Annotated in this window: 122 protein-coding genes and 1 riboswitch (1 of these 123 cut by a window edge); of the genes, 19 read left to right on the forward strand and 103 right to left on the reverse strand. The window is 38.3% G+C overall.

Going from position 1 to position 115,343, the window contains the following annotated elements:
- From FHY47_RS06440 to FHY47_RS06550, 23 genes are all read right to left on the reverse strand, one after another.
- Positions 1 to 120, reverse strand: partial view of a hypothetical protein gene (locus FHY47_RS06440; protein ID WP_258188165.1) — the start only. Its footprint begins 624 nt before the window's first position; the window shows 120 of its 744 coding nt (coding positions 1-120); it begins with the start codon at positions 118 to 120; its stop codon lies off the left edge, out of view.
- The gene (locus tag FHY47_RS06445) at positions 113 to 313 is read right to left on the reverse strand and encodes a DUF2768 domain-containing protein (protein WP_066107485.1); all 201 of its coding nucleotides are present in this window, start codon (positions 311 to 313) and stop codon (positions 113 to 115) included. Before FHY47_RS06445 ends, FHY47_RS06440 begins: the two co-directional genes overlap by 8 nt.
- A 264-nt stretch (positions 314 to 577) precedes the next feature.
- Positions 578 to 1,612, reverse strand: a complete 1,035-nt coding sequence (locus FHY47_RS06450; RefSeq protein ID WP_066107488.1) for an NAD(P)H-dependent glycerol-3-phosphate dehydrogenase — start codon at positions 1,610 to 1,612, stop codon at positions 578 to 580.
- Between the two features lie 21 nt (positions 1,613 to 1,633).
- Complete coding sequence (gene der, locus FHY47_RS06455) at positions 1,634 to 2,944, reverse strand: ribosome biogenesis GTPase Der (RefSeq protein WP_066107491.1); 1,311 nt, start codon at positions 2,942 to 2,944, stop codon at positions 1,634 to 1,636.
- A gap of 285 nt (positions 2,945 to 3,229) precedes the next feature.
- A complete protein-coding gene (locus tag FHY47_RS06460; protein ID WP_066107492.1) occupies positions 3,230 to 3,856 on the reverse strand; it encodes a YphA family membrane protein in 627 nt (208 codons plus the stop codon).
- Between the two features lie 414 nt (positions 3,857 to 4,270).
- A complete protein-coding gene (gene rpsA, locus FHY47_RS06465) occupies positions 4,271 to 5,410 on the reverse strand; it encodes a 30S ribosomal protein S1 (RefSeq protein ID WP_066107495.1) in 1,140 nt (379 codons plus the stop codon).
- 141 nt (positions 5,411 to 5,551) lie between these two features.
- Positions 5,552 to 6,133 (reverse strand): lysophospholipid acyltransferase family protein, encoded by a 582-nt coding sequence (locus FHY47_RS06470; protein ID WP_066107498.1) that lies wholly within the window; start codon positions 6,131 to 6,133, stop codon positions 5,552 to 5,554.
- On the reverse strand, positions 6,130 to 6,810 hold the full coding sequence (gene cmk / locus FHY47_RS06475; protein ID WP_066107501.1) for a (d)CMP kinase: 681 nt from the start codon (positions 6,808 to 6,810) through the stop codon (positions 6,130 to 6,132). The genes FHY47_RS06470 and cmk overlap by 4 nt, the downstream gene beginning before the upstream one ends.
- A gap of 128 nt (positions 6,811 to 6,938) precedes the next feature.
- Positions 6,939 to 7,118 (reverse strand): DUF5359 family protein, encoded by a 180-nt coding sequence (locus FHY47_RS06480; protein ID WP_148629887.1) that lies wholly within the window; start codon positions 7,116 to 7,118, stop codon positions 6,939 to 6,941.
- A gap of 49 nt (positions 7,119 to 7,167) precedes the next feature.
- Positions 7,168 to 7,827 carry a flagellar brake protein gene (locus tag FHY47_RS06485; RefSeq protein WP_140461598.1) on the reverse strand — a complete coding sequence of 220 codons (660 nt, stop codon included), beginning with the start codon at positions 7,825 to 7,827 and terminating at the stop codon, positions 7,168 to 7,170.
- Positions 7,828 to 7,947: 120 nt separating this feature from the next.
- The gene (ypeB, locus tag FHY47_RS06490; RefSeq protein ID WP_066107512.1) at positions 7,948 to 9,309 is read right to left on the reverse strand and encodes a germination protein YpeB; all 1,362 of its coding nucleotides are present in this window, start codon (positions 9,307 to 9,309) and stop codon (positions 7,948 to 7,950) included.
- A 10-nt stretch (positions 9,310 to 9,319) separates the two neighbouring features.
- Positions 9,320 to 10,168, reverse strand: a complete 849-nt coding sequence (gene sleB / locus FHY47_RS06495) for a spore cortex-lytic enzyme (RefSeq protein ID WP_066107513.1) — start codon at positions 10,166 to 10,168, stop codon at positions 9,320 to 9,322.
- A gap of 419 nt (positions 10,169 to 10,587) precedes the next feature.
- A complete protein-coding gene (prsW, locus tag FHY47_RS06500; RefSeq protein WP_066107516.1) occupies positions 10,588 to 11,268 on the reverse strand; it encodes a glutamic-type intramembrane protease PrsW in 681 nt (226 codons plus the stop codon).
- Positions 11,269 to 11,376: 108 nt separating this feature from the next.
- Positions 11,377 to 12,342, reverse strand: a complete 966-nt coding sequence (locus tag FHY47_RS06505; RefSeq protein ID WP_066107519.1) for an asparaginase — start codon at positions 12,340 to 12,342, stop codon at positions 11,377 to 11,379.
- A gap of 37 nt (positions 12,343 to 12,379) precedes the next feature.
- A complete protein-coding gene (locus FHY47_RS06510) occupies positions 12,380 to 13,354 on the reverse strand; it encodes a YpdA family putative bacillithiol disulfide reductase (RefSeq protein WP_066107522.1) in 975 nt (324 codons plus the stop codon).
- A gap of 181 nt (positions 13,355 to 13,535) precedes the next feature.
- Complete coding sequence (locus tag FHY47_RS06515; protein ID WP_066107527.1) at positions 13,536 to 14,801, reverse strand: Glu/Leu/Phe/Val family dehydrogenase; 1,266 nt, start codon at positions 14,799 to 14,801, stop codon at positions 13,536 to 13,538.
- Positions 14,802 to 15,064: 263 nt separating this feature from the next.
- A complete protein-coding gene (locus FHY47_RS06520; protein WP_148629889.1) occupies positions 15,065 to 15,655 on the reverse strand; it encodes an adaptor protein MecA in 591 nt (196 codons plus the stop codon).
- A gap of 74 nt (positions 15,656 to 15,729) precedes the next feature.
- Complete coding sequence (locus FHY47_RS06525; protein ID WP_066107533.1) at positions 15,730 to 16,515, reverse strand: metallophosphoesterase; 786 nt, start codon at positions 16,513 to 16,515, stop codon at positions 15,730 to 15,732.
- Positions 16,516 to 16,598: 83 nt separating this feature from the next.
- A complete protein-coding gene (locus tag FHY47_RS06530; protein WP_148629892.1) occupies positions 16,599 to 17,249 on the reverse strand; it encodes a CBS domain-containing protein in 651 nt (216 codons plus the stop codon).
- A 93-nt stretch (positions 17,250 to 17,342) separates the two neighbouring features.
- Positions 17,343 to 17,801: a YpbF family protein gene (locus tag FHY47_RS06535; protein ID WP_066107539.1), complete on the reverse strand. Its 459-nt coding sequence runs from the start codon at positions 17,799 to 17,801 to the stop codon at positions 17,343 to 17,345.
- Between the two features lie 113 nt (positions 17,802 to 17,914).
- Positions 17,915 to 18,508 carry a CPBP family intramembrane glutamic endopeptidase gene (locus FHY47_RS06540; RefSeq protein ID WP_066107543.1) on the reverse strand — a complete coding sequence of 198 codons (594 nt, stop codon included), beginning with the start codon at positions 18,506 to 18,508 and terminating at the stop codon, positions 17,915 to 17,917.
- Positions 18,509 to 18,512: 4 nt separating this feature from the next.
- Entirely contained in the window at positions 18,513 to 19,988 is a 1,476-nt protein-coding gene (locus FHY47_RS06545; protein WP_148629894.1) for a RecQ family ATP-dependent DNA helicase, read from the reverse strand.
- Positions 19,989 to 19,990: 2 nt separating this feature from the next.
- Entirely contained in the window at positions 19,991 to 21,046 is a 1,056-nt protein-coding gene (locus tag FHY47_RS06550; RefSeq protein ID WP_066107549.1) for a YpbB family protein, read from the reverse strand.
- Positions 21,047 to 21,265: 219 nt separating this feature from the next.
- Between FHY47_RS06550 and FHY47_RS06555 the strand changes: the two genes are divergently transcribed.
- Positions 21,266 to 21,514 (forward strand): ferredoxin, encoded by a 249-nt coding sequence (locus FHY47_RS06555; RefSeq protein WP_066107552.1) that lies wholly within the window; start codon positions 21,266 to 21,268, stop codon positions 21,512 to 21,514.
- Positions 21,515 to 21,569: 55 nt separating this feature from the next.
- On the opposite strand, the gene FHY47_RS06560 is transcribed toward FHY47_RS06555, so the two are convergent.
- The gene (locus FHY47_RS06560; RefSeq protein ID WP_148629896.1) at positions 21,570 to 22,157 is read right to left on the reverse strand and encodes an ECF transporter S component; all 588 of its coding nucleotides are present in this window, start codon (positions 22,155 to 22,157) and stop codon (positions 21,570 to 21,572) included.
- 175 nt (positions 22,158 to 22,332) lie between these two features.
- Positions 22,333 to 22,463, reverse strand: a riboswitch (FMN riboswitch).
- Between the two features lie 383 nt (positions 22,464 to 22,846).
- Here FHY47_RS06560 and serA point away from each other — a divergent pair.
- Positions 22,847 to 24,430 carry a phosphoglycerate dehydrogenase gene (gene serA / locus FHY47_RS06565; RefSeq protein WP_066107558.1) on the forward strand — a complete coding sequence of 528 codons (1,584 nt, stop codon included), beginning with the start codon at positions 22,847 to 22,849 and terminating at the stop codon, positions 24,428 to 24,430.
- Positions 24,431 to 24,517: 87 nt separating this feature from the next.
- Here the strand turns inward: serA and FHY47_RS06570 are convergent, their stop codons facing one another.
- The 20 genes from FHY47_RS06570 to FHY47_RS06665 all read right to left on the reverse strand — a co-directional run bounded on the left by FHY47_RS06570 (position 24,518) and on the right by FHY47_RS06665 (position 46,255).
- On the reverse strand, positions 24,518 to 26,164 hold the full coding sequence (locus FHY47_RS06570) for a mannitol dehydrogenase family protein (RefSeq protein WP_148629899.1): 1,647 nt from the start codon (positions 26,162 to 26,164) through the stop codon (positions 24,518 to 24,520).
- Between the two features lie 22 nt (positions 26,165 to 26,186).
- Positions 26,187 to 27,620 carry a glucuronate isomerase gene (gene uxaC / locus FHY47_RS06575; RefSeq protein WP_148629901.1) on the reverse strand — a complete coding sequence of 478 codons (1,434 nt, stop codon included), beginning with the start codon at positions 27,618 to 27,620 and terminating at the stop codon, positions 26,187 to 26,189.
- An 18-nt stretch (positions 27,621 to 27,638) separates the two neighbouring features.
- Positions 27,639 to 29,174 carry an MFS transporter gene (locus FHY47_RS06580; RefSeq protein ID WP_148629904.1) on the reverse strand — a complete coding sequence of 512 codons (1,536 nt, stop codon included), beginning with the start codon at positions 29,172 to 29,174 and terminating at the stop codon, positions 27,639 to 27,641.
- A gap of 97 nt (positions 29,175 to 29,271) precedes the next feature.
- Positions 29,272 to 30,372, reverse strand: coding sequence for a mannonate dehydratase (gene uxuA, locus FHY47_RS06585; protein ID WP_148629906.1), 1,101 nt, complete (start codon positions 30,370 to 30,372; stop codon positions 29,272 to 29,274).
- Between the two features lie 28 nt (positions 30,373 to 30,400).
- Entirely contained in the window at positions 30,401 to 31,102 is a 702-nt protein-coding gene (locus FHY47_RS06590) for a GntR family transcriptional regulator (RefSeq protein WP_148629908.1), read from the reverse strand.
- Positions 31,103 to 31,490: 388 nt separating this feature from the next.
- Positions 31,491 to 33,263: an ATP-binding protein gene (locus FHY47_RS06595; RefSeq protein ID WP_066107565.1), complete on the reverse strand. Its 1,773-nt coding sequence runs from the start codon at positions 33,261 to 33,263 to the stop codon at positions 31,491 to 31,493.
- Positions 33,263 to 33,982 carry a response regulator transcription factor gene (locus FHY47_RS06600; protein WP_140461604.1) on the reverse strand — a complete coding sequence of 240 codons (720 nt, stop codon included), beginning with the start codon at positions 33,980 to 33,982 and terminating at the stop codon, positions 33,263 to 33,265. Before FHY47_RS06600 ends, FHY47_RS06595 begins: the two co-directional genes overlap by 1 nt.
- 338 nt (positions 33,983 to 34,320) lie before the next feature.
- On the reverse strand, positions 34,321 to 35,499 hold the full coding sequence (ccsB, locus tag FHY47_RS06605) for a c-type cytochrome biogenesis protein CcsB (protein ID WP_066107571.1): 1,179 nt from the start codon (positions 35,497 to 35,499) through the stop codon (positions 34,321 to 34,323).
- Positions 35,480 to 37,138, reverse strand: a complete 1,659-nt coding sequence (resB, locus tag FHY47_RS06610) for a cytochrome c biogenesis protein ResB (RefSeq protein WP_066107574.1) — start codon at positions 37,136 to 37,138, stop codon at positions 35,480 to 35,482. Before resB ends, ccsB begins: the two co-directional genes overlap by 20 nt.
- A 15-nt stretch (positions 37,139 to 37,153) precedes the next feature.
- The gene (resA, locus tag FHY47_RS06615) at positions 37,154 to 37,681 is read right to left on the reverse strand and encodes a thiol-disulfide oxidoreductase ResA (protein ID WP_148629910.1); all 528 of its coding nucleotides are present in this window, start codon (positions 37,679 to 37,681) and stop codon (positions 37,154 to 37,156) included.
- Between the two features lie 86 nt (positions 37,682 to 37,767).
- On the reverse strand, positions 37,768 to 38,496 hold the full coding sequence (gene rluB / locus FHY47_RS06620) for a 23S rRNA pseudouridine(2605) synthase RluB (protein WP_066107581.1): 729 nt from the start codon (positions 38,494 to 38,496) through the stop codon (positions 37,768 to 37,770).
- 225 nt (positions 38,497 to 38,721) lie between these two features.
- Positions 38,722 to 39,252, reverse strand: a complete 531-nt coding sequence (locus FHY47_RS06625; RefSeq protein ID WP_139891721.1) for a spore maturation protein — start codon at positions 39,250 to 39,252, stop codon at positions 38,722 to 38,724.
- Positions 39,252 to 39,845, reverse strand: a complete 594-nt coding sequence (locus FHY47_RS06630) for a nucleoside recognition domain-containing protein (protein WP_066107588.1) — start codon at positions 39,843 to 39,845, stop codon at positions 39,252 to 39,254. The genes FHY47_RS06625 and FHY47_RS06630 overlap by 1 nt, the downstream gene beginning before the upstream one ends.
- On the reverse strand, positions 39,838 to 40,965 hold the full coding sequence (locus FHY47_RS06635) for a D-alanyl-D-alanine carboxypeptidase family protein (RefSeq protein WP_148630287.1): 1,128 nt from the start codon (positions 40,963 to 40,965) through the stop codon (positions 39,838 to 39,840). Before FHY47_RS06635 ends, FHY47_RS06630 begins: the two co-directional genes overlap by 8 nt.
- Before the next feature lie 322 nt (positions 40,966 to 41,287).
- Positions 41,288 to 41,944 (reverse strand): molybdate ABC transporter permease subunit, encoded by a 657-nt coding sequence (gene modB / locus FHY47_RS06640; RefSeq protein WP_066107591.1) that lies wholly within the window; start codon positions 41,942 to 41,944, stop codon positions 41,288 to 41,290.
- Between the two features lie 9 nt (positions 41,945 to 41,953).
- Positions 41,954 to 42,736, reverse strand: a complete 783-nt coding sequence (modA, locus tag FHY47_RS06645) for a molybdate ABC transporter substrate-binding protein (RefSeq protein WP_139891720.1) — start codon at positions 42,734 to 42,736, stop codon at positions 41,954 to 41,956.
- Between the two features lie 255 nt (positions 42,737 to 42,991).
- On the reverse strand, positions 42,992 to 44,008 hold the full coding sequence (gene moaA / locus FHY47_RS06650) for a GTP 3',8-cyclase MoaA (protein ID WP_219847589.1): 1,017 nt from the start codon (positions 44,006 to 44,008) through the stop codon (positions 42,992 to 42,994).
- A gap of 132 nt (positions 44,009 to 44,140) precedes the next feature.
- Positions 44,141 to 44,374, reverse strand: coding sequence for a molybdopterin converting factor subunit 1 (gene moaD / locus FHY47_RS06655; RefSeq protein ID WP_066107599.1), 234 nt, complete (start codon positions 44,372 to 44,374; stop codon positions 44,141 to 44,143).
- Positions 44,371 to 44,817, reverse strand: coding sequence for a molybdenum cofactor biosynthesis protein MoaE (locus FHY47_RS06660; RefSeq protein ID WP_066107853.1), 447 nt, complete (start codon positions 44,815 to 44,817; stop codon positions 44,371 to 44,373). The genes moaD and FHY47_RS06660 overlap by 4 nt, the downstream gene beginning before the upstream one ends.
- Before the next feature lie 181 nt (positions 44,818 to 44,998).
- Complete coding sequence (locus tag FHY47_RS06665; protein ID WP_066107602.1) at positions 44,999 to 46,255, reverse strand: molybdopterin molybdotransferase MoeA; 1,257 nt, start codon at positions 46,253 to 46,255, stop codon at positions 44,999 to 45,001.
- A gap of 65 nt (positions 46,256 to 46,320) precedes the next feature.
- On the opposite strand from FHY47_RS06665, the gene moaC reads away from it, so the two are divergent.
- Positions 46,321 to 46,809 (forward strand): cyclic pyranopterin monophosphate synthase MoaC, encoded by a 489-nt coding sequence (gene moaC, locus FHY47_RS06670; protein ID WP_066107605.1) that lies wholly within the window; start codon positions 46,321 to 46,323, stop codon positions 46,807 to 46,809.
- Positions 46,810 to 46,949: 140 nt separating this feature from the next.
- Here moaC and FHY47_RS06675 read toward each other — a convergent pair whose 3' ends face one another.
- From FHY47_RS06675 to FHY47_RS06705, 7 genes are all read right to left on the reverse strand, one after another.
- Positions 46,950 to 47,969: a ThiF family adenylyltransferase gene (locus FHY47_RS06675; RefSeq protein ID WP_140461608.1), complete on the reverse strand. Its 1,020-nt coding sequence runs from the start codon at positions 47,967 to 47,969 to the stop codon at positions 46,950 to 46,952.
- Positions 47,970 to 48,170: 201 nt separating this feature from the next.
- Positions 48,171 to 48,683, reverse strand: a complete 513-nt coding sequence (locus tag FHY47_RS06680) for a MogA/MoaB family molybdenum cofactor biosynthesis protein (RefSeq protein WP_148629912.1) — start codon at positions 48,681 to 48,683, stop codon at positions 48,171 to 48,173.
- Positions 48,684 to 48,838: 155 nt separating this feature from the next.
- Positions 48,839 to 49,708: a superoxide dismutase gene (locus tag FHY47_RS06685; RefSeq protein WP_139891715.1), complete on the reverse strand. Its 870-nt coding sequence runs from the start codon at positions 49,706 to 49,708 to the stop codon at positions 48,839 to 48,841.
- A 148-nt stretch (positions 49,709 to 49,856) separates the two neighbouring features.
- Positions 49,857 to 50,345, reverse strand: a complete 489-nt coding sequence (locus FHY47_RS06690) for a DUF3907 family protein (protein ID WP_139891712.1) — start codon at positions 50,343 to 50,345, stop codon at positions 49,857 to 49,859.
- A gap of 222 nt (positions 50,346 to 50,567) precedes the next feature.
- A complete protein-coding gene (locus FHY47_RS06695) occupies positions 50,568 to 50,945 on the reverse strand; it encodes a hypothetical protein (protein WP_139891710.1) in 378 nt (125 codons plus the stop codon).
- A 12-nt stretch (positions 50,946 to 50,957) separates the two neighbouring features.
- The gene (gene scpB, locus FHY47_RS06700) at positions 50,958 to 51,536 is read right to left on the reverse strand and encodes an SMC-Scp complex subunit ScpB (RefSeq protein WP_066107622.1); all 579 of its coding nucleotides are present in this window, start codon (positions 51,534 to 51,536) and stop codon (positions 50,958 to 50,960) included.
- Positions 51,523 to 52,290 carry a segregation/condensation protein A gene (locus FHY47_RS06705; protein WP_066107623.1) on the reverse strand — a complete coding sequence of 256 codons (768 nt, stop codon included), beginning with the start codon at positions 52,288 to 52,290 and terminating at the stop codon, positions 51,523 to 51,525. Before FHY47_RS06705 ends, scpB begins: the two co-directional genes overlap by 14 nt.
- A gap of 175 nt (positions 52,291 to 52,465) precedes the next feature.
- Here FHY47_RS06705 and FHY47_RS06710 point away from each other — a divergent pair, with 175 nt between their 5' ends.
- Together FHY47_RS06710 and FHY47_RS06715 are read left to right on the forward strand one after the other, a co-directional pair.
- Positions 52,466 to 52,561: a YjcZ family sporulation protein gene (locus FHY47_RS06710; RefSeq protein ID WP_066107625.1), complete on the forward strand. Its 96-nt coding sequence runs from the start codon at positions 52,466 to 52,468 to the stop codon at positions 52,559 to 52,561.
- Between the two features lie 176 nt (positions 52,562 to 52,737).
- Positions 52,738 to 53,262, forward strand: coding sequence for a DUF309 domain-containing protein (locus FHY47_RS06715; protein WP_148629915.1), 525 nt, complete (start codon positions 52,738 to 52,740; stop codon positions 53,260 to 53,262).
- A 32-nt stretch (positions 53,263 to 53,294) separates the two neighbouring features.
- Here the strand turns inward: FHY47_RS06715 and FHY47_RS06720 are convergent, their stop codons facing one another.
- Positions 53,295 to 53,660, reverse strand: coding sequence for a GNAT family N-acetyltransferase (locus tag FHY47_RS06720; protein WP_066107629.1), 366 nt, complete (start codon positions 53,658 to 53,660; stop codon positions 53,295 to 53,297).
- 373 nt (positions 53,661 to 54,033) lie between these two features.
- Between FHY47_RS06720 and FHY47_RS06725 the strand changes: the two genes are divergently transcribed.
- Positions 54,034 to 54,906: a DUF1002 domain-containing protein gene (locus FHY47_RS06725; protein WP_066107633.1), complete on the forward strand. Its 873-nt coding sequence runs from the start codon at positions 54,034 to 54,036 to the stop codon at positions 54,904 to 54,906.
- Between the two features lie 39 nt (positions 54,907 to 54,945).
- Here FHY47_RS06725 and lysA read toward each other — a convergent pair whose 3' ends face one another.
- From lysA to spoIIM, 15 genes are all read right to left on the reverse strand, one after another.
- On the reverse strand, positions 54,946 to 56,253 hold the full coding sequence (lysA, locus tag FHY47_RS06730; RefSeq protein WP_148629917.1) for a diaminopimelate decarboxylase: 1,308 nt from the start codon (positions 56,251 to 56,253) through the stop codon (positions 54,946 to 54,948).
- A 106-nt stretch (positions 56,254 to 56,359) separates the two neighbouring features.
- Complete coding sequence (locus FHY47_RS06735; RefSeq protein ID WP_148629919.1) at positions 56,360 to 57,832, reverse strand: spore germination protein; 1,473 nt, start codon at positions 57,830 to 57,832, stop codon at positions 56,360 to 56,362.
- Positions 57,792 to 58,394 carry a stage V sporulation protein SpoVABEA gene (gene spoVAEA / locus FHY47_RS06740; protein WP_066107642.1) on the reverse strand — a complete coding sequence of 201 codons (603 nt, stop codon included), beginning with the start codon at positions 58,392 to 58,394 and terminating at the stop codon, positions 57,792 to 57,794. The genes FHY47_RS06735 and spoVAEA overlap by 41 nt, the downstream gene beginning before the upstream one ends.
- 22 nt (positions 58,395 to 58,416) lie before the next feature.
- Positions 58,417 to 58,830 carry a stage V sporulation protein AB gene (locus FHY47_RS06745; RefSeq protein ID WP_140461617.1) on the reverse strand — a complete coding sequence of 138 codons (414 nt, stop codon included), beginning with the start codon at positions 58,828 to 58,830 and terminating at the stop codon, positions 58,417 to 58,419.
- Positions 58,823 to 59,440, reverse strand: a complete 618-nt coding sequence (locus FHY47_RS06750) for a stage V sporulation protein AA (protein WP_066107645.1) — start codon at positions 59,438 to 59,440, stop codon at positions 58,823 to 58,825. Before FHY47_RS06750 ends, FHY47_RS06745 begins: the two co-directional genes overlap by 8 nt.
- Before the next feature lie 138 nt (positions 59,441 to 59,578).
- Entirely contained in the window at positions 59,579 to 60,334 is a 756-nt protein-coding gene (gene sigF / locus FHY47_RS06755; protein ID WP_066107647.1) for an RNA polymerase sporulation sigma factor SigF, read from the reverse strand.
- Positions 60,335 to 60,347: 13 nt separating this feature from the next.
- On the reverse strand, positions 60,348 to 60,794 hold the full coding sequence (spoIIAB, locus tag FHY47_RS06760; protein WP_066107650.1) for an anti-sigma F factor: 447 nt from the start codon (positions 60,792 to 60,794) through the stop codon (positions 60,348 to 60,350).
- Positions 60,795 to 61,145, reverse strand: coding sequence for an anti-sigma F factor antagonist (gene spoIIAA, locus FHY47_RS06765; protein ID WP_066107855.1), 351 nt, complete (start codon positions 61,143 to 61,145; stop codon positions 60,795 to 60,797).
- A gap of 123 nt (positions 61,146 to 61,268) precedes the next feature.
- Positions 61,269 to 62,447, reverse strand: a complete 1,179-nt coding sequence (locus tag FHY47_RS06770) for a D-alanyl-D-alanine carboxypeptidase family protein (RefSeq protein ID WP_148629921.1) — start codon at positions 62,445 to 62,447, stop codon at positions 61,269 to 61,271.
- Positions 62,448 to 63,212: 765 nt separating this feature from the next.
- Complete coding sequence (locus tag FHY47_RS06775; RefSeq protein ID WP_139891702.1) at positions 63,213 to 64,037, reverse strand: purine-nucleoside phosphorylase; 825 nt, start codon at positions 64,035 to 64,037, stop codon at positions 63,213 to 63,215.
- A 14-nt stretch (positions 64,038 to 64,051) separates the two neighbouring features.
- Positions 64,052 to 65,227 (reverse strand): phosphopentomutase, encoded by a 1,176-nt coding sequence (gene deoB / locus FHY47_RS06780; RefSeq protein ID WP_066107658.1) that lies wholly within the window; start codon positions 65,225 to 65,227, stop codon positions 64,052 to 64,054.
- Between the two features lie 311 nt (positions 65,228 to 65,538).
- Positions 65,539 to 66,429, reverse strand: coding sequence for a site-specific tyrosine recombinase XerD (xerD, locus tag FHY47_RS06785; RefSeq protein ID WP_066107858.1), 891 nt, complete (start codon positions 66,427 to 66,429; stop codon positions 65,539 to 65,541).
- 6 nt (positions 66,430 to 66,435) lie between these two features.
- Positions 66,436 to 66,666, reverse strand: a complete 231-nt coding sequence (locus FHY47_RS06790) for a YqzK family protein (protein ID WP_066107661.1) — start codon at positions 66,664 to 66,666, stop codon at positions 66,436 to 66,438.
- A gap of 112 nt (positions 66,667 to 66,778) precedes the next feature.
- A complete protein-coding gene (gene fur / locus FHY47_RS06795; protein ID WP_066107665.1) occupies positions 66,779 to 67,264 on the reverse strand; it encodes a ferric iron uptake transcriptional regulator in 486 nt (161 codons plus the stop codon).
- Positions 67,265 to 67,443: 179 nt separating this feature from the next.
- A complete protein-coding gene (gene spoIIM, locus FHY47_RS06800) occupies positions 67,444 to 68,085 on the reverse strand; it encodes a stage II sporulation protein M (RefSeq protein WP_066107668.1) in 642 nt (213 codons plus the stop codon).
- Positions 68,086 to 68,222: 137 nt separating this feature from the next.
- Here spoIIM and FHY47_RS06805 point away from each other — a divergent pair, with 137 nt between their 5' ends.
- A complete protein-coding gene (locus FHY47_RS06805; protein WP_066107671.1) occupies positions 68,223 to 68,792 on the forward strand; it encodes a GNAT family N-acetyltransferase in 570 nt (189 codons plus the stop codon).
- Between the two features lie 46 nt (positions 68,793 to 68,838).
- On the opposite strand, the gene FHY47_RS06810 is transcribed toward FHY47_RS06805, so the two are convergent.
- Both FHY47_RS06810 and FHY47_RS06815 read right to left on the reverse strand, forming a co-directional pair.
- The gene (locus FHY47_RS06810) at positions 68,839 to 70,014 is read right to left on the reverse strand and encodes an endonuclease Q family protein (RefSeq protein ID WP_148629924.1); all 1,176 of its coding nucleotides are present in this window, start codon (positions 70,012 to 70,014) and stop codon (positions 68,839 to 68,841) included.
- Positions 70,014 to 70,565, reverse strand: a complete 552-nt coding sequence (locus FHY47_RS06815) for an NUDIX domain-containing protein (protein WP_139891700.1) — start codon at positions 70,563 to 70,565, stop codon at positions 70,014 to 70,016. The genes FHY47_RS06810 and FHY47_RS06815 overlap by 1 nt, the downstream gene beginning before the upstream one ends.
- A gap of 80 nt (positions 70,566 to 70,645) precedes the next feature.
- Between FHY47_RS06815 and mciZ the strand changes: the two genes are divergently transcribed.
- Together mciZ and FHY47_RS06825 are read left to right on the forward strand one after the other, a co-directional pair.
- Complete coding sequence (gene mciZ, locus FHY47_RS06820; RefSeq protein ID WP_077248152.1) at positions 70,646 to 70,780, forward strand: Z-ring formation inhibitor MciZ; 135 nt, start codon at positions 70,646 to 70,648, stop codon at positions 70,778 to 70,780.
- A gap of 64 nt (positions 70,781 to 70,844) precedes the next feature.
- The gene (locus tag FHY47_RS06825; protein WP_148629927.1) at positions 70,845 to 71,765 is read left to right on the forward strand and encodes an aldo/keto reductase; all 921 of its coding nucleotides are present in this window, start codon (positions 70,845 to 70,847) and stop codon (positions 71,763 to 71,765) included.
- Between the two features lie 54 nt (positions 71,766 to 71,819).
- On the opposite strand, the gene FHY47_RS06830 is transcribed toward FHY47_RS06825, so the two are convergent.
- The 3 genes from FHY47_RS06830 to FHY47_RS06840 form a co-directional block, all read right to left on the reverse strand.
- On the reverse strand, positions 71,820 to 73,319 hold the full coding sequence (locus tag FHY47_RS06830; protein ID WP_140461619.1) for an aminotransferase class V-fold PLP-dependent enzyme: 1,500 nt from the start codon (positions 73,317 to 73,319) through the stop codon (positions 71,820 to 71,822).
- A 130-nt stretch (positions 73,320 to 73,449) separates the two neighbouring features.
- Positions 73,450 to 75,147 (reverse strand): methyl-accepting chemotaxis protein, encoded by a 1,698-nt coding sequence (locus FHY47_RS18880; protein ID WP_066107687.1) that lies wholly within the window; start codon positions 75,145 to 75,147, stop codon positions 73,450 to 73,452.
- A gap of 237 nt (positions 75,148 to 75,384) precedes the next feature.
- A complete protein-coding gene (locus FHY47_RS06840) occupies positions 75,385 to 75,627 on the reverse strand; it encodes a YqkE family protein (protein ID WP_306821548.1) in 243 nt (80 codons plus the stop codon).
- Between the two features lie 181 nt (positions 75,628 to 75,808).
- Between FHY47_RS06840 and FHY47_RS06845 the strand changes: the two genes are divergently transcribed.
- Positions 75,809 to 76,444, forward strand: coding sequence for a class I SAM-dependent DNA methyltransferase (locus FHY47_RS06845; protein WP_066107690.1), 636 nt, complete (start codon positions 75,809 to 75,811; stop codon positions 76,442 to 76,444).
- Between the two features lie 132 nt (positions 76,445 to 76,576).
- Positions 76,577 to 77,500, forward strand: coding sequence for an alpha/beta hydrolase (locus FHY47_RS06850; protein WP_316245991.1), 924 nt, complete (start codon positions 76,577 to 76,579; stop codon positions 77,498 to 77,500).
- 105 nt (positions 77,501 to 77,605) lie between these two features.
- Here the strand turns inward: FHY47_RS06850 and FHY47_RS06855 are convergent, their stop codons facing one another.
- The gene (locus FHY47_RS06855; RefSeq protein ID WP_066107697.1) at positions 77,606 to 77,884 is read right to left on the reverse strand and encodes a DUF3784 domain-containing protein; all 279 of its coding nucleotides are present in this window, start codon (positions 77,882 to 77,884) and stop codon (positions 77,606 to 77,608) included.
- A 223-nt stretch (positions 77,885 to 78,107) separates the two neighbouring features.
- On the opposite strand from FHY47_RS06855, the gene FHY47_RS06860 reads away from it, so the two are divergent.
- Positions 78,108 to 78,437 carry a hypothetical protein gene (locus tag FHY47_RS06860; protein WP_148629929.1) on the forward strand — a complete coding sequence of 110 codons (330 nt, stop codon included), beginning with the start codon at positions 78,108 to 78,110 and terminating at the stop codon, positions 78,435 to 78,437.
- Between the two features lie 148 nt (positions 78,438 to 78,585).
- On the opposite strand, the gene FHY47_RS06865 is transcribed toward FHY47_RS06860, so the two are convergent.
- Entirely contained in the window at positions 78,586 to 79,389 is an 804-nt protein-coding gene (locus FHY47_RS06865; RefSeq protein ID WP_148629931.1) for a hypothetical protein, read from the reverse strand.
- Between the two features lie 621 nt (positions 79,390 to 80,010).
- On the opposite strand from FHY47_RS06865, the gene FHY47_RS06870 reads away from it, so the two are divergent.
- Entirely contained in the window at positions 80,011 to 81,660 is a 1,650-nt protein-coding gene (locus FHY47_RS06870) for a DUF2339 domain-containing protein (RefSeq protein WP_139891687.1), read from the forward strand.
- A gap of 83 nt (positions 81,661 to 81,743) precedes the next feature.
- Here FHY47_RS06870 and FHY47_RS06875 read toward each other — a convergent pair whose 3' ends face one another.
- The 4 genes from FHY47_RS06875 to FHY47_RS06890 form a co-directional block, all read right to left on the reverse strand.
- Positions 81,744 to 82,064: an iron-sulfur cluster biosynthesis family protein gene (locus FHY47_RS06875; RefSeq protein ID WP_066107713.1), complete on the reverse strand. Its 321-nt coding sequence runs from the start codon at positions 82,062 to 82,064 to the stop codon at positions 81,744 to 81,746.
- 143 nt (positions 82,065 to 82,207) lie between these two features.
- On the reverse strand, positions 82,208 to 82,420 hold the full coding sequence (locus tag FHY47_RS06880) for a hypothetical protein (RefSeq protein WP_066107718.1): 213 nt from the start codon (positions 82,418 to 82,420) through the stop codon (positions 82,208 to 82,210).
- Between the two features lie 241 nt (positions 82,421 to 82,661).
- Entirely contained in the window at positions 82,662 to 83,048 is a 387-nt protein-coding gene (locus tag FHY47_RS06885; protein ID WP_316245992.1) for a YolD-like family protein, read from the reverse strand.
- Complete coding sequence (locus tag FHY47_RS06890) at positions 83,029 to 84,288, reverse strand: Y-family DNA polymerase (RefSeq protein WP_140461625.1); 1,260 nt, start codon at positions 84,286 to 84,288, stop codon at positions 83,029 to 83,031. The genes FHY47_RS06885 and FHY47_RS06890 overlap by 20 nt, the downstream gene beginning before the upstream one ends.
- A gap of 724 nt (positions 84,289 to 85,012) precedes the next feature.
- Between FHY47_RS06890 and FHY47_RS06895 the strand changes: the two genes are divergently transcribed.
- Positions 85,013 to 85,351, forward strand: coding sequence for a heme oxygenase (locus tag FHY47_RS06895; protein ID WP_148629933.1), 339 nt, complete (start codon positions 85,013 to 85,015; stop codon positions 85,349 to 85,351).
- Positions 85,352 to 85,430: 79 nt separating this feature from the next.
- On the opposite strand, the gene FHY47_RS06900 is transcribed toward FHY47_RS06895, so the two are convergent.
- From FHY47_RS06900 to FHY47_RS06995, 20 genes are all read right to left on the reverse strand, one after another.
- A complete protein-coding gene (locus FHY47_RS06900) occupies positions 85,431 to 86,276 on the reverse strand; it encodes an aspartate/glutamate racemase family protein (protein WP_148629935.1) in 846 nt (281 codons plus the stop codon).
- Positions 86,273 to 87,649 (reverse strand): FAD-dependent oxidoreductase, encoded by a 1,377-nt coding sequence (locus tag FHY47_RS06905; RefSeq protein ID WP_139891679.1) that lies wholly within the window; start codon positions 87,647 to 87,649, stop codon positions 86,273 to 86,275. The genes FHY47_RS06900 and FHY47_RS06905 overlap by 4 nt, the downstream gene beginning before the upstream one ends.
- A 4-nt stretch (positions 87,650 to 87,653) precedes the next feature.
- Positions 87,654 to 88,097, reverse strand: a complete 444-nt coding sequence (locus FHY47_RS06910) for a GlcG/HbpS family heme-binding protein (protein WP_139891677.1) — start codon at positions 88,095 to 88,097, stop codon at positions 87,654 to 87,656.
- A 20-nt stretch (positions 88,098 to 88,117) separates the two neighbouring features.
- The gene (locus FHY47_RS06915; protein ID WP_139891675.1) at positions 88,118 to 88,852 is read right to left on the reverse strand and encodes an SDR family NAD(P)-dependent oxidoreductase; all 735 of its coding nucleotides are present in this window, start codon (positions 88,850 to 88,852) and stop codon (positions 88,118 to 88,120) included.
- A gap of 15 nt (positions 88,853 to 88,867) precedes the next feature.
- A complete protein-coding gene (locus tag FHY47_RS06920) occupies positions 88,868 to 90,283 on the reverse strand; it encodes an FAD-binding protein (RefSeq protein ID WP_148629937.1) in 1,416 nt (471 codons plus the stop codon).
- A complete protein-coding gene (locus FHY47_RS06925; protein ID WP_225983586.1) occupies positions 90,280 to 91,173 on the reverse strand; it encodes an isocitrate lyase/PEP mutase family protein in 894 nt (297 codons plus the stop codon). The genes FHY47_RS06920 and FHY47_RS06925 overlap by 4 nt, the downstream gene beginning before the upstream one ends.
- 14 nt (positions 91,174 to 91,187) lie before the next feature.
- Positions 91,188 to 91,973 (reverse strand): FAD synthetase family protein, encoded by a 786-nt coding sequence (locus FHY47_RS06930; protein WP_139891671.1) that lies wholly within the window; start codon positions 91,971 to 91,973, stop codon positions 91,188 to 91,190.
- 24 nt (positions 91,974 to 91,997) lie between these two features.
- Positions 91,998 to 92,948: a VOC family protein gene (locus tag FHY47_RS06935; protein WP_148630291.1), complete on the reverse strand. Its 951-nt coding sequence runs from the start codon at positions 92,946 to 92,948 to the stop codon at positions 91,998 to 92,000.
- A 141-nt stretch (positions 92,949 to 93,089) separates the two neighbouring features.
- A complete protein-coding gene (locus tag FHY47_RS06940) occupies positions 93,090 to 94,043 on the reverse strand; it encodes an SMP-30/gluconolactonase/LRE family protein (protein ID WP_139891667.1) in 954 nt (317 codons plus the stop codon).
- Between the two features lie 316 nt (positions 94,044 to 94,359).
- A complete protein-coding gene (gene dmpG / locus FHY47_RS06945) occupies positions 94,360 to 95,361 on the reverse strand; it encodes a 4-hydroxy-2-oxovalerate aldolase (protein WP_139891665.1) in 1,002 nt (333 codons plus the stop codon).
- A complete protein-coding gene (locus tag FHY47_RS06950; RefSeq protein ID WP_140461632.1) occupies positions 95,358 to 96,245 on the reverse strand; it encodes an acetaldehyde dehydrogenase (acetylating) in 888 nt (295 codons plus the stop codon). Before FHY47_RS06950 ends, dmpG begins: the two co-directional genes overlap by 4 nt.
- A gap of 9 nt (positions 96,246 to 96,254) precedes the next feature.
- Complete coding sequence (locus FHY47_RS06955; protein ID WP_140461633.1) at positions 96,255 to 97,025, reverse strand: 2-keto-4-pentenoate hydratase; 771 nt, start codon at positions 97,023 to 97,025, stop codon at positions 96,255 to 96,257.
- A gap of 14 nt (positions 97,026 to 97,039) precedes the next feature.
- Positions 97,040 to 97,510 carry a flavin reductase family protein gene (locus FHY47_RS06960; RefSeq protein ID WP_139891659.1) on the reverse strand — a complete coding sequence of 157 codons (471 nt, stop codon included), beginning with the start codon at positions 97,508 to 97,510 and terminating at the stop codon, positions 97,040 to 97,042.
- Between the two features lie 16 nt (positions 97,511 to 97,526).
- Positions 97,527 to 98,480, reverse strand: a complete 954-nt coding sequence (locus tag FHY47_RS06965) for a VOC family protein (protein WP_139891657.1) — start codon at positions 98,478 to 98,480, stop codon at positions 97,527 to 97,529.
- 23 nt (positions 98,481 to 98,503) lie between these two features.
- On the reverse strand, positions 98,504 to 99,712 hold the full coding sequence (locus FHY47_RS06970; RefSeq protein WP_140461635.1) for an acyl-CoA dehydrogenase family protein: 1,209 nt from the start codon (positions 99,710 to 99,712) through the stop codon (positions 98,504 to 98,506).
- A gap of 27 nt (positions 99,713 to 99,739) precedes the next feature.
- Complete coding sequence (locus FHY47_RS06975) at positions 99,740 to 100,597, reverse strand: alpha/beta fold hydrolase (RefSeq protein ID WP_140461636.1); 858 nt, start codon at positions 100,595 to 100,597, stop codon at positions 99,740 to 99,742.
- 22 nt (positions 100,598 to 100,619) lie between these two features.
- Positions 100,620 to 102,122 (reverse strand): FAD-dependent tricarballylate dehydrogenase TcuA, encoded by a 1,503-nt coding sequence (gene tcuA / locus FHY47_RS06980; protein WP_140461637.1) that lies wholly within the window; start codon positions 102,120 to 102,122, stop codon positions 100,620 to 100,622.
- Positions 102,123 to 102,164: 42 nt separating this feature from the next.
- Positions 102,165 to 103,019: an alpha/beta fold hydrolase gene (locus FHY47_RS06985; protein ID WP_140461638.1), complete on the reverse strand. Its 855-nt coding sequence runs from the start codon at positions 103,017 to 103,019 to the stop codon at positions 102,165 to 102,167.
- 14 nt (positions 103,020 to 103,033) lie between these two features.
- Complete coding sequence (locus tag FHY47_RS06990; protein ID WP_148629939.1) at positions 103,034 to 103,984, reverse strand: VOC family protein; 951 nt, start codon at positions 103,982 to 103,984, stop codon at positions 103,034 to 103,036.
- Between the two features lie 98 nt (positions 103,985 to 104,082).
- Positions 104,083 to 105,282 carry an acyl-CoA dehydrogenase family protein gene (locus FHY47_RS06995; protein ID WP_148629941.1) on the reverse strand — a complete coding sequence of 400 codons (1,200 nt, stop codon included), beginning with the start codon at positions 105,280 to 105,282 and terminating at the stop codon, positions 104,083 to 104,085.
- Between the two features lie 365 nt (positions 105,283 to 105,647).
- On the opposite strand from FHY47_RS06995, the gene FHY47_RS07000 reads away from it, so the two are divergent.
- The 4 genes from FHY47_RS07000 to FHY47_RS07015 all read left to right on the forward strand — a co-directional run bounded on the left by FHY47_RS07000 (position 105,648) and on the right by FHY47_RS07015 (position 111,244).
- Positions 105,648 to 107,480: a XylR N-terminal domain-containing protein gene (locus FHY47_RS07000; RefSeq protein ID WP_140461641.1), complete on the forward strand. Its 1,833-nt coding sequence runs from the start codon at positions 105,648 to 105,650 to the stop codon at positions 107,478 to 107,480.
- A 327-nt stretch (positions 107,481 to 107,807) separates the two neighbouring features.
- Entirely contained in the window at positions 107,808 to 109,022 is a 1,215-nt protein-coding gene (locus tag FHY47_RS07005; RefSeq protein WP_139891640.1) for an MFS transporter, read from the forward strand.
- A 326-nt stretch (positions 109,023 to 109,348) separates the two neighbouring features.
- Positions 109,349 to 110,311, forward strand: a complete 963-nt coding sequence (locus tag FHY47_RS07010; protein ID WP_139891638.1) for a fumarylacetoacetate hydrolase family protein — start codon at positions 109,349 to 109,351, stop codon at positions 110,309 to 110,311.
- Positions 110,312 to 110,323: 12 nt separating this feature from the next.
- On the forward strand, positions 110,324 to 111,244 hold the full coding sequence (locus FHY47_RS07015; protein ID WP_148629944.1) for a VOC family protein: 921 nt from the start codon (positions 110,324 to 110,326) through the stop codon (positions 111,242 to 111,244).
- A gap of 181 nt (positions 111,245 to 111,425) precedes the next feature.
- On the opposite strand, the gene FHY47_RS07020 is transcribed toward FHY47_RS07015, so the two are convergent.
- From FHY47_RS07020 to FHY47_RS07040, 5 genes are all read right to left on the reverse strand, one after another.
- Positions 111,426 to 111,629: a transcription initiation factor TFIIIB gene (locus FHY47_RS07020; RefSeq protein WP_148629946.1), complete on the reverse strand. Its 204-nt coding sequence runs from the start codon at positions 111,627 to 111,629 to the stop codon at positions 111,426 to 111,428.
- 97 nt (positions 111,630 to 111,726) lie between these two features.
- Positions 111,727 to 113,529: a S9 family peptidase gene (locus FHY47_RS07025; RefSeq protein WP_148629948.1), complete on the reverse strand. Its 1,803-nt coding sequence runs from the start codon at positions 113,527 to 113,529 to the stop codon at positions 111,727 to 111,729.
- An 81-nt stretch (positions 113,530 to 113,610) separates the two neighbouring features.
- Positions 113,611 to 114,024, reverse strand: a complete 414-nt coding sequence (locus FHY47_RS07030; RefSeq protein WP_140461644.1) for a VOC family protein — start codon at positions 114,022 to 114,024, stop codon at positions 113,611 to 113,613.
- A gap of 25 nt (positions 114,025 to 114,049) precedes the next feature.
- Positions 114,050 to 114,526 carry a GNAT family N-acetyltransferase gene (locus FHY47_RS07035; protein ID WP_148629950.1) on the reverse strand — a complete coding sequence of 159 codons (477 nt, stop codon included), beginning with the start codon at positions 114,524 to 114,526 and terminating at the stop codon, positions 114,050 to 114,052.
- Positions 114,527 to 114,559: 33 nt separating this feature from the next.
- Entirely contained in the window at positions 114,560 to 114,916 is a 357-nt protein-coding gene (locus FHY47_RS07040) for a VOC family protein (protein ID WP_148629952.1), read from the reverse strand.
- A gap of 179 nt (positions 114,917 to 115,095) precedes the next feature.
- Here FHY47_RS07040 and FHY47_RS18885 point away from each other — a divergent pair, with 179 nt between their 5' ends.
- The gene (locus tag FHY47_RS18885) at positions 115,096 to 115,263 is read left to right on the forward strand and encodes a hypothetical protein (RefSeq protein WP_187393466.1); all 168 of its coding nucleotides are present in this window, start codon (positions 115,096 to 115,098) and stop codon (positions 115,261 to 115,263) included.
- Positions 115,264 to 115,343 lie beyond the last annotated feature (80 nt).

A 115,343-nucleotide genomic window follows, 5' to 3' on the forward strand; every position in this document is an offset into this window, starting at 1 on the left:
TACCTGGTTTTGCTGTAAATTCTCCTGCGGATACATACACCCGGATAGAAAAAGAATAGTACACAGCAAGAATGTCATTCCAGATATTTTATGTGGTATCTTATTCAACACTTTATCCATTTGTAGGACCACTCACAATAATAATGACCATAATAATGGCTGCTATAAACATAGATACATAGGCTATCGTGGCTAAAAGATATTTTAATATACCCTTTAATTTATATCTGCTTAGATATATAGCCAGCACTGCGATTGCCATTAAGCCCATCCCAGCAATCGAAATCCACATTTTTTGCATTGCTATGCTCAATATTCGGCACCCCTTTTTCATCAATTCTTTTTACCATATTTTTAAAAAGAATAATATTTTTTCAACCTTTGCTATTATAACCCAAAATATACCTAAAAGAAAACAAAAACGGAAGCTCGGGTTTTATATACCCAAACTTCCGTCCTGGACTAAATATATAGACTTAGACTAAGTTTATGCTGGCTCAGTCTTTTATAAAGTATACTATGTTTAAATGACCATCTTAGCAAGTAACAAATGCCTATTTTTTGACAAAATCATTGATTAATGATTATTAATCATGCTATCCATCAAATCTTCCATTTCATGCTTCTTGCTTCTAGTCATAAGATCATCTACTTCTGTCTTAATATCCTTGTCATTAAACAGGACATCGTACAAGGCAGTCGTAATTGGCATCTTCACTTGGTATTTCTCCGACAACTGATAAGCTGCCTTCGTTGTTCTCACGCCTTCAACAACCATTCCCATGCTTTCAAGAACCTCTTCAAGATTCTTTCCTTTTCCAAGCATATTACCGGCACGCCAGTTTCTTGAATGGACGCTTGTACATGTTACAATAAGGTCACCGATACCTGTTAATCCAAGGAATGTTAACGGGTTTGCTCCCATCTTCACACCCAGACGAGTGATTTCTGCAAGACCGCGAGTCATCAAAGCGGCTTTGGCATTATCTCCGTATCCAAGTCCATCCGTAATCCCAGCTGCTAAGGCAATAATGTTTTTCAAGGCACCCCCAATTTCCACACCAACTAAGTCTTGGTTCGTATACACGCGGAAATTTTGGTTCATAAATAAATCCTGAATACGCACTGCTGCTTCCATATTTTTAGAAGCAACCGTAACGGTTGTAGGAATCCTTCTGCTTACCTCTTCAGCATGGCTTGGGCCGGAGAGAACAATGATATCTTTTGCTATATCCAAAATTTCTTCTTCTATCATTTCAGATATACGCAGCAAGCTATCTGGCTCGATCCCTTTGCTTACATGGACGATTGTCACTTTATCCTGGACAATCGCTTTAACCTTGCGGGCCACTTCACGAATTGCTTTAGTCGGTACAGCAAAAACAATAACCTCTGAGCCAGACAATGCCTCTTCCAAATCATAGTATGCCTTAATAGCGGAAGGGAGCTTGACATCAGGTAAATAACGAATATTTGCCTGTTCACGATTTATCTCATTGACATGTTCTAACTCATGCCCCCAGATTTTTACCGCATGTCCGTTATCTGCAAGGACAATTCCAAGTGCAGTTCCCCACGAACCTGCTCCCAAAATGGTGACTGATTGTTGCATAGACTCCACTCCTCAAAAAAATTATTTACGTAGTCGAGAAAATATTTTTATAGGCGTTCCTTCAAATCCAAATGCATCTCTAATTTTATTCTCCAGGAAGCGTTCATAGGAGAAGTGCATTAATTCTGGATCATTTACAAAGACAACAAAGGATGGCGGCTTAACGGCCACTTGTGTAGCATAATATATTTTCAACCTTTTGCCGTGATGGGTTGGCGTTGGATTCATTGCTACTGCATCCATTATAACATCATTCAGGACATTCGTTTGGATACGCTGTGCATGGTTTTCACTTGCCAAATTAATCATTGGAAGCAAAGTATGGATACGTGCTTTCGTTTTAGCAGACAAGAACACAATTGGAGCATAGTCAAGGAACTGGAATTCAGCTCTAATTTTCTCTTCAAACTTCTTCATCGTTTTATCATCTTTTTCAACTGCGTCCCATTTGTTCACTACAATAACGATAGCTCGTCCTGCCTGATGGGCATACCCAGCAATCTTTTTATCCTGTTCAATAATGCCTTCTTCCCCGTCGAGGACCACTAGGACAACATCTGAACGTTCAATAGCTCGTAATGCACGTAAAACACTGTACTTTTCAGTACTTTCGTATACCTTACCTTTTTTCCTCATTCCAGCGGTATCAATGATGACATAATCATCGCCATTATATTTATATGGAGAATCGACCGCATCTCTTGTTGTTCCTGCGATATTACTTACAATAACGCGCTCTTCACCCAAAATCGCATTAACTAATGAGGATTTTCCAACATTCGGTCTACCGATCAAGCTGAACTTAATCACATCTTCGTCATAGTCAGGTGCTTGGTGATCAGGGAAGCTTTGTACAACAGCATCTAGCAAATCCCCAATTCCAATTCCGTGAGAGCCAGAGATTCCTATTGGTTCACCAAAGCCCAATGCATAGAAATCATAGATCTGATCGCGCATCTCAAAGTTATCCACTTTATTTACAGCAACGACTACTGGTTTCTTTGAACGATAAAGAATTTTTGCCACTTCTTCATCAGCAGAAGTCAATCCCTCTCTGCCACTCGTCATAAAAATAATAACATCCGCTTCATCAATAGCAATCTCTGCCTGTTGACGAATCTGTTCTAAAAACGGTTCATCCCCTATATCAATACCGCCTGTATCAATAATATTGAATTCATGGTTTAACCATTCTCCAGAACTATAAATCCTGTCTCTGGTTACTCCGGCTACGTCTTCTACAATTGATATTCTTTCTCCTACAATCCGATTGAATATTGTAGATTTCCCTACATTCGGCCTGCCTACTATGGCTACAACTGGTTTTGGCATGGTCGTTCATCCTTTCAACTATCCTAGCTAAATTCCTGTTTATTTTCACTGAATTGTTAGCATGTTTAATGTATTTATATTTTATGAAAAAAGAACCCTTCTTAATCATAAAGAAGGGTCTAACTATATTATGATAGCAAACGTTTCGCAAAGTAACAACTCTTCTGCTATATTTCCTTACTATTTTTGACGTGAAATTTAAACTCCCTTGGAGTTTTCCTTTCAATATTCTCGGTAAAAAGTAAACTAAATTACTTTTCTTAATGGAATTTATCCAACAGGTTTTTATCTAACGCCCTTACCTTTTAACCCTACATGCTGCTGATGATAAATCCTTCGCCTCGGTATTCTTTTTGTCCATAGATTATTGGTTTTATTTAAAAGGATAGTAATGGTTATCGCCAGTAACAAAAGGTCCAATGATTCAAATGTACCTATCGCTTTAACTGGAAACCCGTAAACATATAAAATCCCTGAATAAACTGCTTCACCAAGTATAATGGCAACACTAAGTATACTGACCCTTTTAGTTGATTCTAAAAAGATTATACTCAGTACAACCAGCATACCGGCCGCAATATAAATCCAGTTTACAATAAACCATACTGGATATAGAACTGAATAAATTCTAATACATATAAAGGCAATAGTAATAAAAAAAATAGCGACTGTCATTCTAATTAATTCTTTATTCGTCCAATGTCTCCATTGATAAAAAGACCAAAGCAGGGCCGCAATAAAAAACAGATTTAAATGTATACTGAATATATGGATGGACAGACCGGCAAAGCAAATCCCTGCCAATAGTCTGATCATTCCTCTCCGTCTTATCTTAACCGATTCATCTGATATAAAAATAAAATACCAACACCCAAGCCACATTAAACTGAAAAATAAATAACCTTCATGCATAAAAACCTCCCTTAGCAGTATGCCAACTTTCAATTTTTTTAAACATTTCAAATGTAATAGGAAATTGATTTATTTAACACATCTTCGGTAAGCAGGGCATTCGATTCTTTTCTATAAATTCAGTAGATACCCAAAGACACCCTCACTTTCATAAACAGATATTCTACATAACAGATTTTTTCAGCCACGCTAATTCTGGCCCTTTAATCGCAATCACGACCAAGTTACACTCTAATCCTCGGGTCATTTCACAAAACTAAATAATACAGAGTGAAGCATAACGCTGATTGGTAACTTTATTCGATTTTTTGTTTATACATAGAAACAGCCCTTCTCTATACCTGAGAAGGGCTGATTTTTACTTAATATTAAACCTAAAGCATGCAAGCCTGTAAGGGCATCTAACACATTACTTTATTTTTTTAAATTCTTTAACTGCTCTCCAATCATTTCACCTAATTGGAAGCCTCTTGTTTCTTCAGGGAGTTCATAGTTATCCATTTCAGCAGCTGGATTTTCTTGCAATTCTTTAATACTTAGAGATAATCTGTGCTCATCCTCATTCACGTCAAGCACTTTAACTTTAATAACATCTCCCTCAGACATAACCTCATGAGGAGTGCCGATATGTTTATGTGAAATTTGAGAAATATGCACCAAACCTTCTACACCAGGGAATACTTCCACAAAAGCACCATAGGATACAAGACGTTTAACCGTCCCTTCCAAAACACTGCCTTTTTTTGCTTTATCAGTAATATCTGACCAAGGTCCAGGCAGGGTCTCTTTTATGGATAATGAAACTCTTTCAGTATCACGGTCAATAGATAAAATCTTGACTCGGACGTTGTCTCCCTCTGAGACAACATCTGAAGGTCTGTCCACATGTTCATGAGAAAGCTGAGATACATGAACTAAACCATCAATACCTCCAATATCAACAAATGCGCCGAAATCAGTTATTCGCTGAACCGTTCCTTCAAGGACTTGGCCAGCCTGTAAAGATTCCAGAACGCCAATTTTTTTCTTTTCTTTCTCTTCACGCACAACATCTCTGTGTGAAAGGATTAAGCGGTTTTTTTCTTGGTCCAGCTCTACAATCTTAAACGCTAGCTCTTTCCCTTTGTAGTCAGAGAAATCTTCAACGAAATAATCTTCGACAAGCGAGGCAGGTACAAATCCACGTACTCCCAAGTCAACAACTAGACCGCCTTTTACAACGTCTTTAACCTCAGTTTCAATTATTTCACCATTTTCAAATGAAACAACCAGGTCTCCCCACGCTTTTTCTGCATCTACTTTTCTTTTCGATAGAATCAGAGCTTCATCTTCGACTTTGATAATCTCAAACTCAAGCTCGTCCCCTTCCTTCACCACATCTGAAGCTTTTTCAACGTGCAGACTGGAGAGCTCACTGATAGGGACAATGCCATCATGCTTACTATTTTCAACTTCAATTACGACTTGTTTTTCTTCAACTTTAGTTACAGTCCCACGCACTCTTTGGCCTACATTAAACTCGGTTACATTAATATTGTTCATATCCTCTGTCATATGTACTCCTCCTAACGATCACGGGTTCAATTACCTTTCAATTTATATTTAATACCACTAATCCGCCAGTATTAAACAATATTCTAAATAATCTCTTTTTTCTAACTTCTTATAATTTGTACTATTTGTCAAGCAGGATGTTTAGCGGTTTTGATCAATCAATTGCTTTATATGAGCCATTATGACTTTCGTCACTTCCTCAGGGGAGGCTTTTTGACTACGGTATTCTTCCATGTCAATTGGAGGACCGTATATAACTTTTGTTTTAGAAAATGGTTTATAGGAACCAATCACGGCACAGGGAATAACTTTAGCGTCCGTTCTCAACGCAAAGAAGCCTGCACCCGCAAGACCCTCTCCCAATTCGCCTGTCTTACTGCGAGTTCCTTCAGGAAACAGACCTAAGACATGTCCATCTTTTAAAGCACCCAATCCCTTTCGCAAGGCATTCCGGTCACTCATACCTCTTTTAATAGGAATGGCATGAACACGCGGTAAAATAGTTTTAAGAACAGGTACATTAAACAGTTCTTCTTTAGCGATAAAATGAACATCCCGCGGGCACGTCATCCCTACAACTGGCGGGTCTAATTCACTGATATGATTGGAGCATAATAAAACACCGCCTGTCTCAGGAAAATGTTCTCTTCCTGAAACTGAGACACGGTATAAGGGAGTTAGAGCTATCTTTACTACGCCCCTGGCAAATCTATAAAAGCTCATCCATATACTCCTTTCTCATTCGCTATCTTCATAATAGCATCCACCACTTCATCAATTGAAAGACTTGTTGTATCAAGTTCAATTGCATCTGCTGCTTTTTTCAAAGGAGATACTTCTCTTTCTGAATCAAATTTATCACGGGCCGCAATATCTTGTTTTAATTGTTCAATATCCGAGTCAAACCCTTTTAAGATATTTTCTTCATGTCTTCTTTTGGCACGCTCATCTACACTTGCAAGCATAAAGATTTTGACTTCAGCATTTGGCATAACTTGAGTACCTATATCTCTGCCATCCATTACAACGCCGCCTTGTTCAGACAGGAGCTGTTGTCGTCGAACCATTTCTTCACGGACCAGTTTATGCTGAGAGACAGCGGAAACATTTTTAGTTACATTCGGCGTTCTTATCTCTTCAGATACAATAACTCCATCAACCAGTACATCTTGTCCTTGTTCACTATTCTGCAATTTTATATCCGTAGACATTAATAGATCATAAAGAGCTGCTTCGTTATTCGGATCTATTCCATTATTTAATGCCTTATAAGTTAAAGCCCTGTACATTGCACCTGTATCAATATATATGTATGTTAGCCTTCTAGCAATAATTTTCGCTACTGTGCTTTTACCTGCAGCAGCAGGACCATCAATAGCAATCGATAATTTCTTTTTCATTTGTTCCTCCTTGTTGTACACAAAAATTAATCATGACTATTTTAACACAGCTTTACAGGATATAAATCAATATGAATGTAAAAAAATGAGACAAAGTACTTTACTTTGTCTTTAGAAAACCTAAATATTCATTTATTGGAAATTACATCCATAATTGCTGTATAATTATTTTCGATGACGCCTTCATATCTTGCGAGTGTTTTCCATTTAGTAAAGGTATGTTCACGATGAAAAACAAGCTGAAAAAATAATAAAAATAAAAGTTGAATGATAGCCATTTTCTTGATAAATCGCTCTACCGCATTCATATGGAACAATCCTCCTCTTACTTATGAGTTTGTCCATACAGATATGTATTTAATCCCCAAAACCTCTGTTTCTTTCCTCCAATTGCCTTTCAAAACAATAACGCAGCAAAATTTGCCGTTCTGCTTCAGTGATTTCGGTAAATTCGACAGATACTTTTTTTCTATTATTCAAAACTTCGACAATTCTTTTCACTTGTACCTGAATGGGTAGTTCACACACTTCCCTATTTCTCATCTCAAATGTAAACTGCAGTATTAGATTAGTATGAGTATCAATCTTTAAATTTTGAGGAACAATGATTGCTGCTCCTCCTGCGCTAATATCCGTTGTTAATGCCGTAAAGGGGGGGAATTCATTATTAATGGGCTGTACATTTACTTTTGTGGACAAGCTTACACGCACATATTCTCTTCGCTGAATTTTTTCCAGATATTCATCACCAGGATAATCTAAAAGCAGCAAAGGTATATTTTCCCTTACTCTTCCCTGGATTTCCGTATTAAACAGATAGGTATTTTGATCCTTTCCAACAAATGTTCCCCTGAAATTCGTTCCATTTATAAAGTAATCTATTCTGTTCGTATATATATTAACTGGATAATCAATATAAAGAATCCCATCTCTAACATCCATTAACTTGCATCTATATGTTTCAGGCTGATCTAATTGGCTCTTCTCAAGTATGATGGTCATTCCGATTGTTAACATAGTTAAACCATTTCCCCTCTGACATGTGTAAGAATATTCCAAAACAAGGACTTATGTACTATTATGACAGAAAATACAAAAAGGAAAAGACCGTTTCCAGCCTTTTCCTTAGATTATTTTTTATGAGACATCATCATACACTTTTCTTGCTTCATGCATGATTTCTACTTTTTCTTCATGCCCGTTTTCTGCATTAATAAAAATTCGGTAGGTATCATCGCCTACTGTTCCCATAAATTCATAACAGAGTACATCTTCATATAAATTATTTGTGATAACGGCTAATCTTTTTTCCATAATCATTACTTTTCCACTGATTTGCTTTTCAGCTTCTTTTTCAGTGATAGCCGGTTTATTAATTTTTCTTTCCTTATCATGATTTTGAAGATAATCGTCTGCTCCCAATCCGATGATATCTCCATTATCTAGTGCTACTTTGATACGGATTGCTTCAGGATAGATCCTCACTTGATCTTTAACCGTTACAAACGTATAAACACCAACATTATTATATTGAGTACTTTCAAATAACTCCATATTCTGATAGCCCATGTTATTCAGATATTGCCGAGCTTTCTTATATCCATCGTTTAACCCGATCTTAGCATCGGATACTTGACGATCATTAATAATATAAATTGGATGTCCACCTTTTTTAGTCAAATCGATTCCAATCATATTACCTGTAGAAGCACTCTTCAAATTCACATGATAGAACTCGTATTTTGAACCATCCTTATTTGCAGTTACGCTGACAGTTTTAGCATTAGAGACACCTGTATATTTTTTTGCCAGTTCAATTGCTTCCTTACGGGTTATTTCTTTTCCGGACAAATTTTTATAATCTATGTTTTTTTCCTCCACAGATGTAAATGTAGGTCCATATTCACTTTTTTGTCCAATTGACTTTACATTTTTATCTATCGTTTTAAGTCCATCAATAACTTGGTTGTCCCGTTGGCTGTCCCCCTTCGTATCCGCCAAGGCTGTTTCCACATCCATCCAACGTAAATCATTGTCGCTGATTTTCCTTTGAACACTCCTTAGCTCATCTCTTATTTCCGTTGCGTCACTATACAGAGCTTTTAATGTATTATATTCTTCATCAGATAGCGGACTTTTATCTAAATCTCGCACAGATGTCTTATAGGCGAAATCACCGATATTTGTTAAAAATTTCTCCGTTTCATGAAATGGCATTAATGTTAGGGGCAAATGACCAACATTATTATGTGCTTCACTTGTTAATCTCCAAACCTCAGCCAATGCCGGAGATAGAGAATCCTTTGTATTCATAGCCAATGTCGTCCCGATTTTATCATTTAACACATCAATTTGATAGTTCAGATCATTAAAGGCACGCTGATAATTATTCTCGGTTTGATTCATGATAGCTATTTTTTCTTGATGATCCTGATATGCCCAGTACGCTGTTCCAACTAAACCGATTAGCAATACAGCAATCACGATATTTCTTATCATTACATTCACCTCAGTTGCAGAATATATGCTTGCCGATTTTTTTTATTTGCGGACGACTCCATATCCATGAACTTGTCGCTGTTTCCGGGTTAAAATAATATTCAGCTTCACCGGTCGGATCCCAACCATTGATAGCATCTATAACTGCGTTTCTTGAACTCTCATTAGGTTCAAGCCAGATTTGTCCGTCAGCTACCGCAGTAAATGCTCCCGACTGAAATATAACCCCTGAAACTGTATTTGGAAACGATGAACTTTGGACCCTATTCAAAATAACCGCAGCAACTGCTACCTGACCCTCGTATGGTTCACCTCTCGCTTCACCATGAACTGCGTTCGCCATTAACTTTATATCACTTTCCGAAAATCCAGCTGGTATATTTGCAGCTGTACCGGTCGTCTTTGTGGATGTGTTCTTTTTCGCCGTATTTGTTGATTTTGTCGTTTTATTCGATGATGATTTTGGCTTAACTTGATGCTCAATTGGAGTTCCCTGATAATAAGTAAACTCATTTCCTGAATTGATTTGTTTTTTCACCCAGGAAGCATTGTAATTAGAGGCGCTAACCAGTTTACTTTTAGTCTTTGCTCCACCTAACCCATCAATAGGTAAGCCGAATTGTTCCTGAAAATTACGCAATGCCCAGTATGTTCCCCATCCAAAGACCCCATCTATTTTTCCATGATAAAAGCCTATATTTTGAAGACGCGCCTGTAATTCGATGACATCATCTCCGACAGCTCCCCTTTGAATCACTTGATTGGTAAATGCTTCAGTCTGGATATCAAAAATGGGTGAGAGGAATAAAAAACAACCAATTATTGAAAAGGATACTAACTTCCTTACTAAACCCTTCATTTCATGCCCTCCTGTAGAATTAATGACAGTAAGGGTAGTTTTTGCAAACACATATAAAATATTCAGTCCAACATGAAAATCATTTTCAAACTAGAGGATTGATGATTATAAAAATAAGTTGCATACAAAAGCTTTTTGAGCTGATAGCAGAGAAAAGCAAAGTTGAATGGAGGTAGGGAAAAATCATTTAGGATTGTAGAAGCAGTGGGGTATGAAGCATATTCTTTGTAACATAATAAGCAACAATTTCAGGATGAATTCATGACCTTTATTTACCCTGGAGGATTAAAGCCGCAGACAACATAAATAGATAAAACATCCTTTAAAATAAAAAAAACAAACCCTAATCAAATCTACTCCTAAAAAGAAGCAGATTTAGATTTAGTGTTTGTTTCTATTTTACTGCAGTTTACAGTTTATTAAACTGATTCAAATGACTGTTTAAAAGCCTTTTCTGTTAAAATTCTTGCCTTTTTTACTTTCCAAAGTCCGAGACCCCATAGACAGAACATAAATGGAATTAAATATACATACCATTTTTCCTGCTCCATCAATATATAGTTAAAGGAACCATGCAAGGCAATCGGAATGAACAAGGCTGTCAGCATATAAGTCAGCTTTAACCTGGGCTGGGTTTGGAATTTGGCTTTCCCAAAATAAAAGCCCATGATGACCCCAAACAGTCCATGACTTGAAACAGGGAACATCGCTCTTCCCCATGCATATTCAAGCCCATTCGAAAATAAATAGAGGATATTTTCCAATGTTGCAAACCCCAAAGAAATAGAAACTCCATAAACAATTCCATCATAGGGTTCATCAAAATCAACATGGCCATAGATCAACCAAAGGAATAAAGCCCACTTAATCAGCTCTTCTACCATTCCCTTTTCAAAGAAGGCATCAGCCCAAACAGAAAGAAAAAGCCCTTCTGCCTGGATGACATATTGAATAAACATAACAGGTATGACAAATAACGCACCATAGATAAATACTTTAAATACAACTGATACAGGCTCAGTGTTATATTGATCTTTCAGGTAAAAATAAATTAGCAAGGCTATACCAGGTGCAACGCCCGCTGTTAATATATTTAACATGGATTACCCTCTCTTTTTTACTCTTTCGTCCTTTAATCGTAACACGGACGAAAAAAAAAGAAAATCAAGAATTCTCACAGCTTTCATGTGATTAGTGTAATTCGAACCCTACAACTTAAACGCAGCCTTGATATCGACATTACCATTGGATAATAATATGGCCAATTTCAATCTTGCCTTCTTGCTGTCATAATCCTCACCTAGAATCACACCCCTATTTTGCAGGTCATGCGCACTGCCGTGGTATCCATAGGCAGGATACACTTTTCCTTCTTCCGCACTTGTACTGATAACAATTGTTATCCCGTTATCCAAAGCAGATTGGATTGAGTTGACCATTAAAGGTGTTACTTGCCCACGGCCGACTCCTTCTAGCACAATTCCACGTGCGCCGGCATTTACAGCGGCATCAATCATAATCCCATCTGCACCTGTATAGCATTTTACGATATCAACGCGCGGTATTTCCGGACCGATTTTGTAAGATTCATTATAGATCGGCTTTTGATAGACGCTGACTACATCATTATCGATGATTCCAAGATATCCATAACCAAATGATTCAAAGCCCTGGAGATTCGAAGCATGGACTTTTTTCACGTATCTTGCAGAATATATCCGCTCATTAAAGACAACCAAAACTCCGCTATGCTTTAAGTGTTGATTTGCGGCTACATAGATTGAATTCCGTAAATTGGAATATACATCGGTTCCGACATCCTGAGGGGAGCGCTGTGAGCCTGTTACCACTATTGGTCTTGGATCTTTAGTTGTTAGATCAAGAAAATAAGCCGTTTCCTCTAACGAATCCGTTCCATGAGTGACTACCACTCCACAAACTCCTTCATCCTCCAATTCCTTTTCAATGGCTTCTTTTATTAAAACCATATCTTCGAAACCAATATGCATGGAAGGCTTTTGCATTAAATCTATAATTTTTATATCGAAACCCTCCGGCAACTGACAGAGTGCTGCTAATTCCTCACCACTCATAGCACCCGAATTCAGAAGTCCTTTAGAGATTTCTTTACTGGCAATCGTTCCACCAGTCGTAATTAGTGAAATTTTCTTCATTTTACACCTCTTAACAAGTAATCAAGCATTCTTAATGCTACTCCAACCCTTCCTTATCTTTTACCGCATTTGCTATTTGTCCACCATGAAATCTTCCATTCTCAATAAAAATTTCATTAGCATTATTTCCGGCCACAATCACACCAGCCACAAATAGGTTCTCTATGTTTGTTTCCATTGTTTGCTCATCAATCATTGGTTTCCCTGTATCACTTTGTATTTCAACACCTACATTGGTTAGAAGGCTGTAATCCGGATGGTACCCTGTCATAGCAAAAACAAAATCATTTTGTATTTCGATTATTTGCCCCTCTTTTTCATAAATGACAGTTTGCTCTTTAATCTCTTTTACGACTGAATTAAATTCCATTTTGATAATTCCGTTGCGGACATATGATTCAAACTCGGGCAAAATCCAAGGTTTAATGCTTTTTGAATAAACATTTCCCCGATATATGACTGTTACTCTTGCTCCCGCTTTTACAAGCTCTAGCGCAGCATCTACGCTTGAATTTTTGCCACCGATCACAACCACATCCATATCGTAGAAAGGATGTCCTTCTTTGAAATAATGGTATACCTTATCCAAATTTTCACCTGGTATATTCATCATATTTGGTTGATCATAATAGCCCGTTGCAATGATACAGTATGGTGTTTCATATTCATTTTTGGTTGTTTTTATTCTAAATAATCCATTCTTCTGCTTTTCTATTACTTCCACACATTCATATGTATTTATTCTGAGATTCTTCCTCTTCGCTACTTCTCTATAGTATGTTAATGCCTGGAGTCGGATAGGTTTCCGATTTTCAGTAATGAAAGCGACATCCCCAATTTCTAATTTCTCACTGGTTGAGAAAAAGGTTTGATGTGTTGGGTAATGATAAATCGAATTAACAATATTCCCCTTTTCAATAATCAATGGATTTTTACCAATTTCCTTTAAACTAATGGAAGCTGACATACCACATGGTCCGCCGCCAATCACAATTGCTTCTTCATAGTGCATACTTCTTTCCTCCAAATAACCGTAAACTGGAATTTCAATTTGTATGTAGTATCTAGTACTTCTCAATGAATATTTAAATAACCCTTTTAGAATAACATTTTTAGAACCTAAACTCATCCACCACATGCAAAAAAGTTTTCTATCTCACGAGGGACAGAAAACTTTCTTATTGTTTGCAGTATTAAATCCAGCCTCTGAAACGCGATGCTTCGGCCATTTTCCGTACCCCAACCATATAGGCAGCGAGGCGCATGTCTACACGGCGGGATTGAGCTGTATCGTAGATGGTATTAAATGATTTAACCATTACTTTTTGTAATTTTTCCTCAACTTCTTCTTCAGTCCAATAGTATCCTTGATTATTCTGTACCCATTCAAAATAAGATACTGTAACACCACCGGCAGAAGCTAAAACGTCCGGTACTAACAGTATACCGCGATCTGTTAGAATACGCGTTCCTTCCAAAGTGGTTGGACCATTAGCAGCTTCAACGACAATCTTCGCTCGTATATTGTGAGCGTTTTCGTCTGTAATTTGATTTTCAATTGCGGCAGGTACCAAAACATCACATTCCAGTTCAAGTAATTCTTGGTTGGTTATCGTATTCGTGAATAGGTTGGTTACTGTACCAAAGCTGTCTCGACGATCCAGCAAGTAATCAATATCAAGGCCATCGGGATCATGTAAAGCCCCATTTGCATCTGAAATACCGATTACCTTGGCACCGGCATCATGCATGAATTTTGCCAAAAAGCTTCCTGCATTTCCAAAGCCTTGGACAACAACTTTCGCTCCTACTAAATCCATTCCACGTTTTTTAATCGCTTCATGGATACAAATAGTTACCCCTTTGGCAGTGGCTGATTCCCTGCCATGTGAACCGCCAAGAACAAGCGGTTTACCGGTAATAAATCCCGGAGAGTTAAATTCATCTATACGACTGTATTCATCCATCATCCAGGCCATAATCTGTGAATTGGTGAAAACATCCGGTGCCGGGATATCTTTTGTAGGACCGACCAATTGGCTTATCGCCCTGACATATCCACGGCTAAGCCTTTCCAATTCCCGAAAAGACATATTGCGCGGATCACATATGATACCGCCTTTTGCCCCTCCATACGGTAAGTCTACAATGCCACATTTCAAACTCATCCATATGGATAAAGCTTTAATCTCATTCTCTGTAACATTAGGATGAAAACGAATTCCACCTTTTGTCGGACCTATAGCGTCATTATGTTGAGCACGATAACCAGTGAAAACCGTTACAGAACCATCGTCCATTTTAACAGGGATTTTCACAGTTAGCATACGAAGCGGTTCCTTCAATAATTCAAATACCTCTTCTGGATATCCAAGCTTATCTAAAGCCTTATGGATGACAGTCTGAGTCGATTTTAAAACATCTAGTTTGTCCTCAGTGGAATGATGGTCGGCTGTCATTATAGTACCTCCTACAGATGTATAATAAGTAATATTTTCCTACCAGCATAAGTATACAACTTTGGCAATTGTCTGGAAAGTGAAATAATAGAATAATAGGGTTAAAAATTACAAAACAAAAATTTTTGAAAAAATATTCAGATTTATTATTCGCTTTTATAAATTCAGTATACTTAATAAAGCCTGGAAAGTGCAAGAGTACTGTTTTGGCCTTTATAAACACGCTTAGATTAAATAAAAATAACCACATCTTTTAGATGCGATTATGATAGGAAATATTTTTTTATAATAGTAATTATATTCTCTTTACTTATCCTGTGTCCGTAATCCGACAGGTATTCTTTACTCAAGGTCGAGAATTCTCCAAACTCCAAAAGAATAGACATAAGAGTTGCTTTGTTTATAAGAGTATCTTCTTTTATCTCTAAATAGTATTTGGACTTCCAAAAATAAAGGATTCCTTTCACATTCCAGCTAGTCTTTATAATTCTGCAAGCTTGTACCACATCATCAAACTCCGCAAATTCATATATGACTTGATCTCGCTTCATTATATTAACAGATAGGTACCCTTCTATTTCTTCTTCTTCTTCGAGATCTTCGTTTAAATTGTACGCATCCCTTTTTAAAATTATATAGATTCCGTAGCATGGATAAGAGTATACATCCATCTGAAAAAATCCAGCAACCAAATTCCCACATTCTTCAAGCACTTCTTGAATAATATGATAAAAAAAGCTATGGGTTTCCACCGAATGACTGGTTAGCACCTGACAGGTAACACCTCTGTCTTCCAATTCATCGTAGGGAATAAATAGTTTGAACAATGTCGGATTGATTTGTTTAAGCTTCATGAAAAAATCCTCCTGTAGCTACTCTCTCCATTCCATTGTATGAAGGGAGTCACAGTCGGTACCTTGTTTTAAAATCATGAAGGAGTTAACTTCTTTAAATGGATTAAATGAGTCTCAGGTTTTGCCATTAATCGCAGCGGAAGTAAGCTTGTTCCATATCCATTACTTGTTAGGATGGTCGTATCATTCCTCTCGCTGACGCCGCCCAATTTATATCTGCCCATTCCAAAAATCCTAATTTGTCCCCCATGTGTATGGCCGCTCAATACTAAATCAATTCCATATGATTTCTCAATTTCCTTTTCAATTTTCGGAGTATGACTGGCTAGAATTCTAAAACTGTCAGATTCCACTTCTTCCATTGCCAAATCAAGCCGCCCCGTTTGTTCCTCTTCATCATAAAAGTCAATTCCAAGCAGGCGTATTTTACCGCCATCCTTTGTTTCAAACAGTACGCTTGTATCTAGTAATTCATGGATATCCAACTCTACAAAAAGTGCATCCAGTTCATGTCTATCTATTTCATAATCATTATTACCCCATATGAAATAAACAGGACCTACACTTTTTAATTTAGTTAAATTTTCTTTTATTCTATCTAGCGGTACCCCTTTTTCAGCTAGGTCACCGCCAATTAAAACAAAATCAGCCTTCCCTTTTACCTGCCCAATAATTTCATTACTGATGACCCGCCTATGTATATCTGAAATAAAAAAGATTGTGATGGTCTCATCACTTGGAAATGTACTGAATTCAAACGTATGATCAATCACTCGGTCCTGATGCGCAAGCCTGTACATATATATGAGTAAGCACACACATAAAGCAATTAATAAACCAAAAAAGAACAGCACTGCCATAGTATCTCCCTTTCAATCCTTTATATCTTATAACTAAAAGAAGCCAGCCTAATAAATGACTAGCTCTACATTTATTTATATCTTTATTTTTTATCAATATGCAAAACTTTTTCATCAATATGCAAGACTCTAAAGCCTGATTCCTCTAATTTACGGATAAATTTATCTACATTCGGCGCTTTCACTACTTTAATGACAATGCGCCTTAAAAGTTTATCGGTTTCATCAAAGGTAACTAATGAAATTATTTGTTGCTGATATTGCCTTGCAATCTCAGTTAACCTGGCAATACGCCCCTTGGTTTCGACTGTAGTTAATGCTATCCTCACACCAGGTACATGAACGCCAAAGGTACTCTGGAATTGTTCAATTATATCATAGCGCGTAACAATGCCATGGAAATACTCGTAATCATCCACTACGGCTAATAAAGGTATCTCTTTTAAGTCCAAAAATATATTTTCGTATATTTCGTCTTCTTTTAATGTTTTGTTTACCTCAGCGATCGATTCTGCTTTTGTTTCCTTTAAAAAAATATCTCTCGGCAGCTCTGATAAGAAGGCTGCTTTGTATACTCGATACCTTGTGATCGTACCTATATACTTATTTCCTTTAAGAACTGGCACTCCCTCAATTTGATGTTCATCCAGCACCGAGAAAACCTCTTGAAGAGTATCATTGTAAGAAACCGTATGACAATGATATTTTGAAATCATGATATTCTTTACAAACATCAAAGCACCCCCACCGCAATCTAGTATAAACATTCCCTATAATTGATACTTATTCGACAAATCTCAGACTTTACCTGCCTATTTTGTGAAAAATTATTTATTTTCGTGAAAAAGATTAATATCATATAAATCTTTAAATTTATTAAAGAGGATATGTCTATTTTTCCAAGCTACATCATTTTTCCATAGATCCTTACTCCTATCTATAATCTCACATCGCAGTGCGTGAAATTCCTTTTCTGCCTTGTCCATCTTTTTTTTGTAATAAAGCATCCCTCCATACATAAAGGCAAGCATTAGCATACAGAGAATGATAAACTCATTGTCAAAAAAATAGTTATACATGGACATAAAAGAATAAGAATAAAGAGGAATAATGTTCTTATATACATAAACAACTAGAATTGCTGTTAAACCTAATGTAATGTAAATAAATAAAAAATGACGGGATTTATAATGATCGAACTTGCGTTTTCTTTTCACCACATTGTTGAGCATTATTTTTGTAGCCTCATCGGTATGTTCGTCCAAATCATTGATATACGCTTCCATAAACCACCTCTCCTTTTCATAATCATGTTTATGAAAAGAAGCGGTCAATTATGTAATTCTTGTCCATTATTTATTTACCCGTTCCCTATACATGCTTACTTTTACTAAATCTATTATAAGACTGCTTTTACCTTGCCAGCTTGCTTATTTATGACAAATCCAAGGATTAAATCAATGGTGAAATGCATCGCGATTGTAACAAATAAATTGCCTGTCCACTCATAGATAAACCCAATAAAGAAACTTAACAGTAAGATATTCACAAACAAGTATACATTATATAAATACCTTATATGGATTAGTGCAAATATGAGGCTGGCCATCCATAAACCAACATATGTTTGAATGATTCCCCTGAATAATAATTCCTCACTGATAGAAACTAAAAGGACAATAAAGACTAGTTGCCGTCCATTGAGAGAACTAAAAATACGTTGATTGATTCCGCCATCATTAAAGTATCTCTCGGGAAGATACCTCATCGAAAGTAAGTCGTAGAGAACTACCAGCAATCCTGCTGGGATTCCTATAAGAAGGATAGACCAATCTTGAAAATCAAATAACAATAAAAACTCCTGTATATCATCAAAGACCCATATCCCCAAAAAAGAGGAGATTATAAGCAAAAGCAATTGAGTTTGAATCAATGCCTTGTATAGTTCTTCATCCTTTAACTGACTCACGAGCTCTGCCTGTTTATTTTTCATTTGTTTACTCTGCCCTTCCAGTAAATAATTGTTTCAATTGCATACGCCAATTTTGATCTTCCCGAGGAATGTCTTGCCGTTGTTTTGGAAGGATAGCGATAAGTGCATCCAGTGTTGCTCCACACCGGTCACAGCAAGTCTTTGTTTTATTCTGTAGCTCCTGATTAAAATAGGAAGCGATGCTGCTCTTTCTGCACTCAGTGGAAAGAATCCATTTTTTCAATAGATATAATTTCATGAGTTTTTCTTTTTTTCGATTTTCCAGTTCTACATCTATTCGCTCAATTCGTTCATAGGGGTCAAGAATATTCCCCTTTAATAAAGCCTTATTTAATTCTTTTATCCGTTCTATTTTGTCATCACCAATAAACTCCTCAGCTGTAAGATTGGAGGCCTCATGATGAATAACCCATTCAATTTCTGAACGAATTGGAAAATCTCTTTCAATCAGATGGGAAGCTTGCCATTCATCTCCTTCTGAATATAACAATATGGCCACTGCCGGCAATCCATCTCTTCCAGCCCTGCCTATTTCCTGTACATATGCCTCCACACTCAACGGCATGTTTACATGTAAAATAAATCGTATATCATTTTTATTAATCCCCATACCAAATGCATTGGTGGCCACGATGATTCTTAACTGCCCAGATAAAAATTGCTGCTGAATCAGGATTCGGTCACTAGTTTCCATACCGCCATGATAATAAGCAACACCATCAAAGCCCTTTTCTAGTAGAAATCCACTTAATTGTTCAGCAAGTTTTCGGCTGGATACATATATAACCCCTGCACCTGGCACTTTATTCAGTGCATCAATTAAAATTTGAAGCTTATGCTGATAATCAGCGGCTTCTTCTACCAGGATACTGATATTCTCCCTGTTCACACTATGGATTACTCTCGCCGCATCCTCCATACATAAATTTTTTAAAATATCCTCTTGAACCTCAGGAGTAGCAGTAGCTGTTAAAGCTAAGGTCAATGGGTTATTCAGTTCTTCTCTAATACGGCCGAGCTGCAAATAACTCGGTCTAAAATCATAACCCCATTGTGATATACAGTGCGCTTCATCTACAACAAACAATGCAATGTTGAGCTTTTTTAATTTATCTAAAATAAATCTGGATTGCAGCATTTCTGGCGAGATATATAAAAATTTTAATAATGATAATGACCTCAGCACCATATCCCGTTCCTGCAGGGTTAAAAATGAATTTAAGGAGGCAACCTTTTTTTCGCCTTTCGCCTTCATTTGTTCTACCTGATCTTGCATAAGAGCCAACAATGGTGAAATGATAATAACCAATCCATCCATCAAGTATCCGGGCATCTGAAAACACAAGGTTTTACCGGTCCCAGTTGGCAGCATAGCAAGTGTATCTTTGCCGGTGATAATGGATTCTATCACTTCCTTCTGTCCAGTTCGAAACGTTTGGAATCCGAACATTTTTTCTAATTGAGCTTCTAGCGGCTGCATACTTACACTTCCTTTATAGTTGCCATAACGAGCCTGATTTTAAAATAAGTTATCTCAGATGGAAGGACCATTTTTAAAGATCTTAACTGTTTTGTTTCATTAGTAGCAATGGCCTGTTTGATTTGTTCTTTCTCTGTTGCACTTACAAAATCATCTATCGGAAAATCAGGTACGTTTGAAACGATTTCAACAAGATGATCTTCAATCGTATTCGTTTTTAAATTCCGTACGGCTGCTACTTCTTCTTTGGACATCCCGGCTTGCAGCATTTTTAATGTTCTTTGCGTAGAAGCAGTTAAAAGAGATTGAACAGGTTTACCTATAAGCACAAGTTCTTTCAATAGTATATAAGGAGACTGAACACTGGCTTTAAGCATATAATGAATAGTATCCCAAAAGAGAAGTCTCGCATAAAATACATCTATATTAAGCTTTCGTGCAGCCTGTTCGATTGTCAAACCCGCATGCTGGTGACCTGAGAAGGCTGAAACAATTAATTCTGCTCCGGCTTCATTTACATTACTTAATAAATCATCAAGCTCCTGATATAGAAGCTGGGCCAATTCCATTGAAGAGAGAGGAATCTTTTTAAATAATTTTTTCACTAACAGTTGTTCCTCTTGATTACGGGAAACCGCAATGAAAGAATGATTGCCATTTAGCAAACAGGACGACGTTTGTACCAATAATTGCAGCCTCATCCAAAATCCATGAGCTGCATCTTGAAAGGTACGACCATCCAGGTTAGTTAACTGAGGATAATCCTTTTCCCAAAAGGAAAGTGCTTGTTTACCATGCTGCGTACAGACATAGGTATTAATACCTGTTTCTTTTATATATCCTTTTTTGGTTAATTCAATAATCTTTTGATCCCAAGTCTCTCTTTTTAACTTTGGAAGTACGCCAAAAAACCGAGATATATTAAACAAACGAGCATCTTGAATGGGCTGAGAGGATTTTTTCCCATTAAGTATATGTAAAGGGGAATATACTGTTCTTTGCCCCTTTAATGCATTTATTAAATACAGTATTAATCCGTCAAAATATGGTATAATCATGTTTTAACCCCTTTATCCTACATGTCTGACACTTTTTATCTTACCAAATAGTTGTACCCTCATGCTTAAAATTCAATAGCCTATTTTTCCTTTATTCGCTAAAAACACGCGAAATATTGGCTATTGAAAAGTTATACCATGAGTTTTACAATAAGGTGAGGGGTTTGATATCCAGTTCGGTATCAAAATATATATTTTTTTACCTGGGAGGTATTTAGCATGGCTAAATTTACTATTGTTGACAAAGAAACTTGCATTGCTTGTGGTGCTTGCGGAGCAGCAGCTCCAGATATTTACGATTATGATGATGAAGGTATTGCATTTGTTACTTTAGATGATAACCAAGGTATTGTCGAAATTCCAGATGTTCTGCTTGATGACATGATGGATGCTTTCGAAGGATGCCCAACAGATTCTATTAAAGTTGCTGACGAATCCTTTGATGGAGACGCATTAAAATTCGAATAGTCTCCCCATTAATAAAAGCCTCTGCGGTTTCGCAGAGGCTTTTATTTAATCTATTTTATACATTTCGCACTACAGATTGCTTCGAAAACCAGCCCTGCATTTTAGTGAATAACAGCATAAATACAATGGCTATTAAGGTTCCTTTTATTAAATTGAAAGGAATGATCGCCGTGGTGATCATTGCTCGAATCTCTGTACCAGACATGTTCCAATTCATTAACACACTGTAGCTTGGCAGTAAAATGAAGTAATTGACAAGACTCATAAATACAGCTAATACGATTGTGCCTCCTACTAGTCCGTATACCATGCCTCTTTTAGTGCCGATTTTTTTATAAAAATAGTAGGCTGGAAGGATAAACGCGACGCCTCCGATAAAGTTAGCAAAATGACCAACTGGAATTCCTGTATCGCTTCCTGTCATGATGTAATCCAAAATATTTTTTAATAATTCAACCAGGATACCCGCAATCGGCCCAAAAATGATGGCCGCAATTAAGGCTGGAATATCACTGAAATCAATTTGGAGAAATGCCGGAAAACCTGGGAATGGAAAGTTTATAATCATCAAAACATATCCAATCGCACCCAACATCCCAATCGTAACCATTTTTTGAATCTTACTTACACCACTGCTTTTCATTATTCCTCTCTCCTTTAGGTTTTGGTACTACCTCTTCCAGAAGAAAGGCTCTGCCTAAAACGTCAATCATGAAGCCATGCCACAAAAAATCCCTTTATCTTTATTAGATAAAGGGAGAAAAGGCAATGTGAAACAAACGTTCATGAAAGATTGTTTTTTGAACGTTAACAGAGACCTCCATCTTCTCCCATCCAGACTATACTGTCGGCTTTGGAATCACACCAAATCCTGCCTTTACAGGCTCGCGGGCTTAGATTATACATCATCACCGCCGGTAGGGAATTACACCCTGCCCCGAAGATAGACCGTATTTAATTGGTAAAATGGCTTAAGAAAATAATCAGGCTAGACATTCCACCTGTAAATTTAACTAGACCATTTCTATATTGATTTTATCCCAATAAACTAAATAATACAAGAGATTAGAATCACTATATAAATAGATCAAAAAATATATATTTGTAAAAAATTCATAAATTAATGGCCTCACCTCTATTTTCCTCGAACCAACTAAGCCGTCTAAATTATAGAAAATGAAGTCTTTTTAGTATCTGCCGGCAACAAAAATTAGACTTTTCCAAAATTTTAAAATAGTAAGCGCTTGCAATGTTGAATCTTGATTGACACACAGATTATAAGTCTTGTAGAGTGGAAACAAGATTAAATACTTCTACAGGATGGTGACAAGATTGTTTAAAGTGCTCATAGCTGATTCAATAAAGCCAGATGGTTTAACACCATTCATTGGCAGGAATGACATCGAGGTTGTCCAAAAAAAGATAGATGAAGTAAGCAGTGAATTGCATCTGTTTGATGCACTTTTAGTTAGAAGTGCTACAAAAGTAACAAATGATTTACTTCAAAAAATGACAAACCTAAAAATTGTAGCCCGGGCTGGCGTAGGGATCGACAATATAGATGTTCCTTCCTGTACAAGTCGTGGAATCATTGTGGTCAATGCACCGGATGGCAATACAATTTCTACCGCTGAACACACTTTTGCCATGATGGCATCCCTGGCCCGAAACATTCCTCAGGCTCACCAATCTTTAAAAAATGGTGCTTGGGAGCGAAATCGCTTTGCCGGAGCTGAATTAAAAGGTAAGACGTTAGGAATCGTTGGTATGGGGAGAATTGGTACTGAATTATCCAAGCGGGCGAGAGCTTTTCAGATGAATATTTTTGCCTTTGATCCTTTCATTACGTCAGATCGGGCAAAAGAATTAGGCATAACGGTCGGTTCACTCGATAACCTGCTTCAAGTATCTGATTTCATCACCGTCCACACCCCATTAAATAAGGATACAAGAGGCTTATTAAACAAAAATACAATACATAAATGCAAAGACGGTGTCTATCTGATCAACTGTGCCAGAGGAGGCATAATTGACGAGGACGCTTTATATGATGCGGTTCTTGAGGGAAAAGTAGCCGGAGCTGCACTGGATGTATTTGTAGAAGAACCTCCGGTGAATAATAAATTATTGTCCTTGGATCAAATCATTGTCACACCTCACCTTGGAGCGTCCACTGCTGAAGCGCAATTAAATGTGGCTAAGCAGGTGGCAAAAGAAGTAGTCTCATTTGTGGATGGAATACCAGTGTCAAACTCCATCAATTTACCAGCTATACCTGCTGAATTATTTAATAGAATACAGCCATATTATCAATTAGTGAAAAAACTTGGCTCTTTCCTATCACAATATATAAACGAAGGCATAAAAGAAATTTCCATTACATATGGCGGTGATGCTTTTGATTTTGATTCATCAATTTTAACAAAATCACTTGTTTCTGGATTTTTTAAAGAACGGGCTGATGTCACCATCAACGAAGTAAATGCCTTGTTATACGCTAAGGAACGTTCCATCACTATAGGTGAAAAAATCTCAAACGAAACATATGGTTATTCAAATAGTATAACGGTAAGAATTAAAGGCGATACCAGACAAATTGAAATGAAAGCAACCTATATAAAAGAATATGGGCCGCGTATCATTGCCATCGATGACTTCAAAATCGACTTTTACCCTGATGGCCATATCCTATATATCCAGCACCACGACAGACCAGGCGTGATTGGCATTGTCGGTAAAAAACTCGGCGATCTTAATCTCAATATTGCCACCATGCAGGTAGGACGGAAAGAAGCCGGCGGTGAAGCCATTATGATCCTTACGTTTGATGAAAAAATTCCTCATTCCGTCATAAATGAACTTGCCGGCAATGATGAAATATCCGTCGCCAAAGCAATTAATTTGAGTGAGGCATAGAATAATAAGAATAGGGCATCTCATAAGCTGGCTTAGCTTATCGATGCCCTTTCCTCTTATATTCTATTAAAATTACTTAGTCTCAGTTCAATAAGCCACTTTATTCTCATGTTTTTGGATTTGCTCATGCAATGTCTCTCTTACAGCTCCGGGTCCCCCAATCAGTTGCTTAAAAAATTCTTCGATTGTATTTCCTAAGCCAACTTCGTACAAGTCCACCCCAAAAATTCTTTCGTTTGAAAGAATAGGCTGTAAGTGGTTACTGACTGATTCAGGTTGGCCGAACTCGATTCCATGAAGATACTGCTGCAAATCTTCTAAAATAGGATCAGGACTGATGTTCATTTTTTTACCAGCATCATTCACACCAAGTAGATACCGGCACCAAGCCGCAATCGTTAAAGGAATAAATGTTAAATCAGTTATTTGAAGGTCATTCCTTTCGGCATATAATTTGATAGTCTCCCCAAATCGGATTCCTAATTTCTGCGAAGTGTCTGTAGCGATCCTCCCAGGTGTATCGGGATTATTAGGGTTAGGAAAACGAACCTCAATAACTTCTTTAATAAACTCCATCGGATCGATGATTCCCGGATTAGTTACAACTTTCATCCCTTCATCATACCCAATTCCCTTCACTAAAGCCTGCAGATCCTCATCCTTCATCTCATCAGCAATTGAAGTATAATCCAACAGACAACCAAAGATGGCCAGTGCAGTATGAAGAGGATTTAAACACGTACATACCTTCATTCGCTCAACGAGATCCACGACGTATTGTTCTGTAAAGTAAACACCTGCCTCCTCCAACGGCGGCCTCCCATTTGGAAAGTTGTCCTCAATCACTAGGTACTCAGATTCTTCTGTATTAACAAATGGCGCAACGAACGGTCCATTCTCTCTCTTTTGAATAAGCTCAGCACTTCCAAATCCTCTTTTTATCAACTTCTCTTGTACTGATTGAGAGGGAAGAGGTGTTATTTTATCAATCATGCTCCATGGGAATGTAATTTTTTTTGTATCGTTTAAATAATCGATAAATCCTTGCTCAACCACACCATTCTCAAACCAAATTTGCGCAACAATGAGAATAGCCTCTTTCAGTTTATCTCCGTTATGAGAGAAATTATCTGTGCTTAGAAGTGCTAACGGAGCTTTGCCGTTTAAGTATCTATCATATAAAAGGGATGTCAGCAAAATCATCGTATGTCGGCTAGGCTGGTCAAAGCCTTGCTTAATTTCTGATAGAGCCGATTTACGAATTTCGCCATTTATATCTTTTAAATCATACCCTTTCTCCGTGATGGAAAGAGAAATCAATTGGAGCGCCGGGTGGCGTGCAACCTCTTTTAAGCGCTCCCATGCCGACTCTTTTTCATAGGTGGCAATACTTTCAGCTACGCTCGCAATCACTTCCATATTAAATGATCCGTCTGCTTTCATAACGACATCAAGACTTAAATTATCATACGGATGATAAATCTTTTTAATTAATTCATCATCCAGTGTGGAGGCAACAATAATCCCTTTGTCAGTAGCTTTCTGTTCTAGTAACCGTTGCTGCAGCACAGAATGAAATGCTCTAAATAAATTCCCTCCCCCGAAATGTAACCAAGCTGGCTCTTTTTTCGTCCTTTCCCAAACATCTTCAAAATCAAAGCCAGGAGTTTTTATACCAATCTCTTCGAATTGATCTTTATTATTTTTTAGTTGATCTTTTTTTAGTATTAGCAAATGTCATCCTCCTTTCTGTTTGTTAGGTTAATGGCACTCGTGATTGTTTTAGATTGAAATCAAAGTATCCTTCAGCATTATGATAGGATATATCCTCAACGATTTGACCCAGCCATTCGATATCATCGGGATATTCACCATTTTCAACCCATTGGCCAAGCATATTACATAAGATTCTTCTAAAATACTCATGGCGACTGTAGGATAAAAAACTTCGGGAGTCTGTCAGCATTCCGACAAATCGGGAGAGTAGACCAAGATTCCCGAGAACTTTCATTTGAGCCACCATGCCATCTATATGATCATTAAACCACCATGCTGAGCCAAACTGAACTTTGGATGGGATTCCACCTTCTTGAAAATTACCAGCTATTGCTGCCAGCACTTCATTATCCTTCGAATTCAGCCCATATAATATGGTTTTAGGGAGCTGTTGCATCTGATCCATCTCATCCAACAACTTGGAGAGAGGCTCAGCAATCGCCCCATCCCTGAAGGAATCCACCCCGACATTTGGGCCAATCGCACGATAAATCCGTGAATTGACATTTCTTAATGCTCCCAGATGATATTGCATGACCCAGCCTCTTTTGTGATAAGCTTTTCCAAGACAAATCAATAAGCTTGTTAAAAATTGATTATTTTCTTTTTCGGACAAAGGCTCATTATCAAAAGCCTTGGATACAATAGCATCCAGTTCCTGTATAGTAGCAGGTTCATAGACAATAGGCTCGATACTGTGATCAGACAATTTACAGCCCATTTCAGAAAAATAATCCATTCGCTTCTCGGTAGCTTCCATTAATTTATCAAAACCCGTTATTTCTATCCCTGTTACCTGCCCTAGCTTGCCCACATACTCTGCCCATGACTGTGAGTGATGAATAGCCATAATCATGTCTGGCCTAAAGGTAGGTAATACAGTTGTCCCATAATCTTGATCCTCCTGGAGCAATTTATGATAGCGCAAATCATCAATCGGATCATCTGTGGTTCCTATTAACACCACATTGGATTGTTTGATTAACCCTCTTGCAGAAAAGTTCGGTTCTTGAATGATTTTATTACAGGCATCCCAGATTTGTTTGGCAGTTGACCTTTTTAAAATGGTTTCTACCTGAAAATATTGTTTCAACTCTAGATGTGTCCAATGATAAAGAGGATTACCGATTAACTTTTCAATGGTTTCGGCCCATTTAACAAACTTTTCATAGTCATCCGCATCCCCTGTAATGTAATACTCCTCTACTCCATTCGCTCTCATCGCACGCCATTTATAATGATCGCCGCCAAGCCATAATTCAGTGATATTTTTATATGTTTTATTTTCATAGATTTCAGAGGGATCTAAGTGACAATGATAATCAAAGATTGGCATTCTAGCAGCAAAATCGTGATATAAGGTCCTTGCTGTTTTGGTTTCCAGTAAGAAATCTTTATCCATAAAAGCCTTCATATAAATTGCCCCATTTCTCTAATTAATCTTAACTTGCGGAAAATCGTCTGGTGTATGTCCACCCCAAAGCTTTTCATACTTATAACCTGTTAATGTTTCGACGACTTCTTTCGTTTTTGGATCCACATCATCTTTGCTTCCATTATTTTTCAAACGGTTAACTTCATCTACAAGAATACCGTGTGTCTCCTTATTTAATTTAAATGTGAAGGCTGCAATTAAGGATACAAGAAGCAGCCCAACGACTCCGACTAACAAGATGCCAATAATCGTATAAACCGCACTATCCGGTTGAGTAGTTGCTTTTTGGTCAAAACCTCCAGCTTCTAAGACTGCCCCTACTATGAATGTAGCAAGTGCTACACAGGACTTTCTAAAAAATGTCATAACAGATGCAAAAATCCCTTCACGTCTTTGTTTAGTAATCATTTCATCAACATCAGGAATAAACGGGAATATATTCCAAGGGACAAATTCCAGCATACTTCTTCCAATTTGATAGATGAAAGAAATAACGATTAAAGTTAGCATCAAATTACTTGGTTGAAGGAAATAAACAGCGACATAGCCAAATACACACAGAATCATTGATGAATAGGAAATTTTAGCTAAATTAGCCGGACCAATCTTGATCATCAAAAATCCATAAATAATGGCACCAGGTATCCCAATGATACTAAAAGAAAGAAGGTTAGCCGCAACTTCTGATGTGCTGCTTAACGCATACACACAATAGAAAACAAACACTGCATTAAATGCATCTTTTGCTGTCATCGAGCAAATATAAATCAACAAATGTTTTCGGAAGCTTTTCACCTTAAAAGTAGAAACAAAATCACCCAGCGTTTTAGTAACCGCTTTCAAATTATCCGCGATACTTTTACGCTCTTTCTTTTGATTAGCAAATTGCTCCATTACCTCTGGTGGCACTTCACGTTCCCATGTAGATTGGAAGGATATAAATACACAGACAGCAAATAGAACCGCAAAAAAGATTCCGTTAATCAAAAATGCATTAGGATTATCCTCACCCAAAATGCCGAATAATTGGCCTGGGATAAAGGTAGCTAAAAATGTACCAGTACCTGAAATAAACATGCGGGCTGTTGACAACTTTGTTCTCTTATTAAAATCGGTCGTCATTTCCGAAGGCAATGTTTCCCACGGAATTAAAACAAAGGCCGCAATAATCTCAAATGCTAAATATGTAAACAGGTAATAATAGAAGTTCATGCCGTTTACCCAAAGTAAGGCATACACAAGCATTAACGGAGAACCTATGAGTAAGAAAAATCGACGCCGTCCAAATTTTCTCCCCAATTTAAATTTAAAAAAGTTATCTGAAAAGCTGCCAACAAATAAACTGATTACAGCATCCACAATTCGGGCTATGGCAATAATCGAAGCAGCTTCCACTGGTGAAAGACCTGCGTATGTTGTGAAAAAGAAGAGCATCCATGCCCCAATAATCGTAAATGCTCCTCCACCCATCATATCAGTTAACCCAAAGCCAACACTCGTCCTCAGCGTAATATTCTTATCTTTACTTGGCATTTATATGCCCTCCTACATTTGTTTAGTTATCTAACAAACATCAAAAAAAAACGCTTTCATAACTTAATTCACAAAAGAAAAGATAGTTTGACAATCCTTAAACGGTTTGCTGCTTTTTTGAAGAGAATGATTCATTTTTTAAAAGGACATTGGTATCCCAGGCTCCTTGTAAATACATTGCTCCTAATGCTCGATCATATAAGCCATATCCAGGTCTGCATACTTCATCCCAAATATGTCTGCCATGATCGGGACGAATATATCCACCGAAACCGCTTTCATACATGGCATTCACTATTCCATTCATTGGTAAAGAACCATCTGCTTCCCGGTGGGAGGATTCAATAAAGCTGCCATCTTCATAATGTTTAACATTACGAATATGAGCAAAATAAATCCGTGATGCAAAGGAACGTACAATATCAATCAAATCATTAGCAGGATTCCCGCCTAATGATCCAGAACAGAAAGTAAATCCATTTGATGGACTGTCTACAGCACTCAGTAATCTATGAATATCCTCTTTGTTTTTCACTATGCGTGGTAAACCAAAGATAGAGAATGGAGGATCATCCGGATGAATAGCCATTTTAATACCGTACTCTTCTGCAACTGGACATACTTCTTTCAAAAAGTAAGTCAGATTCTCTAATAAATCTGTCTCTGTAATGTCCTTATACAAGTTAAAGAGATGCTGTAAATCTTTTAATCTCTCAGGTTCCCAGCCAGGAAGAGTGAACTCTTTCGTATTTTCCTCAATATCTTTCACGACTTGTTCTGGTGTTAAAGCACGGACTTTTTGGGCATCGAAGAATAAAGCAGTGCTACCATCCTCCATTTCTTTAAATAGATCCGTCCGAAACCAATCAAATACAGGCATAAAGTTATAACAGACGACTTTCACGCCAAATTGCCCTAAATTTTTCAATGTTTCTTTGTACATCTGAATATAATGGTCTCGTGATGGCAATCCGAGTTTAATATCCTCGTGAATATTCACACTCTCAACGACTTCGGTATTTAATCCGTACTCATTTGCCTGCTTGACTACTTCTTCAATCCGCTCGAGCGGCCAAATCTCACCAGCAGGTACATCATGCAAAGCCCAAACAATTCCTTTTATTCCAGGTATCTGCCTGATCTGTTTCAATGTAATGGAGTCATTCCCTTTTCCGTACCAACGAAATGTCATTTGCATATAGTCCACTCCTCTATTTGGTCTTGTTTTATCCTATACTGTAAACCTGTGAGTAAAAATAATTAGGGAATTCCTGGAGCAAAATATCTTTTTCAGATAACATCAATCTCATATGCTCTCCCATGAGTACCTCTGCTTTTTCTTTATCTTTAGTTGAAATAGCTTGATAAATGTCTCGGTGATGAGCTAACAAGACATCCCAATCCAAATCTTTTGTATCAACAAGCCTCAATAATCTAAACCGATTTAAATGACCTGCCACATCTTGAATCATTTTCCATGTACGCTCTTTTCCACATGCTATAAATAATTCTTTATGAAAGCCTTCATCCAAGTCATGGAATTTTTCAATCTGCTCCTTCTCAGAAGGATTTCGAACCAGCTTCTCTTGCATTTTTAAGTTGATCTCCAGACGGATTAAAGATTCGTCCAGGATATTTTCACAGCATAGCCCTACGATTTTTGTCTCAATTACCTCACGGACAAACCTTGCTTCTTCCGCAAGCTCCATATTGATTAAGGAAACAAATGTGCCACTTTGCGGGATAATGGTTAAAAGCTCTTCCTGTGCTAATTTTAAAAAGGCTTCCCTTATCGGTGTACGGCTTACATTCAAACGTTCGGACATTGTTTTTTCGGATATTTTAGTTCCAGGTATTAGTTTTAATTTTAAAATTTCATTTTTAATTACGTCATAAGCAAATTCTTTTGCATTTAATGTTTTATTCATACATTTTAATTCCTCTTTCTTTTTATACATTGAACTTGGTATATCAAAAGAGAGAATCTACAACGTACCTCCTTTCCATATTTTCGCACCATATTAATATACTAATATGGTAGTTTCAATTCCATTATAAGGTAGAGGGTGTCCTTTGGCAATATTTTCTTTAATTAAAAATAAATGGTTACTATACACCGAAAACATCCAAATCTCTTAATTAAAGTCTAAAAGTGCTTGTACACCGTTCCGTAGAGTTTTTAATGTTAAATACCACTAACAGGATTCAATAGCTCTCCTATAAAATGTCCAGTATCAGAATGCAAAAAAGCACATCACCTAAGTGATATGCTTTCATCAAACAGTTCCTTGTGTAACAAGAATTATCTTCTTAATTCTACTTTTTCGCTGGCAGGAAAAATGTAAATGTCGTACCCTGTCCAACCTTGCTGTAGACATCTATTTTACCGCCATGACCATGAATAATATTTTTTGCTATTGCAAGGCCAAGTCCTGTGCCAGATCTCCCTCTTGTTCTTGCTTTATCAACCTTGTAAAACCTTTCGAAAACAAAAGGCAGCTCTTCCTCAGAAATACCTACACCAGAATCCTTCACGTCAAATTGAGTACCATTATCCAATGTTCTTTGGATAATTTGCACTTCACCTCCCCCAGGTGTATGGCGCAGGGCATTATCAATCAAGTTGGTGAATACCTGTTCAATGCGGTCAGGGTCCAGCTCAACAAGCGCCTCAGGATGGTCAAGGGTTGTATAGACATCAACATTTTTTTCCTGAGCTGCCCGCTGGAACTTTTTCGATATTCTACCAAGAAAGCTGCCAACTTCTACTTCCTCAATATTTAAAGTCTGATGTCCTGCTTCCATTCGAGCCAAGTCTAAGAGTTCATTAACCAAGCGTCCCATTCTTAATGATTCATCATATATGACCTGTGCCATTTCTTTTTTCTCATCTGCTGTTTCCGCAATATCATCTATAATTGCTTCACTATATCCTTGAAGCATAGCAATAGGCGTACGAAGCTCATGCGATACATTGGCAATAAAATCTTTTCTCATCTTATCAAGCCGGCGTTCCTCCGTCATATCCCTTAATACAGCTACAGCTCCACGGATATCATTTTGACGGTAAAGGGGATTCATAAGTATTACCCAATCGTGCCCCTGCGTGGTAATCTCGGCTATTTTAGCTTTTCCCGTTCCCTTAACCTCGAGGAATAAATCGCTTAATGCATCAGGGACTTGGTTTCCAGACTGTTTTTTTTGATTGGTTTCATCCAAAAAACTATACCTTAAAAAGTCATCTGCTGGAGGATTCGTTACAAGAATTTCACCGTCTCTGTTAAACATGATCACTCCATCAGCCATATTAATTAAAATATTCGATAAATTCTCTTTCTCCTGCTGTAATGCCGTCATATTATACTTCAGCTGCCGTGCCATTTGATTGAATGCAATCGCCAATTCGCCAATCTCATCGTTTGTTAAAATGGGAACCTTCATGTCAAATTTTCCTCTGGCCAATTCAGATGCTGCTTCCCTCATTTTTCTAAGCGGAGCAGTCACTCTTGATAACAGGAAGAACGCAAAAATCGTCGTTAAAACAATCCCGATCCCGACAGCTATCAAGATGAAGATTGTCGTTTGTGCGTTTGTACTCTCACTCGAGTCTACAGACTGAAATGCATAGATGGCGCCATCCATTCCGTCATTAGTGATTGGAATTCCGACAATTGTACCCTGAGTAACATTATCCCCGCCCAAAATAGACGATAGATAAGTGGTTTCTGAAACTTGTCTATCATTCACTAATGACTTTTTTAAGGTTTCATCACGAGAAAAGAGTTGATAGACTTCTTTCTTATTCAAATCATTCAAACTGCTGTATATATTGGTATCATCTAAAATAATAACAATATCCTTATTCGGATCGATGATTTGCCAAACAATTTGTGTTGATTGCTCGATATCTGAATGTTCCTCTAAAATCATTTCAACTTGTTTGGCTGTTCGAAACAAAGAAGATTTAGCTTCCTCCATACTTTGATTATGGAAAAACTCCAGCAGTAATACAGTTAAGATGAATAGAACGAAGGAAAACAGCAAAATAATGGTCATCCAAAGTTTCCCGACTACACTTTTCCAAAACATTAGTCGTTGACTACCTCGAATTTATAACCAACACCCCAAACGGTTACAATCATTCTAGCTGCATCCTCAGATACTTTATTTAATTTTTCTCTTAATCTTTTAATATGTGTATCAACGGTACGTAAATCCCCAAAGAATTCATAGTGCCAAACTTCTTTTAGCAATTGTTCCCGATCATACACTTTATCCGGGGTTTTAGCGAGATAGTATAATAGTTCATATTCTTTAGGTGTTAATGCAACCTCTACACCGTCCGCCAATACTCTATGCGCATCATTATCGATCGTTAGATGATTAAAGACGACAACATCTTTAGTTGAGGTCTCTGATTGAATATAGGAATTTTTCGATGACCTTCTTAACAATGCTTTCACTCGTAAGACTACTTCCCTTGGACTAAAAGGCTTTACGATATAATCATCCGTGCCTGCTTCAAAACCTTGCACTCGGTTTATTTCTTCACCTTTAGCAGTCAACATAATAACAGGTGTTGCCTTTTTTTCACGCAGTTCTTTACAAACCTCAATTCCATCCTTGCCAGGCATCATCAAATCCAGAAGGATTAAATCATAATCATTCGCCAAAGCAAGTTCTAAAGCATCTTCCCCATTAGCAGCCTCATCAATTGTATATTTTTCGCGCTCTAAATACATTTTCAATAGTCTTCTAATACGGTCCTCATCATCTACTATAAGCAATCGTATGTTGTTCTCTTCCATCACCCGGACCTCCTTAAGCATTAACTAATAACGATACAAATTTATCCACGATATCAGTTTTATTATACATGCATACTAAATATTTAGGAATAGAAAAGTGAATATTTACATAAATAAAGCGATTCTATAAAGTTAAATTTATAGAAAAATAATATCTATCATACAACCAGATTTTTTTAATATAAGATTTTGCCTAACTTCCTATTCAGTTGTCATCCAACTTAAAAATAGTAAAAGCATCATAAATCGGAATATAATTGCAGTTAATAGCTTAAGCCTGATTTTCTAAAGAAGAGTTAAGAACAAAGGGCTTCCATACTTGGAAGTCCTCTTTTTTCTTAATTGCTAGCATATGAGTGTAATCCAACGATAATTAAATTCACCGCGATAAGATTAAACATAATGATAATAAATCCTATAACTGCAAGCCAGGCTGACTTTTCGCCATGCCACCCCTTCGATATGCGCAGATGCAGAAATGCTGCATAAAATAGCCATGTAATTAAAGCCCATACTTCTTTAGGATCCCAACCCCAAAATCTTGACCAGGCTATTTGGGCCCAAATCATGGCAAATATCAACCCTCCCAAAGTAAATACAGGGAATCCGATTAGAATGGATCTGTATCCAACCTCGTCAAGTAAATCTAAATTCACTGATTTTGCCAACGGCTGTATAGCTGCTCCTATACGCTTACGTAAAATTAAACGCAGCACTCCATATAGCACGACACCTATCATGATGGACCAAACTACTGTATTCAGTTTTTTTGAATTGATTATTAATGGCAATTCAATTAACGGATCCATCCCTGTACCGGAAACCAATTTTGCTTCCTTCGGGACAAACAACGCCGGCATATTATATTCCTCTGTTTGCTCTGCACCGCTCTTATTGACCCAAGTATATTCAGTTTTATAATCAGCTATAGAAAACATAGTAGTAGATACAACAAAACCAATCGTACAAATTAATCCTAATAAAACGGCTTCCAGCCAAAACGTACTTTTTGATGCTTTCGTTTGTTTAACAGCCCGTATCAGATAAATTAATCCGGCCACAAAACTTATTGCTAAAATAGCTTCTCCCGCTGCTACAGTAGTAACATGTATATACAGCCAATCACTTTTTAATGCCGGAATAAGCGGCGAGATATCCCGTGGAAACATGCTGGCATACGCAATAACTAACAGCGCAATCGGAAGCGCGAATACTCCCAGAATGGCTGTTTTATATATGAAATAAATCATTATAAATGCTCCAACCAACATCATTCCAAAGAATGTTGTAAACTCAAATAGATTACTGACAGGAGCATGTCCTGACACTATCCAACGTGTGATAAAATAACCCAGCTGTGCAATAAATCCAATAATAGTGATAATAATTCCAGCTTTTGCCCATTTTTCATAACTCCACTTATCGTTCTTACCTTTTATGGATCCCGCAAATACAAAAGTTGCTATTAAGTACAGCACAAAAGCAATATATAGCAAATTACTGCTTAAAGTCGCCACTCTGTTTTCCCCCTCTTTCTTGAATCTCTTCCCCTTCGGCTTGATCATACGGTAATGGAATAGAAGTCCCCTCTAATATTTCATTAATCTCCCGCCTGATACCAAACCAGTTTTTATTCGTATGAGCGGCCACAAATATTTTATCCCCACTCTTTTGAATCCAAATACGCCTATGATTCCAATAAGCCCCCTGTATAACGCCAATCATAAAGATAAGCCCTCCGAGCGCAAGTACCCATAAAGTTAGGTCTTTACGTACTGTTAATACAGTTGCAAAACCTGTCTCTATATTTTTGAATTTAAGTTTATATTCGGTCTCACCCAAAGGCTCAAGGGTTTGTTTAATCGCAACAAAGCTAACTTCTCCTTCTGGATGCTCTGGTGATACCATTTTGAAGATAAACGCAGGGTTATTTGGAAATCGACTCTTTGTTGTCGGCTGCTCATTCTCATTAAATTCAAAATCAGGAAAATAACTCTCCAGGTGCACGGAGTACCCATTACCCAGGTCATAGCTATCTTTCGGATTATTCAAATCAACGGTTAAGTTGCCATGCTCCTTTTCAGTTGCTTTATCAATTAAGGTGAATGACATTTTAGTCATGTTTTCCTCGTAGGATGTTTGATATAAAGCAAAGGAATCAAATTTCAAAGGTTCATTTACACGTATCGGATAATCTTTAACTTTTTCAAGCTTTACTTCTTCCCCTGGCAAGGTATCCCCTACCGCTTGATAAAGAGTGGCATCTGTTTGATAATTTTTTACGACCGTACCAACCCGGTCAAGCGTTGCCTCAAACTCTTCTTTTTCCTTATCTTTATCATAAACTTCTACAGTAAATTTATGGTTTTCAACAAAGTACTCACCATTCGTTCCAGGTACAGCTTTCTTTTCACCTTCTTGAATTCTGAGGTAATCATTCACATACATCCCTGGAATAAAACGCAACATTCCGCCAATTAAGAAAATGATCAGGCCTATATGATTAACATAAGGACCCCACCTCGAAAAACGGTTCTTCTCTGCTAAAATATTGCCGTTCTCTTCTCTTATGTTATAACGCTTTTCTTTTAATCTCGTTTTGATTAATTCATAGTTTTCTTTTTCCTCTGCTATATCAGCTTCACCAAAAATCCGCTGTCTGCGTAAAAAACCCTCATTCCTGATTACTCTCTGATTCTTTAAAGCTCTGAATAGCGGAATAAAGCGGTCAAGACTGGCGATAACAAGTGAAACTCCTAAGAGGGACACTAACAGTAAAAACCACCATGAACTATATAAATTATGTAATCCTAACTCATAATACACTTCACCAAACCAGCCGTACTTACTTTCATAAAACGTTTCAGCGGGTTCTCCATTTGGAATATACATTTCTTGCGGGAAGATGGTACCGATAGAAGCTGCAATTAATGGAAGAATGATTAAGGTTACGCCAACCTTTACGGATGAGAAAAAATTCCAAATCTTATCAACTACTGATTTATTGTAGGTTTGCGATCTTCTGGCACTGCCTTCATATTTCATATCCAATAATTTTTTTTCTTCTTCTTCCTTATTGAGCACCTTACCGCATGCTTCACAAAATATCGTTCCATATGGATTAACATGACCACATTCACAAGTTATTTCCTTCATCCTTATTACCCCTTGTTATGGCTGTATTTTCTCCATCATCTTTTGAATCTTCTCTTCAGTTAAACTACCAGTGGTTGAATCTACGACCTTACCATTTTTATCAATTAAAAATGTGGCCGGCAAGGGATTAATCAGATACTGATGCTGCACCTGATTGTCCTTATCGATGACAACCGGAAAAGTAAGCCCATGTCTTTGAACAAATTTATTCACGACAAAATCAGATTCATTTACATTGACAGCTAATACCTGTACACCTTTATCTTTGAACACTTCATATTGACTTTGAATATAAGGCATTTCATATTCACATGGTTTACACCACGTCCCCCAGAAATTCAGAAACACTCCCTGCCCCTTATAATCCTCTAACACATGCTTAACCCCTTCAAGATCTGTCAGAGCAAAGTTTGGAGCGGTTTCATTCATTTTAAGGTTTTTTTCCTTGTCCATGGTTAAACTCGAAAATACCACATAAATGACGGCTCCAGCTAAAAGGGCCAGAACCCCTATTCTCATCCATTTACGCTTTTGTTTGGTCAAAAAAGTTCCCTCCCGCTATGCTTTAGACACACAAGAATATAGCGCTGCCAGAAAGGCACTAATTTAGGGCAGCGCTACGGTTGTATTTACTTATCTTTATGAAGCGCCATAGAACGCAGTTGCTTTACTTCATGTGGTGTTAACTCTCTGTAATCTCCAGGACTAACACCGTGCAACGTCAAGAATCCATATCTTTCACGTTTAAGTTTGATAACGGGCATCCCAATCGCTTCAAACATACGGCGGACTTGGCGGTTTCTGCCCTCATGAATCGTCAGCTCTACAATAGAGGACTGTTTTCTGCGATCCATTGATAGCAATTTAGCTTTCGCAGGGGCTGTTTTACCGTCTTCCAATTGAACACCACGTTCCAATTTCTTTATTATTTCGCGGGATGGAATACCTTGAATTTTCGCTACGTACGTTTTTTCTATTTCGTACTTTGGATGCATCAGGGCATTGGCAAACTCACCATCATTCGTCAGCAGGATCAAACCTGATGTATCGTAATCCAGTCTGCCTACTGGATAAATCCGTTGTTTGATCAGTGGAAATAAATCTGTTACGGTCTTTCTCCCTTTGTCATCGTTGGCAGCGGAAATGACACCTCTTGGCTTATAAAGCAGAAAATATACCGGTTCTTCCTTTTCTACAGGTACTCCACTTACCTCTATTTGATCATTTGGGCCAACCTTAACGCCAAGCTCTTTTACAATCTTACCGTTAACAGTTACTTTGCCTTCTACGATTAACTGTTCCGCTTTTCTTCGGGAGGCGATTCCTGCCTGTGCTATCACTTTTTGTAATCTTTCCATTTTAATCACCTGTCTAATTTTACTTTTTCTGTATTCTTTACTCAAATAATAGGCATTCTACCTAGTTGTTCATTATACTTTGTTTTTGCAGAAAGTGATATGTCCTATCACGCATATTATTTCATTACTTACTAAGAAACACAAAAAAATCGGCTTTTTATACCGATTTTTGTTAAATTTGACTATTTTTTTCACTTCTTTTAGCATTTTGTGACAAATTTGTGTCTATTGGAACATAATAGCAGCTAATAAGATTGCCGCACCAATCCCGACGAGGTCAGCTAACAATCCCACCTTTAAAGCATCTCCCATTTTCTTAATTCCTACTGCACCGAAATAAACAGTTAAGACATATAAGGTTGTATCCGTGCTCCCCTGGATTGTGGAAGCAACCTTCCCTATAAAAGAGTCAGGTCCATATGTGGCAATCAAATCACTGACCATGCCGAGAGAAGCATTTCCCGATATGGGTCTTATTAAGGCTAAAGGTACTACCTCTGAAGGCACACCTAAGAAGTTTAATACCGGTTTCATCCAGCCTATCAGCAAATCCATAGCACCTGAAGCACGAAAAATAGAAATGGCCACCATCATACCAATGAGATAGGGAATAATCGAAAATGTGATTTTTATCCCATCTTTTCCGCCTTCCACAAAACTCTCGTAGGTCGGGACCTTCTTTATGGCACCCATGACAAGGATGAGCAAGATAACCACAGGTATCATCCAAATTGATATGGTTGAGATCCAGTGCATCAATCCATCCCCTTTCTTACTCTTTTCCAGTAGAAGTACCGATCTAAAATAATAGCTGCTATCGTTGCAATGACGGTTGCCAAAAAGGTCGGGCCGACAATTTCTGTCGGATTGGCTGAATTATAATGAATGCGGATTCCTATGACGGTTGTTGGAATAAGCGTCAGCCCAGAGGTATTCAATGCCAGAAACGTAATCATAGAGCGGCTTGCTGTATCCTTTCCGCCATTTAAGTCCTTTAATTGTTCCATCGCCTTTATACCCAGGGGTGTAGCTGCATTTCCCAGTCCAAATGTGTTCGCCATTATATTAGATACGATATATCCCATTGCCGGATGATTTGGCGGCACATCTGGGAAAAGCCTGGATACGATTGGCTTTGTCAAACGTGTTAAACTATCCAATAGACCTGCCTCTTCTGCAATCTTCATGATGCCCAGCCAAAAAACAAGGACACTCATAAGGCCGAAGCATAGAGTGACCGATTCTTTTGCACTCTTAAAGATCGCTTCATTAACTTCCGCCATTGTTCCAGTAAACATCGCATAAATGATTCCAATTATACTGATTCCGACCCATATATAATTAACCATTTGTGTTTACACCTGAAAAAGTATAGAAGACGTCTTTCCATATATCGAAGACAGTTTGATCTTTTTTATGTAGATAAACCGGTTTAGATATAAGCGTTTGTCCATCAAGAATTAAATTCACCTTTCCAACCTTAGCCGGAAGATTTTTTCCTTTTTTCCACTGTTTTTTGGGCTTTTTCAGTTCATACTTTACTTCGACCTCCTCTTGTTCTTTTTGCGTAAGCGGGTAGGATAACGATGATTTTAAATAAGCTTTATTTTTATAAAATCCTTTTTTTATCGTTTTTATGTCTCCACGCGGTACTACTTCAGTTAATGTGTAATTGTTAAATCCCGCCTCAAAAAGAGCTATATGATCAGCCCAATCTGTAGAATCATTGATAGTAACCGTAATAAGATCCAATCCATCCTTGGATGCAGTTGTCACTAGCGTGCGGCGCGCTTTTTTTGTATAACCTGTTTTACCGCCTGTGGTGTATTTATATTTTTCCGTTAACAGCCTGTTTTTGTTTTTCCAAACACGGTCCCATACTTCATTCGGGTTGGGTGCCCGATGGATCTTAGTTCCGGCAATTTTCTGATACATTTTATTCCCCATCGCATACTTAGTTAGGATTGCCATATCATAGGCTGTGGAATAATGGTTATCAGAATCATCAAGACCATGCGGATTGGTGAAATGACTGTTCTTCATGCCAATCCATTCTGCTTTCTGATTCATTAATGCAGAAAAACCCTCCACACTTCCTCCCACATATTCAGCAATGGCAATCGCCGCATCATTTCCTGATCTGAGCATAAGTCCATAAACAAGGTCGCTTAATTTTATTTTTTCTCCTACCTGCAAATAGATCGCCGATCCCTCTGCTTTTAAAATCGCATCTGTCACCGTTACAGTTTTATCCATCTTCCCCGATTCAATCGCAAGAATTGCGGTCATAATTTTAGTAATACTCGCTATCCTTCGTTTTGTATGGGCATCCTTCTCATATAAAATCCGGCCGGTGCTCTGCTCAATCATAATTGCACTTTTAGCCCCTGTTTGGATTCTTTCAAGTTCTTGCGCTTGTGCAGAAACTGTTTTTATCGGCGAAAGTAAACTTGCCAAACACAAAATCATAATGAGGATGGTGCCTGCCAGCTTCCATAACACTAAGCGGATTGGATCGTTCTTTACTGAAAGATTACGTTTCGAGTTATATTTCTTACGTTTATATTTGAAAGAGTACACTTTCACCACACTCGTCCCCTTCATGTTTTTGTACAAGTCTATGCGCTTAATTTCTTAAATATTCGAAGACAGGTTATTCAGGGTGAGTGATAAGTGAATTAGATTATGTATGAAGGAGGATGCTAAAATTCTTCAGGTAATAATTACTAAAAAAAAGGCAACTAAAAGTTTATGTAAACTTCGTTGCCCATTTACGATCAGTGATGAATCTTCACTCTTTTTTTAATTGAATCACGAACAGCATGAGAAAAGATAGTAAGAATATAGCTAAAACCCACATCCATGCCATGAGCATGTTGCCCGAATCAAGGGCTGTATAAATAGCTATCGGAACTGTTTGCGTAACGCCTGGAATATTTCCAGCAAACATTAAAGTAGCGCCAAACTCCCCCAATGCTCGAGCAAAGCTTAAAATACCGCCCGTCATAAGCGCTCTCGATGCTAACGGAAGGGAAACATGAAGAAAAACCTGCCATTTACTTGCTCCATCTACTCGAGCAGCATCTTCGATTTCATGGTCAATACCTTGAAAACCAGACTTAGCTGATTGATACATAAGGGGAAAAGCCACAATCGTAGCAGCAATGACAGCCGCCCACCAAGTAAATATAACTGGCTTCTCAAAAATCCACTCAATTGCTTGTCCAATGATACTTTGCTTTCCCAACAAGACAATCAAAATAAATCCTACTACTGATGGCGGCAGAACTAGAGGCAACATAAGAAATGTCTCAAAAGCCGCTTTTCCCTTAAAAGATTTCATAGCTAAATAGCGGCCAATAAATGTCCCTGATATGATAACAATTATTCCCGAAACCACTGCTATTTCAATTGAAAGAATAATAGGTGATAAAAATTCATGTAACATATTCATTCCTCAGTTCACTATGAATCCGTATTCCTCAAATATGGCCGTTGCTTCCTTCGATTGAAGAAAGTCATAATATCTCTTTGCTTCAACAGGAAATTTTGTATCATTTAGAATACCTAAAGGATACATAATAGGTGTATGGTGTTCTTTATTTGCCGTCGAGATGATCCTACTGTTATCTGATACAAGAGCATCTGTTTTATATACAATACCAGCGTCTACATTACCTGTTTCAACATACGACAGAACTTGTCGAACATCTTTTGCTAAAATGAGTTTACTCTCTACCTCATCCCATATTTCTAGTACTTCTAATGTTTCCTTGGCATATTTTCCTGCAGGAACAGATTCAGGAATACCAATTGCGATCTTATCGATTGTTCCATTCATTAAATCTTCAAAACCACTAATTTTGTTAGTTTCATTAGGACTCGGAGCAATTAAAACAAGTTCATTTTCTAATAAATTGATATGCTCCCCGTCCGCAATCATTTCTGCCGTAATTAATGATTCAAACTTATCTTCTGAAGATGATAAAAACAAATCCACAGGAGCACCTTGCATGATTTGCTGCTGAAGCACACCGGAGCCAGCAAAATTATATGTAATATTCATTTCTGGATTTTCTTTTTCAAAAACAGCTTGAATGTCTCTTAGCGCATCCTGCAAACTAGCTGCAGCTGAAATTCTTAGTTCTACTTTTTCTTCTTTAACTTCTTGTTCAGAACATGCAACTAGAGTAATGACTAAAAGGAATAGCATTGTAAAAATCGATACAGATTTTTTCATGTAATCCTCCTTGATGTATACCTACTTAAACAGAAATCATCTCAAGATTCAGTCTAATTTTAATGAAGAGCGTTTCTGATTTCACTTAATCCAGCTTAGTCTCCTGGTTCCTCAAGGGTTTATGGATCCCCTTTAAGATGGGTAACAGGGGGTGTGGGTCACAAAGGCTTAGCCTCATAACGTGATATTCTTAGCCTATGTTCCTTGACCAGTCCTTCTTAGGACTTCACTAAAAAAATCTAGTAAATTGATCTATTAACCACCTATAAAGAACATCCCTATCTTTTTTCTATTAGATATCGTTTGTTCCGTCCGTTCATCAGAATAACGGTCCGCCCTCAATTCCCAAACTTGACGAATGTGGTCCAGCAGTTCCTCATCTGTTACACCTCTACGGATTAATTCTTTTAAATCATAGCCCTTTGAGGCAAACAAGCACGTATAAAGATGTCCATTCGATGAAACCCGTGCCCTTGTACAGGAAGAACAAAAAGAATCCGACACGGATGTGATAAAACCAATTTCGCTCTTGCTATCTTTATAGCGATAGCGTTTAGCTACCTCTCCAAAATATTGCTCATCAACAGCCTCTAAATCGAAAACCTTAGACAGCTTTTCATATAGTTCTTTTTTCGCTACAACCTCTTTGAAACTCCATCCATTATCATTACCTACATCCATAAATTCGATAAAGCGCAGAGTTACACCCATCTTTTTAAAATAAGAAGCCATTGGGATGATATCATGATCATTGACTCCCTTTTGTACGACCATATTAACCTTGACCTGAAAGCCAAGGTTAACGGCATTCTCTATATTACGAAGAATAATAGAGGGCTGAATGCCACGACCATTCAACTGACCGAATACTTCGTTATCTAAAGAATCAAGACTAATATTTAAACGTCTTAGCCCAGCATTGTATAAGTCATGAGCATACTTTGAAAGCAAAAGACCATTCGTAGTTAAACCAATATCCTCAATTCCCTCTATTTTCACTAACCTTTCAACTAATTTAGATAAATGACTTCGTAATAAGGGCTCCCCGCCTGTTAAACGCAGCTTTTTTACACCAAGACCTGCAAATAAACGGACTGTTCGTTCTATCTCCTCAAATGTCAGAAGCTCTTGTTTCTTTAAAAACGCATAATCATCTCCAAAGATTTCTTTAGGCATACAATATGTACAGCGGAAATTGCAGCGATCCGTAACTGATAGCCGCAAATCACGAATCGGTCTTTTTAATTTATCCAATAAAGACTGTGAGGTCATGGTTATTCCCTTCTTTTCATTCGGTTTCCAGGTCATTGATATTATCAAATACCACCCTTTGTATTCTCCGGCGGAATTTCATTTATCCATCTAACTCTTACTGTCCTTAACAGCTGTAAAAACGCGTTTTCTTTAACCTCCACTAACTGGAGGTATAAACACCACCACATCTCCATCTCTAATTTTCTCATCTTCTGTCACATATTCTTCGTTTATCGCAACAAGGACTGAATGCTTTTCGAAGTTTGGATAGGTTTCTTCTGCCCATTGCAGCAACTCTCGGACAGACCATTCCATTCGTTCGATGTTCTCTTCCGCTTTACCGGTCAAGTCTCGCATACTTGCAAAATAGAGAATTTTTATCATTTTATTGACTCCTCTGATAATGGCTTTTTATGTTGATTCCCCACCCATACTTCCCCATTTTCCCAAATCTCCTTTTTCCAAATTGGAACAATTTGTTTAATCCGTTCAATCGCATATTCGTTTGCTTCATAAGCATTCTTTCTGTGAGGTGAAGAAATAGCTATAACAACGGCTATATCTGATATTTCCAATTGTCCAATACGATGAGCAATCGCCACTCGTGTACCCGGCCATTTCATTTCAATTTCTCTACCAATTTCCGCCAGCTTTTTTTCAGCCATTGGTCCATACGCTTCATATGCCAAGGATAATGTTCGAACACCGTTTGTCCATTCCCTTACATGACCGGAGAACACGGTTACTGCGCCCGCTCCCTCGTGTAATACATAATCTGCATATTTTTGAACCTCTATTGGATCTTGAACTATTTCAAATGGTTTCATGATCATCACATCCCTGTATAATCTAGCATCCATCACTAGCATCCATCTATTCAATGACTCTTCTTCTACCGACTGCGACATCATATGTTTACTGACGGACATAGATTTTTTGATAATATCCAACCGGTTCCCATAAGTGTTGTTTCCCCCTATTTTTATAAACCTACGATTAATCAAACTTTCATAGCATCCATCGAGATGCACCTTCCTCTACTCCCAATAGCAATAAATCAACTTCATCTCCAGCCTTCCAGCCCTTTTTTCCACCGGGGAGAACGATAAATGCATTTCCCCTAGCAATGGATGTAACCGCATTCGATTTATTAAAACCAGCAGGAGTCGCGCTTAATCCTGAAGAAGTTACTTCATACGTTGCTCGAATAAAACGAGTAAACGGATTAGCATCCAAAAAATCTTCTGCTAATGCAGCCTTTACGTTTGGCATAAACGGTTTACAGCTACCCATCATTTTTAACAGGGTAGGACGAACAAATAATTCAAAGCCCGAATAACAGGCAGATGGATTTCCAGATAAACCAAATAAATACTTTCCATTATTCACTGCTACTGTCGTAACACTACCTGGGCGTATGGCTACTTTATTAAATAAGACATTCGCTCCAAGATGTGAATAAATGACTGGCATAAAATCAAAATCTCCAACTGAAACACCACCAGTTGTAATAAGACAATCTGTCTCTTCAATTGCTCTTTCCACTGTTTGTAGGGATTGCTTTAGATTATCCGCTTGAATACCATATGTATGATTTTCAATTCCCATCCGTTTCAGCTGTGCTTCAATCATGGGTCCGTTACTATTGCGGATTTTGCCTGGTACAAGATCATCCTCTACTGCCAATAATTCTGTACCTGTAGATAAAATACCAACTACTGGCTTCTTGGCTACTTTCACGTGCGTATATCCAAAGGTCGCCAACAACGCAATCACACCTGGAGTAATGAACGCCCCCTCTTCAATAAGCCGTTCATCTTTCCTGGCATCTTCTCCTTTAGGAGAAACATTTTCATTCATTTCAAATGATTTATAAATAGATATGTGATCTTCCTGTTCTATCACCTGTTCAAGCATAACAACAGCATCTGCATCCTTAGGCATCATCGCCCCGGTCATAATCCGAATGGCTTCTCTGGGAGCAAGTGTCTTTTTAGAAATATATCCAGCTCCAACCTCATCAATTACCTGAAAGGATACGTGATGCCCGTCTGAGGCTCCAACTGAATCGGAGGAATGAATGGCAAATCCATCATATGCCGATCGATCAAATGGAGGAACATCATGTTTAGCAATAATCGGTTCCGCTAAAATTCGGCCATATGCTTCTGACAAAGGGACAATTTCAGCTGAAGCAGGTTGTATTTCCTTCATAATTTTCTCTATTGCTGCTGAAATTTGAATTGGTATTCTTTTTTCTACCATTCTTTTATCTCCTTACAAATAGAATGCTATACTATGGATAAATCATATAGAAAGGATGTTTTTCCATGACAGAATTCACTCATTTCAATGAACAGGGTCGTGCCAAAATGGTTGATGTTTCCCATAAAGATAAAACCGTTCGGACTGCTCTTGCTAAATCTTCTATTCTTGTAAACCAACATATTTATGCTCAAATTTTTGATTATTCAAATAAAAAAGGAGATGTCTTTGCCGTTGCCCAGGTTGCTGGAATTATGGCTGCCAAACAAACATCTTCTATTATTCCTATGTGTCACCCTATCCCGCTATCTGGTATCAATATCGAATTCAATTGGGAAATAGATGAAGCAAACTCCCATTATGAAATTAGTATTCTTACTGAAGTTAAAACAATAGGTGCGACCGGTGTCGAAATGGAAGCACTTACGGCAGCATCTGTTTCAGCATTAACCATTTATGATATGTGTAAAGCCTCCGGTAAAGAAATGGTCATTGGGCCAACCATGCTTTTGAAAAAGACTGGTGGCAAAAACGGTGATTACACGCGTAGCTGAAGAGATAAACTGAATGTTTAATTACACTTTTCGGTTAGCTATATTTTAAATAAGTTAACCGGAATGGACTTCCATCCATTTCTCCTGCAGCAAGCTAGACACAGTTGTTCAGTCTTCCATGGCCTTTTTCCGACACTGTATTACCCAAACATTTGATGAAATAATTTTAGTCCTTCCGTGCTATCCTGTAACCCATGTATTAACAGTCTCCCATTTGTGAACAAGATCATTCGATATTGTTCTGTATGAAATTGGATAAAATAAGGAGTCTTTTTAAATCGATATCCCTGCCTTATTGCCAGTCGCTCAGCATCTTCTAAAGATACACGGCGATTAGCTTGAGGGATGATTTGTATAGTGTCTCTCCCGCATAACACCATAGATTTCATTTCTTCGCTTTTTTCGAGCGAAGGATATACAGGACAATGTCCGCATGTAGGACAATCCTCTTTTTTAATACGAGATACTCCAACCTCTAAGCTGGTATGATTCCAAACATCAAAATGATATACTTTTCCCCGCAACTTCTCCGGATGACCAGTTAACCATTGCATAACCTCTGTACATTGATGGGCTGCTGTAATTTGAACGGCTGGAGCAATAACTCCAACCGAATCACAGGTTTCATTTAACGAGGGCAAAGCCGGGAAAAGACATCTGAAACAAGCCGTTTTACCCGGTATGAAAGTGAAAACAGTGCCACTCGCACTTACACAGGCCCCATACACCCAAGGTATCCCATATTTATGTGCAGCATCATTTATAGCCATTCTTGTTTCAAAATTATCAGTTGCGTCTACCAAGATATCACATTTTTCTGCTATGTCTTCGATGAGTGTACCATCTGCATTTTCTAAATACGTAAAGAGGTGAACATTTGAACGGATTTCCTTCAATCGTTGCTCAGCAGCTATCACTTTAGCTGTCAGATTTAAAGCATCTTTCTCCACAAATAACTGCTGTCTATGTATGTTGGACATTTCTACAAAGTCACGATCCACTAAATGTATCGCCCCTATACCTGCACGAACAAGTGTCTCCGCTATTACCGATCCAAGTGCACCGCAACCGATAATACCTACTGTTGATTCAGCCAAGCGTATTTGACCATCGCAGCCAATAGGCTTAAACAACTCTTGCCTAGAAAATCGGGTACCCATGTTCATTGGCTCCTTTATTTAAACGAACTATCTACTCATCTCTTTAATAGTCTTACACGTTCTCCAATCTGCCGACCAGATAATGGATTGTATTCCATTTTATATTATCAGAAAATTAAATACAATAGACCTCACCAGTGAATCATTATTTGACTAAAAAAGATGAAACCTATTACATGAAGGCTTCATCTTTTTTATACATTATAGATCCTTTTTCAGTTCTCTTACGACATGTGCTAACTCCGGCAAAATCAATTTATTCATTGCCAGCTCCACTGCCCCAGTGGAACCAGGTGTTGCGAAGATTACCTTCCCTTCGGTTACTCCGGCGATGGCTCTGGATAAAATAGCTGCGGAACCAATATCCTCCTGATAACTCAGCATTCGAAAAATCTCACCAAACCCTGGCATTTCTTTATCTAGTAAACCCTTAATTGTTTCAATCGTTACATCCCGATAGGCAATCCCAGTACCGCCATTACAAATAATGGCATCAATCTCTTTATCCTCTAACCCAGCTGAGAGTTCCTGCTGAATCGCATCCTGCTCATCCTTCACTATTTGGTAGCGCGTAATGATATGTCCAGCTGACTGCAACAAACGCATCATAAGCTGCCCGCTTCGATCCGTATGCTCATCTCTTGTATCACTTACCGTAAGCACCATTACCTTCACACAATCCGGAGCCGATCCCCGATGCTCTATTAAACTCATGCCTATCCCTCCCTCCCATCATATTATCACAAATATTGGAAGTAATAGATTGCCCAGTAAGGAAGTATAAGGGGATAAACTAGACCTCAACTAAAAAGGTCAACCAAAGTCTTGGTCAACCTTTAAGAATAAACCTGGTGTATTTGAACGTACTTTTATTTCTTATATATTTTCCAGCCAATTTTCCGTGCCTGTTCAAATCGTTCGCTAACATCGTCCCAATTCACCAAATTCCACCAGTTGTTTATATAAGCCGGACGATCGGTCTTGTATTGTAAATAATACGCGTGTTCCCAAACATCCAATACTAATAAAGGGATTGTATCCCATTGCGTCAGTATCATATGCCGTTCAGATTGTAAAATTTCCAGCCGATGGGCTCGATTGGACCAAACTAAAATCGCCCAGCCTACACCTTCCACTTTTTTGGCAGCTTCGGTAAATTCCTTTTTAAATTTTGCAAAGCTGCCAAAATCTCTTTTAATAAAGTTCATTAATTCACCTGTTGGTTCCCCACCGCCATCAGGCTTCATATTGTACCAAAATATAGTGTGCAAATAATGCCCAGATCCGTGAAACGCAGCTTCTCTCTCCCAATGCTTTAAAAGGTCATAGTCATCCTTATCGCGGGCTTCTTTCATTTTAGTTTCGGCTTTATTCAGACCATCTACATATGTCTGATGATGAATAGTATGATGCAATTTCATAATCTCCCGGTCTATAAAGGGCTCCAAAGCATCATAGGAGTATGGCAATGGCGGCAAGGCATGTCTTCCAGGCGGTACATATGAATCGCCATTATGTGCCTTTTGAACAGATTCATCCAGCTCCTCCATCATATTTTGAAGCTTTATTAGCTCATGTTGGGATGGAGTTTTATTTTTCATGCTGTTTAAAAGGGCCGTGAGATTATCAACCCGCTCCATGATCAAGCTTCGAAATGACTCCTCTTGATTGGTTGCCCATTCAACAATCGCAGTCTTCCATTTATCTACTTCTTCCCAATACTTTTTAAAAGGATTCATATTCATCAACCTCCCCGTCATACAACAATATTCAAGAGGAGGTTGACTTAATTCTTATTTTTTCAATGAAATAGGTATGACTTTCCAATTAAAAATAAATCCAAATAAAAATGCGATTACACTATACGTAATCGCACTTCATATCCTGTTAATTTGATTGAACCATCTTTGTCCGATAATCGGTTTCATAGTATTCAAGTTCTTCTCTGATTTTTTGAACATCAAATTCCAGTTTTGTAATCAGGCTTTTCAAGCTTTCTGGTGCTTCTTCACGGAATTTTATACAATTGCGCCCTGTATACGCTGAACGGCTGTCCTCAAACCATAAATCACTTTTTGGAGCAAAATATTCTTCAATACATTTATGATATACGCGGTAAAGAACTCGCTCTGCAGCGCCTTTATTAAATGGTTCGTTTTTAAGGACAATCCTGCAAGCCTCTAAGCCTTCTTCACAATAAACCAGCAGCTTGCGGATTGTTGAAAACAAGCCCTTATAATAGAGCTCATCGCCGCTTTTTTCCTCCATCAAACGATCAATTGTCATTTCATTCATGTAAATCTCGAGAGTTTGTACTGTTTGCTCCAAAAATGTTGTTACATCCTCCAACTGGCTCTTCACTAATGTATTACCCAACCGGAACCCTCCCTTAAAAATTCAAACACTTTGATCATGTAAAACTCCACTATTCCTTGTGTTCATTTACTTTCTAATAGGACAACAAACTCTTAACCTTCCCTGGCCATAATCGTTTCTTTTAAGCTCAGTTACTAAATAGTTTACCATATTCAACCTACTTTTTATTGTTGATTAACGTTCAGGGAGGAATAATTTACATTATTATACGACAATTCAAGCTCAAACTTCTGGATTTTTTTCCATTTTATTTAAAATTTCTTTTATTCGGGCGTATGGTAAATCTTTAAAAATAGTTAAAAAGATAGCCTCAGAATTTATATATACCCGTTTTCTTTCATGAAAATGCGAATTTTGCAACAAACAAAGGAGGGCAACAATATCTCTCAACGTATATCCAGTCAGTAATTCCCGAACTGGGGACATCCACTCAGCCTTTTGTTCTAACAAAACTTCTTCAAAATACCGAAGATAAATAACCTGAAATTCTTTTATTTTTCCATTTTGCTTGTATGTCACGGTTGAACGATTGAAAAAATCCTCAGGTGAATTGGGTTTTTCCTTTTCTAACTCATATCCTATACAAGACAAGATTTTCAAGCTTCATCCTCCTTATTCCATCTCTTGGAATTTATGAAAAAACAAATCTGCTTCCTCGTCATTAAATCCATCATCTGTGTCATCCTGCAGCGCCGGCAGCTCGTCCAAAGATTTTAAACCGAAGTAATCCAAAAACTCCTTGGTCGTTCCGTATAAATAGGGTCTTCCCGCCCCTTCTGCACGACCCGTTTCCTGAATTAAAGCCTTGGCCATTAAGGTTTGTAAAGGGCGTTCCGTTTTGACACCGCGGATAGCCTCAATCTCAATTCTGGTTATAGGCTGTTTATAGGCGATAATCGCCAATGTTTCCAGTGAAGCCTGCGAAAGTGTGTGTGCCGAAGGTGTTTCAACAAGCTTTTTCAAATAGGGTGCATGCACTTTTTTTGTCGCCAATTGGTAGACACCGGCCAATTCAACAACACAGATCCCGCGATCTTCATTTTGATATAGCTCTTTAAGATCATATAACGCATCTTTTGCCTCTTCTTCTGTCACTTCCATTACGGATGAAATTTGCTCAAGAGATAACCCTTCATCACCTGCCGCAAAAAGTAATGCTTCCAATATTGATTTCCAATTAACGATATCCAACTGTAAAATCCTCCTGCTTCCATTCTATGAAAATTTCCTCGAAGTTATTTGTTTGTTCCACCTGAATTTCATTTTGCTTCATCAATTCCAGGACAGCAAGAAAGGTGACAACTAACTGCTCTTTTTCCTCTGTGTTAAAGAGAGAGGTAAATAAGACCTTTTCTCTTTTTTCCTTAAGATAATCCTTTATTTCCTGAATCCGTTTATCTATCGTAATTTCCTGACGTGTAATTCGAGTTTGTAACGGTTTTCTTAATTTTTTTCGTCTCATTAATTTTTGAAAGGCGCTCAGCATATCATAAAGGCTGACATCTAAGTCATGGCGTTCCGTTTTTACATCTTCCGTATATGGCGATAAATCAATCGGAGGTTTAGTAAATAATAACGCCCTTTCAGCTTCCATATTTTTAAACTCATCAGCTGCCTCTTTATATTTTTTATATTCAAGCAGCTGTGTAACTAATTCTTCACGAGGATCGTCACTCATCAAGAATTCATCCTCTTCCTCATCCCATTCCTCTTCATGTTTGGGTAGGAGCATTTTACTTTTAATAGCTAAAAGTGTTGCCGCCATGACTAAATATTCACTGGCTATATCCAGTTCCAGCTCCTTCATGGTGTGGATATAGGCAACATATTGTTCGGTGATTTCAGAAACAGGAATATCATAAATATCTATTTCTAATCGATTTATTAAATGCAGTAATAAATCGAGTGGACCTTCAAATGCATCTATCTTTATTTTATAACTCATCTCTTTATAGGCACTCCTACTTATTTCAACTAGTTTAAGTATAATTTAACTCAAGCTTCTTTCCAATAGAATGAACAAATTGATTTTCTAAAAGGTGGGCAAAAGCCCATACATTCCAGTATGGATTACATAGTATGACAATGTAAAGAAAAGATCCAAAGAGGAGGATTCACAAATGGGAGATGGCGCAGTTGGAGGTTACGGTAGCGGATTTGCGCTAATCGTAGTGTTATTCATTCTACTCGTAATTGTTGGAGTAGCTTGGTGTTAATTAAATGATGAATCTAAGGAACAGGCTGTCGACTAGGTTGATAGCCTGTTTCTATTGTTATCAGCTAGATAATCCCGCTCTTCTCACCATTTAAAATCCTTATTCTTTTCTTATCCGTGTTCGTTCATGTATATTTATCTATAATCATAGAGAGATATTGAGGTGACAATAACCAAATGAACTACCCAATTGAGTTCATTCAGTACTTAGCCGAATTTCATGGAAGCAGAGATTATTTTGAATGCCATGAAATACTTGAAGAGTACTGGAAAAAACATCTCCCGTTAGATCGAGAATCTGTATGGGTCGGATTTATCCAGCTGGCCGTCGGTATGTATCATTACCGCAGAAATAATGAATCAGGAGCTATTCGCACCTTACAAAAATCAAAGCAAATTTTAAACAAACATACCGAAGAAATGCATCAATTAGGTATGGATTCAGATGGTTTACTCCAATTACTGACTGACTCCATACATAGGTTAAAAAACAATGAACCATACAAAAGTCCATTTTTGCCGATTGAAGATCCAGATTTGCTCGCGGCCTGCCAAACCATTTGCAAAGAATATGGATATTCATGGAATTGCAGCAGCAATCTTACTGATCCATTATTAGTGAATAGGCATTCTACCCGTGATCGTACAGATGTTATTCAGGAACGATTCAAGCAACTTCAAAAGCGCAGCAAAAATAAATAGAGAAACCCTCTTAAATAAGGGTTTCTCTATTTTCATGCTTTATTATCGGCTTCACAATCCAGACATTTTGAAATAAACTCCGCTGTTATATCTCTGGAAATAATTTCGTATCCCTCATATAATTCAATCAGACAGTTTACCATTTCATGGCCAACTCCCAGTCCCCTATGAGAGGGATTAACGGATAAATCGGTTACCGTAACCGTCTTTCCATCCAAATCTACCCCAATCAGACCTATAATGTCCTCATCTTGTTTCCAAAGATATAGTTGCCTGTCTGATTCTGTTTCATATGATTTAACAGTATTCTGGAGCTTCTTTAAATCTTTTTCATCAGGCATAAAAGATAATAAACCCATTGCGATTTTTTCAAAGCTCTTCTTGTATCTAATTAACATGTTTGATCCCTCATTAAATGAGAATAATAGAATGGTATTTAATAATCTTTCTTATCATACTAGTTTTTAACAATGAATTCAACTGACACAAATGCAAAGTCCTTTCTTTGCCATGCTAGACAACAGACATACATTTTATCCCAAAAAGGCTTTATATATACAATTCTAACGATTCGTACCCTATACAATATAGCCAAAATGGATAGAAATAACTGTAAAAGAATGCAAGAAAGAATAGACAATCTTCCAATTCCATTATAATATGACAGAGTTAACACAATTGGCAATTTGTTTGCCTAGATTACTATAACTACATAAAAAAATGAAACTTTTATCATTTTTTTACGTCTAACTGGTACGGGAGGTTATCACAATGAAAAAACAGCTTTTAAAATTAATGTCAGTTTTGTTGGCAGTTAGTTTTCTCATCCCTAGTGTAGCTTTGGCTGATATGCAAAGAGGCGACATGGTCGTTACACTTGGCGAAAACCTGACTCAGGAACAAAAAAAATTATTGTTAGCTGAAATGGACGCTCCAAAGGATGTAGAGATTGTAACAGTTTCTAATTCAGAAGAGCATAAATACTTGGATGGTAAAATTGCAAGCAGACTGATTGGAACAAAAGCAATCTCCTCTTCATCCATTACGATTGCTGCCAAAGGTTCCGGGATTACGGTCAAAACGAAAAATATCAATTGGGTAACAGAAGATATGTATAAAAACGCCTTGGCGACTGCCGGTATAAAAGATGCAGAGATTTATGTAACGGCTCCTTTTGAAGTTTCCGGTACAGCTGCCTTAACGGGCTTAATTAAAGCATACGAAGTGACAACAGACACCAAAATATCTGAGGAACAAAAACAAGCCGCCAATGAAGAAATGGTTGAAACAGCCAAACTAGGTGACCAAATCGGTACAGATGAAGCTACATCGCTGGTTGAGTCCATTAAAGAAGAGATCGCTGTTAACCCGCCTCAAAATGATGCTGATTTGCGCAGCATCATCGAAAAGGCAGCAGAGCAGCTTGGCATCACGTTAACGGAGCAACAGATCCAGAGCCTAATCGATTTATTTAACAAGCTTCAGGATCTAGGAATTGACTGGAACAAAGTTGGAGAGCAAATAAATGCCGCTAAAGATAAAGTGACCAATTATCTTCAATCAGAAGAAGGGCAATCCTTCCTTGATAAATTAAAAGCATTTTTTGTAAGTCTAATCGACGCAATTAAATCCTTATTCTCCTAATACAATTAGAGGCTGCCGGAAATGGCAGCCTCTAATTATTTATTCATATAATGGCAGGTCATTTTTTATTAGATCTTCAAGACTCTCTCTTCTCACAACAAGACGCGATTCCCCATTTTCTACAAACACAACCGCAGGACGACGGAGCCTGTTGTAGTTATTGGACATTGAGTAACCATATGCACCTGTACAAAAGACCGCCAGCAGATCCCCAGGCTTAACCTTAGGCAGCGGAAGATCCCAAATTAACATATCCCCACTTTCACAGCACTTCCCTGCTATGGCTACTTCTTCAAATACTTCATCATTCAGGCGATTGGCAAGAGCAGCTTCATAATTTGCCTGATAGAGAGCAGGACGAATATTATCACTCATTCCTCCATCAACCGCCCAATATTTACGAGTTCCCGGCACATGCTTACTTGATCCAATTTCGTAAATGGTTGTTCCGGCATCCCCCACCAATGAGCGCCCTGGTTCAATCCAGATTTCCGGCATAGACAGACCAGCTTCTTCAAAATCGGCTTTTACTTCACTCACAATTTCTTCTACATAGCGAGAGACTGGAATAGGCTCATCCTCTTCTGTATAACGGATTCCAAAACCACCACCTAAATTTAAAACCTTTGGTGAAAATCCATATGTTTGATTCCAATTCGCAATTTGTTCACTAATCTTTTTAGCGGCCAAAATAAATCCGGTTGTTTCAAATATTTGTGAACCAATATGGCAGTGTATACCCAGTACGTCAAAATACTCGCTCCGCAGTACAATTTGCAGAGCTTGTTCCGCCTGGCCATTCCATAGATCAAATCCAAATTTAGAATCCTCTTGTCCTGTTAGAATATAATCATGAGTATGCGCTTCAATTCCAGGAGTTACCCGTAAAAGTATGGAGCATCGTTTACCTTTCATTTTGCACAGCTCTTCTAAAATAGCAATCTCGTGAAAATTATCAATTACGATACAGCCAACCCCCGCTTCAAGCGCCATTTCTAATTCATCAACACTTTTATTATTTCCATGTAAATGAATCCGTTCAACCGGAAATCCGGCCTGGAGGGCTGTATACAATTCGCCTGCAGAAACTACATCCAAAGATAGCCCTTCTTCCATAGCAAGCTGAAACATCGCTATGGAAGAAAAAGCTTTGCTCGCATAGGCCACCTGAGCATCAACACCCAGCCTGCCAAACGTATCTCTGAACATTCTTGCCCGTTCTCTAATTAAAGCCACATCATATATGTATAAGGGAGTGCCATGTTGCTCTGCAAGAGAAACAGTATCTACTCCCCCTATTTCTAAATGGCCATGTTCACTCATTTTTCCTGTCCCATAAAAGTGCATGTAAACTCCTCCTTGACGTTATAACAAAAATAGACAGCCATTAATGCTGTCTATTTTTTGAATAGTATAACTACTTTATCACACTAATACCCTAATTCAAAATGAATTATTTTGTACGATCCACCGGATGTAAAATCCGCGGTCTTAAATGTCTGCCAGGCACCGGCCTTCTGATAATAATATTCGAAAGCGCTTTAGGTGCAAATGGGATAAACGGCCATAAATAAGGTGTAGATAACGTATTTAATCTGGTTAGGAAAAAAACGAAGAACGTATTGGCAATCATGTACCCGGGTACATGGAACAAAGCAGTTAATATTAAAATCAGGTACCGCATATATTTATTGGCCAAGCCGAGCTCCAAGCTTGGAGTGGCAAAACTGCCAATCGATGCAATGGCTACATAAAGTAATACCTCGGGTACCATCCAACCAACATCTATGGCTATTTGACCAATTAGGACGGCAGCAATAAGTCCCATGGCTGATGATAAAGGAGCAGGTGTATGTATCGAAGCAATTCTGAGCAGTTCAATTCCAACCTCCGCTACAGCAATCTGTAATAGAATATGAACATGTGCATCATCCTGCGGACCAATAAACTTCATAGTTTCTGGTAGCAAATGGGGTTCCAATACAAATAATAACCATAATGGCAATATAAAAAGAGAAGCAAAAATACCGAGAAAACGGAACCATCTAAGAATGGTGCCCACTGAAGCTGCCTGTCTGTATTCCTCTGCATGCTGGACATGATGAAAAAAGGTCGTCGGTGTAATCATGATACTTGGCGACGTATCTACATAAATAAGGACATGCCCTTCGAGTAAATGGTTGGCTCCTACATCTGCCCGCTCGGTATAGCGAACCATTGGATAAGGATTATACCCTTGATTGACCAAATATTCCTCAACCGTTTTTTCGGCCATCGTCAATCCATCAATTTCAATTGATTTCAGTTCATCCCGAATGATATTAACGAGCTTCGGGTTAGCTACCCCATCAATATATCCAATCGCAATATCTGTTTTGGAGCGTTCTCCAACACGCATAATTTCGAATCGCAAACGTTCATCGCGAATTCTCCTGCGTGTTAAGGCAGTGTTAATAATAATATTTTCAACATAACCGTCCCTTGCTCCTCTTGTGATCCTCTCTGTATCCGGTTCCTGGGGCTGTCTCCCCGGATAACTCCTCACATCTACGATCAGAGCTTTTCCGCTGCCTGCAACAATAATGGAAATCAAGCCTGACAATACCTGATCTACCATTTCATCCATCGTTTGAACAACCTCGACAGATTGTTGTACTAGCCGATTTTTAACCAGGTCATAGATAGGGACATCCAAGGCATTGTCTTCTTGTTCATTAATATCAGTCAATGTCTCTAAAATCTCTATGATAAAACTGGTATCACACAAACCATTAACATAATACATTTGCATCATTGTATCGCGAATCAGGATTTCTCTTACTCCTAAATCAAAACTTACTCCAAGACCCACATTTTTCTCCATGTATTGCTTTACGGCCTGTATGTCACTCGATATGGGTGTTTTCTCCTTTTGATTGGCCTGCATGGTATCCACTCCTTTCGAGAATCAGTTTTACAGCACTAAGTGTTATGGGACTGCCTTTAGCAATATCATCATATTTAGACATTTTGCCTATATCACCAATACCGACAACAATAGGTGCATGAATAGAATCGATACTATAGACTGTATCTCCATTAATTCGTTTAACATCCATTTCTGGTATTCCAAATTTATCAACGCCAAATCCGGTAAGATTCCCTTCGCGATCAATACAGACATCTACTTTTGTCCATTCTTCCTGTTTCGTTTTTGAAGCAACCGCAAGAATTCCAAGAAGATTGATATCAGGGTGTTCCGCAACATATTTCATTAACTGCTCACCAGCCCCTTCTCCGACCAGACCACTGTCATCAAACATAACCAACACCGGGTCATGGGCTGCAGATTTAATGAGTTTAATCAGTTCAGCTCCGCCCATTTTTGTTGGATTTCCATAGGAGGATGAAATGCAGCGACCGCCGATTTCTTTTGCTACATGTTCGATCGTTCTTTTCGCATATTCGTCTCCATCTGTGATAATGATGATATTTCGCTTCCCTTTCAACTCTTTCACCGCCCTATGACTTTTATTGATTATAAACAATCCACTGAAATAGTGAGCCCATTATTTTCCCGAGAACAAGCGCCATCAGAATATATAGAATCCGCTCCTGCATTCCGATTCTTTTTGCCAAGATCGGAAAGACATTTAAAACCTCTGTCAAAGCTGCTGCTAGCATCCCGTTAAAAACGCCGCTAAATATGCCCATGATTGATAGGAGTATCGGAGTTAATCCCAATGAAAAGTCCCATAAGCTGGATATGGTCCCACCTATTGCTCCGAGTATAACCGCACTTTCAAAATAATGAACAGATTTAACCTTCGTAAGCTGTGTAAGCCTTGGTATAATATTAAGGACAGTCAGGAAAGCCACATATCCGGCTCCGACCGATACCCCACCTGAGAATCCAACTATCAGCACAAAAACGAACTCAGTCATCTTTTACGGAAGTAATCGAATGTTTGTTTTCATTCATAATGATGTATTGATCTAAATCCTGCTGATAGTTAAACATCTCTACTTCCATTGGACTTGGTTCATCATTTAATCTTTTTGTGAAAATATGATTAAAGAACAAAATCATCCCAATTCCGAGTCCAAATGAATAGGGTATTTGAAATACAAGTGGATTTGCAGAATGCTTACCGGTAATCATATAATAGAGACGTTCATGCAGCTCCCTCATACTGACATCCTCATGAAAATTCATAATCGCAAAGCCAGCCCCTATAAAAAGGACAATCCACACAAGAATAAACAAAAGGTTCGATACTTTCTTCGTTTTACGTTCTACCTCTACAATTGTTTGCGATGGGCCATAGGTGTCCATTTTCATTTCGGGAAAATGCTGAAAAATTGCTTGGAGAACAACCGTTACATCCAGAATAAAAACATTTTTATTCTTCGAAAATTCACCCAGAACTAAACTTCCAACCTTTTCTTTTACTTCGTCTGTCCCAATTATATTGGCAATATCCGAAAGTCTTATCGGATGGTTCGGCAAAACTTTCGCCCGATATTTTAAACGGATATAAACACATTCCTCCATGAATATTTTCATCCCCATTTCCTAAATTCACATGTATTTATAGTATGGTTAGAAAAATCAGGAACCATACCAAAAATCATAAATTAGTTTATAGAGAGATACATTCAATCGCAAAAAAAGACCGTACGAACCAGCACTCTAGTCCATACGGTCTTTCATTTGATTTAAAATCTTTTTTTCTAATCTAGATACTTGTACCTGGGAGATTCCTAGCCTCTCTGCAACCTCCGTCTGCGTTTGATCCTTATAATACCGTAAATAAACAATTAATTTCTCTCGTTCATCCAATAAGGCGATTGCCTCTTTCAAAGCAATTTTTTCAAACCACTTTGTCTCTGAACTATCTGCTATTTGGTCTAGCAAGGTAATCGGATCGCCGTCATTCTCATAAACCGTTTCATGGATTGAAGAAGGCGATCGGCTTGCCTCCTGTGCCATAATGATTTCCTCAGGTGATAAATCCAAATACTCACTGATTTCTGTAATGGTTGGCGTCCGTCCGAAGTGCTTAGATAATTCATCCTTCGCTCTTCTGATTTTGTTGGACATTTCCTTCAATGAACGACTGACTTTTACCGTGCCGTCATCACGAATGAAACGCTGAATCTCTCCAATAATCATGGGAACTGCATAGGTTGAAAATTTAACATTATAGGATAAATCAAATTTATCTACAGATTTCAATAAACCAATACACCCTATTTGAAATAAGTCATCTGGTTCATATCCTCTGTTAAGAAATCTTTGTACAACTGACCATACAAGCCTCATGTTTTTCTGGATGATTTCGTCTCTAGCTAATTGGTCACCTTGCTGGCTTTGAAGTATAAGTGTTTTTACCTCTTCGTCCTTAAGCTGGGCGGTCTTTTTACCCTTTTTGACTTCCACATCCATTGTATTAGTCTCCTTAATTACATAAAGCTTTGCTTTTGGAAAGATTTTTCATAAGCCTTACCTCTGTTCCTTCACCTCTGGATGAATCGATATAAATCTCATCCATAAAGTTCTCCATTATGGTAAAGCCCATACCGGACCTTTCCAATTCTGGCTTTGTTGTATACAAAGGCTGCCTTGCTTCATCGATATCTCTGATTCCAATGCCATTATCCCGGATTGTCAGTTCCACTCTTTCTTCCTCAAGATCCAATATCGCAGTGATATAGATTTTGCCCTTGGCATCTCCCTCATATCCATGGATAATCGCGTTGGTGACCGCCTCCGATACAACCGTTTTAATTTCGGTTAACTCATCAAGTGTAGGATCCAATTGCGCGATGAAAGCTGCCACCGTAATCCGTGCAAATGATTCGTTTTGACTCAATGCAGAAAATTCTATAGCCATTTCGTTTTTCATTTACGCTACCCCCAATCCCTGTATAGCTGCTTCCTCTGAAGATTCAAGACGAAGAATTTTAAACATTCCGGACATCTCAAATAACCTATGAACAGAAGGCGAGATGGCACAAACAATCATTTCCCCTTCAAATTGCTGAATTTGTTTATATCTGCCTAAGATCACCCCAAGACCGGAGCTATCCATAAAACTCAACTCGCCCAAATTTAAAATGATATGGCGAATGCCACCAGTTTCTATTAATTGAGATGCCTTGTTCTTTAAATCCTCCGCCGTATGATGATCCAATTCTCCCTTCAGGCGAATACATAATATATCCTCAATCGTCTTCATATCAATTTCTAGACTCACAGTACCTTTGCCCCCTTCAAAGAAAGTATAGTGGTGATTTTCGCCAAGCTCCACTTCAATTCCTTCTTAAAGACAAAACTAGTGATATTCTCTTTCTATTCGTTTAATTTCGCATACCAATGCTTATTCGTCGCCGGTATGGGTAAACATGCCGAAAGAACGCTTAAATAAATCAAACCAGCTTGCTCGTTTTACATCTTTTGATGCAATAAGAGGGGTTTCTGAAATTACTTTGTCGTCTCTCATCATTTTTAAGACACCAAGCTGATCCCCTTTTTTGATTGGGGCCTGTACATCTTTTTTCAGTACGATATTCGGACGGATATTCACATTGTCTTCCCCTTTTTTATTTAAAAGAGAAACTGAATCGTTTGTGACCAGACTTACTTTCTTCTGTTGACCTTTTTCAATTTTCAAAAGTGCAAGAGGCTGTTCTTTCTTATAGACCGGACGTGATTGATAATTAGCAAAGGCATAATCCAGCATTTTTGTAATTTGAGAATTTCGTTCCTTTGGATTCTCAGCTCCAAATACAACTGCAATGACTCGTAAATTATCTTTTTTAGCTGTTGCGGTTAAGCAATATCCTGCTTGATGTGTAAAACCTGTTTTTAATCCGTCCACACCTGGGTAAAATTTCACCAGTTTGTTCGTATTCACAAGCCAGAATTTTTTATCTGAATCCTCACGTAAGTAAGATTCATATAAACTCGTAAAATTTGTGATTTCCTCATGCTTTAGTAACTCTTTTGCTATAGTCGCCATATCAAATGCTGAACTGTAATGATCAGTTGTCGGCAGTCCCGTACAATTTTGAAATTTAGTGTTCTTCAATCCCAATTCCTGCACTTTGGCATTCATTCTTTTCACGAATTCCTCTTCGCTTCCAGCAATTTTTTCAGCCATGGCAACGGAGGCATCATTCCCTGAACCAATCGCAATTCCTCTAAGCATTTGATCAACTGTCATTTCCTCACCTGGTTCAAGGAATATTTGCGAACCACCCATTGAGGCAGCATATTCACTTGTTCGAACTTTATCTTCCATCGTTATACGCTTTTGATCTAATGCCTCCATGATTAACAGCATAGTCATAATCTTCGTCATGCTGGCGGGAGACAGCCGCTCATCTTTATTTTTATCATATATGACAGAACCCGTATCCTTTTCTATCAGTATTGCTGACTTCGTTTTAGGTGCTAAATCTAATTCCGCCGTTTTTGTTTTTTCGGCTGCAAATGATGGTACAGACATACTTAAAGTGAACACTACTACTAATAAAGCTGAAACATACCGTTTCATGGACAGACCTCCTACTCATGATAAATTCCAGTTTTACCAACAACACCACTTTTATACAGTCCAGAATCTTATCTCAGATAAAATTATATTTCCTGATGAGGACCTAACTAATTTGAATGAAGATTTTAAATATGCAGTCTTAATTTCAAAGGGAACTCTAGCTATTTCTGTGTTAGTAGGAACCAAATTAACTAACATTAGATGTTCTGAAATTAAATTATCGAGCAAAACTCGAGAGGAGAGAAATTTGAGCCTGTAAATCATAAAAACATCCTTATTTTTAAAGGGAATTGGTTAAAGTGAAGACTTTTCAGTCTGCTTTTTATAATCAGTATTTAAATTTCATCTATATAACAGGCAACCTATAAACAATTGAGCGAAATTTTATAGCAATAGTTCGATTTTGAAAGGAATTGAGCGAAAAGGGAGTGGAATTGAGCGATATTTCAATTTATTGAGCGAACGGTAAAGCAATTAGCGGAAAATGAGGTTAATTGAGCGGGAATTCTGGTGATTGAGCGATCATGTAAGACTCTTAAGCGATTAGCATGGCTATTGTGCGATCATTAAGCATTTGAACGAACGATTTACACAGTAATTGAATCAAATTTGGACACTAGAGCAATTTATATCAGGCCAAAGTGAATTATTTATTCATTTTACCCTAGCATGTCATTACGCATGGTATCTTACTCCTACTATTAACCGTAAAAAAATAGAGGCTATCTAATAAAAACTATTAGACAGCCTCCTGTTAAAACTTACTTACGCTTCAATTTTCATTTCTGATACGATTGATTTCACTAAGTTCAAGAACGTAGATTTTACTTTTTCAGTCGTTTCAATTACCTCGTCATGTGCCAAAGGCTGATCCAGGATTCCAGCAGCCATGTTTGTAATGCATGAAATACCGAGTACCTTCATGCCTCCATGAGCAGCAACGATAACTTCAGGAACTGTTGACATTCCCACTGCATCTCCGCCTAAAATACGTGCCATTCTTACTTCTGCTGGTGTTTCATAAGTAGGACCTGTAAATCCAATGTAAACACCTTTTTGAATCGCAATATTTTGTTTAGAAGCAACTTGTTCTGCCAATTCCACTAATGATTTTGTATAAGCACTTGTCATATCAGGGAATCTTGGTCCAAACTCACTGTGATTCGGTCCAATTAATGGGTGTGCGCCCATGTAATTAATATGATCTGTGATAATCATCAAATCACCAGGCTTGAAGCTTTCATTTACTCCGCCTGCTGCATTTGTTACAAGAATATGCGTCATTCCCATTGCCTTCATAACACGTACCGGGAATGTAACTTCTTGCATGGAATATCCTTCATAATAGTGGAAACGCCCCTGCATAGCCGCTACTGTTTTGCCTGCCAGCGTTCCAACAACAAGTTGGCCGGCATGTCCTTCAACAGTAGAAACTGGGAAATGAGGTATTTCACTGTATGGGATTACAGTGGCATTTTCAATTTCATCAGCCAATACTCCCAACCCTGAACCAAGAATCAATCCTAGTTCCGGCTTTTGACCGGATACCTCTAAAATATGCGCTGCTGCTTCATTTACTTTTTCAAACATTCTGTTCTCTCCTTTTAATTTAGTTCCTTAAGGAAGCTTACTCCATGCTCAGGCATTTTCACACCGAAGTTATCAGCAACGGTTGCACCAATGTCCGCAAATGTACTGCGGATCGGCAGTTCTTTACCTTCTTTAAATTGTTTGGAGTATACAAGTAAAGGAACATATTCTCTCGTATGGTCTGTTCCAGGATGAACCGGATCATTACCATGGTCTGCTGTAATAATTAGCAGATCGTCTTCCTTCATTTTATCCAGTACTTCCTGCAATCTTCCATCGTACTCTTCTAATGCTTTACCGTACCCAATAGGATCGCGTCTGTGGCCAAATACAGCATCAAAATCAACAAGGTTCAGGAAGCTTAGACCAGTAAAGTCCATGTCCAATGTTTGGACCTGCTTATCCATTCCATCCATATTACTTGTTGTGCGAAGCGCTTTTGTTACGCCCTCGCCATCGTAGATATCAGCAATTTTCCCAATGGAGATTACATCAAAGTTACTATCCTTCAACTCATTCATTACCGTGCGTCCAAATGGTTTTAACGCATAATCATGGCGATTTGGCGTACGTTTGAAATCACCAGGCTCTCCAACGAATGGGCGAGCAATAATTCTGCCTACCATATATTCTTCACGAAGAGTCATTTCTCTGGCAATTTCACAGATACGATAGAGCTCTTCAAGAGGTACTACATCCTCATGAGCTGCAATTTGCAGAACGGAGTCAGCAGAAGTGTACACGATTAATGCTCCGGTTTTTACGTGTTCTTCTCCCAATTCTACTAGGATTTCTGTACCGCTCGCCGGTTTATTCCCAATAATTTTTCTGCCGCTCTTTTCTTCCAGCTCCTGAATTAATTCCGGCGGAAATCCATCCGGAAATACACGGAACGGTGTATCAATGCGCAGCCCCATGATTTCCCAGTGGCCAGTCATCGTATCTTTCCCATTGGATGCCTCTTGCATTTTTGTATAATAAGCCATTGGCTTGACTGCCTTTTGAATCCCTTTAATTTCTCTGATGTTTGACAAGCCTAATTTACCCATGACAGGCATGTTCAACCCATTCATTTTTTCAGCTATATGTCCAAGTGTATCCGAACCTTTATCGCCAAATTTCTCTGCATCAGGCGCTTCACCAATCCCAACAGAATCCATTACAGTTAAAAATACTCGCTTAAATTTCATACCTGAAACCTCCAGCTTCTTTTATATGTAGGTTACCCTTTCTCAACGCCTGTAATCTTCCATAAATTTCAGTAGAATTTACGGGTCAAAAGTTGCAGGCGTCAGAGGTCTGACTTCTTTATTTTACATCACCGGGGAAACGTTGCCAATTTAAGTTTACCAAATTTTAATAGTTTTATTTTTCGGTATTCACTCAATATTCAAAAAGTCTTTAGACCTACTGCTTATTTCTTTTTAGAAACGTGTTCAAAAATAAAGACGGCACCTTACCGGAAGCCGCCGTAACTATCCTAAACTTAGAGAATCCCCTTTTAAGCTCGGGGATGGAACTTACTGTATACATCCTTTAAACGGACATTCGTGACATGTGTATATATTTGTGTTGTCGAGATATCAGCATGTCCGAGCATCTCCTGAACAGCCCGCAAATCCGCACCATTCATTAGTAAATGAGTGGCAAATGAGTGGCGAAGGGTGTGAGGTGTCAATGACTTTTGAATATTCGCCTGCTCAGCAAGCTTCTTGATAATTTTCCATAACCCTTGGCGGCTGAGACGTCCGCCGTGATGATTCAAAAATAAAGCATCCGATTTATTCTTTTGGCTAACCAATCTAGGTCTACCTGATGTTAAGTAGGTGGTAATCGAATCAAGGGCCATTTGCCCCACCGGGATAATTCGCTCTTTATTTCCCTTCCCTATACAGCGAACAAATCCCATTTCTATATGTACATTATCAATATTTAACTCTATTAATTCACTAACCCGCATACCAGTTGCATAGAGCAGCTCTAAAATAGCCTTATCCCGTATACCGAAAGCGTCAGCTGGGTTAGGTGCATTCAGCAATGCCTCCGTTTCCTCCTGGCTTAAAACCTTTGGCAATGATTTCTCAGTATGAGGGCTTTCAATCAAGACAGACGGATCTGTTTCCGAAATACGTTCCCTTAATAAAAATTGATGGAAGGATCGAATGGAAGCTGTATGGCGTGCCAGCGTTTTGGACGATTTTCCATCATCCCTTAATTTACCCAGGAACTGGACAATATGAACACGGGAAACGTCCTTCCAGTTGTCAATTTGTTGATTTTTCAAAAACTTATAATAGGAATCCAAATCTCGTTTATACGATAGGAGGGTGTTTTTAGCCAACCCTTTTTCGATTGTTAAATAATGGATAAAATCCTGCAATGGATCTTTCATTTTCATTTACTCCCCATCTAAATAAAATAGAAAGAGTCTTTCTCTCCATCCAGGCTCCTCTTCATCATTGATGGATTGAAAAACCTTTACAGCCGTTCCCTTAGGCTCGTCATAGCGATGATAATTTTCATATTCCTCATTAAACCAAACAATAGCAAAATAAAATAATATCGTAAAGCCAACAAACATGATGAATACCTTGCTTGTTTGCCAAAATAATTTAATCAAATTTCTCATAATTCTCTAGTCCTCCAGGCCTTTTTATCAATTTATGCCTGTTTGGACATGTTTTATACATATCATCCACGTTTTATGAGTAAAAGATAAAACCTTTCCACAACGGAAAGGCTTATCTTGCATGGTTATTCCCGGACCCTGCAGTCTCCGGCTCTTCTTTTTTATCTTGGCAACGATGGCAAACCCCATGAAATGTCAGGCGATGATCCTTAATTTTGAATCTGAATTTCTGTTCAACAATCGGTTCTACATCATCTAATAAATCTTCAAGAATTTCATCTACTGCTCCACATTCTATACAGACTAAATGGTGATGAAAATGCGCTGCTCCCTCTTGTCGCAAATCATAACGGGATACCCCATCACCAAAATTAATTTTATCTACTATTTTAAGCTCAGTAAGCAATTCAAGCGTTCTATATACAGTTGCCAAACCGATTTCCGGTGCTTTTTCTTTAACGAGCAAATATACATCCTCTGCACTTAAATGGTCTTCTTCATTCTCGAGCAACACTCTAACCGTGGCCTCTCGCTGCGGCGTCAGCTTGTAACTTGAAGAATGTAATTGCTTTTTTATTCGATCTAATCTAGATTCCAACCCTTTTCCTCCTCGCCGCTGAATCTGTCCGGATTTCATCATCATATTATAGAAGAAGGCAAAAAGGGATTATGAGTCCGGCCTTCTATCACCATTTATAGTATAGCAAAAAAAACGTCCATGTAAAATATAATAATTATAAACAACTTATAATAATGATTATTATCTAATAATTATTATTAACTCATATTATCAATTACAGCTTTCATTAGCCCCGGTGATAAAAAGGATTCAATCAAGGCTGCAACAACAAAAGACACTAAGGCCATTCCAAGCAACAGAGAATACTGGAAAAAATAAGGCCTTAATTTTTCGCGGCTTGATTTTAAAAATTGGCGTTTAATCATTTTAATGGAGATAATGACGGCGCATGATGCCATGATAATGGTTACGGGTACAAGGATGATATTCTGAGGTAATATGGATACACACGCAAGCATAAAGCCCTGCCACCCTGTTTGGCTAACCAAAAAACCGACAGTAAAGCCGATCACGATTCCTTTTATAAAAAGAAGGATTAAAATCATTGGTAACCCGATAATCGAGATTCCAAGAATCCACATTAAGATAATAAACTTCGCATTCTCCTGAAAGCTATAGATGAAAATTTCACTGCTTGCACTGACTTTCCCTTGCTTTAATTCTCCGAAGAACTGAGACAAATAATAAAACAGGTCCTCTTTCTGAGTTAAAGATAAGCTGTTGACAATAATTGCCCCAAAAATGATTCCCATCAGGAATAGGACCATAATAAAAATGAAAATAGATAAATGATCTTTAATATGAAAAAGCAAAGCTCTTTTATAATACGATTTTTTCACAGGGGAATTCTCCTCTCCGGTTCCATTACTAGATTCTATGTATTTACTAGAGATTGTATTCTAGTAAAAAATAAATTCTTACTAGTCTAAATAGTATGATATAATCTCTTTAATTTACATAAAAGGAGGAGATTGGCATGAATCCGATCCTGATGGACATACCAGAAAAACTTGATGGAAGCCGAATTTATTTGCGTTCTTGCAAGCCGGGAGACGGGCCTATGGTCCATGATGCCATATTGGCTTCAAAAGAAGATTTAAAACCCTGGATGCCCTGGGCTAATCGAGATCAGACATTAGAGGAGACAGAGGACAATTTACGAAGAGCACAGGCAGAGTTTATTTTAAGAGAAGATATACGTCTATATGTGATGAGAAAAGAAGATAATATTTTCCTTGGTTCCACCGGACTACATAGAATGAATTGGGAAACAAGAAAGTTCGAGATCGGATATTGGATGGATTCTCGTTACACTAAAAAAGGATATATGACAGAGGCTGTTGAATTATTGACGAACTTCACATTCGATAAATTACTAGCTAACCGGGTGGAAATTCGCTGTGATTCAAAAAACATAAACTCCAGACGGATTCCTGAAAAACTGGGTTACACTCTTGAAGGGACATTAAGACACGACAGCTATGATTCTACAGGTACCTCCCTTCGTGATACATGCATTTTCTCTAAAATCAGAAGTGATTTGTAAAATAGAAAAAAGGGCAGTGAATGCTATTCACTGCCCTTTTTCTCCATTAATCCGTAATAATCTTCCCGTAAATACCGCCTCCGCCTTTTTGCAGAGACAATGTACCACCCCGTGCCTGATAGATGAGCATGGCTATTTTTTCAGGAACTAGCCCCTTTAGCTCCTCCAGGCTGGCTTCATGGATGACAGCCATTTCTGAACCAAAACCAGCTACTAATTTATCCAATGTTCTCGGTCCTAGCCCTGGAATAAACTCAAGCGGGATATGATGAATATAAGGCGGTCTCTCTTGCAGAACATCTCCCAGCTCTGCATCTGCAAGATCATTGATACGTTCAGCTACTCCACGTGTCACCTGATTAGAGCCGCAATAAGGACAGCGCTCTGAATACACAGCTAGAGTTTCGCCGCAATTCTCGCAAACTGTTTCATGGTATTTACCTAAATACGGATTCAGTCCGTAATTAGCTAAAATGGCACGTCCTTCTTCTTGTTGAAGTGCTTTATGCCATTCGGTAAAGTTAGGCTCCTGCAGCAACAGTTTTTGATATTCACGAGCCAGCTTTGGCAACGAATGTGCATCACTATTTGTTAAAAAGGGATAGCGGTTCAGCTCGCTTAACTTGGATGCCATTGTCGTATCAGCACTGAGCCCCAGCTCAACAGCGTCAATCCAGTCTGGATTCAGAACCTCGTTTAGGCTCTTTAAGACCCCTCTGCCGTACAAACTTTTATGGGGAGTAAAAATATGTGCAGGGATAAATAACCCGCTCAAATCCTTTACTTTTTTCTGCAATACGGTAGCACTCTCATAAATACGCTGAGAGCTGAGAGTATTATTTTTAACTCTCGCTGCAAACCATTCCGAAAACAGCTTCATTTTTTCAAGAGTAGGGAAATAAGCCAGCACATGAATGGGCCCTTTGCAGTTTTCATCATTGATTTCAATCTCACTGCCCGGAATCAAAACGGTACCGTCTTTATGTTGAAGACCGCCGCCCTCGAGTTCTTTCATCTCTCCTTTTGCCATGAGCCCCTCAAGTTCTTCTATCACCTCAGGAACATGGCAGTCGATGACCCCAACCATATCGAGTCCTTTTCTTGTCGCAGCATATTCAAGAATAGTTGAAATCGTTAGGGTCCGCGCTCCTGTAATTTTGACAGGCTTCCCTGATTTCGTTCTCCCCACATGAATATGAAAATCCGCGTAATATGTCTTCATTATTTAGACAGTGCCTCTTGGAGCTGTAAATATTGAACCGCATAGGCTGTTTTGGCATCCTGAATTCTCTCTTCTTTAATCAGTTCCAAAGCCTCTTCTAATGTGACTTCCATCAAGTCCACGAATTCATCCTCATCAAGGCCTCTTGCATCTTCCTTTTTAGAAAGACCCTTAGCCAGGTAAATATGTACAATCTCATCTGCAAATCCAGGCGATGTGTAGAGGGAAATAATATGTTCAATGGACTCGCAGGCATATCCGGTTTCCTCTTCCATCTCGCGAACCACACAATCTCTTGGATCTTCACCGGCATCCAATTTACCGGCAGGAATTTCAACTAACGCTTTTTCCATCGGCTTACGGTATTGCTCAACAAGCACGAGCTTATTTTCATCTGTAACGGCAATCACTGCGACCGCTCCAGGATGTTTAATTAATTCTCTGGTCGACGTCTTTCCATTCGGAAGAAGCACTTCATCCACACGTACATCTAAAATTCTTCCTTTAAAAATAGGTTCTGATTTGATCGTTTTCTCTTCATATTTGTACATCGTTAAATCTCTCCTTTTGTTCTAAAAAGCATTCCTCTGTTCATACATTTTACCATATAGCATGTCCAAAGGGGTGCGTTATGAAAATATGGATCAGTGACAATCAAATCATTTTGAGCGGAAAAGCTTGGGAAGTAAAAGAGAAATTAAAGCAATATAGCAATCAATATGTGTATGTTACGGACTGGCTGCAGGCCGCTCGGCAAATAAAATGACGGATTTAACTCCTTCCATTACAATAAAGAAAAGACACACTGTAATAGCGAAAGGAGATTTCCTGTGAAAAAGAGACAAATTGGAGAATCTGACTTATATGTTACGGAGATGGGACTAGGATGCATGTCTCTCGGCAAAGACGAAAAACAAGCCCGACTAATACTGGAGACAGCTATCGAACACGGAATCAACTATTTTGATACAGCCGATTTGTATGATTTTGGCCTTAATGAGGAAATGGTCGGAAGGGTGTTAAAACCATATCGACAGAACCTGATATTAGCTACAAAGGGCGGTAACAGATGGAATGACGAGAAAACTTCATGGTCCTGGGACCCTTCGCGAACCTATATTAAGCAGGCCGTAAAGGATAGCCTAAAGCGTTTACAGACCGATTATATCGATTTATACCAGCTTCATGGCGGTACAATAGACGATCCCTTGGATGAAACCATTTCTGCCTTTGAAGAATTAAAGAAAGAAGGCTATATACGTGAGTACGGCATTTCCTCTATCCGTCCCAATGTCATCAAGGAATTTGCAAACCACTCAAGTATCATATCGGTCATGATGCAATACAGCCTTCTCGATCGAAGACCGGAGGAATGGATGCCGTTACTGAAGGAGCATCAAATCAGCATCATTGCTAGAGGCCCTGTAGCAAAAGGCCTTTTAACAGAGGAAATGTTAAATAAAGCTTCCGATTCTATCCGTGAAAATGGATATTTGGACTATACATATGAGGAGCTAGAGTCTCTGCTTCCATCCATTCAAGAAAAAATAGCGAGCCGTTCCATGAATGAACTGGCTTTACAATATATCCTCTCTTCTAAAGCGGTAGCTGCTGTGATCCCTGGGGCAAGCAGCGAAAAACAATTACTTGAAAATATAAAGGCTATAAACAGCAAACCGTTAGCAGCCGAAGAGCTGGAACTATTGCGCTCTTTAACTAAAGCAAATAAATATGAGACACATCGCGATTAAACGGGAGTCAGGCTATTTCATCTAAATAGCCTGATTCCTTTTCTTATTTTTATCCTATACATAGAATAACCAGTCGAAATCTTCCCGTTGGTAATCACAATAAAAATAATCATTCGTTTTTGAATCATACACATAATCCTGCTGGCACTCTTCGAAATGGTCAACAATCCATTTCATGGCTGAAATAAATTGGTAGGCTTCCGCATTCGTCATGGTTGGATGAATGGAAAATCGAATCCATCCAGGTTTAACCTCTAAATTGCCCTGATCAACCAATTCCATGATTTGTTGGGAACTCTCCTTGGAGATTCCCAATAAATAATGCCCATACGTTCCCGCACAGGAACATCCGCCCCGTACCTGAATTCCAAACCGGTCATTTAATAGTTTAACAATCAGATTATAGTGTACCCCCGGAATCATAAATGAAATAATACCCAATCGTTCTTCTTTCTCTGGTTCGAGAACCTTAATTTCAGGTATGGATAACAATCCCGGAAGAAGGATGGAAAGCAATTCTTTCTCTCTTGCCAACATATTGTCTACCCCCATTTCCTCCTTTAGCCTTATACATAATGCTGTTCGAATGCATTGCAGGATTCCTGGTGTTCCACCGTCCTCCCTCGTTTCAATATCCTCATAATAGCTTTTGTTTCCCCACGGATCCGTCCAATTGACAGTGCCGCCGCCAGGATGATCAGGTATGTGGTTGTGATACAAATTTTTATTAAAAATTAAAACACCACTCGTACCGGGTCCGCCCAGGAATTTATGCGGAGAAAAACAAATCGCATCCAGCTGTTCTGCAGGATTCTCGGGATGCATATTGATATTTACATATGGAGCGCATGCAGCAAAGTCTATCACACAGATACCACCGTGCTTATGCATCACGCTTGCCAGTTCATGATATGGAGTAATGAGTCCGGTTACATTGGAGCATGCGGTAAAAGCACCGATTTTCAACGGTCTGTTTGAATAGGATTGTAACTGCCGTTCTAATTGCTCCGGACTGACATTCCCTTTTTGATCAGGTTCCACGATAACTACATCGGAAATCGTCTCAAGCCAGGAGGTATGGTTGGAATGATGTTCCCGATGGGTAATAAATACAACCGGTCTTTCCTCAGGCTTTAGTTCAAGCCTCGATTCCCATTTTTCTGGTATGCGCAAGCCAAGTATACGTTGAAATTTGTTAATGACCGACGTCATTCCAAAGCCATCAAGGAGAATCGCATCATCCGGACCAGCGTTTACATGCTCTTTTATGATTTTCTTTGCATGATGATACGCATTCGTCATGAATGAGCCGGTTTGGTTTGATTCCGTATGGGTATTTGCCATAAACGGTCCAAATTCCTTCGTGATTTTATCCTCTATCGGTTTATATAATCTTCCGCTTGCTGTCCAGTCCGCATATATAATCGGCTTTTCTCCGTATGGGGTTGAAAACGTTTTGTCATTTCCTATAATGTATTTGCGAAAATCATGGAAATATTGCTCCAGCTCTCCAAACCATTCTCGCTGATGATTTCCAATTCTTGCCCTCAGCAATCCTGTTCACCTTCTATCTGCATAAGTCAGTAACAGTATATGAATAAAAAGCCTATTGGTTATTGCCGTGGAGAAAATAGTACTTTCTTACAAAAAAGCCCTATCACTTTTCAGTGATGAGGGCCTTCCATTATTCTTCCATTGATTTCTCAGTTTTAAATTTCCCTGTCAGAGCAATAAGTTCATTTGTAATTTGAGCAAGTCCATTAGCATATTCTGCTGTCTCTTTTACCATCGCATTCTGTTCCTCTGCGGATGCAGAAACTTCTTCAGCAGAAGCCGCTGATTCCTGAATGGTTGTGGATGTCTCTTCAATCATGCCCTCAACTCTTTTAACATCTTCATTAATCATTTGAAAGGACTCAGTTAATTTCTCTAAATGATTCTTTGTATACCCAACCTTTTCATTTATGATTGTCAGTGTACTGCTGCCTTCCATCACTGTTTCAACCTGAGTACGGAACTGATTTAAATTATTTTCCATAACGTTCATCGTGTTAAATGTGTCTTTTTGAATTTTATTAATTAAATCCTTGATCTCTTCAGTAGCTTTATTTGTCTGTTCGGCCAGCTTACGTACTTCATCTGCCACTACTGCAAAGCCTCTCCCTTGCTCCCCCGCTCTTGCGGCTTCAATAGCTGCATTCAGAGCCAATAGGTTCGTTTGGGCCGAAATATCTGTAATAAACCGAATTATATTTTCAATTTCATTTGCTCGTTCGCCTAAATGCTTCACTTGTTCGTTGGCATGAGCAATATCGTCACCAAGTGCTACTAATACCTGCAGTCCTTCGAGAATCATCACTTGTCCATCCCTTGCTATAAGTGATGATTCCTCTGCATTGCCCAATGTTTCTTTTGTAAAATAAGTCCCTGTTTCAACCTGTTTTGTAATATTCACCATTGTCTCAAAGATATGGTTAGCTTTATGTGATTGAGTATCAATTCCAGATGCGATATACGAAACAGTGGTGGCAATTTGATCAGCAGCCACACCGGTTTGCTGAGTACCCTCTGCCATCTTAACGGTATTGGCATGGATTTTATCAGATGATTCCTTGATGGCACCTATTAAGTACACAAGCTCTGTACGCATTTGTTCCATTCCACTCGCAAGTGTGCCGATTTCATCCTTTGTTTCTGCAACAATTGGTTCTGTTAAATTTCCCTTGGCAATCAACATGACTTGTTTAGATAACTTCTCTATTCCCCGAGTAACCGGACGTGTCACTCTATAAACCATGGTGTAGCCGATCGCTAGGTTCATAACAAAAACCGTTAACGCAGTCGTTAAGGCCTTTCTCGTCTGCTCTGTCAATTGATTTATATCCTTATGAATTCCATCAACAGCCTGTTTCTGTAAGTCACCAAGCTGCTGTTCCATAGTTTGTTCAAATTGAGTAAAGATCACCTTAGGCTCATTACCAGCTTCTATCCCCTTTTCTGTGAAACTCTCAGCCATTAGCTGCCCGGATTGATAAAACTCGGTAAAGGAATCTGCTAATGAATCCAATTTTCCGGATGATACACCCAGTTTTTTTAAATCCTCGGCATGATTCTTAAATTCTTCTGCATACGTATCAGCCAACGAATAAGTATCAATCGTGTCCGAGCCTTTCGTAGCACTGATTCCTTTGAATACCTGCTGCACCTGAATAACATTGACTTTCATTTGATCTGTTAGTAGTACAATCTCTAAGGAACTCTTATTTATTTCCTGAATGCGCTTTTCATTCGAATACAGATTGTAAGCGAGAACAGCAGCTACTATTAAACTTAAAACAGTAACGCTGATAAAAGTGATAACAATTTTTCGCCTGATATTCATCTCTAAAATTCCTCCAAAAATTCCCGATATATCTTCCCGTTATCTATATCGGCCAGTTCTGCGTAATATGTAACCATTTTGTGGAGAAACCTATAATTTTTTGCAGAAATAATGGTAAATAGTGGTTAGAACTATTTACTTATACAAATAAAAAGACCACCCTGCTTTGCAGTGCCTCGAAAAGGTAGTGTTCAACTTCCTTTTAAGAGTGCATTACATTTAGGGTGGTCCCTTCCTTTATCCCTTAAACTGCTTCCAGTTCAGATTGCTCTCATTTAATAGCTCTTCAAAGCTTTTATTTTTCTCGCGGCGTTTTCGTTCCTCACGCTTTTGTTTTTCCATTTGCTGTATTCGACGTTGCTCTTCTTCCTTTAATTCACCTTTTTTATTCTGCAATTGGCTCAAAATATCTTGATTTAGCAGATCTCCCAAGCTAATTGAGCCATCATCGTTTTTCTTGGATGGTTTATGTTTCATCATCGGATATTAGCTCCTTTTTTCTTTCTATTATAATGGGTCAGTCAAATTAAGTCAGGTATGGTTTTAATACTTTTTAATAGCCTCTATTTCCTTTTTCCTATTTAAGGTAAAAATTGTAACTTTATACCATATTATTCATATAAATATGATATGATTTATTAGGAACTAAAGGAGGGGTATGATGGGCAGAGAATTTGACCAGCTATTTGATGAATGGGCTGCTAATTATGATGAAACGGTATCCGGTTCTGATGACCAATATACCGATGTTTTTTTACATTATGAACAAATCCTAGAAACAGTTGCATCCCATGCGGATGGCTCTGTAATCGAATTCGGAGTCGGAACAGGGAATTTGACTGCACGGCTACTGGAAAAAGGAAACCAAGTTCTCGGAATTGAGCCTTCCACAGAAATGAGAAAAAAGGCAAAGAAAAAGCTCGGATCCTTATCAATTGTAGACGGTGATTTCTTTCACTTTCCGGTTGAAAATGGAGTCGACACATTTGTAAGCACCTATGCCTTTCACCATTTAACCGATGAGGAAAAAGAGAAAGCTTTTGCTCTATACTCCAATCTTCTAACACCAGGCGGAAAAATCGTTTTTGCGGATACGATGTTTTTAACGAAAGAGGATCAGCAGGCGGTCATTGATAACGCTGAGCGCAACAATTTCGATCGATTAGCAGAGGATTTACGAACTGAATATTACACGACGATCCCTTACTTGAAATCAATCCTGGAAAAGCATCAATTTCATGTAACATTTGAGCAGCTAAATACATTTGTCTGGCTCATGCATGCCACTAAACAATAATTAAACAATAGCATCTATCCCTATAGCAATATAGGGTTTTTTCGTTTGTGAATCTGCCTATTATTTCAATGTTTGTTTTCTCTGCAGAATGGTAAACTAAAGGATGATAATGTGTTTTTCGGAGGGTTTCATTTGAAAAAGAAAAGATGGTATTTTATCTTCGGTGTCATGATTGCATACATAATCGGAATTGGCGTATTCTTCTCTAACATGCTGATGTATATGAAACGAAAAGATGTTGAGGTCGTTCGGAAACGTGAAATCGAGGCAGGCCGTTTTGACACTGCTTCCTTTCAAAAACTGCCTCAGGAGGAGAAATGGATTCAATCCAAACATGGATACCGGATTCATGCTATATTTGCAGAACCACATAAGGAATCAAAAAAATGGATGATCATTGCGCACGGAATCACTGAAAATAAGTGGAATTCGATTCGCTATGTCAATTTATTTGCAAAAAAAGGATTTAACACCGTCATTTATGATCATCGCCGCCATGGTGATTCGGAAGGAAAAACAAGCAGCTACGGATATTATGAAAAAGATGATCTTGCCGCTATTGTAGAAGAATTAAAGGCTCAAAAGGGTCATGATATTTTGCTTGGCATCCACGGTGAATCAATGGGTGCGGTCACCCTGTTACTATATGCCGGCACCGTTGAGGATGGAGCTGATTTTTACATAGCGGATTGTCCATTCTCCGAATTCTCCGAGCAAATAGCTTACCGCCTAAAAAAAGACTTCCATCTTCCAAAATGGATGGTTCTCCCCTTTGGGGATTGGTGGCTTAAACGGAGAGATGGCTATTCATTTAGAGAAGTTTCTCCTTTAAAGGCAGTAGAGAATATAAAAAGCCCTGTTCTTTTTATCCATAGTTTAGAGGATGCGTATATTCCCTCAACCATGAGCGAGGAATTATATGAACACAAAAAAGGACCGAAACAGCTGTACCTAGCCGAAAAAGGCCAACACGCCCAATCCTATAATACGAATCCTGAAGCTTATGAAAAAGTAATCGATTCTTTTCTTAAAGCACATGTGCCCCCTTTCTTTTAGGGTGGCACTTTTTTAATGGCTGTTTTCGTAAGGATCATTTTTGCTATTATTCAATTAACTCGTTATTCTACTAAAGCCCCATTCGTATTATAAGGTTGATATGTTCTATTTTATTTTGACATTGATAACAACAATACCAATCAAAAGCCATAAAATATATAATGCAAATACATAATAGAAAAAACTGTCCGGAACCAAAGGGAAAAAAACAGATATAATGCCAAGGCCAATAAATAATATGCCCGCATACTTTGAAAGTTTCTTTTTATCTTTAACTTGACCTTCCACATATCCTGCTAAAATATGCACTTTCCCCTTTCCCCAAATGATATAAGCAAGCAAAAAATGAAACCCTGCAGTGATAAGACCAACAAAAAGCTCCATCATTTCTCCTCCTTTTATACGGCATTTGTATTATATATCTTATAATAATTATTTCTTTCGCTAACCTGCTCTGTTTGTAGAATAAAGAATTCAACAAACTAGAGCATTAATCCTCCTCGAATCAGCGCACCGGTTTGTTCATGTTAATCTTTTCACAAACGTATGATATTATAAAGATAAACAGACAAATAACTCAGAATAATCAGATATAGGAGCTTTAATTATGAAGGTAGACGAATTAGAGAAAATAGTTCTTGCAAAATTAAACAAAGGTTTGTTGGAATGTATAGTAGGAAATGATTTTGTAACAGGAGATTATGCCAAAGTAACTTACCGTAAAATCATAAAGGATGGGATACCACAAATTCTCCGCTTTGGAGCAGATAGTAAATTTTTTGATAACAAGGAAAATGTACGAGTTCCGGGAAAACAGTCTGTACAATTACTTGAAACAGTAACAGAAAAATTATCCTTTTTACAGAAATACGGTTGGTTGATTGATGACCCGGACGTTAAAACATACAGTGCTTTATTCAAACCAAAAAAGAAATAAGATCACCCTTTCAATGAGATATAGATGTAATTCGGATATATCAATGAATAGGAGGATTATATATGACGAGAAAAATTGATTTAAGAATACATCTCGCCTTACATATAATAAAAACCGCCTATACATTAGGCGGTTTAATGCTTTATCATCAATTATTTTTCCCTAATTCCTCAAATATTCCAATCTTAAGCTTCACTTTTCCATTATCATTTTCATACACATCTAACACAAACATTTTATACTCGCCGTAATTCTCATCAAAGAAATCTCTTGCGCTTTTTGGCATATAACAAATTTCTTCATAGTCTATTTCTAACGTGTCTTTGTCCTTTTCAAAATCATAGCCCGTATTTACTTCATTACCTACGTTATAAATCTCTGTAATAGCAAATTCTCCCCTATGAGTGACAGTGAAAGTTTTAAGGGGTTTCCTGTCCTTGTAATAGTCCCATTCTGTTCTATCAGCTTTATTACAATATTTGCATTTTCTGTAGCCCATTTTTTCTGCTTCATCTGTTGTTATTGCTTTCCATCCTTTAAAATTTTCTTGATATTCAGCAGGCCAGTTTTTAAAACAATTAACGTGTGTATGATACGTTTTCCCGCCGTCAGATAACAAGCAAATATGGGTGTCATTAAGTGTTAAGTTAAGGTTATATTCCTTAGTTGTTCCATCTGAAAATGTAACAGTAACAGTTTCCTTTTCCGGCTTTTCGATCGGACTTGATTGTTCAACAGATTCATTAGGTTCAACGGGCACTTGCTCTTGTTTTAAGGTTTCAGCGTCCTGTGCAGTCTCATTTTTTGTCGGCATAACAGTCTGTATAGTTTCTTGTTTTTTTGGTTCAGCCTCACGCGTCGTTTGTTGATTTCGATTTACCGGGCTTTCTTTTTGACGCTTAAAATATAGATACGCCGCCAAGCCCAAAATCAAAAGTAAAATACCAAGCATTTATCACATCTCCTTAAATATAATTACCATTTTGGTAAATACTCGCTCTGAAAATTTGTCCATGTCGAAAAAAGCATTTCTATTATTTAGAATCTCCTTTGATATCCTATCTTATGAGTTCTTTTATTAAGCCCTGTTTGTTTGATACTTCGTTGATCTTTACCAATCCAATTATAAGCCCAATATAAAAAGGCATTGACCTTCTTGGATCAATGCCTTCGTCAGCTGAAATATTTTGTATAAGCGCTTTGATATTTCTTAAGAAAATAAGTTATAACAATAAAGATAATGCCAATAATTACACCTAAACCAAACGGGACAAAGACTAACATAACAAACCTCCTATAAAATTCCATTTTAAAGATGATTAATACTAACACAATAATCTGAATATTTAAAGTTGTTTTTTCCATACTCTTAGACCTATTTAGTGAAAAAGGGAAAATTTAAATAAACACCTTAGGATTCGAAACGTAAATAACATAAAGATTGAATTATTAATACCCACCTCCTTTTAGCATATGTTTACAGAAAAAATACTGGTATAATAAGGGAAACGATATACTGAAAATTCTGAGTTTAGAGGTGTGTAAATGATTAAACAGAGAAGAGGCGGAATGGTTGGACGATAAAATTTATGATTTATCCAAACGAATAAGATATATGGAAGAAGAGTTAGTGGAGTTAAAAAAAGAGTTAAGAACCATACATAATGAAGTTAATCTTAATGTGGAAAACAAAAGTGAAAAAGTTGAGATAAAAAGAAATATCAAAAAACCTGAAATAAAACCAGAAAAAGAATTAATCAGCTTTGAATCTATGATCTCAACTTGGTTACCTAGAATATTTATATTCGTTTTTATTTTAGGAGTTATTTGGGCTTTTATGGCAGCATCTGAAAACGGATGGATAAATCCCGTGGTTCGTGTAATAGTTGGTTTCTTATTAGCTGGATTCTTATATATCATTGGAGAAAAGCAATATAAAAAGGCAAAGAATACGTTAGGAATAGTATTGTTAGGCGGAAGTATAATTGTTTATCTTATATCTGTCTTCTCCGGTAATGTTTTGTACCACATTATCCCATTCTATGTGACTGTATGTTTATTAGCGCTCGGAATATATATAGGAGTTTATCTATCGAGAAAATACAAATCTCAATCCTTGCTTACCATTATAGGAGTAGGTGCTTATTTTTACCCTTTCCTATTTGCAGGAGACAAAGGGAATGAATATGTATTTTATATATACGAAACTGCTGTATTTATAGGATTAATACTAGAATCTCTTAGAGGGCAATATAAAATCACTTGGAATGTGGCAAACTATGCATTTATGTTCACTGTATTATTTTTTGGATTAGTAGGCAGTGGGGAAATTTCAACCTTAACGTTCCTCACAATCGCTATTCAGCATTTCTTTATCATTTATTTAACATTTAAAACAAACAACATATTTGTTAAAAATATGTATATTCCAGCTATCACGATCGGTTCATTATTCATGCTCTTAATCGGAGTTGATGTGTTTGATCAAACACCAAGCTACCAATACACGTTCTATTCAATAATGGCCATCGTATACTCTTTGCTTAGTTACGTGAAAAATAAAAGTCACACTGAACTAAAAAACATTTTCTTTGTTATTTCGATGTTCTACATATTTATACTGCTAAACGATATAGTGATTGATCCATCATCAAAATTAATCCTCTTTACCATGCAAGCCGTACTAGTTTACTATTTTGCTCAAATAAGGAAGAGTATATTAGGGACAATAGCTAGCATAATACTGCTCTTATCCGTATTGGTACAATTATTCGACAAGCCGGGATACATGCTATCACTAGAAACTGTTGTTGTATGGATGATCATAATCAGCTTCTTCTTTGTTCTCTATATAAAAGAAACAATAACAAAAATCATCGACAGAAATATAATGAAATCTACTTTACCCTATATAATAGAAGTATTACTGATCATATTTATAAGCAAAATGGCATACTATTTCACAGATGATTCTTCTTTAATGATTAAGAATATCGGTTTGTCATTATCTTGGATCATTATCGTTGGAGTAACATACGGGTTATTTAGTTACTTTAAAGAAAAAGTTTGGAAAAACATCGGCTTAATATTCCTGTTTATTACGCTATTAAAAGTTACTTTCTACGACCTATCAGGTATAGATGTAGTTTGGAAAGCAATATTATTCATCATACTTGGCGTAATTGGGCTGCTTATTTCTAAGGTGTTTTATACAAAAAAATGAGTGGGATTTCCCTTTGCTTTCGTTTAAAAAAAGGTTCAGTCAAAATTTCTGACTGAACCTTTTGAATTTTCTCCTTATAGAGCCTATTGAAAGATGACATTCATCATTGGATTTAAATACTGATTAGGGCTTTTCAGCTGATAGCTATTTGTACTGCTGGAATAATCAATAATAAGCTTTTCATCTAAAAAGATTTCATGATATTTATTTAACCATACAGGATAGGCATTGGTTTCCCATTTTACTTCTTGAGAAGTAGTTTCTTTAACAAAATATAAATTGGTTACACCGCTTACTACGCAGCCACAGCCTTCTGTTTCATACTTCAAACAAAATACGCCTTCTTGATCTGTCAGCTTGTCTTTTACCTTTTCTAATGCTGCGTCTGTCCATGTAATTTCCACTGTTGTCCACCATGCTTTCTCTCTATTTATCTCATAGGTTCCCGATTTCACTTAACCCGCAAACCTGTTAATAATTAAATCTGAAATAAAAAAAGCAGCATTCAATGAACACTGCCTCTATGTCTTAAAAATGAACGTTCAGCTTAATGAACTGCTCTCGTATGTTTTTGTATCAAACTTTGTAAAGCCGCCACTGCTTCATCGCCAGTATACGTACCTTTATAACTGAAACCATTCTCTGAGCAATATTTTTGCCCTAATGCTACAGCATCTTCTTTAGTCATTTCTTTTTTTAACTCTCCTATAACTAATCCATAAGGTGCTTGATAAATCGTGCTATATTTTTCTTTTTCCATTTTTCTTTACCCCTTTTGTTTTGATATCCCATGGCAAAGTTATCAGAACTGAAATCGATGTTAAAAATTCATTATCTGTATATTTCTTACTTCTAGGTCTATATACATAGTAAACTTTTTGTGGAATTTTGTCTAATATTTGCGTTTTCATGTCCTCAAAATTGGGTAGTAAAGTTTATTTAGAACAAAAAAGAAGAGCCATAACCAACATATGCATAAGCTTATAGCAAATTGAAGGCCATCAATTTTTCAATTGTACGTCCATAATTTCCTGATAAAATACAAAACAAATATCTCCGTCCTCATCAACGATATGAAGCTTTTGAGCCTGTTCATTACAATAATGAATATGTCCTTCTACCGTCCCGTACCGGCGACTGGCTGTACGGTAATAGCGGATCATCACAGGCTTCCCATATTCCAAAGCCTCCATAATTATCGTATTCATCGCTTCCACTTGCTGTTCATCAAGCTCATTCCTTGTTTCATAGCTGTCCTCTTGTGCCCATTCTCTAAGCATTGTTACGTGCTCAGGCAGCATCATTGATGTCCATTTTATTTTTCCGCGATCTCGAATCATTCCCTGCAGCCTCCATTTCACTTGTCTGTTATGCTCTATGTCCTCCAACCAATGTACTGCGATGCTTGGCCGTTCCTGCCTCTGTATACGATACGGCACGTAAAATCGCATTGGATCCAAATTTTTTACGCATTCGATCCATCACAAAGCCAAGTTCGCGTTTGCGCCAGCTATCCTGGTCAAATAGACTGATTTGCATCTCTCGATCGGGGATAACATTCGAAAGTGTAATAGAAATTTTCCTAACTGTTTTGCCTGTATAAAACCGTTCAAACAAGGTTAAACACATTTCATAAATATCCATCGTAATATTGGTCGGCGTTTCTCTTGTCATAGAGCGATGAAATCCGCCTCCAAATTCATCCTGGCTATAATAAATTCCCAAGCTGACGGTTCTGCCCGCCATCCCGCTTGCACGTGTTCTTCTTGCTACTTCCTCACTCATTTCCAGAATGACATGCTTGATTTCCTCAGGCTTTTTATAATCACGCAGTAATACCTGGCCTTTTCCAAAGCTGATTTGTCCTTCCATAATCGGAGCACCGATATCCGATAAATCAACACCCCAAGCATGGTGGTACAATTGATTGCCCATAATGCCAAACTTCTTTTCAAGCGTCTCCAGATCATAACGCGCCAATTGACCGATTGAAAAAATCCCCATTCCATTCAGTTTCTTTTCCATCGGCTTTCCGATTCCCCACATTTCGCTCAAGGGGGATAAGGGCCATAATTTTTCTGGTACATCCTCATAGGTCCATTGGGAGATTCCTTTTTTCTTGGCTTCTAAATCAAGACACAGCTTAGCAAGCAGCATATTCGGACCGATCCCAATCGCGCATGGAAGCTGGAATTCCCGATCAATTTCATCTTGGATTTTTTCAGCAATTTCTACGATATCTCCCCATAGACGAGTCGTCCCATCCACCTTTAAGAAGCTTTCATCCACACTGTACGTATGAATTGCGCTTTTAGGTACATATCGATTGAATAAACGGCTGATTTCAGTAGAGATACGCAAATACGTAGCCATATTAGGATTAACCTTTATAATGCGCGGATCATCCGGAATCTCAAACAATCTTGAGCCCGTCTTGATGCCAAACTCTTTCTTCATTTTGGGCGATGAAGCCAGCACCACACTGCCGCTCCGTTCCGTGTCACTCACCACAGCCAAATAACATTCAAGCGGATCCAGTCCCATCATCACCGCTGAACAGCTGGCAAAAAAACTTTTCATATCCACGCACATAACATAATGATGCGGTAAAGTACTGTAATCAATCATGTAAAAACCTTCTTTTAAATAGAATGTATGTTCGCCTTTATTATATTCTTAATGATAAGCGAATATACGTTCGTGTTCAATGGAAAATTATTTACAATTTATGTATAAGTCCATGCAAGCGTGCAAATACTTTAAGACAACGGACATAGTTCACCATAAAAATTTACGAAAACGTTTTAAAAACAGTCGCTTCATCTACTATTATTTTCACTTTTCTCCTTTTCAATTCGCTCATAAATAAGTAAATTAGAGCAATTATGTTGAGTTTCGTTCAATTATTACGAAAATCGCTCAATTCCACTCCATTTCCGCTCGATTATATGGAATTCCGCTCAATTAATATCAATTTCCGCTCAATTCCTGCGAAAATCGGCTGGATTACTAGACTAATCTAGCTTATACAGTCATTTAGTCACTCAAATTTTGACTCGTAAGTCTCGAAAACTCTTAATTTAAGATCTTTTTGCAAAAAATAATAGAAAAATTGATTACTAATCTATTTGAAGGGTTATATAGAAGGATGAACGAACTATGTTGGTTATTTCATCATGCAATGCTTTTCAATCATATAGAAAAAATATGATAGAGCCATGATTAGCAAATCCTAAAGCATAATGAATTCAAAATCTTCGAAAAAGATATATAATAGCAGTGTAAGAGTGATTTTCAAAGAAGTAATCTGATATATTTTCCAGAAAAATAAAAATAAAAGGAGAATGATCACATGATTGTTGTTCAAAACAAAATTAAAACCAAACCAGGTTTCGCAGAAAAAATGGCAGGCCGTTTCACTTCCGGTAACGAATTAGATAAATTTAAAGGATTTGTTAAAGTAGAGGTTTTACTTACAGAGGGCCTGACAGAATATGATGAGATGAGCGTCAATATGTACTGGGAGGATGAAGAAAGCTTCCTTGCCTGGAAAAACAGCGACTCCTTCAAAAAAGCGCACAAACGTCCGGAAGGCAAACCGGATGAAGCTAAACAGGACTCTCCTATGTTAGGAAGCCAACAAACTACATTTAGAGTAGCGTCTGTAAAAGAAGCAGCTCCAACAAAATAATGTACGCAAAAGGTCTTTCCAAAAACTTAGGAAAGACCTTTTATGCTATATTCTATCAATATAATCATGCTCAATTGTATTAATTAGCAGCAAACTCACGCACAGATAATCCAAAATCCATTTCCTTGGTTATAGCTTGCAACTGATAATAGTCACGCAGTTTTTCAACAATCTCTTCGGGTGGTTTTGCATGATAATACCCTTTTCGCGTAGTCGTCATACCACTAATTTTCTGCAAATCGACAAGTGATTCACACATTTTAATGGCCGAGCCGAATGAATCGATAATCGGGACATCTTCAATATGATGAATACCGTGGGTTGCTAAAAATATATTCATCGGACCTTCTCCAGGAATAATGACATCTGCCCCTTCGGCAATAGCTGTTTTTGCGGCAGCTTTAAATTTCTCCAAAATCGGCTCAGGATTTTTAAATCCTTCCAAAATATCATAAAATCCAATATCCGCCTGAATAATCGGGCCCAATTTTTGTTCAAGACCATATTGCTTCGCATTAAAACGTAACTGATCTGCCAGTGGAGCTAAAAAATTCACGATGCCTATTCTTGTTCCAAGCATTGAGGCAATATGCATGGATGCCTGGCCGTAGCCAATAACCGGGATGTCCACTAATGAACGAGCCTCAATCAAGCCGACATCCGGTATGGTAGCTATAAAAACAGCATCATACCCTGCCCTTTCAGCAATCAATGTGTTTCGAATAAATTGCTCTTTATGCAGGCTTTGCAGATAGTTGTAGGTAATATAGTGCCCCGGGTATTGAGCAGGATAAGTCTCCTTTGTCATTCCATGTAAGACGACATCAACATCTGGTCGAGCAATTTTGGATACATGCTGTATGACCGCATCACGATATTCAGGTATGTCTTCAATGGAAGTTAAGCTTTGATGCCAAATTTTCATCGCGCTACCTCCTCTTCCTTTATTCGAAGGGCTTGTTCAGCAGCAATACGTCCAAAAATAGCTGCCTTTCCGAGCGAGCTCCCTGTCATATAACCCGCTCCATGGAAGCCACCCACCATTTCTCCGGCTGCATATAATCCTTTAATTGGGTCGCCGAACGGATTTAAAACTTCTGCATCCTCGTTTACACGAACTCCTGCATATGTAGCGAGCATAGCAGTCACTGTTTCCATTGCGTAAAAAGGACCGGTTTGAATCGGGGGTGGCTTACCAAATGTATGGGTCAATGTGTTACGACCGAATGGGTCATCACTGGTAATAAGATGCCTATTATATGAGTCAATCGTTTGGTGAAGAGATTGACTTGGGAGACCTGTTTTTTCGGCCAATTCCTCAAGTGTCTCAGCCTGGATAATTAAGCCTTCATTAAACAATAATTGAAAATCATATAGCGCATCATGTTCGACACCCTGATCCATAACCGTTTGATCCCAAACTTGAAATGTATGTTGATTAGGCTGCTGCAATGCAGCATCACCCAATAATTTGTAGGAAATCGACTCATTAACAAATCGTTTCCCCTGTTCATTCACAATGATGCCGCCTTTATAAAAGGCATGAGCCTGCCGTTTCTTTTGATTAGTAGAACTCGGATGAAAGCCGTATGTTCCTTTTAAGTATGGAAAATCCTCTAACCAGGCACCTACGGAAGCTGCTAATTTAATGCCATCTCCATGGTTCCCTTCTCCACCTAACCTGATTGTGTGTTCAAGCTGTGGTGCAAAGGCTCCTAATAAATCTTCACTTTGTGAGAATCCACCTGCGGTTAAAGCGACCCCTTTAGATGTATAGCATTCCTTTTGCTCGCCATTTTGTTGATAAAGTACACCCACTACTTTTTGTTGCTCAGTTAGCAAACGTACGACAGGACTATTAACATGCAGTGAAACACCATTATTCAAAGCATGGTTTTTCAGTGTTTGAATGGCCTGATCAGGAATGATCGTATGCCCCCGAGGGCTTGAATGGCCACTTACGGCCTGACAATTTTGAAATATTACTCCATGTGAAACTAACCAGTTATAAGTGGAAAGCTGATGTTTCCCATATGCCTGAACCAGATTTTTATCATTTTTAAATTGACCGACAACATACAAATCATTCATCAAACTCTCGGTAGTATCACTTATGCCAAGCTTACTTTGAAGTTCTGTTTCAGCAAACGCCATAAAACAACCGCTAAGCAATGAACTGCCACCGATGTCTGCCTGCTTTTCGAAAATGACAACATTGGCACCTCGCTCTGATGCCTCAACAGCTGCACAAAGACCTGCCATGCCAGCACCAACAATAATCAAATCAAACTGATTCAAAAAGCTACACTTCCTTTACTGCCTCGACTACACTTAATCCTGCCTCACAAAGCTGCATATCATGCGTATAGTGACCGCCGCTGACGCCTATTCCGCCTACACACTCACCATTAACGTGAATTGGATAACCGCCGCCAAAAACGACCAGGCGATTGGTATGTACTAAACCTGTCATTAAAGGTGGATCATCTTTTAAGCGATCATACCACTCATGGGTTGCACGATTGTATGCTGCAGCTGAAAATGCCTTGTTTTGAGAAATCTCCAATGCCAATACAGGTGCTCCATCCATTGCTGAAAATGCTTTTAAATTACCTGCTTTATCAACAATAGAAATCGCAAATTTCATTCCCAGTTCTCTTCCCTTTTCCTCTGCTTTTTCAAGCATAGCTTTGGCTAGTTCCAATGTAATCGTTTGTTGCGTGTAAGCATAAGTAAATTCTTTCATGATCCTATCCCCTTTATTATTTATTTTGCTATACCGACAGGCGTTCCGGCACCAAAAGCCTCAACCGAAGTAGCGGTAATAGCTTTGCTTTTTGGCAGTGCTAAATCAGCTATAACATGAGCAATATCAATCGGCTGCAGCCAGCCTGTTTTATCAATGTTAGTCCCCAATGCATCCGTCATTTGTGAGTCTACCGGACCGGGGCAAACTGCATTAACGCGTATGCCAAAAGGTTTCAATTCTTCTCCCAATGCCTTTGAAAAACCAATAACTGCATGCTTAGAGGAAATATATGCACTGCGATTGGGACCGCCTTTTGTTCCCCAAATGGAAGAAATATTTATAATAATCCCTTCCTGGCGATTTTTCATCGAGTCCACAACCTCACGGCAGAAATAATATGGTCCGTGTACATTAACATCAAACATGTTCATCCATTCTGCGGTTGTCGTTTCTGTAAATGGCTTTAGCAGCATGGCACCTGCATTGTTAATTAATATATCAATCGGTCCCAATTGCTTGTTAACCTCATATACGGCTTTTTTTACTTCCTCTTGATTGGCTACATCACAAGATACAGCTATCGCTTTTACTGAATAGGTTGTACGAATAAAATCAGCAACTTTTTCACACTCTTCCTGATCCAGTGCACAGATGGCGATATCCGCGCCACGAGAAGCCAATAAAGCGACGGTTTCTTTACCAATTCCACGGCTTGCACCTGTGACAAGAGCCACTTTTCCCTTTAATTCCACCCAATCATCTCCTTTTTACCGGGTTGTTTGGAAACTGGAAATATACGAGACCGCATGTTTACCAGCCCGTCGACCAAATACCAGACATCGAAGCACAGATGTACCACCCGGATATTTCCCGTAGTATACGCCTGAAGTTTCACCAACTGCATATAAACCCGGAATAGCAATATCATCTCCCGTTAACACCCTTCCATCTGTATCAGTAGCTAATCCGCCATTTGTAAACACATTGCAGCAATGAACTGGGTAAGCAATATAGGGACCTTCGTTGATAGGAATGGACCAATTGGATTTATTTAAAGTCAATCCATTGGTTGCTAATCCATCTAACCGGTTATAGATAAATTCACCTTCCGGACAAGCGCTATTAAATTCCTCCACCGTTTTTACGAGATTCTCTGAATTCACATTTAGTTTTTCGGCCAATTGTTCAATAGAATCAGCGACAACTGCTGGTATATCTGTCTGAAGTGCTTCTTCATAGTTTGGAATCGAATACATTTTTTGATCTGTAATCATATAGGCAATATGATTTTCACAGGTATAGAAGATTTTACGGGCCACTTCTTCATATTGTTCATCAATGGTGGTTACACCCTCATCCGTAAAACGCTCTCCATTTTGATTTACTAAAATAGCATACGGAAACAACATGACTCCGGCTTCCTCACGTTTACTGCGTGGATCAACCGTTTCAGCGTGGAAGGAATCAAATTGGCCATTCCCCGCTGCCCCAATATTTAAAGCCATTCGAATAGCTTCACCTTTATTAAAGAGCCCTCCTTCTGATACGGGAGGTATTTTATGAGCGTCATGGCCTATATACCGGGCCATCATTTCTTTATTTCCCTGAAATCCACCAGCAGCCAAAACAACAGCATTTGTTTTCAAATGCATACTGCTTCCATCTGCAGAACGTACGAAGATTCCGTTAATAGCTCCTTCATCATTTAGGGACAAATTCCAGGCTGCTGCTTCATAAATAATTTCTACTCCCAAAGCACGGGCACGCTGACTTAGGGTATCGATGATGGCACGTCCACCCCCAACAGGCAGTAAACGCGGACGTGAAGCTGTCAAAAACATGGTTGGCAGAAAATCAAAATCCACCCCTTTTGATTCAACCCAACGCAGTGTCGGTCCTGCTTCGCTTTGTAAGGTCTCTGCATATTCGCGGCCCATCGCTTGATCCGAAAAATTCAACATGTCTTCAACGAAGTTTGGAGCAGGTGTATCAATGTTTTCCATGCGCATATAAGCTGCTGTCCACCGTGTATTCCCGCCTCGTTTTTCAAATGGCGCACGTTCGAGAATAGCAATTGACATATTTTCTCCTGATTCTTTAGCCTTTTCAGCAGCCGCCAAAGCCGTGGCTGTTCCGGCTGCACCACAACCAACAATAATTAAATCGTAATCTACTTCAGTCATCTGGAATCACCACTTTTTAAAGATTCAGAATATTTTACTTCCAATTCATTTATTTCATGTAATTTAAATAACTCCTGTCTTGTTTTCCATGAGCATATATAGTCATGAATATTTTCTTGTGATTGGTCCTGCTGCAACACTCGCAGTGCATCCATTGCCCCTTTAATGGCACCTCGTAACACTGTATTGGCACAAAGCACAATTTTATATCCCATTGCCTGGGCTTCTTCTTTTGAAATAAGAGGTGTTTTACCGCCTTCCACCAAGTTTAATATTAAAGGAATATCCGGCACTAACTTTGGAATGGATGCTATCTGATCGATGGCAGTTGGTGCCTCAACAAATATGGCATGTGCACCAGCTTCCTTATACGCATTCGCTCGGTCAACCGCTTCTTCAATCCCATGGACCGCCAGTGCATCTGTACGCGCGATAATCGCAAAGTCTTCATCGGCCCGAGCATCAAGGGCTGCTTTTATTTTTCCTATCATCTCCTCTTTAGAGATCACTTCTTTTCCATTAAAATGACCACATTTTTTGGGCATCACCTGATCCTCGATCTGAATGGCTGCCGCACCGGCACGCTCCAATATTCTGACCGTTCTTTGCATGTTAATGGCATTGCCAAACCCCGTATCTGCATCCACTACAAGAGGAACAGTTGTTACATCAGCCATCCAGGCAACTACCTGTGCAATTTCTGTTAACGTGGTTAAACCAACATCGGCCCAACCTAGCTGGGCATTTGATATTCCTGCACCTGTCGCATATATAGCTCCAAATCCAGCTTCTTCGACTAATCGGGCAGTCATCGCATCATAAGCACCTGGCAAAATAAATGTTTCAGAACCATTTAATAAATGTTGAAACTGTTTTGTTTTTGATATCATATCAGTTCAATCCCTTAACTAATTACTTGTTCATGCTGGGTTACTCGCTGATGAAAAATGATTGTACAATCTTGATTGGAGAATTCTCGATTAAAAAGTATAGTGTGGCAATCCTGTACATAAATTGTTTGCGAAACCATTCTTCCTTCAAAAATAATGCTTACATAATACAGACCTTTTTCAGGAAGTGTATAGTACGGCGCAACGCCTTCTTTAAAGGAGTATTTGACTTGATAAGGCTTGCCCAGTAACTTTGTGACGGTGTCGATCTGACCATTTTGAAGAAGTTCCCGGATGTTGGTTGAACTCACCTTTGAGCCATACATCTCAAACTTTTCAACAACTTCAACACCAATCTTAAACTGACTGTGCGGGGCAATCGTATGAATGGTGCCAGCTCCCCTTTTACCATAGGTGTAATCAAAGCCAGCCACAGCATGTTTCACTTGCATCTTCACTAAATATTCTTGTACAAATGTTTCTGGTGAAAGAGCAGCAAAGTCCTTCGTGAACTCAGTAATATAAAAAATATCTACACCCAACTCTTTTAGCCGCTCTGCCTTTTGTTCCATTGGCATTAAATAATCAACTTCCTGGTTTGAAAACACCGTTTTGGGGTGTGGAAAGAAACTCATTACGGCAAGAGAACAATCTTTCTCATTTGCTATTTCTTTAGCACGCATAATTACTTTTTGATGACCTCTATGAACTCCATCAAAAAATCCTAAAGCCATGACATTCTGCTGACTATTCTCCTGCACTATGGATAGATTTTTCTCGTTGACAATAATCGTTTTCATATTCCTCCCCTGCCTTTTTAGGTATTACCGCGCTTCGATAGTAATATTGTTAAGCTCTTTATCCTGGACGGTATCTCCCCAATATGTGTTACATAATGAGCGTTCTTCCAATGTCCATTCAACCGGCTCCCAGTCTGGTTCAAAAATTAAATAACCGCCGGAAAACAGTTCCACCCGGCAGCCACTGCCCGGGTCCATGACATATAAGTAAATTGCTTGTGATGCACCATGTTTTCCAGGACCGATAAACGTCATTCCGTTTTCTTTTAAAATATCAGCTGCACGTAAAATATCCTGCGAATCATCCAACCAGTATGAAATATGGTGTAGGCGTGCAGGGGTTGGTAACGTGTCTTTCTTTAATAAGGCAACATCATGTACCAATGCGGTAACACTTAACCATCCTGCCAAAATCCCCTCATCCCCACGCATATACTCTCTCATATTGAATCCTAAGACATCGATTAAAAAGTCATAAGATTGATCAGCATCAGTAGATGTGTGTATATTAACATGATCAAAACGACGTGGAGAGATCCCTTTCCTCCATGACTTATAAACTTGATTTTTCAAAACGGAAGCATGCCCATTGAGTGCCTTTGGCTTTTCAACATCATAATACAATTCAAAAGTATGGCCACTTGGCATTTTAAAACGTATGGACTCTCCAATACCTACTGTTGTCCCTTTTGGATATTCTGTTACTTCAACCTCTTGATCTGCCAGCAGATGTTTAAATCCCTGCAGACATTGAGGTGTTTTTGTACGCCAGCCGATCCGCTTAATGTAACCGCTGTCACCAGCTTCGACACTTAATGTATGATGTTGAAAATCACTGTACGCGCGTAAATAATGGACACCATCTACTTCTTCTGTTTCTTCCAAACCAATGACTTCTTTAAAAAAGAATAATGACTTCTCTAAATCACTTGTCACAAGTGCAACATGCCCAAGCTTTGCAATTTCCGGCTTCATCTTCTCCATGACCTCCTTGCTACAATTCTATTTATCTGAGCCTTCCGCTTACTTCGTTTTAATCTTACAAAACAACAATACGGATAGCTACACAGCATTTTTCTTAAAACTAATTGATTTTCCATAAAAATATACCGAATTTTATCTCTTACTATTTTCATTATTCAGTGCAAATTCATAGTTTGCTACACCGATAGATTCAATCTTCATTTGTAATAAATAACCCGCAAACGGTTCCTGCTTCACTTTTTCTTCAGAAAGTGGTTCATAGGCCGTGGTAACAAATAAGGTATCCATTTTCTCTCCGCCAATCGTACACGAAGATATATGGGATAAGGGAATCACAATTTCCTTAATAACCTGCATCTTCCTCGGATTGATACAAACAATACGAGTCGGCTTTTTTGAAATGGATGCCACAATTCCACCTTTAAAAAGGGAAACCCACAAGTTTCCCTCTCCATCTACTGCCATGCCAGCAGGAAACCCTTCATCCATCTCAAATGTATACACAATTTTTTCAAATTGAATCTGATCGTTTTCCATAAGTTGATATTGGTAAATAGAGTATTTCGACGAATCAATATGATAAAATTTATTTGTTTTCCTGTCCCAATCTAATCCATTAGATAGCGTGATTCCATCCACTTGTACTGAAACATTACCGAACGTATTTATACAATATAATTTTGAATTCGAAAAAGGATATTGCGAAAAGGCAGTATGAGGTGATTCTTTAAAGCTTTTAAAAAAGCCATCCGATGAACCAACCCAAATTTGTCCATCAGGTCCACACTTTCCATCATTCAAATAACACATATTATTCCATGATTCCTGTATAACAAAAGGAGACTTAATTCCCTGTTTAAAGTTTAAATGATATAAACCGTCTTTATATATACCAATAAATCTTCCATCCTTTAATGGAATGATCGCCTTAATCCAGCCTAAAGCATCATATACATTCTCTTGTTCAGTTGCGGGATTATACGTAATAATTCGTTTAGAAGCGATATCCAGCCACATAATTCCATACGCTTCGTGCCAAATGGGGCCTTTACCAAATTTGGCACGATACTGTCCACATTTTTTCATATTTTCATCACCTACGTTTATGGATAGTGTGTCAATTTAATCGAAGTTCTTCTATTCACCATCCCTCATTAAAATTTAACTGCATGAAATCCATTTACTCGGATGTCCGTGCCTTACAGAAGCCATCATCACCATAATCTAAAAACCAGTAAAGTATTTCCCCTACCACCTGAAACCTTATCTGCCAATTAATCTTACAAATGGTAAAATTCTTAGTGGAACTACCATTCATGATTCAAAAAATCGATAGAATTTGAAAAAAGAAGAAAGATCGCTAATTAATCTTCCTTCTTTTCTCTTAGAGATTGCTATAGATCTATTTAGCTAACATTAATTGCTGGGCAACTTCATAAATAAGATCCTCTTGTCCCCCAACCGTTTTGCGTTCACCCAATTCTATTAAAATCTCTCGTTCGTCCACTCCAAATTGTCGGGCAGCTTTTTCTGTATGTAATAAGAAGCTTGAGTAAACTCCCGCATAGCCCATAATAAGGCTGGAACCTGAGATTTCTTGCGGTCTTGGCAGGATGGGCGCAACCATCTTATTGGCAACATCGATTATGTTATATAAATCAACACCCGTTTGAATACCAAGTCTTTGCAAAACAGCTACCAGGACTTCTGTTTGTGTATTGCCGCTGCCCGCCCCAAGTGCACGTAGTGAGCCGTCGATATACGTGGCACCTGCTTCAATCGCGGCTAATGAATTAGCCATAGCCAGAGATAGATTGTTATGTGCATGGAAACCAATTTCAATTCCGACATTTTCTTTCAATGCACGGATCCGCTCTGTCACCTGATGAGGTAACATATTTCCTGCCGAATCGGTCACATATACGATCTCAGCTCCATAGCTCTCAAATAATTGAGCCTGCTTCACGATAACATCTGTCGGTGCCATATGGGCCATCATTAAAAAACCAACCGTTTTCAAACCTAATTCACGGCTCATGGCTATATGTTGCGCTCCAATATCAGCTTCCGTTACATGTGTCGCAATTCTTGCCATTTTAGCACCTGCTTTTACCGCCTCTTTCAGGTCATCTTTAATCCCAATTCCCGGAATGAGTAACACAGCCACTTTTGCATTGGTGCATTCTTCTACCGCAGCTTCTATTAATTTCAGTTCATCAACCGCAGATAGACCATATTGCAGACTTGAACCACCTAGTCCATCTCCATGTGCCACTTCGAAATATTCAATATTCGCTCGCTCCAGACCACTCGCAATATTCCGGACTTGTTGCTCTGTGAAAGCATGTTTCATTGAATGGCTCCCATCACGTAAGGATACGTCTAATACGTGAATATCTCTCATGAAATAGCACCTCCCTGCATCACAATGTTCTTCGCCATTTCATTAGCTACACGGGCAGCCGCAGCTGTCATTATATCCAGATTCCCAGAATAGGAAGGGAAGAAATCTCCTGCACCCTCTACTTCGAGGAATACAGAAACCTTATTCCCTTCAAAAATAGGTTCTCCCCGCAGCCGATAACCAGGTACATATTGTTGAACTTCTTTAATCATTGTTTGAATGGACTGTGTAATTTCCGCTTCCTGTCCTGACGCTTCCACAATGGCATGAACCGTATCGCGCATGATAATCGGCGGTTCTGCTGGATTTAATATAATGATTGCTTTACCTTTCTTAGCTCCTCCGACAACTTCTATTGCTTTAGAGGTTGTCCTTGTAAATTCATCAATATTGGCGCGTGTGCCAGGTCCTGCACTTTTACTTGCGACTGTTGCTATAATTTCTGCATATTCTACAGGAACAATCCGGCCAATTGCATGAACGATTGGTATCGTAGCCTGGCCTCCGCAAGTTACCAAATTGACATTATCCTTATCTAAATGTTCCATTAAATTAACCGGCGGCACCATGTATGGTCCAATTGCCGCCGGTGTTAAATCAATCATTTTCTTTCCCGCTGATTTAACAGCTTCATAATTTGCCTTGTGAGCATAAGCGCTTGTTGCATCAAAAACGATATCGACCAGTTCCATTTTTTCAGATAAACCCTCAATACCGTTATCAATTGTGACATATCCCCGGTCACGGGCTCGCTTTAAACCTTCCGATTCAGGATCAATCCCGACCATAACTGACATTTCCAAAGCATCGCATCGTTCGATTTTATACATTAAATCTGTCCCGATATTTCCTGAACCAATGATTCCTACTTTCAACTTTTCCATATGCTCACCTCATTCCGTAAAAGATAGTTTCACTTCTCCATAGGAACCAAAATCCACTTCAAAGACATCTCCTGATTCAAATGGTACCGCAGCCGTAATCGCACCGGCTAAAATAAAATGCCCTGCCTTCAAAGTAATATCATAGTCTGCAAGCATATTGGCCAACCAGGCCACCGCTTTGGCCGGATTTCCCATCACTGCACTGCTCATACCTTCATCAAATACTTCACCATTCTTCTTGGCGACAACTCGAATATTAGCTAATTGCTCCAATGAAGGCACAGGGTGTTTTTCCCCCAATACTGCACCGGCAGAGGATCCATTATCTGCAACCGTATCCTGAAATTTAAATTGCCAATTCTTAATACGGCTATCAATGATTTCAATGGCAGGGACAATTGCCTCAGTCGCTGCCAAAACTTGTTCACTGGTCACATCAGGACCTTTTAAATCTTCCTTCAAAACAAAGGCCAGCTCAAATTCAACTTTCGGTTCAATAAATTGAGAAACCGAAAGTGTCTGTCTATTTTCAAATACCATCGTATTTAAAATATGCCCAAAATCAGGAGTATCGACATTAAACATCGTTTGCATAACTTTACTTGTTAAACCAATCTTCATTCCTACCAAATGTGCATCTTTTAACTTCTCATTAATTTGCAAAAGCTGAATACGATAAGCATCGTCAACCGAGAGATCGGTTGACGATGTAAAAGGTTCAATCGGTGTTTTCAAACGTTCAGCTACAAGTAAATCGAAAGCTGCTTTTTGAATATCCAATTTACATGGCCTCCTTAAACGGTTACAGACTCTAATAACCTGTATTGCCCCGCAAAGAATACAAGGGGATTTTTATCTTCAAGCTGGATTGCCCGGACTTTACCAATAAATAAGGTATGGTCTCCTTCAACATACTCTGAAACAACGTCACAACTAATCTGTGCCAAAACACCGCTTAATACCGGAACATCCGCCAATCGATCAAATGTAATAGCAGCACCGTCTTTCTTCTGTCCAGCAAAAATCATTGAATAGTCTTGTTGATCCTCTGCCAGAATATTGACCGCAAACTGTTTACTTTCACGGATTTTATTTAAACAACGCGCTTTTTCACCGATTGAAATGACAACCAATTTCGGATCGAGTGAGACGGACATAAATGCATTTGCTGTCATACCGTGAGCCTGTCCTTCATGCTCTGTTGTTATGACGGTCACGCCCGTAGCAAACTTACTCATTGCATTTCGAAATAAACGATCATCCATTTGGTTAACCTCCTTTTTATGCTTTAATGGTTGGATTGTTTTCAGTATTGGCGTCCATTTGGTCTCCCCAATAGGTGAAACCAATCTCCATTTCTTCGACTGTCCAACGAATTGGCTCCCAATCCGGTTCAAAAATGAGATAACCATTTGTGAAGATCTCCAGCCTTACCCCACTGCCTGGATCAATGGCATAAATATACATAGCCTGCGAGATTCCGTGCTTCCCTGGTCCTTTGAAGTAAATTCCATTCTCCTTCAAAATATCAGCTGCACGCAATAAATCCTGTGCGTTATCCAACCAATAGGCAATATGGTGAACTTCATGTGTGGATGGTGAATTCGGATCAAAGCTAAATGCAATATCATGGACAAGCGGTGTCACACTTAACCAGGCACCTACATAGGTACCGTCCGGTGCTTCTACATATTCCCGTAAATTGAAACCTAAGTGTTCTTGCATAAAATCGGATAGCTCGTTAGCCGGAAGAGAGCTTAATAGATTAACATGGTCAATCCTTCGGGGTGAAACCCCACGATTCCAAGACTTATGTGTTTGGTTTTTTAATACAGAACGTGTTTCAGGTGAAGCCAAGGTTTTTTCCATATCGAAGTAAATTTCAAATGTATGATTACTAGGGAGTTTAAAGCGAAATGCCTTCCCCTGTCCTTTTTCTGCCCCTTCTTCTACCCATTCGATTGTCATACCACTATTTTGCAACTGCTCCGCAAATAGATCCACATCTTCACGACGTTTTGTACGCCAGGCAATATGATCCAAATGGGATTCTTCTCCTGCACGAATCGTTAATGTATGATGCTCAAAATCCCCCCAAGCACGCAAATAATGCACACCATCCTGAACATCTGTTTCTTCCAAACCAATAACTTCTTTAAAGAACCATAATGATTTCTCTAAATCTGTACTTACTAATCCAAAATGCCCTAATTTTGAAATTTCCGGTTTACTCATTTTCCCTACCTCCTATTTATCAATCAAGCAAAATACGTATTTGGTTCCAAATCACACATAGTGCGTCCATATGTCTCTAATAAACTCGATGGAGTAATGAAGCCGTGTAAATGCATAGAAATAAAATCACGATAAAAGGTTTGGAATACATTATTATTGTAAGCAAATACAGATCCTGCTCCTGCAAGCATGAGATCAAAAGCTTCTTTGCAGAGCTGGTTGGCATATCCAAACATAGCTTTGATTCGAATACTTTCCTTTTGTGTGAAATCCTGTCCGCGTGTTGAATAATCATCTAAATCATTGATAGCTTGATTAAACAGCATGCGAGCACATTCCAGTTTCATATCAGTCTCAGAAATTTGTAAATGTGTCACGGCAGCCTCGCTCATTTTGGAATAAAAGGTATTTCCAATGCTTGCTTTTGACACACGCTCCTTATGTAGATCAAATCCACCTTGGGCAATTCCCAGTGCTGGGGCTGCAATAGACAAGGTTAAGGATGGCACAAACGGCGTTCGATATAATGGATTCCCCTGTAATTCTTCAATAATATAGTGACCTTGCTGTGCCAGTCGATCTAATGACACACGATGGTCAGGAATAAAGACATCCTTGACTACTACACTATTACTGCCTGAACCACGTAAACCAACTACATTCCAGTCATCCATTACTTCTACATCTCTCCGTGGGATGACTAAAATCGCCATTTCTACTCCGCCATTCCCATCATCTACCGGTGCCCCAAAGTAGAACCAGTCTGCATATGGAGATCCAGAAACAAATGGCCATTGTGCATCTTTGATAAAATAACCACCATCGACCTTTTCAATATCAATACGAATCGGTTTGAAGTTCCCGGCTAGAACGACATCCTGGTCACGATTCGGTCCAAAAATCTCGTGCAGAGCTTCGCGCCCAAATGCATATGAAATCATGTAATCACGAATATTGCTTAACGATACGAACCAGCCGGCTGACGGATTTCCGCGGCTAATTTCTGTGACTACATCAAAATACGTACGCATATCTGTTTCAAAGCCTCCGAACATTTTTGGTCGAAGGATTTTCAGTAATCCGTTCTCACGTATCGCCTGAATAATCTCGTCTGATATTTTGCTCGTTTGATCAATTTCAAGGGTTGCATCACGTAATTGCTTTTGCAGCGAACGCGCCTTTTCGATTAATACCTCGCTGATTTCTTCTCTTTTTACTATAGTTTCACTCATAAGTTCACCCCCACTTTTTGAATATTCTTAAATTTCAACTTGCGTTTTATCCTTTGTAAAGAAATGTTTGGTTGCGTGTAAAAACTCCTCACGTTGCTCAATCATGGCCCAGTGGCCGCATTTTTTAAATACGCGCAGTTCGGCATTTGGTAAGTGTTCTAAAGCGTAAAGGCTGCTTTGTAAAGGAACAAACCGATCGTAGTAACCATGGATTAATAAAAATTCATTTTTCATTCTCTCAAGTGCCGTTTGTGGAATCAGCATTTCGGTTAAGGATGACTTGGTAAAGTTTTCACGATAAGAACGGAAAATTTCTGGACGCTGGAACATTTCAAAACGTGCTTCGACCACTTGGGTCACGAAATCCTCCATTTTATCTAAATCATAAACGAACCAGCTTAATAGATTGCGTAAGTTCTCTTTACTCGGATCTAAGTGGAAGTTTGTTAATTTTAGTAATTCAGGTGTCGGCTCCTTTAACAATACACCGGCGCCCATTAATACGATTTTGTTAAACCGCTCCGGAGCCTGCATATTTAAATACATGGATACGACGCCACCGAGTGAATTGCCGACTAAATTCGCTTTTTCAATATTTAAAGCATCCATTAAATCTAAAATTTGTTTGATACGCCATGACATCCACTGTACTCCGTTTTCTGGATATACTTCAGGATGATCCGTTTCTCCAAAGCCAACTATATCAGGTGCAATGACATGGAAATCTTTCGCATAATCTTCTAAAACAAATTGCCAATTTGCTTTTGCATTTGCCCCCGGTCCGGAACCATGAATTAATATCACAACTTCTTTATTTTCCGAACCTCCTTCATGAAAATAGGTTTCATAATCTCCGGTTTTCACTTTTCTTTGTAAAATCGTCATAAGAATCCTCCTTTGTTTACAACTACATTTTATTCACAATCGACATCTTATTTTTTCGTTTCGTACTATATAGACTCGCATTCTCCCCAGCAATTTTTCCAAATACAGAACCTGAGGTTAAACCGGCTCCGCCAGGATAATTGTCATAGTATAATCCCCCTACTATTTCACCGGCTGCGTATAAGCCTTCAATAGGCGTGAAATCATTGTGGATCACTTGCGCTCGTTTGTTAATCTTCAAACCGCCGTAAGTAAAGGTAATTCCACACGTAACTTCGTATGCTTCAAACGGCGCTTCATCAATTGGATTCGCCCAATTTGATTTAGGAACAGAAAGGCCTGTTGTTTTTTTCCCATCTAACTGGTTTGGATTAAATGGTATATTCTGATCAATCGAGTCATTATACCTCTCAATCTCTCTCAAAAAACTATCGGCATCAATGCCTTCCATTTTTTCTGCTAATTCTTCGAGTGTATTTGCAGCCACTTTTGAAACATGACGACCATTATATTCTTCACGTAAATAAGGTTTAGCTCTAGCGTCATACACTTGCCATGCATGCTGACCCGGTTGTTTTAAAATTTCACGTCCTACTTTTGCATAAATATAATTGCGAAAATCAGCAGCCTCATCAATAAAACGCTTGCCATCCTTGTTGACCATAATTCCGAATGGAAAGCTCAATTTTTGAAACCCTTCTTTATAATCAGCTAAGTATCGATCACCACTTACGGCATGTGCCGCAGACCAATTGCCGGTTGTTCGTGCACCTAATGACATGGCCATTCGCAGGCCGTCACCAACATTGTATTTACAGCCGCGTGTATGGACAGTATCCCAACCAGCCCCCAAATACTTTGTTCGCATTTCAACATTGGCATGAAAACCGCCGGATGCCAGCACGACTGCTTGACAAGCTATTTTGCGCTCTTTTCCATTCGAACGGACAATCACACCTTCAATCGTCCGATTCTCAGTGACAAGCTCGACCGCTGCTGTATTATAATGAATCGTTATGCCTAAACGCTTGGCTTCATTATGCAGAGAATCTACTAAGCCCTTTCCTCCACCCACAGCTTCAATGACCATGCCGCCCCAAAACACGAATTTCCCATTCATTTTATAAGCTTGGCGCCCATAAATCGGAAGCCATTTCACATGGTGCTCTGTTAGCCATAGTACAGTCTCATAACTCTTCTTTGTCATGATGGAAGCCAAATCGTAATCTGTGCGATAATTGGACATCCGGCACAAGTCATCAAAAAATTTTCCTTCTATATATGTCCCAAACTCCGTTATTTCGAAGTCCTTATCTGTCATTTCTGGCATTAGCGATCGAACCTGTGCTCCATCATTGTAGGCGAAGCGAATCGAACCATGTGTATAAGCCGTGTTTCCCCCTTTTTCTTCTTCTGAAGAAATTTCAAGTACCGTCACATGGGCTCCTTTTTCTGCTGCCGCAATCGCAGCACACAAAGCAGCATTTCCAGCCCCAACCACCACAATGTCTGTTGCTTCGCTCATTTTATTCACTCCTATCCATCTTGTAAGCGCTTAATAAGAGTTTCATAAAATACCTTTAAAGAATTGCTGAATAAGATTGTTGAATTCATTTTTCTTTTCAATTTGTGTCCAGTGCCCACATTTACTAAAAACGTGGAGTTGGGCATCATTTAGATGCTCTAATAAATAATAACTTGACTCAATCGAACATACTTGATCATCACGGCCATGGACCAGTAAGATCTGGTTCTTAATTCTGCGTAATGCCACGGTTGGGACTGGGACAGCAGCCGTTGAAAAAATAGAATTGTTTGAACGGCGAACTTCTTCACGCATTGCATTTTCATATCGGGAATCCGTAAGCCCATCAATGACTGGCTGCATTGCTTCCTTGTCGTAGACAAACCAGCCCATAATTTGTTGAAGTCGTTTTTTTGACGGGTTATCATAAAATGCTTTAGCACGTGCCAGCTCAAAACTTAGTTTAGTATTTGGTGTACCACCCGGCCCCATCAGGACAACTCGGTCAAAACGCTCTGGATACTCCAACAGCAATTCCAGGGCTATAGAACAGCCTAAGGAGTTTCCAACAACATGCACTTTCTCTAATTCGTAATAATCGAGCAACTCTATGATTTGTTCAATCCAACAATCCATCCACATTTGGCGATTTTTTAATGGCTCAGCCGGATGATCACTTTGGGCAAAACCGTATAAATCTGGTGCTAAACAATAGAAAGAATCAGCGCATTCCTGTAATGCATAATTCCAGTTAGCCAATGATGTTACCCCTGGTCCAGAACCATGTAAAAATAAAATGGTTTCTGCATTTCCTTTACCAGCTTCGTTTATCCATGTTGTATAATGACCTGTTTTCAGATGCTTTGATGTAATGGTTACCTCTTTTGTCATTGCCATTTACCCATGCCTCCCTATGCTTCAATTGTTGGAACAATTAACGGATTTCCCGTAATGCTATCTCCCCAATACGTATTGCCAAAAGCCCTTTCTTCCGGGCGCCAAACCACTGTTTCCCAATCAGGTTCAAATATTAAGTATCCACCTGTAAATAATTCAACTCTGCATCCACTTCCCGGATCAATAACATATAAATAGATAGCCTGCGAAATGCTATGTTTACCCGGTCCTATGAATTTCAGGTCATGTTCTTTTAAAATATCAGCTGCCCGCATTAAATCCCCTGAACTGTCCAACCAGTAGGAGATATGATGGAAGCGTGCTGTTGTTTCCAATGATTCATGAGCAACAAGTGCGACATCATGCACCAATGGAGTAACGCTCATCCAACCCGCCAATATTTTCCCATCCTCGGTTTCAATACATTCATTCATGCGGAATCCTAATTCTTCAATAAAGAAATCATAAGCTGTATTCTCCGGCGCAGCTGTATGAATATTGACATGATCGAAACGCCTTGGTGAAATACCCTTTGCCCATGCTTTATACGTTTGATTCTTGAGCACAGAACGTCGATGTTCTTCTACCTCTGTCTTTACGACATCATAAAACAATTCAATTCTATGCCCGGAAGCTGCCATAAATCGAATCGCTCTGCCAATACCAGGTGTCGTTCCAGCTTGCACATATTCAATCTCATAGCCCTTTTGATTCAGTCTGCTTGCAAACGAATCCACATCTTCTGCACATTTGGTGCGAAAACTGATATGCTTCACCTTGCCCTTAATGCCGGGTGAGATTGATAATGTATGATGCTGAAAATCTCCCCAGGCTCTGAAATAGTATTGTTCGCCTACTTTTTCAGTCAGCTCTAAACCAATGATGTTTTGAAAAAAATCCACCGATTTTTCAATATCGGAAGATTCAAGAGCAACATAACCTAATTGGGCAATTCGCGGTCCCATGAGTAAGAATCCCCCTCATTTTTTATATTAAGGAACTAAGTACTGGTAAACTATATAAAAAGTTCACTAATAACTGCTTATTTTTCAATAAAATTTACTTAATAACGAACCGCATTAGGTTGTAGACCAACAAGCTGACGCCCATAATTTTCCTGGGTAATAACCGGCGACAATGAACGGTGGGAATGCAATGTAATAAAATCACGAATCAATCGCTGCATTGGGCTCGCATCATATACAAATCCTGATCCACTTGCTGCTAAAATATGTTGTACTGCCTCATTCATTAATTTGTTACTATAGCCGATATCTGCCAGTACTTTTAATCTCTCATCACTTGGCATAATTGTTTTTTTCTCTGCCCATTCATCAATTTTTTTGGCAATATTCATTAAGTAAATTTCGGCTGTTTCGATTTTTAAAGTTGCTTCAGCAATTAATGAATGCGTGCTTGCTGCATCCTTAATCATTTTTACCCCCATATGCTGGGCTGTACGATACGGCAAACTAGCATGAAACTTATCAAGCATCTCTTTTACGACCCCTAATCCCGGCAATCCAAGCGATAAAATTAAACATGGAAACAAAGCAGAATGATATAATGGGATATCCCGTAAATGCTCTGATTGAAAGTTTCCATTTAAAATGTCTACAAAGGATGTACAACGATGATCGGGTATAAAAACATTCTTCATACGGACTGCATTACTACCAGTACCACGAAGCCCCAATGTATTCCAATCATCTTCTATTTCCAATTCACTAAACGGCAGAGTTGCTAGTAACTGCTTTTCAATTTCACCTTGTTCGTTCTTCAAATACATGCCAAAATAACCCCATGTTGCATGTAAAGATCCCGAACAAAACATCCAATGTCCTTCTTCAACGAGGTAACCGCCATCAACCTTTTTCACTTCACAAGAACGTGGCTCATACACTCCGGCAAATAATACATCTTCAGGATCATTTGCGAAAATCTCCAAATGAGCTTTTTCTGTAAATGATTCAGCCACCATCATTTCTCGTATTGCGCATAAGGAGGCAATCCATCCTGTAGACGCACAGGCTTTTGAAATTTCAACAATAACCTGGCTGTATGTTTGAATACTGACTTCAAGTCCACCATATCGTTTAGGGCGAAGCATTTTGAAAATTTGATTGTCTTTTAATTGTTTAATAGTCGATTCTGGAATTCTGCGAATTTCTTCAGTTTCCTTAACACGTTTGCGAATATCATCTGCAACCGCTTTCGTTTTTGTCATAAGATCCAATTCTGTTTCTTTTAAAATTGTATCCATATGTTCAACTCCTTATCTGAATGTACCTTTAATTTATCAAACCTACTTTCATAAAAGTCTGATTAAATTATTTGAATTTTCAACCTTATTTCCAATAAAAACTACCGAATCATAAATAAAATACAATGGTATTATCTGTATCAGTTCCTCTAATCCCATGGCCTTTCCCCCACCTAATCTGGCATTCCTTCAATCTGGCATATAGAAAAATATCACCTCAAATTTACCGATTATCTTTTAGGCACTTTGCACTAATGGATTTTAGATAAAGTATTTTCAAAATTTTTATAAAATTAAAATTATATCTGCTAATATATACTGTAAGCGCTTCAATTAAGTATTTATTAGTTAGAGGAGGTATTCTTATGACAACAAATTCTACTAATATAGCAGATAAAGAACTTTTTACAACAGCCAATACGATTGGACTATTACGAAAAGAATTAATAGAAACATTAGGTTTGGAGCATGCAAAGATTTTCTTACAGCGTTATGGATGGAATATCGGGGTCACTCATGCCAAAGAAGTAGAACAGCGTCCATTAAGTTTGCGTGAAAAGCTTGATAGCGCATCAGGTTACCATCTCAATTCCGGACAAATTACAGATTTAATCTCCAATCGCATTTTAGAGCTGAATCCCGATGATACGGTTCGTTTTATGCATGCAAAGGGGGTTTGGATCAATTCTTACGAAGTAACTGAACACACCAAATATTTCGGAAAAAGCCAAACCTGTATTTGCCATACATTAGCAGGCTATTCAAGTGGTTACACATCCTACTTAACCAAACGTAAAATCTATATTGTAGAGGTCACATGTAAAGCTAGAGGGGATGATGAATGTGCCTTTGAAATGCGCATGATTGAGAATTGGGATGAAGCAACACAGGCACAATTTAAAAAAATTCACCAATCCCGTATGATTGATGAACTAAACCAGACATATGAACAATTGTATGAAGAGAAAAAACTAACCGAGAAGGTATCTTCATTCCATAACAACTTAACCCTTGGAATCGCCCAAGGTATGCGAATAGAACAAATTTTAGAAACAATCTATGATAATTTAAACGTTCCAGTCATCCTTCAGGATTTAAATTTTAATACCCATCACTTAATTGGAATTACTGAAGAAGAATTAAATGAGTTAACCTTAGATTTTGCCAGCCAGATGCCTCAAACACGTTCAGGGAAGATTTTAATGCAGCATCTTGAGCCGATGCACTCTATTCAAGTAAACTGCGAAAAACATATTCGCCTGATCAGCCCCATAAATGTCCAAAACCAAATTATTGGATATATTTCGTTTATTTATCGGTCAACTGACCATAACTTCAAAGATGAAATGAATTTTCTACAGCGTGCTGCTAATTCCATATCACTATGTTATTTGAATGAAAAGTCGAGCTTAGAAGCAATCGAGAACATGAAAGCGTATTTTTTCGAGCAACTTTTACAACAGCAGTATACTTCCAAAAGCAATATGATTTATCGCAGTTATTTACTCCAGATAGATTTAAATGAAGACTTCTATATTGGAAACTTACGCATTACCAAAAAGGGCATTCCTATTAAAGATTCCATCATGATTAATAAAATAATCCAGTCTTTTACTATTTATTTAGAAATGCATCAAATCCCTATATTTATTACAGAATTTCAGGAAGAAGTGACGTTTTTATTCCCAAAAATTGATAAAACACAAGAAATACTAAGAAATATATTAAAACACCTGCATCGTACATTCAAAAACCATGAATTCCGTATTGGATTAAGCCGGGCTATCCATGATATAGACGATATTCCAGAGGCAAAACGGCAATCCATTACATCACTTAATGTCAATAAAGCCAGTGATATCATTTATTTTGAAGATACAAGTGTGATGGGATCAATCATTAACCAAACTAATAGCTCTATCATTATCGAAATCGCGCAACGTGAATTAGAGCCCATCCTATCATTGAAGCCAAATAAAAAAGAGGAGTTTCTTAAAACTCTTTACGCATTTTTAAACAATTACGGGAATTTGCAACAAACCATGCTGGACTTGAATTTATCCATGAGCGGATTAGTCTATCGAATTCAAAAGCTAGAAGAACTACTACAAAAAGACTTAAGAAATTCCAAGCACTCCTTTGAGTTGATGTTGCTCTTAAACTCTCTAATTATTCTTGGTGAAATTGAAATTGATTAGCTCTCTTTTTTCAATAAATTTTAGTGAAATACGCAGATTTTTATATACTTTCTAAAATAGTCTAATTTACACCTTTATGCTCTTTGCCATATTGATTTTTCGTTATTTAATGGAGTAAAAAACAAATATCTTTTTACAAAATCAATGAATTTTTCCCCTAAAAATCATTGATTTATGCCTCGATTGTCTGTGCTAATATCGAGTGTAATCTAAACGTAAGGAGTTCTGCTCATCTTCATGACGATTATCGCATGAGTTGTTATAACAAGAGGATAGTAGTGAGGCTGCTTTTCGTATAGAAATAGTAAAACAGGGGGTTATTAAAAGATGGCGAAGGCAAAGAGTACTGCTTTCTTGAAATTTTTAATTGTTTTAATTGCATTTCAGGACGTTGCTGCCGGGGTTGCAGGATCTATCATGGCCGATTTAATTAAAGCGTTCCCAAACTACAATCCGTCGGTAGTCATGTTAATTGCTACTATCCCAGGATTTTTTCAAATAATACCTTCATTGCTTTATGGGAAACTGGCTAATAAGTACTCAAAACGAGGATTATTATTTACAGGACTAGCCTTCTTCATCATTGGCGGTATCATGCCATTTTTCATTGATAATCTCTTTTTAATTATTGCCTTCCGTGGACTATTGGGACTTGGAGTCGGCATTACATTACCATTATCGGTTGATATTATCACAAGTTTCTTTGATGGTCGTGATCGTGATTTCTTAATTGGTTTGGGAACATCCACAGTTGCATGTATCGGAGCGATTTTCTTCCAGGTAGTCGGAGGTATGCTGGCTGATGCGTACAATTGGCAGTTTGGCTTTTTAGTTTACTTATTCCCGATCTTGATTTTAGCACTCACCTTCTTATATTTGCCTGAGCCTAAAAAACAAGAAGTACACAATGCATCCTTTAAAGAGATCCTGTTCTCTGCACCAAAAACCGTTTATGGTTTTACGATTGGCCAAGTTATCTTCACAGCATTGGTGTTTGGGTATGTAACAAATATTTCTATTATCATCCAAGCGGAAAACCTTGGGAATGCTACGGAGGCCGGTTTTGCCATCTCTTTATTCACCTTTGGTACCTTGGTTGTCGGACTTTTCTTTGGTCCCATGCGCCAACTTTGGCCAAACTTCAATATTCCCTTTGGAATTTTACTAACCGCTGTTGGTATCTTATGGTGTTATTATGCAAACACTTTAATGATGATCAATATGGCTAGTTTTCTTGGAGGAATGGGATTAGGAATTGTGATTCCAGGCGTACTCGCCCGAGTATCTGAATTGTCAAACCTTGCGAAGGGTATTTCCTTTGTAGGATTCGCTGCTGCGGCCCAAGGATTAGGTGGTATTACCAGTTCGTTTATGTACCAGTTTTTACTTAATATAACAGGCCAGGAAAACGGCCGATTCACTCTGCTTCTAGCATCTATTGGCCTATTCCTTTTAGCGATTGCTTGGTCTGCGGTCACGACTCTCATCAAAGAAAAAGACTCACAATCAAACGCAACCTCAAAGACCACACATATTATTTAACGGTAAGTATTTACCTAATTCGAGAATAAAAATGATCTCATAAGGAGAGTCTCTATGAGATCATTTTTATTTTATAGTACTTTATTGCCGAGTAATTCCGTAAATGTGGAATTCCGAGAAACGATATTACCAATTCCCTCCAACCTTGGTATTTTGTCCAGTCGCATAATCAGATAACGGTAAGCCAAGTTCTTCCCCCAGTTAGATTGATTCAATGATTTTTACTTAATTTCATTATGTATTTCAATAATTCTTATTCTAGTTAAGTGCCTTTTCTATCATCTACACTTAAACAAACAAATTATTTTCTGGGAGGCTATCAAAATATGGGGACAAAATTACTTCGATTCAAACAATCAGACCGTACATATTGGGGTGTTTTCAGTGAACAAATCCGCATTGTTGAACACGAGGCTGAAACCTTACATGACTTACTATCTAACGGTCGAGAGGCAATTGAGCGGGCAAAACACACCGGAACAATTATTTATACAGATGAAATCACAATCCTATCACCCGTAACAGATGATGCAAATATATTTTGTCAGGGTACAAACTATAGCGTACACCGTGAAGAAGCTGGTTTTACTAAGCAAAAGCCACCATATAACTTATTGTTCACAAAGGCATCCAGTACCTTAACATCTGCCGCTGCTGATATTATTTGCCCAACTCATGTTCAACTATTGGATTATGAAATCGAACTGGGATTAATTATTAAAACTGACATTACTGAGCCCATCCAAATTACAGAAAATAATTTAGTCCATTATATTGCTGGAATAGTGATTGCCAATGATATTTCGGCGCGTGATGTTCAAATTCTGGAACAGCAATGGTTCAAAGGAAAAAGTTATCGTGGTTTTTGTCCGGTGGGACCATATATTTATTTACTCGATGAAGATGAATTTCCTTACTTGAATCAATTGGAATTACATTTACAAATAAATGGTGAAACACGTCAAAGGGTTTTAACTGATCAATTATTATTTAAACCGACGGAAACACTGACTGAGATGTCAGAGATTTTTAATTTAAAAACTGGTGATTTAATTTTAACAGGTACCCCAGGTGGAGTATGTCTTCGTTTAAATTCTGAAATCATCAACCATATTTATGATAATACAATTTCACATCAGGATAAAATTGACCATTTTATTGAAACTCAACAAAACAATGGTTATTTAAAATCTGGAGATATCATGCTTCTCGAAATAAAAAGCACGGATGGTTCCATTGATTTAGGTGTACAAGAAAATAAAATAATACAGGCAGCTGCTGTAAAGTAAAGGGGCGTCCACATGATTCCAGTTTTCCGGTTAGGGTTTGTGACGTTTTTTTCGAAAGATGTTGAGGCCATGGTCGATTACTATATCACTGTTCTCGGATGTAAGCTTGTAGAACGCGGAGGAGACGGAGTTGCCTATATCAGTACAGGTGCAGAACATCATAATATTGTCATTCAACCAAGTAACGAAAGTTTCATGGAAGGAATCGGATGGCAAGTAAATCCTGAAGTATCATTAGAATACGTTCAATCCCTTTTAGAAGAAGAAGGAATCGTAAGTGAGCTTGTCCATGATAGACAAGTTGGAATACCTGAACAATTGCAGTTGCATGATCCGGATGGAAACCGCATTTTTTTATATCATAGTATAGACTACAGCGCTCCCGGATACGCAACATCCGGTATTATTCCTACTAAATTGGGCCACTTATCAATCAGCGTAAAAGATGCGAAGAAAACGGTGGACTTCTACCACCATATTTTAGGTTTTTACAAAACCGACCGTATACTTGATTTAGCCAACTTTTTAACATGTAATGAAGATCATCATACGATTAATATCATTCAAGGTAAAAAATCGTACATGCATCATATTGCCTTTCAATTACGCAATCCCGCTCATCAATATGACAGCTCTGATATTTTAATGAAACACAATATACCAACAATTTGGGGACCCAGCCGCCATACAGCTGGTCACAATATCGCGTCTTACCATCTAGATCCCGATAAGCATGTCATTGAGTTATATACGGATATGGATAAATACATTCCTGAATTAAATATTTTGGAGCCACGCCCGTGGCACAAAGAATTACCCTTACGTCCAAAAACATGGCAATCCTTCGAACACTGGGAAACACAATTTGGCGATACATTGCCTACAGTTGAAGATTGGAAACAAGATCGCCCTAAGGCTATCTTCCCTATATAAAAACAAACTTATATTTCTGGTACCTCATGAAATGTCCCTATTTGTTGAAACCAGACAAAAAATGCTTGGATCATATAATTCCAAGCATTTTTGATATCAGTAAGTTTATGTTCCCTGGGTTTAAGCGTTGAATAGGGTCAACACTTTATTCAGCTAATTCTTTTCTTTTTAGTCATCTTTCTCAGTAAAGCGTTTCTTTAAATTTCTCCGGCTTTTTCACATAGCCTTCGATGATAAATCCACATCCGGTGCAAATCATGTATTCAATCTCTGAACCTATACTTACTTTATTTTTGGGGTACATGACTCCATATCCGGTATGTTTCCCGATCCCCAGCTCTTTCTCACCACATTGAGGACATTCTTTTACTTTAGAATGCTTCACGTTAGTCCCTCCACTTGAAAATCTCCTATCATTTTCTCCATAAGGAAAACGCCACAAACTGCAATACATTACTTTTCGCCGTTTGAGAAAATCTAGGCTAGGATTTTACTTCCACAAGACGATGCTCTTCAAAAAAAGCTAAAACCCTGCGATACACAACGATTTCATTCTCCTTTTTAGAAAATCCATGTCCTTCATCCTCCATGACCATATAGGAGATATCTCTCCCCTGTTCCTTAAGAGTCTCCACAATTTGGTCTGATTCGGCCTTTACAACTCTTGGATCATTGGCACCTTGGATAACAAGCATCGGCTTTATCATCTGCTCAATATAGGTAATAGGTGAGTAGTCTATCAATTTCTCGCGATCTTTTTCGGGGTGACCTACCCAAGCATCCATGATTGGTTTCCAATCTTCCGGCACTGAATGAACAAAGGAAAATAAATTGGATGGCCCAAAAATATCTACCACAGCCTTAAAGTAATCAGCATGGCGTCCATGTAAAAGCAATGACATATATCCACCGTAACTGCCTCCGATCAGCAAGATATCGCCTTTCTTCGTATATCCACGGTCAATCAGCCAATCGAGACCAGCAATAATATCCAATCGGGCTCCTGCACCCCAGGCACGCTCCACCATTTTGGTGAATGGTAATCCATATCCAGTGGAACCACGGAAGTTAGGAGTAAAAACACTATATCCATTATCTAAGGCATATTGAAAGAATGGATTAAAACCTTTCCGTACTGCAGACTGCGGTCCCCCATGAACCCATAAAAGAGTCTCTCCGTTATCATTTTCAGGTTTTGCTTTATATAAAAGCGCTTCAATTTGGAGACCGTCAAAAGATGAATACGTAATAATCTCGGGCTCTACTATATCCTCCTTCTGAACACCAGCTAGGGTATTGTCAGTAATTGTGACCCATTCATCCTCACCAATCTGTTTAAATATATTCGCAAGTGTGTTTGAACTCTTTCCGAGCAAATAAAGGGAACCAGAATTAGAGACAACCTTTTTCGTTAGGAGGTCACATGGAGGGTTCAATTTTACCCATGCTTGATTATCAATACGATAGGCGTATAAATAATCCCGCACTCCTTTTTCAGCAGTAATATAGACTATTTTGTTTTTCTGATCGTATGTAAGATTGGTGAAGCTCTCCTGCGGTAATTCTTTAAGCTTAGTAAACTCCCTGGTTTCCAAATTAAAGCTTGCTAAATAAGAAAAATCCGCATCATAATCCGTGATTAAATAGACCTCTTGATCCGAAACGAAAACAGCTTCACTAACGGTATGCTCCGTATCAGTTGGCGGAGTCAGCAGGATATGTTCATCCGCTTTTTTCACATAATATAGAGAATTAGTATTAGAAAATTGTTTAGTATAGAGAATAACGGATTCATCCTCACTCACTTCCGCTAGAATGGTAATGCCTCCGTTCCCATCAAATACTTTTGTCTCTTCCCCCGTGTCCATTTGTAAGCAATAGCTACTGAGGAAAGACGCATTTTCTTTGGTAGATGTATAGTATAATCGCTCGCCGTCCTTCGATAGAAACGGATGAAAATTACGTGTATTCTCTTGAAAAACTAGCTCCTTCAAGGCACCGCCATATGTCGGCATGGCATAAAATTGAGTATTCTCATCACCGTCATGATCAAAGCCAGCTATAACAAATCTTCCTTTTGGGTCATACAGTAAATACTCAGATGGCTGATCATTGAAGGTCAGCCGATATGGAAAGGCATTAGGCATATTCATCGCCCAAAGATTATATTTTCCACTTATATTGGTACTGATGATAATCTGTTTTTCATCGGGACTCACAGCAAAATCAATTATGGAAACGGTTCGCAGCAATTGTTCTACATCTGGCTTAGGAAATGTAAACATAGACATACTCCTCATATTCATTTTTTTGTGATACCCAATCCATCTAACCCACATTATGAAAAACATATGATAGATAACAACCTACAGCAAATAGTTGTCCTTAAATCCTGGACTTAATTCACTCCAGACATCAAATACTTGACCATCTAAATCATAAAAAACAAAATTCCGTCCAGGGTGCCCTCGATCTTCAATGTCCCCTACCCTTACATTCTTCTCTGTTAACTCCATATGAAGCTCCGTTAACTTTTCCAATCCATCTACTTCAAAGGTAATCGAAAAGCGTTCATTTCCATTCTTATCTATAAAATTAGAACTTTCACCATCTGGTGCTTGAACAAGGAAAAAGCTTTGATTTGCAAGATTAATAATCGCTTTATCCTCATCTTCATAGCTTAATTCTGCTCCAAGCTTATCCACATACCATGCTGAAGATTCTTTAACATTCCTTGCAGGAATATAAGTTGTACCAACTCTTATAAATTTATTTTTCATCCCATCTCCCCTGTAATCAATCTATTTATTCCCAATCCTTCGCCATAATGATAAATCGATATGATTCTCCTCTTATGTCATTCATGAATTCTCCCACTTGTTGAAATCCTTCTCTTTCATACACTTTAATGGCCCGGTGATTAAAGTCCACTACGGACAACTCTAAATGGTCATAGTGAAAAAGGGATCTCCCTTGCTCCACAATGGCATGGAAGAAAGCAGGGCCATGTCCTTTTCCAGTCATAGATGGCTTCATCTGAATTCCAACTGCCAGTATCTCCGCTTCATCCTCATCGCTTACATCAAAAAACTCGCAGTTACCTACAAGTTCACCCCATTCATTTACTACCGATAATTCCCGTTCTTTTTGAACACTTTGCCTAAAGCCATCTATCTTTTCTTGTTGAATCGAATTATCGTAAAACGAATACATATCATCGTACGTCCATGATAAAAAGTCCTCTATATCCTCTTCGGTACGTTTTCTTAATAAATACTCCATCCTTTTTGCCTCTTATCTGATTGTATTAGGTTGCTATATTTCTTCGTTCATATTTTCAAAGAAGCCTAAACGATTTCCCCATGGGTCTGTAAATGTGGCCCATTTAACCGGTACTTCTTCACGGGAGTAGATTTCAAAAAAATCAATATGCAGCTCTTCTATCATTCTTTGTCTTTCCTTTTCTATAGATGTAACCTCAAGCCGAAGCGGACCACTTCCTTCTGCCGGTGTCCCTTTAGCGACTTGCAGCCAGCCCCCGGGAATTATCTCCCACTCCGCAAAATCTTCATGCGGCACAAAATCTGGTGCCCTGTTCAAAAATACTTCATACCATCTCCTACCTTGTTCAAAATCAGCCACACGGACCTGATAGGTCATTTCAGCTACCAAGAATATTTCACCTCCTTTAATAGTTCATAATATTGCAAAAATTTTATATAGAATTTCTGAGGGCAACACACACATAGGTGATAAATGATTTATTTACTCTTAACTAAATAGATTCTTACCTTAAGAGGAAAGAACCCATAAGCAAAAATGGTATAATATTCTAAAGTGAGGTGGATTTTATGTTGAACATCGGTGACATCATTTATCAGTTGTTTTCAATTTTAGTTGTTATCTTTTTTATTGTGATGATTGTATCTTTCTTTCGTTCTTCAAAAAAGCGGAAGGAACAGCTAGATCGAATTGAAAATAAATTAGATAAACTGTCAGGGCAATCAACTAAAAATTAGCTCGGTTTATAAGCCGGGCCTTTTGTTTATCTTTGAGGGATCATTTTATAAAGCTATTGCTAAACACAAGCAAGACAGCT

The organism is Bacillus sp. E214, from assembly GCF_008087365.1.
In the GTDB taxonomy this organism is placed as follows: Bacteria; Bacillota; Bacilli; order Bacillales; family Pradoshiaceae; genus Pradoshia.

Bases quoted from the DNA above. Each gene is read 5' to 3' on its own strand.
- FHY47_RS06450 (WP_066107488.1), bottom strand. From the start codon at position 1,612: ATGCAACAATCAGTCACCATTTTGGGAGCAGGTTCGTGGGGAACTGCA.
- der (WP_066107491.1), bottom strand. From the start codon at position 2,944: ATGCCAAAACCAGTTGTAGCCATAGTAGGCAGGCCGAATGTAGGGAAA.
- FHY47_RS06460 (WP_066107492.1), bottom strand. From the start codon at position 3,856: ATGCATGAAGGTTATTTATTTTTCAGTTTAATGTGGCTTGGGTGTTGG.
- rpsA (WP_066107495.1), bottom strand. From the start codon at position 5,410: ATGACAGAGGATATGAACAATATTAATGTAACCGAGTTTAATGTAGGC.
- FHY47_RS06470 (WP_066107498.1), bottom strand. From the start codon at position 6,133: ATGAGCTTTTATAGATTTGCCAGGGGCGTAGTAAAGATAGCTCTAACT.
- cmk (WP_066107501.1), bottom strand. From the start codon at position 6,810: ATGAAAAAGAAATTATCGATTGCTATTGATGGTCCTGCTGCTGCAGGT.
- FHY47_RS06480 (WP_148629887.1), bottom strand. From the start codon at position 7,118: ATGAATGCGGTAGAGCGATTTATCAAGAAAATGGCTATCATTCAACTT.
- FHY47_RS06485 (WP_140461598.1), bottom strand. From the start codon at position 7,827: ATGTTAACAATCGGAATGACCATCATACTTGAGAAGAGCCAATTAGAT.
- ypeB (WP_066107512.1), bottom strand. From the start codon at position 9,309: ATGATAAGAAATATCGTGATTGCTGTATTGCTAATCGGTTTAGTTGGA.
- sleB (WP_066107513.1), bottom strand. From the start codon at position 10,168: ATGAAGGGTTTAGTAAGGAAGTTAGTATCCTTTTCAATAATTGGTTGT.
- prsW (WP_066107516.1), bottom strand. From the start codon at position 11,268: ATGTTAAATATATTAACAGCGGGCGTTGCACCTGGTATAGCCTTGCTA.
- FHY47_RS06505 (WP_066107519.1), bottom strand. From the start codon at position 12,342: ATGAAGAAAATTTCACTAATTACGACTGGTGGAACGATTGCCAGTAAA.
- FHY47_RS06510 (WP_066107522.1), bottom strand. From the start codon at position 13,354: ATGCACTATGAAGAAGCAATTGTGATTGGCGGCGGACCATGTGGTATG.
- FHY47_RS06515 (WP_066107527.1), bottom strand. From the start codon at position 14,801: ATGACAGCCGACCATCATTCCACTGAGGACAAACTAGATGTTTTAAAA.
- FHY47_RS06520 (WP_148629889.1), bottom strand. From the start codon at position 15,655: ATGAAGCTTAAACAAATCAATCCGACATTGTTCAAACTATTTATTCCC.
- FHY47_RS06525 (WP_066107533.1), bottom strand. From the start codon at position 16,515: ATGGCAGTGCTGTTCTTTTTTGGTTTATTAATTGCTTTATGTGTGTGC.
- FHY47_RS06530 (WP_148629892.1), bottom strand. From the start codon at position 17,249: ATGTTTGTAAAGAATATCATGATTTCAAAATATCATTGTCATACGGTT.
- FHY47_RS06535 (WP_066107539.1), bottom strand. From the start codon at position 17,801: ATGGAAGCGTATATCAATGATTTGGACGAACATACCGATGAGGCTACA.
- FHY47_RS06540 (WP_066107543.1), bottom strand. From the start codon at position 18,508: ATGAAAAATAAACAGGCAGAGCTCGTGAGTCAGTTAAAGGATGAAGAA.
- FHY47_RS06545 (WP_148629894.1), bottom strand. From the start codon at position 19,988: ATGCAGCCGCTAGAAGCTCAATTAGAAAAAATGTTCGGATTCCAAACG.
- FHY47_RS06550 (WP_066107549.1), bottom strand. From the start codon at position 21,046: ATGATTATACCATATTTTGACGGATTAATACTGTATTTAATAAATGCA.
- FHY47_RS06555 (WP_066107552.1), top strand. From the start codon at position 21,266: ATGGCTAAATTTACTATTGTTGACAAAGAAACTTGCATTGCTTGTGGT.
- FHY47_RS06560 (WP_148629896.1), bottom strand. From the start codon at position 22,157: ATGAAAAGCAGTGGTGTAAGTAAGATTCAAAAAATGGTTACGATTGGG.
- uxaC (WP_148629901.1), bottom strand. From the start codon at position 27,620: ATGAAGGCTTTTATGGATAAAGATTTCTTACTGGAAACCAAAACAGCA.
- FHY47_RS06580 (WP_148629904.1), bottom strand. From the start codon at position 29,174: ATGCCAAGTAAAGATAAGAATATTACGCTGAGGACGAGTGTTGGCTTT.
- uxuA (WP_148629906.1), bottom strand. From the start codon at position 30,372: ATGCAAATGACATTTCGTTGGTACGGAAAAGGGAATGACTCCATTACA.
- FHY47_RS06590 (WP_148629908.1), bottom strand. From the start codon at position 31,102: ATGAATAAAACATTAAATGCAAAAGAATTTGCTTATGACGTAATTAAA.
- FHY47_RS06595 (WP_066107565.1), bottom strand. From the start codon at position 33,263: ATGTTTTGGAAAAGTGTAGTCGGGAAACTTTGGATGACCATTATTTTG.
- FHY47_RS06600 (WP_140461604.1), bottom strand. From the start codon at position 33,982: ATGGAAGAGAACAACATACGATTGCTTATAGTAGATGATGAGGACCGT.
- resB (WP_066107574.1), bottom strand. From the start codon at position 37,138: ATGAAGGAAATAACTTGTGAATGTGGTCATGTTAATCCATATGGAACG.
- rluB (WP_066107581.1), bottom strand. From the start codon at position 38,496: ATGGAAAGATTACAAAAAGTGATAGCACAGGCAGGAATCGCCTCCCGA.
- FHY47_RS06625 (WP_139891721.1), bottom strand. From the start codon at position 39,252: ATGCACTGGATCTCAACCATATCAATTTGGATGATACCTGTGGTTATC.
- FHY47_RS06630 (WP_066107588.1), bottom strand. From the start codon at position 39,845: ATGGTTAATTATATATGGGTCGGAATCAGTATAATTGGAATCATTTAT.
- FHY47_RS06635 (WP_148630287.1), bottom strand. From the start codon at position 40,965: ATGATTTTGTGTTTGGCAAGTTTACTTTCGCCGATAAAAACAGTTTCT.
- modB (WP_066107591.1), bottom strand. From the start codon at position 41,944: ATGTTACATGAATTTTTATCACCTATTATTCTTTCAATTGAAATAGCA.
- modA (WP_139891720.1), bottom strand. From the start codon at position 42,736: ATGAAAAAATCTGTATCGATTTTTACAATGCTATTCCTTTTAGTCATT.
- moaA (WP_219847589.1), bottom strand. From the start codon at position 44,008: ATGACCTCACAGTCTTTATTGGATAAATTAAAAAGACCGATTCGTGAT.
- moaD (WP_066107599.1), bottom strand. From the start codon at position 44,374: ATGATAAAAATTCTCTATTTTGCAAGTATGCGAGACTTGACCGGTAAA.
- FHY47_RS06660 (WP_066107853.1), bottom strand. From the start codon at position 44,817: ATGAAACCATTTGAAATAGTTCAAGATCCAATAGAGGTTCAAAAATAT.
- FHY47_RS06665 (WP_066107602.1), bottom strand. From the start codon at position 46,255: ATGGTAGAAAAAAGAATACCAATTCAAATTTCAGCAGCAATAGAGAAA.
- moaC (WP_066107605.1), top strand. From the start codon at position 46,321: ATGACAGAATTCACTCATTTCAATGAACAGGGTCGTGCCAAAATGGTT.
- FHY47_RS06675 (WP_140461608.1), bottom strand. From the start codon at position 47,969: ATGGGTACCCGATTTTCTAGGCAAGAGTTGTTTAAGCCTATTGGCTGC.
- FHY47_RS06680 (WP_148629912.1), bottom strand. From the start codon at position 48,683: ATGAGTTTAATAGAGCATCGGGGATCGGCTCCGGATTGTGTGAAGGTA.
- FHY47_RS06685 (WP_139891715.1), bottom strand. From the start codon at position 49,708: ATGAATCCTTTTAAAAAGTATTGGGAAGAAGTAGATAAATGGAAGACT.
- FHY47_RS06705 (WP_066107623.1), bottom strand. From the start codon at position 52,290: ATGAGTTATAAAATAAAGATAGATGCATTTGAAGGTCCACTCGATTTA.
- FHY47_RS06710 (WP_066107625.1), top strand. From the start codon at position 52,466: ATGGGAGATGGCGCAGTTGGAGGTTACGGTAGCGGATTTGCGCTAATC.
- FHY47_RS06715 (WP_148629915.1), top strand. From the start codon at position 52,738: ATGAACTACCCAATTGAGTTCATTCAGTACTTAGCCGAATTTCATGGA.
- FHY47_RS06720 (WP_066107629.1), bottom strand. From the start codon at position 53,660: ATGTTAATTAGATACAAGAAGAGCTTTGAAAAAATCGCAATGGGTTTA.
- FHY47_RS06725 (WP_066107633.1), top strand. From the start codon at position 54,034: ATGAAAAAACAGCTTTTAAAATTAATGTCAGTTTTGTTGGCAGTTAGT.
- lysA (WP_148629917.1), bottom strand. From the start codon at position 56,253: ATGCACTTTTATGGGACAGGAAAAATGAGTGAACATGGCCATTTAGAA.
- FHY47_RS06735 (WP_148629919.1), bottom strand. From the start codon at position 57,832: ATGCAGGCCAATCAAAAGGAGAAAACACCCATATCGAGTGACATACAG.
- FHY47_RS06745 (WP_140461617.1), bottom strand. From the start codon at position 58,830: ATGACTGAGTTCGTTTTTGTGCTGATAGTTGGATTCTCAGGTGGGGTA.
- FHY47_RS06750 (WP_066107645.1), bottom strand. From the start codon at position 59,440: ATGGAGGAATGTGTTTATATCCGTTTAAAATATCGGGCGAAAGTTTTG.
- sigF (WP_066107647.1), bottom strand. From the start codon at position 60,334: ATGGATGTGGAAGTCAAAAAGGGTAAAAAGACCGCCCAGCTTAAGGAC.
- spoIIAB (WP_066107650.1), bottom strand. From the start codon at position 60,794: ATGAAAAACGAAATGGCTATAGAATTTTCTGCATTGAGTCAAAACGAA.
- FHY47_RS06770 (WP_148629921.1), bottom strand. From the start codon at position 62,447: ATGAAACGGTATGTTTCAGCTTTATTAGTAGTAGTGTTCACTTTAAGT.
- FHY47_RS06775 (WP_139891702.1), bottom strand. From the start codon at position 64,037: ATGTTTGAAAAAGTAAATGAAGCAGCAGCGCATATTTTAGAGGTATCC.
- deoB (WP_066107658.1), bottom strand. From the start codon at position 65,227: ATGAAATTTAAGCGAGTATTTTTAACTGTAATGGATTCTGTTGGGATT.
- xerD (WP_066107858.1), bottom strand. From the start codon at position 66,429: ATGAAAGATCCATTGCAGGATTTTATCCATTATTTAACAATCGAAAAA.
- FHY47_RS06790 (WP_066107661.1), bottom strand. From the start codon at position 66,666: ATGAGAAATTTGATTAAATTATTTTGGCAAACAAGCAAGGTATTCATC.
- FHY47_RS06805 (WP_066107671.1), top strand. From the start codon at position 68,223: ATGAATCCGATCCTGATGGACATACCAGAAAAACTTGATGGAAGCCGA.
- FHY47_RS06810 (WP_148629924.1), bottom strand. From the start codon at position 70,014: ATGAAGACATATTACGCGGATTTTCATATTCATGTGGGGAGAACGAAA.
- FHY47_RS06815 (WP_139891700.1), bottom strand. From the start codon at position 70,565: ATGTACAAATATGAAGAGAAAACGATCAAATCAGAACCTATTTTTAAA.
- mciZ (WP_077248152.1), top strand. From the start codon at position 70,646: ATGAAAATATGGATCAGTGACAATCAAATCATTTTGAGCGGAAAAGCT.
- FHY47_RS18880 (WP_066107687.1), bottom strand. From the start codon at position 75,147: ATGAATATCAGGCGAAAAATTGTTATCACTTTTATCAGCGTTACTGTT.
- FHY47_RS06840 (WP_306821548.1), bottom strand. From the start codon at position 75,627: ATGATGAAACATAAACCATCCAAGAAAAACGATGATGGCTCAATTAGC.
- FHY47_RS06845 (WP_066107690.1), top strand. From the start codon at position 75,809: ATGGGCAGAGAATTTGACCAGCTATTTGATGAATGGGCTGCTAATTAT.
- FHY47_RS06855 (WP_066107697.1), bottom strand. From the start codon at position 77,884: ATGGAGCTTTTTGTTGGTCTTATCACTGCAGGGTTTCATTTTTTGCTT.
- FHY47_RS06860 (WP_148629929.1), top strand. From the start codon at position 78,108: ATGAAGGTAGACGAATTAGAGAAAATAGTTCTTGCAAAATTAAACAAA.
- FHY47_RS06865 (WP_148629931.1), bottom strand. From the start codon at position 79,389: ATGCTTGGTATTTTACTTTTGATTTTGGGCTTGGCGGCGTATCTATAT.
- FHY47_RS06880 (WP_066107718.1), bottom strand. From the start codon at position 82,420: ATGGAAAAAGAAAAATATAGCACGATTTATCAAGCACCTTATGGATTA.
- FHY47_RS06890 (WP_140461625.1), bottom strand. From the start codon at position 84,288: ATGATTGATTACAGTACTTTACCGCATCATTATGTTATGTGCGTGGAT.
- FHY47_RS06895 (WP_148629933.1), top strand. From the start codon at position 85,013: ATGATTGTTGTTCAAAACAAAATTAAAACCAAACCAGGTTTCGCAGAA.
- FHY47_RS06900 (WP_148629935.1), bottom strand. From the start codon at position 86,276: ATGAAAATTTGGCATCAAAGCTTAACTTCCATTGAAGACATACCTGAA.
- FHY47_RS06910 (WP_139891677.1), bottom strand. From the start codon at position 88,097: ATGAAAGAATTTACTTATGCTTACACGCAACAAACGATTACATTGGAA.
- FHY47_RS06920 (WP_148629937.1), bottom strand. From the start codon at position 90,283: ATGACTGAAGTAGATTACGATTTAATTATTGTTGGTTGTGGTGCAGCC.
- FHY47_RS06925 (WP_225983586.1), bottom strand. From the start codon at position 91,173: ATGATATCAAAAACAAAACAGTTTCAACATTTATTAAATGGTTCTGAA.
- FHY47_RS06930 (WP_139891671.1), bottom strand. From the start codon at position 91,973: ATGAAAACGATTATTGTCAACGAGAAAAATCTATCCATAGTGCAGGAG.
- FHY47_RS06935 (WP_148630291.1), bottom strand. From the start codon at position 92,948: ATGAAGCCGGAAATTGCAAAGCTTGGGCATGTTGCACTTGTGACAAGT.
- FHY47_RS06940 (WP_139891667.1), bottom strand. From the start codon at position 94,043: ATGAAAAAATGTGGACAGTATCGTGCCAAATTTGGTAAAGGCCCCATT.
- dmpG (WP_139891665.1), bottom strand. From the start codon at position 95,361: ATGAGAGATATTCACGTATTAGACGTATCCTTACGTGATGGGAGCCAT.
- FHY47_RS06950 (WP_140461632.1), bottom strand. From the start codon at position 96,245: ATGGAAAAGTTGAAAGTAGGAATCATTGGTTCAGGAAATATCGGGACA.
- FHY47_RS06960 (WP_139891659.1), bottom strand. From the start codon at position 97,510: ATGGATGATCGTTTATTTCGAAATGCAATGAGTAAGTTTGCTACGGGC.
- FHY47_RS06965 (WP_139891657.1), bottom strand. From the start codon at position 98,480: ATGAGTAAACCGGAAATTTCAAAATTAGGGCATTTTGGATTAGTAAGT.
- FHY47_RS06970 (WP_140461635.1), bottom strand. From the start codon at position 99,712: ATGAGTGAAACTATAGTAAAAAGAGAAGAAATCAGCGAGGTATTAATC.
- FHY47_RS06975 (WP_140461636.1), bottom strand. From the start codon at position 100,597: ATGACGATTTTACAAAGAAAAGTGAAAACCGGAGATTATGAAACCTAT.
- tcuA (WP_140461637.1), bottom strand. From the start codon at position 102,122: ATGAGCGAAGCAACAGACATTGTGGTGGTTGGGGCTGGAAATGCTGCT.
- FHY47_RS06985 (WP_140461638.1), bottom strand. From the start codon at position 103,019: ATGGCAATGACAAAAGAGGTAACCATTACATCAAAGCATCTGAAAACA.
- FHY47_RS06990 (WP_148629939.1), bottom strand. From the start codon at position 103,984: ATGGGACCGCGAATTGCCCAATTAGGTTATGTTGCTCTTGAATCTTCC.
- FHY47_RS06995 (WP_148629941.1), bottom strand. From the start codon at position 105,282: ATGGATACAATTTTAAAAGAAACAGAATTGGATCTTATGACAAAAACG.
- FHY47_RS07000 (WP_140461641.1), top strand. From the start codon at position 105,648: ATGACAACAAATTCTACTAATATAGCAGATAAAGAACTTTTTACAACA.
- FHY47_RS07005 (WP_139891640.1), top strand. From the start codon at position 107,808: ATGGCGAAGGCAAAGAGTACTGCTTTCTTGAAATTTTTAATTGTTTTA.
- FHY47_RS07010 (WP_139891638.1), top strand. From the start codon at position 109,349: ATGGGGACAAAATTACTTCGATTCAAACAATCAGACCGTACATATTGG.
- FHY47_RS07015 (WP_148629944.1), top strand. From the start codon at position 110,324: ATGATTCCAGTTTTCCGGTTAGGGTTTGTGACGTTTTTTTCGAAAGAT.
- FHY47_RS07025 (WP_148629948.1), bottom strand. From the start codon at position 113,529: ATGTTTACATTTCCTAAGCCAGATGTAGAACAATTGCTGCGAACCGTT.
- FHY47_RS07030 (WP_140461644.1), bottom strand. From the start codon at position 114,024: ATGAAAAATAAATTTATAAGAGTTGGTACAACTTATATTCCTGCAAGG.
- FHY47_RS07035 (WP_148629950.1), bottom strand. From the start codon at position 114,526: ATGGAGTATTTATTAAGAAAACGTACCGAAGAGGATATAGAGGACTTT.
- FHY47_RS18885 (WP_187393466.1), top strand. From the start codon at position 115,096: ATGTTGAACATCGGTGACATCATTTATCAGTTGTTTTCAATTTTAGTT.